This window comes from Brachybacterium subflavum, from assembly GCF_009299795.1.
Taxonomy (GTDB): domain Bacteria; phylum Actinomycetota; class Actinomycetes; order Actinomycetales; family Dermabacteraceae; genus Brachybacterium; species Brachybacterium subflavum.
The window spans coordinates 283059-395387 of sequence record NZ_VIGP01000005.1 but is presented as its reverse complement, the minus strand read 5'-3'; the positions used below and the strand labels follow the sequence as shown (position 1 = coordinate 395387).

Below are 112329 nucleotides of genomic sequence, written 5' to 3'. Positions count from 1 at the left end.
GCACCCCGCCCGACGCGGGAGTCACCAGCTGCTCCCGCCGCCGTGGTGGAGAGTCCCCTCGCGGGCCCGCGCCTCGCCGAGCTGGACGTCGACCACATGGATCTCGCCCTCGAGGGAGTCGGGGATGTCGGAGTCGTTGGCCGTGGTGATGAGCACCTGGGAGGCACCGGTGACGATGCGTCCCAGGCGCTCACGGCGGCTGGTGTCGAGCTCGCTGAAGACGTCGTCGAGCACGAGGATCGGCTCGCCGGCGCCCAGGTCGCCCTCCTCCAGGCGCAGCAGGTCGTAGGAGCCCAGGCGCAGGGAGAGCGCGAGCGACCAGGACTCGCCGTGGCTCGCGTAGCCCTTGGCGGGGAAGCCGTGCAGACGGATCTCGAGGTCGTCGCGATGGGGGCCGACGAGGGTCACTCCGCGGTCGACCTCCTCGTCGCGCTTGGCGACGGCCTCGGCGAGCAGGGCGTCCTCGAGCTCCTTGGTGCTGGGCAGCGCGCCGTCGGGCACGGCGAGGGTGTCGAGCACGCTCGAGCGGTAGGAGATGTCGGCCGGGGAGTCGATGCTGCCGCGCTGGTCGGGCGGCAGATCGAGGGAGGACTCGGCGCCGGCGTCGCTCGCCACGCGCAGGTAGGAGTAGCCGACGTGGGGGCGCAGGCGATTCACGAGATGCACGCGGGCGCGCAGCAGCTCGGCGCCGAAGCGGGCGAGCTGCTGGTCCCATACCTCGAGGGTCGAGATCGCGGCCTCCTCGGGGTCGAGACCGCCCACGGAGCGGCCGGCGCCGCCGCGTCGCATGGTGCGCATCTGCTTGAGGAGACCCGTGCGCTGCTTGACCACGCGGTCGTAGTCGGCCTTCACGCCCGCGAAACGGGGGGCGATGAGGAAGAGCAGCTCGTCGAGGAATCGCCGTCGACCTTCGGGATCGGCCTTGACCAGGCCCAGGTCCTCGGGGGCGAAGAGCACGGCGCGCACCTCGCCGAGCAGGTCCCGCAGCCGGTTCAGGGCGGCGCCCTGCACACGCGCGCGGTTCGACTTGCCCGGGGTGATCTGCAGATCGACCTGCAGATCGCGGCCGGCGCGCACGAAGGCGGCGCGGATGATCGCGGTCGATTCCCCGCGCCGCACCAGGGCGGCGTCGTGCGGGACGCGGTGGCTGGAGAGGGTCGCGAGGTACCAGAGCGATTCGACGATGTTCGTCTTGCCCTGCCCGTTGGGACCGACGAAGACGGTCACGCCGGGCGCGAAGGGCAGCTCGAGGTGCTCGTAGGAGCGGAAGTCGAGAAGATCCAGGGAGGTCAGATGCACGGGGACATCACCCCGCCCCCTCAGATCCGCATCGGCATGATCAGGTACTTGTACTCGCCGGAGGCATCGCCCTCGAGGGACTCCTGGCCGCCCATGACCGAGGGCTTGATGGAGTCCGTGAAGGTGAGCTTCGCGAAGTCCTCGCCGAGGGCGCCCAGGCCGTCGAGCAGGAAGCCGGAGTTGAAGCCGACCACGAGCTCCTCCCCGTCCAGCTTCGCCTCGAGGGACTCGGAGGCCTGGGCGTCGTCGCCCGCGCCGGCCTCGAGGGTCACGTTTCCCTCGGTGAAGGAGAACCGCACGGGGGTGTTCCTCTCGGCGACCAGGGAGACGCGCTTGACCGCGTCGATGAGCGGAGCGGTCGCGACCACGGCCGTGATCGGGGTCGAGCTCGGGAACAGGCGGCGCACCGGCGGGTAGTCCCCGTCCACGAGGGTCGAGGTGGTGCGGCGCCCGCCGGACTCGAAGCCGATGAGGTTCGCGGAGGAGTCGTCGGAGATCGCGATGTCGACGCTGCCGCCGGTCGCGAGGGAGCGCGCCACCTCCTGCAGGGTGCGGGCGCGCACCAGGGCGGTGATCTCGAGGTCGGGCCGCGAGGGGCGCCACGTGATCTCGCTCATCGCCAGGCGGTAGCGGTCGGTCGCCATCAGCGTCATCTTCTCGCCGACGATCTCGACGCGCACGCCGGTCAGCAGCGGAAGGGTGTCGTCCTTGGAGGCGGCGACGGTGACCTGGGAGATGGCCTCGGCGAACACGTCGGCCTGGACGGAGCCCGCGACCGGGGGCATCTCCGGGAGCTGCGGGTACTCGTCGACGGGAAGGGTCGCCAGGGAGAACGCGGCGCTGCCGCAGCGGACCTCCACCTTGGTGCCGACGAGCTCGATCGAGACGTCCCTGTTCGGCAGCGAGCGGACGATGTCCGAGAGCATGCGGCCCTGGACCAGGACCTCGCCCGGGTCCTCGACCTCGGCGGGAAGGGTGATCTGCGCGCTGACCTCGTAGTCGAAGGTCGACAGCAGCAGCTCGCCGGTGCTCTGGGCGACGATGCGCACGCCCTGCAGGATCGGCATCGCGGGCCGGACGGGGAGCGTACGGGTCGCCCAGGTGACGGCGTCGCCGAGGACGCCGCGGTCGAGGTGGAACTTCACCGTTGCCACTCCTTCGCAGGGGGTCGAGGTCGGTGCCGGTCTCCCGGCGGATCAGGTGCGGGGTGCCGAGCTGCCGGGACGCCGGCTCTCGGCGGGAATCGCCCCGGGGACGGATCCCTCGGGGCGCGGTCGTCAGCGTAGCCGCTCGGAGGCACTTCTCGCGACACACCGAATCACACGCTTGACATTCACGGCCTCGAAGCTCCGGGGCTCCGGCCCGACGGATGCAGCCCGCGCACCCCGACTTCTCCACATCATGAGCGGAACAAGAACAGGATTCCTCTTCTTCACGGCTGTTGATGTCGTGGAGAACTCACGTCATCGCAGGTCACGATGCACTCTCCATTCGTGCATGGAGCGTTGACGACACCGCTGCCGATGTGGGCGCTCTGTGCACATCTGTCCGATCCGGCCCTCGGAACCACAAGAATCCATGCACATCGACCCCTGCGGGAACGTCCTGTCCTCCACATTGTCCACAGAGTTGTTCACACTGGGGACGGAGAAGCTCCTGCCGTCCCTGTGACCCGTGGTCTGTCGCAGGGTGTGTCAGGGCCCGGCTGCGACGAGATGCCCGTCGAGCGCTCCCGGACGGCGAAGCGGTCTCAGGCGTTCTGGGAGCTCGAGTTCTTGATGCGCGCCGTCAGCTCGGTCACCTGGTTGAAGATCGCCCGCCGTTCCTTCATGAGCTCGGAGATCTTCTTGTTGGCGTGCATGACGGTGGTGTGGTCGCGGCCGCCGAACTCCTCCCCGATCCGGATGAGCGGCATGTCCGTGAGCTCCCGGCACAGGTACATGGCGATCTGGCGCGCGGTGACGAGCACGCGCGTGCGGGCGCCGCCGGTGATCTGGTCGACCGTGAGCCCGAAGTAGGAGGCGGTCTGCGCGATGATTGTCGCGGCCGTGACCTCGGCTCCGTCGTCATGGGCCAGCAGATCCTTCAGCACGCTCTCGGCGAGGGAGACGTCCATCGGCTGCCGCGACAGGGAATGCAGCGCCTGGACGCGGATCAGGGCGCCCTCGAGCTCGCGGATGTTCGTGGAGATCCTCGAGGCGATGTACTCCAGGACGTCGCGGGGGACCTCCTGGGTGCCCTCCATCTCGACCTTCTTGCGAAGAATCGCGATGCGGGTCTCGAGGTCCGGCGGCTGCACGTCCGTCATCAGCCCCATCTCGAAGCGCGAGCGCATGCGGTCCTCGAAGCCGCCCAGCTGCTTCGGGGGCAGGTCGGAGGTGATGACGATCTGCTTGTCCGCGTTGTGCAGGGTGTTGAACGTATGGAAGAAGGCCTCCATCGTCTCCGGGGCGCGCTGCAGGAACTGGATGTCGTCGATGAGCAGGATGTCGATGTCGCGGTAGCGGCGGTGGAACTCCTGGGCCTTGCCGAACTGGCCGGACTGCACGGAGTTGATGAAGTCGTTGGTGAACTCTTCGGAGTTCACGTAGCGCACCTCGATGCCCGGGTACAGCGACTGCGCGTAGTGGCCCACCGCATGCAGCAGGTGGGTCTTGCCCAGGCCCGAGCCGCCGTAGATGAACAGAGGGTTGTAGGCGCGGGCGGGGGCCTCGGCGACCGCGGACGCGGCGGCCTGTGCGAAGCGGTTCGACGAGCCGATGACGAAGGTGTCGAAGGTGTACTTCGCGTTCAGGCGCGAGTCCGAGCCCAGCGTCGACTCCTCGTCGGCGGGTGCTGCCGCCTCCGCGGGCCGACGGGACTCGTCGACCCGCTGCGTCCTCTCCGAGCGACGGGCCTCGTCCTCGTGGGCGAACCACTCGGCGCCCTCGCGCCGGCTCCGGGCGTCGGACGGCGCTGCTCCCGTCCCCGCCTCCGTCGGCCCCTCCGCGGGGAAGCGATCGGCGCCGAACGGTCCGCGTGCACCAGCGGCTCCGGCCGGAGCGGGGTCCGGGGAGGAGAAGGAGGACGGTGAGGACGTCAGGGGGGACGGGGCGGACCGCGGGACCCCGGCGGCTGCGGACGACGGGGCCGAGGAGGGACCGGAGGCTGTGCTCCGGGCACCCCCGGAGCCGCCCTGGGCGCCGCCCGGGGCGTCCGCTCCGTCCACGTTGTCCACATCGGCGTCCACAGCACCGGTGGATCCGGCGCGGTCGGTGGTGGCCGTGCTCCGCGGGGGTTCGTCGTCGTCCTCGAAGAGGGACTCGTCGACCGTCACGGCGAAGCGGGTCTCCCGGCCTGTGGCCTCGGACAGCGCCTCCTTCAGTGCCCCGGCGATGCGCTGCTCGAAGAGATCCTTCGCCCAGGTGGAAGGCGCTGCGACCAGGGCGGTGTCCGCGACGATGGCCATCAGCCGGGAGAGGGTCAGGAAGGCCATGGCGCGCTCGGTGACGGTCTCGTACCGACGCAGGATCCGAAGGGTCTCGTCCCAGGTCGCGTCGTAGTCGACGGCTGTCTCGTCCATGCTGCTCTCCGTACGGGCTCAGGGTTGTCCACCCAGTTTTCCACAGTCTCGGAACCCCTGGGGACGCTCCGGGCGTGAGCATGCACATCGCCGGGAGCACCCGGTGGCCGCCTCGTCAGCTGACCGTCATGAGAGCCTCGCCGGGACGCCGCAGGATTCCTCGCGGCCGGTGAGAATCGCACCACAATCGGGCTGACCAGGGCCGCGTCCGTTGACCCCCCGTGTGCCCGAGCCTAGGATCGTGCAGTCGTCGCTGTGCCGCCCCCTGGGTCGGCGGAGTCGCACGGAACCGGGCACCACGTCGGCCCCGGACACCGGAAGCGCCCGCCCCCGTGATCGCGCAGCGGCCCCAGAGCCACCGCGAGAGGCACGCCCCTGTGCCGCGATCGAGGAGAACCGATGACCAAGCGTACGTTCCAGCCGAACAACCGCCGCCGCGCCCGCAAGCACGGCTTCCGCGCCCGCATGCGCACCCGCGCCGGCCGCGCCATCATCAACGCGCGCCGTTCGAAGGGCCGCTCCGAGCTCTCGGCCTGAGCCTCGGCTCGACCGGTGATCTCGGAGGCAGGGCCATGAGCTGGTCCCGCCACCGGCTGCACACGGCGCAGCAGTTCCGCACGGCCACCCGTCGGGGAGCCCGCGCCGCACGATCCCACGTGGTCGCCCACCTGGTCCTCCGCACGGAGGAGCCCCAGGAGGCCCGCGTGGGATTCGTCGTCTCCACCAAGGTGGGCAACTCGGTGGTGCGCCATCGGGTGGCCCGCCGTCTGCGGGAGATCGTGCGCAGCCACCTGACCGAGATCCCCGAGCGCTCCGACCTGGTGCTGCGGACCCTCCCCGGGGTGCAGGACGTGCTCTACGCCGACCTCGAGGAGCAGGTGACGGGCGCCATCGCGAGCGCCCGCCGGAAGCTCGAGAAGCGCTCGGCACCCAGAGTCTCGGAGAGCACCGAGTCCGCGGCACCGACCACGGCGGTCGCGCCGTGATGCCCCTGGCGGCGCTCCCGCGCCGGGTGCTCATGCTCCCGGTCCGCGCCTACCAGGTGGGGATCTCCCCCTACACGCCGCCGGCGTGCCGCTTCGACCCCGTGTGCTCGCAGTACGGCATGGACGCCCTGCGCAGGCACGGAGCCGTCAAGGGACTGCTGCTGACCGCCTGGCGGATCGTGCGCTGCAACCCCTTCACCCGGGGCGGGATCGATCCCGTGCCGGCACCCGGGATGTGGACGAACCCACGTCCCGGCCATCGCTCGCGAGGGCGGCGCCCAGCCCGATAGGGCCTACCCTTGTCCGAGACCCCGACCCGCAGCCGTCACACCGCATGAACGACATGCGCCTACGGACGGCAGGAAGATCAGGCCGATGCCCAACATCCTCTATCCCATCGAGTGGGCCGTCGCATGGATCATGGTGCTGTTCCACCGGTTCCTCGACCTCTTCATGGACGGCAGCTCCGGCTGGACCTGGCTGCTGTCCATCGTGGGGCTCACGATCGTCGTCCGCACCCTGATCACGCCGCTGTTCATCCGGCAGATCCGCTCCTCGCGCGCCATGCAGGCGGTCTCGCCGCAGCTCAAGGCCGTGCAGAAGAAGTACAAGGGCAAGACCGACCAGGCGTCCCGGCAGGCCATGAGCGAGGAGACCATGGCCATCTACCGGGAGGCCGGGGCGAACCCGCTCTCCTCGTGCCTGCCTCTGCTGCTGCAGATGCCGATCTTCTTCGCACTGTTCCGGGTGCTGTTCTACAAGCTCAAGGATGCGGCGAACGGGGAGGCCTTCGGCCCCCTGACGCATGATCTGGCCTCCAACGCCTACCACGCGACCCTCTTCGGCCATGTCACCATCGCGGACAGCTTCCTGAACTCCGGCGCCGGCGGCATCGGCACCAAGATCGTCGCGGGCGTCATCATCGCTCTGATGTGTCTGGGCAACTTCATCACCCAGAAGGAGCTGACGATGCGGAACATGCCGCCGTCAGCCCTCGAGGGGCCGATGGCGAGCACCCAGAAGATGATGATCTACATGCTCCCGTTCATCTACGTGATCACGGGACCGGGCCTGCCGATCGGCGTGCTCACCTACATGCTGACCACCACGGTCTGGACCATGGCGCAGCAGGCGATCGTGGTCTACACGTACCCGACGCCCGGCTCGCCCGCCGAGGCCTCGCACCAGAAGCGCATCAACGCCAAGCGCGAGAAGAACGGCCTCGAGCCCCTCGACTTCACGCCCAAGAAGCCCGTGGTCGTCGACGACGACGCCCCGATCCGGGTACAGCCCAAGGCCAACAAGGGCGGGAAGAAGATGACGGACGCCGAGCGCCTCGAGGCGGCCCGCGAGGCGCGCCGCAAGGCCCAGGAGGAGCGGCGGGCCCGCAGCCAGGCCGGTGGCGAGCAGGCCCCCGATCTGTCGGGCAAGAAGCCTTCCAACGCCCTGAACAAGGGCAAGAAGCGCAAGCGCTGAGTCGTTCCCCGCACGATCCCGCAGGGGCGGATCGCCCCGCCCCTGCGGATCCGATGCACGGCCCACGGCCTTATCCATCCCCCGAGGAGAGCACCATGACCGAACCCAGCACCTCCGACGACGCCGTCGAGACGCCCGAGGTCCCCACGAGCACCCCGGTCGTCGAGACCGGCGACGCGCCCGAGGCCCACGCCCCCGAGGCCCAGGAGCCGTCGTCCGACGCGCACACGGCCGACGAGCCCCCGGCCGGCGAGGACGGCGCCGGCGCGGACGCCGCAGACGAGGCCCCCGCGCAGGAGCGCGCCGCGTCCGAGGACTCCGACGAGGAGCCCGTGGCGCCCCGTGATCCGGCAGAGCGCGTCCGCGAGCTCGAGGAGGAGGGCGACATCGCAGCCGACTACCTCGAGGAGCTGCTCGACATCGCCGATCTCGACGGCGACATCGACATCGATGTGGACGGGGACCGCGCGTCGGTCGAGATCCGCGGCGCCGACCGCCTCGCGCAGCTCAACGGATCTCGCGGCGAGCTGCTCGATGCCCTGCAGGAGCTCGCCCGCCTCGCCGTGCAGTCCCGCACCGGCAACCGCTCGCGCCTCATGCTCGACATCGGCGGCTTCCGCGCGCAGCGCAAGGACGACCTCGAGCACCTCGCCGAGGATGCCGTCTCGACCGCCCGCGAGAACGGCAGTCCGGTGCCGCTGCGGCCGATGAACCCCTTCGAGCGCAAGGTCGTCCACGACGTCGCGAAGAAGGCGGGTCTGCGCTCCGAGTCCGACGGGGACGGCAAGGACCGCCACGTCGTCATCTACCCGGCGTCCTGATGGGCGTCGGTCCCGCGGGCTCCGAGGGCACCGTCGGCAGCGATGTCAAGGCTCCGGCGCTGCCAGAGCTTCTGCGGCCCGTCGCCGAGCGGCTGCTCGGTGACCGGCTGGGCCTTGCCGAGCGCTTCGTCGGCATGCTCGCCACCGACGGCCTCGAGCGCGGCCTCATCGGCCCGCGCGAGGTGGACCGGCTCTGGGAGCGCCACCTGGTCAACTGCGCGCTGCTCGCCGACGCGATCGACGAGGGCACGCGCACGCTGGCAGACGTCGGCTCCGGTGCAGGCCTGCCCGGCGTGGTCCTCGCCATCGCCCGGCCCGATCTGCGGATCACGCTCATCGAGACCATGCAGCGCCGGGCGAGCTGGCTCGAGGAGGTCGCCGAGGAGCTGGGGATCGACGTCGAGGTGGTCCGCGCACGCGCAGAGGATCTGCACGGAGAGCGAACCTTCGACGCGGTGACGGCCCGGGCCGTGGCCGCCCTCGAGAAGCTCGCGAAGTGGACCCTCCCGCTCGTCGTCCCCGAGGGGGAGCTGCTGGCGCTCAAGGGGAGCTCCGCTGCCGAGGAGATCGAGCGCGCGCAGAAGGTGCTGCGTCGCCTGGGCGGAGTCGATCCTCATGTGCTGGAGCTCGGAGTGGGAGAGGTCGAGGTTCCCACTACAGTGGTCAGGGTGCGCCGCGCCCCGCAGGACGGGAGCGCGAGCACTGCACGGACGAGGAAGGGAGAGGCACGTGGCTGAGAGCCGCAGCCGTTCCACCGGTCCCACCGGGAGCATGGACGACACCCCTCTCATGCGCCAGCTCGCCCGGGACCATGCTCGTCGACGGGAATTGGAGGGACTCGTGTTCGACGCTCCCGAGAGCACGCGCGTGATCACGGTGGCCAACCAGAAGGGCGGGGTGGGCAAGACGTCCACGACCGTCAACCTCGCGGCCGCCCTGGCCATGGGCGGGCTGAAGGTCCTGGTCATCGACATGGACCCGCAGGGCAACGCGTCGACGGCGCTGGGCGTGGACCATCAGTCCGAGGTCGCGAGCATGTACGACGTCCTGGTGGAGTCGACCCCGCTGGACGACGTCGTGCAGGGGGTCGGCGAGGTCGAGGGCATGCTGTGCGCCCCGGCCACGATCGACCTCTCGGGCGCAGAGATCGAGCTGGTCTCGATGGTCGCGCGCGAGAACCGTCTGCGCGGCTCGATCCGGGACTACCTCGCCGCTCGCGAGTCCTCGGGACGCGAGCGCCTGGACTACGTGCTCATCGACTGCCCGCCGAGCCTGGGGCTGCTGACCGTGAACTCGCTGGTCGCCGCCCGCGAGGTGCTCATCCCCATCCAGGCCGAGTACTACGCGCTCGAGGGCCTCACGCTGCTGCTGAAGAACATCGATCTGCTGCGTCAGCACCTGAACCCGGAGCTCGTGGTCTCCTCGATCCTGCTCACGATGTACGACGCCCGCACCCGGCTCGCGGCGCAGGTCGCGGAGGACGTCCGCACGCACTTCCCGGATCAGACCTTCGGGACGACGATCCCTCGCTCCGTGAGGATCTCGGAGGCGCCGAGCTACGGCCAGACCGTGCTGTCGTACGATCCGACGAGCAGCGGCGCGCTCGCCTATCGGGCGGCCGCGCACGAGCTCACCACACGAAGCGTCCCCTGACCTGCAGCGGGACGCCGGAGAACACCCTGAATCCATGAACGGCTCGAGAGGCGAGGACGCCCCGGAGGCCCGCACGATCACTGAGCAGTGAGGACGGACATGACGCAGAAGCGAGGACTCGGACGCGGTCTGGGTGCGCTGATCCCCGGGGGGTCCACGCCTCCCGCCGAGCAGCCTCTGCGCACGCGCAGCCATCCGCGCACGTCCGCCGAGCCCGGGGAGAGCGGAGCATCCGCTCGCCCCGTCGACATGTTCTTCTCCGGCGATCCGACGGACGGCCAGTCCTCCGAGCGCACCCGCGCGGCACGCGGGGACATCGCCGGCGACATGGCGCGCGATGCGCGTGAGCGCCGCGCCGCTTCGCGCACTCCCCGCTCCTCCCGCGCCCGCGGCGGTGTGGCCGCTCGCAGCGTCGCCTCCCCCTCGGAGGCGCCGGTGCAGGAGGCTTCGGTGCAGGAGGCTCCCGCGGGGACGGACGGTGCCGACGAGTCGACCGAGGCGGTGGCGTCCTCGGCCCCGGCATCGAGCGCGAAGTCGTCGACCCACAAGACGTCGACCACGAAGCCCACGTCCAAGGCGCCCGCGGCCAAGAAGTCCGTGGCCAAGAAGTCCACGGCCAAGAGGGCTTCGGCGTCGAAGGCCGCAGCGTCGACGTCCTCGTCCTCGAAGAGCAGCTCGTCGCAGAGCTCCTCCCCGAAGGATGCCGCGTCCGCCTCCGGATCCACCACCGCAGCTGCGAAGTCAGCATCGGGTGCGTCCGCGACGAGTCCTGCAAAGAGTGCTTCCACGCAGCCGAAGAGCTCCCGGTCCACGCGGTCCACGGCATCGGCGAACCGGTCAGGCGCTTCCGCGACATCCGCCGAGGCCCCCACCTCCACGGATCGGGCCGACGAGGGCAAGCCGCAGCGGAGCGCTGAAGACGGCGCACAGCCGACCTCGAGTGCCAACACCCCCGCGCACGAGGACAGCGCCCCGCTGGACAGCACCGCTGCGGGGGCCGTCGAGCCGCCGCGCGAGGACAGTCCGGTCGTGGACGTCGAGCCCGGCCAGCGATTCCCCGCCCACGAGGGGACCGCGGAGACCTCGCCGCAGCGCGGAGACTCCACGGATGACCTCGCCGGCTCGGCAGCGGGCACCGATGACGACCTCGGGCTCGACAGCGCGGAGGATGAGTCCGTCGAGGACGGTGACACGGACGACCGCAGGGGCCTCATGCCGGTCCCGGGGGCCGAGTTCGCCGAGATCCCGATCCACGAGGTCCGGGAGAACCCGCGGAACCCCCGCACTGACTTCGACGATGACCAGCTCGACGAGCTCGCGTTCTCCCTGCGCGAGGTCGGCGTGCTGCAGCCGGTCGTGGTGCGACCCATCCCCGTCACCGACGATGGCGAGTCCTTCGAGCTCGTCATGGGTGAGCGGCGTTGGCGCGCAGCCCGTCGCGCCGGACTCGCGACGATCCCGGCGATCATCCGTGCCACCAGCGACGATGACCTGCTTCGGGACGCTCTGCTGGAGAACCTCCACCGGTCCCAGCTGAACCCTCTGGAAGAGGCTGCGGCCTACCAGCAGCTTCTCGAGGACTTCGGCTGCACGCAGGACGAGCTCGCCGATCGCATCGGCCGCTCCCGTCCCCAGATCTCCAACACTCTGCGCCTGATGCGCCTTCCGGCCCTCGTGCAGCGGCGCCTGGCCAGCGGCGCGCTCTCGGCGGGCCATGCGCGTGCCCTCCTCGCGGTCGAGGACCCTCGCCTGCAGGAGGAGCTCGCGCAGCGCGTGGTCGCGGACGGGCTCTCCGTGCGGGAGACCGAGCGCCTCGCCTCCCGCGGGACCGAGCCTGCGGCGAACCGCCCTGCTCCCCGTCGCACGAGCTACAACCCGCGCGTGGTCGATCTGACCAGTCGACTGTCGAACCGCCTGGAGGCCCCCGTGAAGATCGACGTGGGCAAGCGCAAGGGTCGCATCACGATGGAGTTCTCGAACCTCGAGGACCTCGAGCGTCTCGCGGCGAGGATCGGCCTGGACCTCGGCGATGCCTTCGGCTCGCAGGAGAGCTGAAAACTCCCGAGCCTTCTCTACGACGAAGCCCTCCCCGTTCCGAGCGGGGAGGGCTTCGTCGTGCCCGCCGTGAAACGCGCAGACACATGCGGTGCACCCGAGCGTGGGGCCGGGGTGGGGCTCTCAGGGCCTCCGGATGGGAGGCGTGGTGCGGACAGGCCACGACGTGAACGCACCTGGCATCACAAGAGTCACGCGAGCCTTGTGCGGTGAGCTGGGGGGCTGCCCCGGGCCTATTGTCTTACCGGCAGTGCTCGCAACAGTATGTATCACTGCCGCGTAATACAAACGGTCTCTTCCTGCAGCGAGAACGCGTCCCCAGTACCGAGAGCACCGCTTTGTGGGCTTGCACATGTGTGGACGTGGCTGTGGAAAGCTGGCCCAGCATTTCGTCTCGTGGGGTTGTGGGGCCGGCGACGTGTTCCACGTGGAACGGGATCAGCACACCGTGGCTGTCCATGGTGCCGGTGCCACTGGTGCTTCGCTACCGCGCTGTCATGGACCTGAAGAAAGCTCCAACGTCGGTTGCCCGCTACGCCTGGGGCGGGGTGAATGAGTGCGTGGGAGCAGCGTTTCCCGTGAAACGCTCCCCTGGATTCGCCGCCGTCTCGGGTCCTCCGTGCACATGAACATCTCCACGTGTTGGGGCAGCCCACCCTCTGCTTCACGTGAAACCATCGGTTGGTTCCACCTGCTGACAGCTGTGTATGCGAGACGCGTCGGCGCGACGTTCCATGTGAAACCTGGCGCAGTGACAGCGTGTTGAAGGAACCCCCCACGAATGGCGGCCTACCCGTCGAGGCGTCACGCCACCCCAGCGTTCTCCGGCGACCGTAAGGGACTACCGAGCGCGCCCTGGATCTGGGAGCGCAGCCGTCTGAGAACGCCACGTTGCACGTGAAACCTACGCACGTGACAGATCTGAGCCAGGTCGTCGATTGGTGAACGCTGAATTTCGCTCGGTACGACCTGATGTGTTGCACGTGAAATCTGCGCAAGAGGAAAAGGCTGAGCCCGGCGGCAGTCTGTTGAGCCCGAGTCTTGCGTGATGCGAGGAGCCGCGTTGTACGTGGAACCTACGGACGCGTGGCCTGGAGCAACGTGTCGTGGACGGGGCAGTGGGGCGGCCGACCCTTCACCGCGGCGCGTGTTTCACGTGCAACAGTCGTGGCGCCCGTGGGGCTGGGTTTGGTTCTGTGCTGACGAGATCGTTCCGTCCTTGAGGCACGCACCCTCCCGACTCGTCAGGGAGGCTCTCGTGGTCACGTGATGCGAGTGACGGCGCGCAGAGAAATGTGGGGCCGAGGCCCCGCTTCTCGCGCGGCTGCTGTACTGCGCGCGGCGCGCATGTTTCCCGTGAAACTCCCTCACCAAACGCCCCATTGGCCGGTGAAAGCGCCGCCGCTCGCACCTCGTGGTCTGACAGTCCGTTGCGAGAGCCCCCGATGTTCCACGTGGAACGGGGATCATCACGGCGGGAGACTGTGTTCGCCTCCTTCTCACCACTCCTCCCAGGAGCATGCACTGACGGGACGTGGGAGTTGTTCCACGTGGAACGAGGTCCAGGAAAAGCGTCGTGACCTGCACGTTTGTTAACAGATACTCGCGTGATGGGTGCGAGAAGGGTGGCGTCTGAGAGTGGACGTGGCCTGGGGCGGCACCAAGAACCTCCACTCCTGTGCGATCTACCGACCGATGTTCGAGGGGCGGAGCGGCGTGGACGAGCACTCACTCTGCTTCACGTGAAACAGGCGGACGTGGCCAAGGATGACGGCCTCGTCGGATGCTGCCAAAGGCCGCACGCCGCCTCGGGCGTGGACGCTGCCTTCAGGGAAACTCCCGGGCGAGACAGCGTGCATTGGTGGGCGCCGCGAGGGGTCAGCGATGAAAAAAAGTCAACGTCGGCAACGCGGACTCAAGCTGTCAGAAGAACGTGGCCAGGCGGAGTCACCCCAGGGTCCATGTTTCGCGTGGAACACGAACTGACGTACCTGTACGAGCAGGCGTAAGGCAGCAAGCCCACGACAGCAGTGGACCGGGACGTGGCGAGAGTGCGGTCGGACAGTTGCGCGTGGAAATGCACACTGTGCACGAGCTTGTGGACAAAGCGTCTCGAGCAGCGCACACCGGTGGACGGTCGGGTGGACGAACGCTCGAGTCTGAATGGGATCTGCGTCACACGAATGGACGCACCGTCATAAAACCAACAGGTCAGAAACCTAAAGCTCCTTCACCGCAGGCCGCAGCGGGAGACGCTGAGGCTGCGCCACATCGACGGCGACTGTGGATAACTGTGTGGAGAAGTGCGCCCATGCCTGTGGACAACGATGTGGAGATGTGTGGATCGGGGCATGGGTCTCGGCATCAGTGCTCGTGAGCCCGGCGTGGCGATGCACGAGTCCCAGAGCTGTTCGGTGCCGTGAATCGGGCGCCACGAGGGGGCACCTGCGTGAAACACGCACTCTCCGACCAGTCGACGGCCAGGAGATCGGCGGAGTTTCACCGGGTCAGTTGCCGTGAGACCGTCTGTGAGGTGATTCGGAAGTGCCCGTCGGGCTCACGTCTGCAGTCAGCTCCGCGTCTTCGCCGCTCGCACCGCTTCGATGACCACCCCTCTGCGCAGCGCCGGCGTCGGATGCGAGAGCGTCCGCAGAGACGGCCGTGCGCTCAGGCACGTCCGGTTCGTCCGCGAGGGCGAGGATCTCGAGCTTCGGTACAGCCCCGACGCGACGCGCGACCTCGTGCCAGCCCCCGCGCAGCACCAGACCCTGGCCCTCCAGACTCTCCCCCGCGAGCCCGCTGCCGGGCACGCCGGCGTCATCTGGAGCCTTCGGCACGACATCGACGTGCGGCGACGGCTCGCCCTTTCGGGTCTCGGGGCGCAGAAGGATCCAGGTGGGCAGCTGCTCCACCGCAAGACGTGCCAGCACGGGGACGCCAGCATCGCCCTCCGACCTCCCGACCACCTCGTCGACCACGGGATCGTCCCCTGTATCGCGGGCGTTCTCGGCGGTGCCGCCTGATCCGTTGACGCCGGTGCTGCTCGTCGGCGCCGCATCGGCGTCGAGGACCAGGGGAAGGACCCGTTCTCCCCACCTTCGCCGCAGCTCCTGAAGGAGGGTGCGCGCGGGACGGCACGGCAGACACCACGAGGCCGTCACCAGAACGATGACGGCCTCGGGGTGGAGCGCGGGGTTCTCAGGCCTCGCGGGCACCGGCGGTCGCGAGCTGCTCGGGCTCGTCATCCTGCAGCGCGAGCCAGCGCTCGGCGTCGAGGGCCGCCTGGCATCCGCTGCCGGCAGCGGTGATGGCCTGGCGGTAGGTGTGGTCCACGACGTCGCCCGCCGCGAACACGCCCTCCACCGAGGTGTGCGTCGAACGACCCTGGACCACGATGTAGCCCTGCTCGTCGAGCTCGACCTTGTCTCGGAAGAGCGCGGAGCGCGGCTCGTGGCCGATCGCCTCGAACACCGCGGAGGTCGGCAGCGTGCGCTCCTCCCCGGTCGCGGTGTCCTTGATGGTCACGGACTCGACCTGCTCCTGGCCGTTGATGCCGACGACCTGAGCGTTCCACGCGAAGTCGAGCTTGGGATCGTTCTCGGCCCGTCGGGCCATGATCTTCGAGGCGCGCAGGGCGTCGCGGCGGTGCACGAGCGTCACCTTCGTCGCGTAGCGGGTGAGGAACGTGGCCTCTTCGACCGCGCTGTCACCGCCGCCGACGACCACGATCTCCTTGTCCTTGAAGAAGAAGCCGTCGCAGGTCGCGCACCAGCTGACGCCCTTGCCGGAGAGACGCTTCTCGTCCTCGATCCCGAGCTCGCGGTACGCCGAGCCCGTCGCGATGATCAGCGAGCGGCCCCGGTAGACGGTGCCGTCCTCGAGGGTGACCGTCTTGATCGGGCCCTCGAGCTGCACGTCGATCGCGTCCTCGAAGAGGATCTCCGCGCCGAAGCGCTCGGCCTGCTCCTGCATGGTCCCCATCAGCTCGGGGCCCATGATGCCGGTCGCGAAGCCCGGGTAGTTCTCGACATCGGTCGTGGTCATGAGGGCACCGCCCGCATCGAGCGCCCCCGCGATGACGACGGGGTGCATCTCGGCGCGCGCCGCGTAGATCGCCGCGGTGTAGCCGGCGGGCCCGGAGCCGACGACGAGGACCTCGTGGACGGTGTCATCGCCCGAGGAGCCGCCGGCCGGAGCGGCGGCCGGCGCCGTGGTGTTCGCGGCGGGCGCGGCGGATCCGGCGCCGCGGAGGATGTTGAGGGCCTGGATGGGCTGGGTCATGGATGGGTCCTTCCGATGTGGAGCAGGCGTCGAGCTCGGGCAGCGACGCGAAGGTCAGACGGGAGCGGGGAGGTCCGCTGGGCGGGGCGGGCGCATGATCGGTGTCGCGGGGAGCGGATGGTGTGCGAGCGGGCGGAGAGCGCGAAGGGCGCCGATGCCAGCAGGGCGGTGGACGGGGAGGTCAGACGCTGCCGATGTTCGTCGAGCCGTTCCACACCAGCGTCCCCGCGGCGTCGGCGTTCTCGGTGCCGCAGGTGGGACGGACCACGGTGATCTGCACGATCCCACCGTTCGCCCGCAGGGAATCGCGCTGGTAGGGGCCGTGCACGATCATCCAGTACTGACCGGAATCCGCTCCCCATTCGATCTCCTCCATCACGATCGGCGCGTCCGTGACGCCCTGCTGCTCGAGGCACCGGTTGAGGTCGAAGGTCGCCGGCGCCTGGAACGTGCCGCCCGAGGCGACCAGTCGCTGCGCCTCGCTCCCCAAGGTGCTCTCTGTGAGAACGGGCAGACCCGAGGAATTCTTCCCGGGTGCGTTGCCCGTCTCAGGGGACGACGCCGCGCTGCCGCGCGCCACCTCGGTGGTCGACTGCTGGAGGGCCTCGGAGAGCATGAGCCCGACGAGGGATGCGAGCACGAGCGCGAGAACCACCACCCAGGTCTTCACGCCCTGGCCGGACGTCGGCCCGGGACCGGCGCCCGGGCGCCGATGGCGGATCCCGGGCGCGGTCATTCCGCCTTGATCTCCTGGATGCGGGCGCGGAAGCCGTCGCCGGTGGTGCTGCTGGGCAGCTCCGCGATCCACAGCTCCACGCCGTCGGCCTGCACAGGCTCATCGAGGGTGAACTCGACGTCCCCGCCGTCGGTGAATTCGCCGTCGCCGAGCTTGTCGCCCCGGCTGCCGTCCTCCTTCAGGGCGTACAGCTCCATCGAGCCGCCCTCGGCATCCGCCGTGCTCACGGTGATCTTCTTCAGCGTCGAGGTCTTCTCGAAGGGCAGCTTGATGCCGATGCCGTCCTTCAGACCCGAGTAGTCCGCACCCTGGTAGGTCTTCGAGGACCAGTACGAGTCCTTCGACCCGTCCGTCAGGCGGCTCGAATCCTCGGAGTGGTCCGCATTGCCGTTGCCGCCCTCGGCGAAGACCTCGGGCTCGCCGAAGGTGGGAGGCGGACCCTCGGTCGCAGACTCTGTGGTCTCCGTGGGCTGGACCTGCGCGTTCGTCTTCGATTCGGTGGGCGCGGGCTGAGTCGTCGCCCTCTCGTTCGGCCCCGTGGCCGCCTCGCGCAGCCCCGAGGTGACACTCGTGATCGCGAAGACCAGGGCGATGATCACGACGAGAGCGGCGCCGATGAGGATCCACTGCGTCTGCCGAGAGCGCTGCTCATCGGGCTCCGCCGTGGTGGTGTACACGTTCGAGCTGTCCTCGGCGCTCATCGCGACACCCACGACGTCGCGCACGAGCGCGCTGCCCCGGTGCGGCGTGGCCGCCCAGGCGTCCTGGTCCTCGTCGCCGTAGGTGACGGGACGCCCGCGCACGATGATCGGCCCGGGTGAGGCGTCCTCCTCCTCCACGGGAGTCTGTGCGACGGAGTCCGTCCACGAGGCCTCGTCCGCATCGCGGGAGGAGCCGGGCAGCACGGCGCCGCGGCCCGCCGCCGCCGGCGGGATCGTGGCCGCGGCCAGCGGGTTCTCCTTCTCCTGGACATCCAGGTGCCCGGGGAAGGCGGCCTTGCTGCGGGTCTCGGAGAGGTGCAGGTCGCGCACGAACTCCGCAGCCTCGGTGCCCGTGGTGTCCTCGGGCGGGGCTTCGGCGGCGGTCGCGTCCTGCGAGGCGGGCGCTGCCGACGGAGAGGCGCCGGGATCCGCCGACGGCGCACCGGTCGTGCTCGGCTCGGAGCTGTTCGTCCCGGTCGCAGCCGTGTCGGCGGGCATGTCGGCGGGCGTCGCACCCTTCGTGCCGGCGCCTGCGCTCGCGCCGCCGTCGGTCGCGCTCGCGTCGCCGTCGGTGGCGCTCGCGTTGCCCTCGGTCGCACCGGCATCGGCGGAGGCCGCACCGGCGCCGCCGGACGTCGGGCCCGTGCCACCGGTGGTCGCCTCGGTTCCACCGGCCGCCGCACCCGCGGCACCTGCCGCAGCACCGGTCGCCGCTCCGGCGGCCGCCGCAGCGGCCGCGCGGCGGGCGGTGCGGCTCGTGTGCACCTTCTCGATGTCGGCGCGCGGCTCCTGGTCGAGGTCGAGGCGTCCTGCGGAGCCCTCGTGCGAGGACCGGGCGCCCGCATCACCGGAGACGTTCGAAGACGGCGTGCTCGAATCCTTCGCCGGATCCTTCCCTGCGGACGTCGGGGAGGACGTGTCCTCGACCCCGGTCGACGGGCTCGGTGCGTCAGCGGAGCCGCTCCGTGCCCCGCCGGACGATCCCTGCGCGCCGCCGGAGGCGTCGCGTGCGTCGGCGGTCGTCGACTGCGCGTCCCGGGAGGTGCGCGAGGGGTCCTGGGGGTCGTAGGCCTCGAGCGTGACGGGGATGGACTGCCAGGGCTCGAGCTCGGCGATGAGGTCGCGCGTGGTCTCCGGCACGGGCTGATCGCCCTCGGTGAGCACGAGCTCGCACAGCATGTCGAGATCCCGCGGGATGCTCCGCGTACTGATCCGCGACGGGCGGGGCAGGGGCCCGTCGGCGGCCGACGGGGAGGCCCCCGTGAGCGCCCGGTACAGCAGCGCGACCAGCGCGGTCACGTCCAGGAACGAGGCGACGCGGCCGTCGTGCTCGGCGTCGTGATGGGCGGCGGCCTCGACGCCCACGCCCAGCACCGCCACCTCCCCGCTCGCGGTGTCCACGAACACCCGGTTGGAATCGAGGTGCTGATGTCGCAGTCCGCGGCGGCGAGCGGCCTCGAGGCCCGACGCGGCCTCGCCGATGATCGACCGCGCGGTCTCCGGGCGCAGCGCGCCCTGGGCGAACAGCGCCGCGAGGGGCGGTGCCGGCGGGGCCGGGTACTCGACGACGGTCAGCGGAGCGCCCTCGTTCGCGGCCCCGAGGCCATGACCGGAGTCCCCCTGGGACGCATCGCCGGAGGCGTCGTCGGCCGATCCCTCGCCGGTCTCGCGCGGATCCCCGAACACGGTCACGTCCAGGACGGGGAGCAGGCGCGGGTTCTCCACGAGGTAGGCGCGGCGCGCGGCGTCGGCGACCTCGAGGGCGAGATCGCCGTGGACCATGAACAGGGTGACGAGCTCACCGGAGCGCACGGAGCGGGCGCGATGCCAGGACGCGCCCTCGGCGACGCCCGACAGCGGGATCTTCGCCTCGACGCTCCAGCGCTCGCGCACCGCGTGCTCGTGGTGTCGTTCGTTCACCTGTGTCCGTCCCTCTCCGACATCCTGATGCCCTGCGGCCTGTCACATGCTACGGGTGCCCGCTGACCGGCGGCCGCCACCGGGCATCCGCGCGCGCACCATCGCCATCAGCGATCGCAGCTCCTCGACGCGCAGCGCCCACGCGACCGCCACGAACACGGCGCTCGCCACCGCCCCGACGACCAGGCCGAGGACGACGGTGAGCACGCGGTTCGTCCACATCGCCCCGCCCATCAGCGCGACCAGACCATCGCCCACCAGGAAGGCCACCACGGCCGCCACGAGCAGCCGGCCCAGCAGCAGCATCGCCTTCGCGCCCCCGTCCAGCGAGGTCCCGAGCTCCCGTGCGCGCCGGCGCAGCATCCACTGCCCGTACGCCCAGCCGACGACGTTGCCGAGCGAGACCACGAGCGCCGCCGTCGCCGCCTGCCAGTGCGGATCCACGAACAGCAGCACCGGTGCCACGCCCAGCAGGGGCAGAGCCGAGGTCGGGATCTGCATCCAGAACGGGGCGCGGGCATCCTCGTACGCGTAGAAAGCGCGCTTGGTCAGGTAGTTCGCGGAGAACGGCACCAGGCCCAGCATGTACGCGGCGAGGACCCACGCGCTCGCCTGCGCTCCGGCGACGCTCGAACCGCCGTCGATGACCCACATGATGGGGCCCGCCAGGGCGATGAACACGGCGGCGCACAGCATCATCGGCACCGCGAGGATCCGGTTGGTCTGCTGATACCGGTGCAGGGCGCGCTCGTGGTCGCCCTCCGAGGCGCTGCGCGAGATCGAGGGGAACGCGGCGGTGACCAGGGTGACCGCGAGGATCCCCTGCGGGATCATGAAGACCGTATAGGCCCAGTCCATCGTGCCCAGGCCCGGATAGAGCCTCGAGGCGTCGGTGCCCTGGCTGGTCTCGGCCGCCTCCACGGCGCCGCCCACGCTCCAGCGTCCGGCGTACAGCGCGAGCTGGCCGACGATCAGCATCCCGAGGCTCCACATGCCGATGCGGCTGAGCTTGCCCAGGCCCAGACCGCGGAAACCCCATTTCGGGCGCAGCTTCAGCCCGAGCCTGTGCACGAAGTAGGCCAGGAAGACGACCTGGATCGCGGAGCCGCCCACGTTCATCGCGGCCAGGGCCACGACCATCGGCACGGTCCAGGCCGTCGGATCGCCCTGCCCTCCCCAGATCGCGAGGAAGATCAGCGCGCCGACGATCGCGACGAGGTTGTTGAGCACGGGGGCCCACTGGTAGGGCCCGAAGGAGTCGTGCGCGTTCAGCAGCTGCCCGAGCATCAGGTAGAGCGCCGAGAACAGGATCTGCGGCATCATCCAGTACACGAGCTGCACGGCCAGGGCGTAGGTGTCCGGCGGCAGCGAGCCGTTGGTGAGCACCATGAGCAGCGGCGCGAGCACCATCGCGAGCAGGGTCACCCCACCCGCGGCGACCGTGACCAGCGTGAACAGGCGCGAGGTGAAGTCGCTGCCACGATCGGGGCGCTTCGCGGCCCGCACGATCGCCGGCACCAGGATCGCGTTCAGCGTGCCGCCGCCGATCATGATCCAGATCGTGTTGGGCACGACGTTCGCGGAGCTGAACGCGCTGCCCACGGAGCTGCTGATGCCGACGAACATGGCGCCGAACAGGAAGTTGCGGACGAACCCGAGCGCGCGCGAGACCGTCGAGCCCAGTGCCATCACGGCGGTCGCGCGCATGAGCCGCGCGCGGGTTCCCGTGAGCTTCGGGGCCGGTGCGTCGGCCGTGTCGTCCGCACCGCCGGTCCCGCCGTCGGTCGTGCTGCCCGCACGCTCGGCGGCGCCATCACCGCTGCCGGTGGCGATCTGCTCGGTGATCGGGTCGAGCGACCCCGTCGTCTCGTCGAGGGTCGCGACCGCTCGTTCGAGGTCGGCCGCGTGCGCAGCGGCCGCATCGTCGGAGACCGGCGCGGTGCGGCGCGCGGGAGCCGGAGTGCGCGAGGAGAAGACCTCCGCCGAGTCGGAGCCCTCGGCGGCGGGCATGGGCCGCTCGGGCGCCGACGGCGCGGGGGCCGAGGGTGCGGGGGCCGAGGGAGCGGTCGACGCGGGGGACGGCGCGGCCTGCGCGGCGGGCCGTGCCCGGGCCGGGCGGGGCCGGGCGCGGGGCGGGCCAGGCCGCAGATGCCGCGGCCGGTGCTGGATGCGTCGTGGTGCGCTCATCGTCTCTCCTCGTCGGCCGCATCCCCTGCGGCCTGCCCCTCGCCGTCGTCCGTCAGCTCGGCCGCGGCGGCCCGGCGGCGCGAGCCCGTGCGCCGGGCCCGCAGCACGCCCACCACCACGAGCACGCCCATGGCGCCCACCAGCACCATGGTCGTCCAGTTCTCCCATGCCGGGTTCACGCTCAGCGGGACCGACACGGGTGCGGCGAGCTCCTCCCCGTCCTCCGAGCGGACGGTGGAGGTGAGGGTCACGGTCCCGTTCGCGATCGCGTCGATCGGGACCGTCACCTCCTTCTTCTGCCGGGCGGGCACCTCGACCGTGGTGGGCTCTCCCACCCGCACGATCGGCCGATCCGTGCCCACCTCGACCTTCACCGTGATCGGGCTGTCCAGGTCGTTGGTCACCGTGATCGGCACGCCGGCCGAGTCGGAGACCAGGTTGTAGCCGGAGGCGGGCACCACGTGGATGGCCTCGCGCATCGTCGCGACGTCCTTCTGCGCGGTCTTCGCGCGCCGGGACGCCTCGTCATGGTCCTTCGCGAGCGTCGTCGAGGTCGTGGTGAGGATCAGTGTGCGGGTCGAGGAGAAGGGGGCGTCGTCCTCGGCGACCGCGGCGACGGTGCTCATCGAGCGCAGCGAGCGCTGCAGGGACTGCAGGGTGCCCGTGTCGACCTCGTCGCGGGAACGGGCGCGCGGCAGATGCGCCCAGGTGCCGTCCTCTCCGGGGCCCGACGGGCGCACGTCGTCCGCGTCGAGCTCGCCGAGCGCGTAGAGGCCGTCGCCCTCGGTGCCCGTGTCGGTCACCATGTCGCCGCCCTCCGCCGCGTCCAGCAGGTCGGAGACGGGCGCCTGCGTCATCCAGGGCGCGTCGTCGAGGGCGTCGAGGGTCGAGGAGACGGCATCCGCGTCCATGTCCTCCCCGAGCTGGGGGGCGATGAGGACCTGGCGCTGCGTGCTCGACTGCTCCGAGGCGATCACGGCGGTCTCCGCGAGGATCCGCTGGCGCACCTGCTGCACGTCCTCGCCCGTGCGCAGCTCGGAGACCTCCTCGGACAGCGTCGGGTCCGGCGCCAGCACGGGCACGGTCCGATCGCCCGCGGTGAAGGTGCCGACGGAGGACGGCGTCACGGTCCCCGCCGGGTCGGCGCGCAGGGAGGAGGAGGGCACCACGAGGAGATCGGCGCCGCTGGTCACGGCCTGCGAGAGGGTCTTGCCGCTCGCCTCCTCGCCCGGGATCGCGACGGCCTCGCCGAGCGGGTCGATGTGCGCGTCCTCCCACACCTTCTCGCTGCGCGCCGCGAGCGCGTCGGAGAGATCGGTGGTGCCGGACTGCTCGAGCGCGATCGTGTCCGACTGCGCGTACGGGAGCCCGATCACGTCGCGGTCCTCCGCCCCCGAGGTGAGGGCGTCGGCCAGGTGCTTCGTGGCGTCCGGCGTCGTGAAGCGCGCGGGCGGGGTCTGCGCGGAGTCGCCGTCGTCCCCGTCGTCCGTGTCCGCCGAGGCGTCGGACCCCGACGATCCCGACCCCGAGGAGTCGCCGGCGGCGGCGTCCGAGAGCGACGGCGGATCCAGCAGTGCGGGATCCAGCATCCAGTCCACGTCCTTCCGCGCCGCGAGGCCCTCGAGATCCTTGAGCCGGCCGCTCTCGGCCGACGCCTCGTAGGCGTCGGGATCGCTGACGGCTGCGCCGGGGTCGCTCGCGGACAGCGGCAGCAGCACGCTCCCGGCGATCTTCGCGTCGGCGTCGTCGGGCCGCCACACGGTGAAGGAGCGCAGGGAGGCCAGGGGCCCGTCGGCATCGGCGGCCGTGACCGACAGCCGCCGCGCGCCCCACAGGTAGGAGGCGGTGGAGAGGCCCAGGTCATCGGCGTCGACCGAGAGGGTGAGGTCGGCGGAGTCTCCCGCGTCGAGGGTCGCCGGGCCCTTCTCGGTGGCGGCGGGGACGCCGTAGGTGTCCGGGCCGTCCTGCTGCTGCCACTGCGCGAGCGTGCTCCGGTCCGTGACGCGATCGGTGCGCACCCGCAGCTCCAGGTCGGGATCCTCGATCGCCGTCGTGCCGCGGTTGGTCAGCCGCACCTTGAGCGTGAGCTTCCCCCCGGGCTTGAGGGTGACGTCCCCGCCGTCGAGCAGGTCGAGGCTCACCCCGCCGGTCGCCTCGGGCTCCGCCGGCTGAGGGGCCGACGGCCGGGCGCTCGCGGACGAGGCGGAGGCCGACGAGGCCGTGGCAAGGGTGCTCGAGGTCCGTCCGGTCGACGCGGACTGCGTGCCGGCCGATACGGACTGTGAGCCTGTGACCTGGGCGATCGCGGGCCCGGCGGGCATCAGGAGCGCCGGGGCGAGGGCGAGCAGCGCCACCAGCAGGAGCCGCGGGGCGGCCGTCGCGAGGGCCCTGGGTCCGGGGAGCGGCGCGCGCGGGCGCACGGACGGGCTCGGCTCGGACATGGGGACACTGTATGCGGCCGATACGGTAGAGCCCGGCAGGTGACCGGGCCTGCCGCGAGATCTCCACAGGGCATCCCCCACGGCCCTCGGCCCTCGGAGCCCCCGCCCCGGGATCTCGGCTCCCTGCGCCCCTGACATGACAGGACTTCTGTGACCGACCCGCAGCACCCCGACGAGCGCGCCGCACGTCTCACGGCCGCGCGCACCCGCGCGGCCTCGATGTTCCAGGCTCTGCCTGCACCCATCCACGAGCTCGGACGCCTCTTCGAGGAGGCAGGGCAGGAGCTCGCGCTCGTCGGAGGGCCCGTGCGGGACGCGGTGCTGGGCCGCTCGAGCGCCGACCTGGACTTCACGACCTCCGCCCGGCCCGACGACACGGAGGCCGTGCTGCGGCGCTGGACGCACGGCGGTGCGATCTGGGACATGGGTCGTGAGTTCGGGACGCTCGGCGCGACCCGCGACGGCGTCAAGGTCGAGATCACGACGTATCGCACCGAGTCCTACGACCCCACCAGCCGCAAGCCCGAGGTGGCCTTCGGCGACACCCTCGCGGGCGATCTCTCGCGCCGCGACTTCACGGTCAATGCGATGGCCGTGCGCCTGCCCTCCCTCGAGTTCGTGGACCCCTTCGACGGCCTCCACGACCTCGCCGGCGAGCTGCTGCGCACGCCCGCCCCGCCCACCCAGTCCTTCGACGACGACCCGCTGCGGATGATGCGCGCAGTGCGCTTCGTCTCCCAGCTCGGCTTCACCATCGAGGACCGGACCGCCGCGGCGATCCGGGAGCTCGCCGGGCGCATCGACATCGTCTCCGCCGAGAGGACCCGCGACGAGCTCGTGAAGCTCCTGGTGGGAGCGCACCCGCGCCGCGGCCTCGAGCTGATGGTCGACCTCGGCCTCGCCGAGCACGTGCTGCCCGAGCTGCCCGCCCTGCGCCTCGAGCGGGACGAGCACCACCATCACAAGGACGTCTACGAGCACACGCTCACCGTGCTCGACCAGGCCATCGACCTCGAGAGCCCCGAGGGCTCGGGCGGTCCCTGCGAGAGCCCTGACCTGGTGCTGCGGCTCTCGGCGATCATGCACGACGTGGGCAAGCCCGCGACCCGTCGCTTCGAGCCCGGCGGGCTGGTGACCTTCCGCTTCCACGAGACCGTGGGCGCCCGCATGACCGCCAAGCGCATGAAGAAGCTCGCCTTCGACAAGGACACCACGAAGGCCGTCGCCCGACTGGTCGAGCTCCACCTGCGCTTCCACGGCTATGCGGACTCCGGCTGGACCGATTCGGCCGTGCGCCGCTACGTCACCGACGCCGGTCCGCTGCTGCAGCACCTGCACCGTCTCACTCGCGCCGACGTCACCACCCGCAACCGCCGCAAGGCCCGCGCGCTCTCCCGCGCCTACGACGACCTCGAGGAGCGCATCGACGACCTCGCCGCCCGCGAGGAGATCGAGAAGATCCGCCCCGACCTCGACGGCAACCGGATCATGCAGGTCCTGGGGATCGCGCCGGGGCGGGAGGTCGGCGAGGCCTACGGCTTCCTCCTCGAGGAGCGCATGGAGCACGGCCCCCTCGGTGAGGACGAGGCCGAGCGCCGGCTGCGCGCCTGGTGGGAGGATCGCGGGTGAACGCTCAGATGAAGCCCTGAGAGTGGCCGCTCCGACGGTGGCGCGGCGCCGCCCCGGGACGTCGCTCCGAGCGGCTGTGGCATGGACCACCCGCACCTCTCCTCACCTGGACGGGCGGGGTGAAGGCCGTGTGATGGTCACCGCCGGGGCGTTCCCATCCGTGCGCGCTCGTGCGGATACTGGAGGACTGCGACGCCGTGCCCTTCGGCGCCTCGCCCCCGGACGCCTGCCCCAGGCGCGCCGGGATGCCCTGGAGTCGAGCCGTCAGGAGCAGCTGTGAGCGATTCTCGTGGACCCTCGCGTCCGTCGTCCGGATCCGGACGCGACGGCGGTTCCGGCACCGGCCGGTCCCGCGGCGCCGGCGACGGCGCCTCCTCGGCGCGCAAGCAGTTCCCGGGCGCCCAGGGCCGCAGCCGCACGAAGGGTGCGGGCGCGAGCAAGGGCGCGGGGAAGGCATCGGGCAGGAGCGCCGGTGCGGGCTCGGCCGCCGGCCGATCCGCGAACGAGGGCTCGCCCAAGGGCACCAGCCGCACCGCGCGCCGCGCCGGCGCCGCCGGGGCTGGCGCCGCGGGCGCGAGCGGCGCAGCGAAGAGCGGGACCGCGAAGAACGGCGCCGCGAAGAGCGGGACCGCGAAGCGCGGCACCTCGGCGGCGGCCGGCTCGGGCCGCGGGGGTCGCGGAGGACGCGGGGGTCGTGGTCCGGCCAAGCGCACCGGTCTGGCCGCCGCGCTGAACTACCCGCGCGCCGGCACGAAGGGTCCGCTGCGCTGGTTCCCCTCGCTGCGCATGTTCGGCGGCGCCATCGCGCTGATCGTGCTGCTGGGCCTGGGCGGGGCCGTGTGGCTCTACAACTCGACCGACGTCCCCCAGGCCGACGACGTCGCCGTCGCGCAGACCACCCGCGTCTACTTCTCCGACGGCGAGACCGAGATGGGGCAGTTCTCCGAGGTCAACCGCACGATCCTGAGCAACGACGAGATACCGCAGACCGTGAAGGACGCGGTCGTCGCGAGCGAGGACTCCACCTTCTACGAGAATCGCGGCGTGTCCCCGAAGGGCATCGTGCGCGCGCTCTGGAACAACCTGAAGGGCGGCTCCCGGCAGGGCGGATCGACCATCACCCAGCAGTACGTGGAGCGGTACTACACGGGCACCACCACCTCCTACACCGGCAAGGTGAAGGAGATGATCATGGCGCTCAAGGCCGATCAGGAGCTCAGCAAGGACGAGATCCTCTCCCGCTACCTCAACACGATCTACTTCGGGCGCGGCGCCTACGGCATCCAGGCCGCCTCCCAGGCCTACTTCGGCAAGGATGCGAAGGACCTCGACGAGTCCGAGGCCGCCCTGCTGGTCGCCGTGATCCCTGCCCCGTCGGCCTACGATCCCGCGAACGACAAGGAGGCGTCGGCCAAGAAGTGGGACCGCGTGATCACGCGCGAGGTGAACCAGACCGGCACGCTCACCGAGGAGCAGGCCGACAAGCTCGAGTTCCCCGAGACCTCGGAGAACAAGCAGCAGAACTACCTCGAGGGCACCAACGGCTACCTGCTGATGATGGTGCGCAGCGAGCTCGAGCGCGAGGGCTTCACCGAGGAGGAGATCAACACCGGCGGGTACAAGATCGTCTCCACGGTCTCCAAGAAGGACCAGGACATCACCGTCGACACCATCGACGGTCTGAAGGACGAGGGCCGGCCCGACGCCAACCGCGTGGGCACGATGTCGATCGACCCCGATTCCGGTGCGATCACCGCGATGTACGGCGGCCCCGATTTCGTGAAGCAGTCGATCAACGACGCCACCCAGTCGCGCATGCAGGCCGGCTCGATCTTCAAGAGCTTCGCCCTGATCGCGGGCCTGGAGAACGGCTACGGCCTGAACTCGACCTGGGACGGCAACTCGCCGCGCACCTTCGGCGGCTGGACGGTGAACAACTTCGGCCACACCTCCTACGGCCCGATCACCCTCAAGCAGGCGACCACGAACTCGGTGAACACCGCCTACGCCGGGCTGAACGTCGCCATGGGGCCCGAGAAGACCCGCAAGGCCGCCGTGCAGCTCGGCATCCCCGAGAAGACCCCGGGTCTGAACGACGACGCCTCCAACGTGCTGGGCAGCGCCTCGCCGACGGTCCGCGAGATGGCCGAGGCGTACGCGACGATCGCCGCCAAGGGCGTCCATCACGAGTCCTACATCGTGGACTCGGTGTCCAACCCCGACGGCTCCGACGAGTACGAGCACAAGGACAGCTCGAAGCGCGTGCTCGACGAGAAGGTCGCGATCAACGCGACCGTGGCCCTGCAGGGCCCGCCGTCCACCGGCTCGGCCCGCAGCGTGGCCGGCGTGATGGGCGGTCGTCCCGTCGCCGGCAAGACCGGCACCTCCGAGAAGTTCAAGTCGGCCTGGTTCGTCGGCTTCACCCCGCAGATGGTGACCGCGGTGGGCATGTTCCAGCCTTCCGAGGACGGCAAGAGCGAGGAGCAGCTCACGCCGTTCGGCGGCGTCTCCAGCATGACCGGCGGCTCATGGCCCGCGACGATCTGGGGCCGCATCATGTCCCAGACCCTCGAGGGCGAGCCCATCGAGCAGTTCGACGGCGAGGTCGTCCTGGACAACCAGAAGTCCTCCGCGGGCAACGCCACCAAGGCGCCCACCACGCAGGCCCCGCAGACGAAGGCCCCGACCACCACGCAGGCACCCACCACGGAGGAGCCCAGCAAGGAGCCGTCCGAGGAGCCCAGCGACGAGGAGTCCTCGAAGACCGAGAAGCCGACCGAGGAGGAGTCCTCGAAGTCCGAGAAGCCCACCGAGGAGGAGTCCTCGAAGACCGAGAAGCCCACGGACAAGGAGTCCGACAAGGATGACTCGGACAAGGGCAAGGACGACTCGAAGGACTCCGACGAGGACAAGGGCGGGGACTCCGACAAGGACACGGGCGACTCGAAGGACTCCGGCGACAAGAGCGGGGACTCCGGGGACGACAAGAGTTCGGGCGACAAGAGCACGGGCGACTCGGGCAAGAGCTCGGGCGACAAGAAGACGGGCTCCGGCTCGAAGGACACGAAGAAGGCCACCGAGGACGACGGCGAGTGAGCCGAGGGGCGTGAGGGCCCGGAGCCCGTCGGCCCGTCCCTGTGATCCCCCGCGCACGCCGTGCGCCGGCCTGGCGGGCCCGCGCACGCCCGGGTAGTCTTGGCTGGTCTGTGCCGCGATCCGAGCGGTCCGGACGGCATGGAACCCTCCTGCCACGGAAGTCCCGTGGCCGCTGAGACCACAGGAGGTGGGTACTCGAACATGCGCAAGTACGAGATGGTCGTCATCCTCGACCCTTCGATCGACGAGCGGACCGTCGGCACCACTTTTGAGAAGCTCGTGCAGGTCATCCCTGCCGAAGGCGGAACCATCGACGAGGTGGACGTCTGGGGCAAGCGGAAGTTCGCCTACGAAATTCAGAAGAAGTCCGAGGGCCTGTACGTCGTCCTGTCCTTCACCGCGAAGTCGGAGACCGCCAAGGAGCTCGACCGCCAGCTCGGACTCAACGAGTCCGTCCTGCGCACGAAGCTCATGCGTCTCGACGCGAAGTGATCCGCGAGAGCTGACCGGCCCGTCGGCCGCGGAATCCTCGGACCCCGCAGAGGGGCCCCGGGCCCGCAGCCGCATGACGGAGCCGACGTCGGCTCGCCGCACCCACCCCCGCACGAGAGCACCCGGAGATCAGGAGCAGAGCATGGCCAATGACACGATCATCACGGTGGTCGGGAACCTGACGGCCGATCCCGAGCTGCGCTTCACGCAGTCCGGCGTCGCCGTGGCCTCCTTCACCATCGCCTCCACCCCCCGCACGTTCAACCGCCAGTCGAACCAGTGGGAGGACGGCGAGGCCCTGTTCCTGCGCTGCTCGCTGTGGCGCGACGCCGCCGAGAACGCGGCGGAGTCCCTCGAGAAGGGCACCCGCGTGGTCGCGCAGGGCCGCCTCAAGCAGCGCTCCTTCACCGACCGTGAGGGCAACAACCGCACCTCGATCGAGCTGGACGTCGACGAGATCGGCCCGTCCCTGCGCTACGCCACCGCGAAGGCCAACAAGGTCCAGCGCGGCGGCGGCGGAGGCTTCAACGGCGGCGGTCAGCGCGGCGGCCAGGGCGGCCAGGGCAACCAGGGCGGCGGCTTCGGCGGCCCCCAGGGCGGCCAGGGCGGCGGCTTCTCCGGAGGCGGCCAGGGCGGCTACGGCGGGAACCAGGGCGGCGGCGCCGACCAGGATCCGTGGGCCGGCGGCAACCAGGGCGGGTACGACGACCCGCCGTTCTGATCCCGAGGGATCCGCGCTGATCACCTGCGGGTGAGAGGCGAACCGGACCGAGGGGCCGGACGGACGGAGCGCGTCCCCGACCACGGCAGGGCGAATCCCCTGCTCACACACCATTCACCCATCCCGGGGAGACCCGGGCTCCGCACCAAGGAACAAGGAGCACCACGATGGCCAAGCCTGTTCTTCGCAAGCCGAAGAAGAAGCAGAACCCGCTGAAGGCCGCGGGCGTCGAGTCGATCGACTACAAGGACGCAGCCCTGCTGCGCAAGTTCATCTCCGACCGCGGCAAGATCCGCGCGCGTCGGGTCACCGGCGTGTCCGTGCAGGAGCAGCGCAAGATCGCGAAGGCCGTGAAGAACGCCCGCGAGATCGCCCTGCTGCCCTACTCGACCTCCGGTCGCTGAGCGAGGAAGGCACACACATGACCACCAAGCTCATCCTCACCAACGAGGTCACCGGCCTCGGCACCGCGGGCGACGTCGTCGACGTCAAGGACGGCTACGCGCGCAACTTCCTGCTGCCGCGCAAGCTCGCCACCCCGTGGACCGACGGCGGCCAGCGCCAGCTCGACCAGATCCGCTCCGCGCGCAGCAAGCGCGCCGTGGCGAGCCTGGAGGAGGCGCAGTCGCTCAAGGCCGTGCTCGAGTCGAAGCCCGTCGTCGTCTCCGAGCGCGCCGGCACCAACGGCCGTCTCTTCGGCGCCGTGACCTCCAAGGAGGTCGCCGACGCCGTGAAGACCGCGTTCGACCGCGACATCGACCGCCGCTCCGTCGAGTTCACGACTCCCATCAAGTCGCTCGGCGAGTACAAGGCGACCGTGCGTCTGCACGAGGACGTCTTCGCGAACCTGGTCGTCCAGGCCGTCGCCGCCAAGGGCGCCGCGAAGTGATCCCCTCCGCCGCGGGCTGAGCCCCGGCGAGCGAAGCGCCCCGTCCCCGAGCATTCGGGGGCGGGGCGCTTCCGTGTTGTGGTGGGTGGTGGGCATGGGCACGGGCATGCCGTGGTTGGGCGGTGCGGGGGTGCCGTTGGGCGGGCAGATCGGGCCGGCTGTGTCACCGAAGGGCCCATAGGGGACACTCGCGCAACATGCGGCATGGATGTCGCACCAGGGCCCTTCCATGACGACTCCCGCTCCGCGCGCCGCTGTGACCTTGAGGCCCCGAGTCCGTGGCGGGCCCGATGGGCGAAGAAGACCCACTACTCTCGTGCGGATGAACTCCTACTCTTCCTCGTCGCCGTCCTCCCGGGCGTCGGACCGCGCGGACTCCGGGGCCGCATCCTCCCCGTCGGCCCCCGCTGAGTCGGCCGGGCAGACGCCTCCGGCCCCGTCGGCCGAGCAGACGTCCCCCGCCCCCCGCGCCCCCGGCGGCGCCCCGGCCCCCCAGCTCGCCCGCTCGCTGGGCCACGGCCAGATCGCCATGATCGCCATGGGATCGGCGCTGGGCACCGGCCTGTTCCTCGGCTCGGGCGAGGCCATCGGCTACGCCGGCCCGGCCGTCATCATCGCCTTCGCCGTGGGCTCGCTGATCGCCGCGACTATCGCGCTGGCGATGGGCGAGATGGCCTCCCGCCACCCGGTGCGCGGCGGCTTCGGCACGCTCGCCGCCCACTACCTCACCCCGTACTGGGGGTACCTCAGCCGCTGGCTCTACTGGATCGTGACGGTCGCCGTGACCGCGACCGAGCTCGTGGCCTGCGCGCTCTACCTCGCCTACTGGTTCCCGGCGATCCCCGTGCCCGTCGGCATCGTGCTGTTCGCCGCGGTCATCCTGGCCATCAACCTCACCACCGTCGGCTCCTTCGGTGCGGTCGAGTTCGTGCTCTCGAGCATCAAGGTGATCGCGGTCGTGGTGTTCATGCTGGTCGGCCTGTTCCTGGTGTTCCTGGGCACGGGTGCGCATCCCGCGCCGGGGCTGACCGGGCTGACGGCCGACGGCGGCTTCGCCCCCAACGGCTGGGCGGCGGTCTGGATCGCGCTCAGCGTGGTGATGTTCAGCTTCGGCGGCATCGAGCTGCTGTCGATCACCGCGGCAGAGGCCAAGGAGCCCGCACGCTCGATCCGCACTGCGGCTCGCACCACGATCGTGCGCCTGGCCCTGTTCTACGTGGTGAGCATCGGGATCGTCGTGGCGCTGGTGCCGTGGAGGCAGGCCTCGGCGACGGGCGAGGCCGTGGAGACGTCCCCGTTCGTCACCGTCTTCGACTCGATCGGTGTGCCCGCCGCCGCGAGCATCACGAACCTGCTGGTGCTGATCGCGGCCCTCAGCGCCGCCAACGCGAACCTGTATGCGGGAAGCCGCATCATGCACTCCCTCGCGGAGGACCGTCTGGCCCCGCAGGTGTTCGCGCGCGTCACGCGGAGGCGGGTGCCCGCGCCCGCGATCGCCGTGAGCTGCGTGGGGATCCTCGCGGCCGCCGTGCTGCAGATGAGCGGCGTCGCCGCCTTCGGCTACCTCATGAGCGTCGTGGTGTTCGCGGTGCTGCTGGTGTGGATGCTGATCCTGGTGACCTACCTGCGCTTCCGCGCCCGTCGCATCGAGGGCGCGACCTTCCGGATGCCCGGCGGACGCGTCTCCGCGACCATCGGGATCGTCGGCCTGCTCGCGGTGTTCGCGACCGTGGTGGTGCGCGCGGAGATGACCCTCGCGGCGGTCGTGGGCATCATCGCCGTCGCGATCGCGACGGTGCTGTACGTGACGGTGGTGCGTCGGCGCATCGACCCCGCCCACATCGACGACGCCTTCACCGAGGCGGAGCTCGTGCGCGAGCGCCAGGCCGGATCCTCCCGCTGACGTGCGCGCCGGCGTCCCGGTGCCGGAGTGGTGTTGCGCACCCCACGGTCGGCGGGGTTTGGGCGAGCGCCTGCGTACGAGTAGTCTGAGGACACTTCGGTCTCGGTGAGCTGCGACTCCTGGTGCCGAAGACACGCGCGAGTGGCGGAATTGGTAGACGCGCACGGTTCAGGTCCGTGTGCTCGAGAGGGCGTGGGGGTTCGAGTCCCCCCTCGCGCACGTGAGGCGAAGGCCCCCGGGAGAGATCCCGGGGGCCTTCTCCGTTGCCGGGAGCGGGCGCACCGCGCGGGGTCCGGCGGAGTCGCCCTCGGCGGCGACGCCGCCTGATCCGCGGCACAGGGGCTGGCGCCGTGACCGGAGCGTGATGTTAGCGTGGTCACACATCTGCATTCCCCGGCAGTGGAGCCTCCTCACCGTCCCCGGCGCACAGCCCGTCGGACAGTCGGCTCCCGTGACCCACGGAGGTACCCGTGAACTCACTGTCCAATGTCGACTGGGCGGGACTGGGACTGAAGGTCCTGGCCGCCATCGTCGTCCTCATCATCACCGCGATCCTCGCCGCCGTCCTCAAGAGCGCGGCCTCGAAGCTCGCGCAGAAGGTGCCGGCGCTGCGGCGCATCGGTCAGGACGGAGCGTCCCTCGGCAACGCCGTGGGCACGATCCTCTCGATGGTGATCTGGCTTCTGGGCCTCGTGATCGTGCTGGGGATCTTCCAGCTGAACCAGGTCCTCACGCCCGTCACCTCGATGCTCGAGCAGGGCCTCGGGTTCCTGCCCAACATCATCGGTGCCGTCTTCGTGTTCGTGATCGGCCTGGTCATCGCCAAGATCGTGCGAGCACTCATCACCACCGCCCTGCACGCCGTCGATTTCGGCAAGCTCCTGGGCACCGCCCAGTCCGGCATCCAGAAGGCCACCGGCGGAGCGATGGGGGATCAGCGAGGGACGCAGGGCGCCGCCTCCGCGCAGGGCGCTGCCTCGGCGCAGGGTCAGGCCCAGCAGGCCCAGCAGGCACAGCCGCAGCAGGGCCAGCCCGGCCAGGGCGGCGCGAAGCCCGGCTCGAACATCCCCGAGATCATCGCCTCGGTCGTGTTCGCGCTGATCATGATCGTGGTGTCGATCGCCTCGCTGCAGATCCTCGGGATCGCCTCGATCTCCGACCCCGCCGCCGCGATGCTCACCACCGTGTTCACGGCGATCCCGAACATCATCGCCGCGGTCGCCCTGGTGGGCATCGGCGTGCTCATCGCCCGCTTCGTCACCGGGCTGTTCCGTCCGATCCTCGAATCCACCGGGATCGACGACTGGCTGCAGAAGAACGACGTGATCTCGGAGGGCTCCTCGGCGACGCCCACCGTGCTGCGGATCATCGAGATCGCCGTGGTCCTGTTCTTCGCCGTGATGGCGGCGCAGGTGCTGGGCTTCCCGCAGATCACCGAGATCCTCAGCCAGATCCTGGACCTCGGCGGCAGCGTCCTGTTCGGCGCGGTCATCATCGCCGCCGGCTTCTTCATCGCCTCCGTGGTCTCCAAGCTCGTCTCGGGCACGGCGTCCACGGTCATCAAGTGGGCGATCATCATCCTGTTCGCGGCCATGGGACTGCAGTCCATGGGCGTGGCCGACCGGATCATCGAGATCGCCTTCGGCTCGCTGGTGATCGGCCTCGCGGCCGCCGCCGTGCTCGCCTTCGGACTGGGCGGCCGGGATGCGGCCGCCCGCCAGCTCGAGAAGATCGAGGAGAACACGGGGAAGGCGGGGACGTCCCCGAAGGCGTCCGCGACCTCCGGCTCGACCGGTTCCTCCGGTCCCGGGTCCACCGGTCCCGCCTCGGCTCCCTCCACGGAGGGACCGCAGGCCTGACCCCGGCTCCACCACAGCTCCCACCGAGCTCGGATCGACGGGGCGCTCCGCTGCGGCGGGGCGCCCCGTCGCCGTGCGGGGCGAGCAGCGCCGAGCCGCCCGAGCTGCCGGGGCCGCTCGAGCTGCCGGGGCCGCTCGAGCTGCCCATTCCCCCGGGCGGCTTGTCACACTGGGGGCATGCCGTCCCTCCCTCTGCAGCCCACACCGCCGTCCCGCTCCGGGGCAGACGACTCCGCCGTCGGCCCCGCGGATCCACCCGGCCCCACGGGTCCGGCCGTCCCCGCGGATCTCCCCGGACCTGCCGAGAACCTCTGGCGCGCGGCGGTGCGCCGCGATCCGGAGCACGCCCGCCGCTACGCCGAGCGGTGGAGGCGGATCGCCTCCGAGGGCGCGGACATCCTGGGCGAGGCGCGACTGATCGACGCGATGGCGCCGCGCCGCGCACGCATCCTCGACGCCGGCTGCGGCACGGGTCGGCTTGCCGCCCACCTGCTGCCCGCGGGCCACACGGTCGTGGGCGTCGACCTCGATCCCGAGCTGGTCGCCGTGGCCCGCGAGGATCATCCGCAGGCGCGCTGGGAGGTCCAGAACCTCGCCGAGCTCGACCTGCGCGATCCGGGCGAGGAGAGCACGGCGAGCACGGAGCGCTCCGGAGACGGGGAGCGACTCCTCTTCGACCTCGAGGTGAGCGCGGGCAACGTGCTCGCCTTCCTCTCGGCCTCCGAGCGTCGGCCCGCTCTCGAGCACCTCGGCGCGCACCTCGCCCCCGAGGGCCGGCTGGTGGTCGGCTTCGGCGCGGGACGCGGGTACGGCTTCGAGGACTTCGCGGCGGACGCAGGGGCCGTCGACCTCGTTCTCCAGCAGCGCTTCTCGAGCTGGGACCTGCGCCCCGCCGACGACGACTTCCTGGTCGCGATCCTCGCGCGGGCCTGAGCGGCGACCGACGACCCGCGGCCGGGCCTCGGATCCGGCGGGCGCGTTCAGCCGAGCCCGAACACGCCTGCCACGAGGTTCACGGCCGCGCCGAGGATGACCAGGCCGAACACGAACGAGACCAGCCCGTGGCGCAGCACGATCTTGCGCATGCCGCGGTCCACGGCACCGGTGTCGGTGACGCCGTAGGTCATGCCCACCGCGTACGCGACGTAGAGGAAGTCGGAGTAGGCGGGCGGCTGGTCGTCGCCGAAATCGAGGCCGCCGCGCGTCGCGTAGTAGCGGTGGGCGTAGTGCACGGCGTAGGTCTGGTGCACGCAGGCCCAGGCGCCGAACACGCCCACCAGCGTGATGACGGCGCCCAGCGTCGAGGCGCCGCCGGGGCCCGCCGCGCCCAGGTGCAGGGCGACCACCGTGATGACCGCGAGGGCGGAGGCGCCAGCGGTCAGGGCCTCGTCGGCCGAGGGACGCAGGTCCTCCCGGCCCACGCTGCGCCGGGTCTGCTCCGCGTCCATCGGCCACAGCGAGAGCCACGAGCTGACCAGGAAGACCGTTTCTCCCGCGGTGATCGCGATCATCGTCGCGTGGACGCGGTCGACCGCGAGCCAGAGCAGGATCCCCAGGACCGCCCCCACCACCACGGCCAGCAGCAGACGCAGGCGCGTCGAGTCCTTCAGCCGTGTCATCAGAAGTCCATCGCGTGGGGCACGCTGCGGCCGCTCACGCGCTGCAGGTGGAAGCGGCGCGCCAGGCGGATCACCGGTCGGATCGTCATCTGGACCGAGCCGATGAGGAACAGCACCGTCCCCGCCGTCATCATCGAGGCGAAGAAGAAGAAAATGGACCCGACGATGAACCAGATGCCGATGAGCACGTCGTTCGCGATGCTCGCGGCCTCGTAGCGCTGGCTGAGGATGAGCTCATGGTGGCCGATGCGCACGTCCAGATCGGAGTCCTCGCGGTGCGCGCGGGCATGCTCGAGGTGCTGGGCCTGCCCGGACTGCGGGGCATGCTGAGAGCGATCTGGCCGATCGGGCCGATCGGGCCGATCCGGCCGATCTGGCCGATCGGGCTGCTCGGCGTGCGTGCCGTGGGCGGTGTCGTTCTGCATGGCGGGACCCGGCCCTCCTCGGATCGATGGCCGACGGCGCGACGTCGCCGACGGTGCGGCGTGCTGCGACGCTAGCAGAGGGGCTGCGAGGTGCCGGTCGACGCGTCCTGCGGCTCCTCACCGGCCGGGGCGAAGCGCCGGGAGGGGGCCGCGCGGAGGATCGTGCCTCCTGCGGGCGATGCGAAGTGGGTGCCCAGGACGAGGGTTCCCCGCTCCGCGCACGCCTCGAGGAGATCGCGTCGGGTGCTCCGGGCCGCGGCAGGATCGATGTCGACGCACGAGCCGATGTCCGGATGGGCGATCTGGACGGGATGGTGGATGCAGTCGCCCGTGATCAGGACCGACGGCAGGTCGCGGTCTCCGAGCGCGACCGATACGTGGCCCGGCGTGTGGCCCGGCGAGGGCACGAGGCGGAGCCCGGGGAGGATCTCCGCCCCACCCGCCGGGACGTCGACGAGATCGAGCAGGCCGGCGTGCTCCACGGGCAGGACGGAGTCGCGGAACATCTGCTCGCGCGCCTCGTCCATGGCGTATCCCTCCCAGAACTCCCTCTCGAGACGGGAGGTCAGGTAGCGGGCGCGGGGGAATGTCGGCGTCCATCGTCCGTCGGCCCACCGGGTGTTCCAGCCGACGTGGTCGGCGTGCAGGTGCGTGAGGATGACGAGGTCCACGGACTCGGGCTCGAAGCCCGCCTCCGCGAGGCGCTGCGGATAGGGAGTGCTCAGGTCGTTCCATGCGGGATTCGCGCGCTGCTTGCCGTTGCCGATGCCGGTGTCCACCAGGACGCGCTTCCCGCCGATCCGGAGGGCGAACGTGCGGCTGGCGATGCGCAGCGCACCGTCCGGGTCCGCGTAGTCGGGGCGCAGCCACGGCGTCGCCGCGACGAGGTCCTCGGTCGCATCCGGCAGCAGCCAGGCTCCCGTGCTCGAGGGCAGGGTGGTCTCGTGGATGCTGTGGACGGTGATGTCACCGGCGTGCCAGGCCATGGGCCTCCTCGGATCCGGGTGCACGGGGCGTGCTGTGGGAACCGTAGTCCTCGCAGCGCATGCGTGCACGCCCCCGGCCGCGGAGGGTGGCCGCGGCGTCGGCGCGGCGCTACGCTCACTGGCGCCACGCGCCCCACTCCGGGCGCACCGTCGAAGAAGGCGCCATGGTCGACCGCACGGTCCGCTGGTTCCAGGACATCTCACGAGAGGACGTCGCGGAGGTGGGCGGCAAGGCCGCGAACCTCGGCGAGCTGACGCGGGCGGGCATCCCCGTGCCGCCGGGCTTCGTGCTCACCACCGACGCCTACCGACGGTTCGTCGAGACCGCGGGCATCCGGGGACGGCTGCTCGAGGCCGTCCGCGGCCTCGACCCCGAGGACACCGAGGCCGCCGATCGGGCGAGCGCGGACGTCGGCGCGCTGTTCGCGGGCGTCGAGATCCCCGACGACCTGCGCCGGGACCTGCTGTCGGCGCGCGCCGAGCTCGGCAGGACGCCCGTCGCGGTGCGCTCGTCGGCCACCGCGGAGGACCTCGAGGACGCGAGCTTCGCCGGACAGCAGGAGACGTATCTGCACGTGGACGGGGACGATGCGCTGCTGCGGGCCGTCCGCGACTGCTGGGCCTCCCTGTGGTCCGCCCGGGCGCTCGCCTACCGCGCGCACCGCGGCATCGACCCGGCCGAGATGGCGCTCGCCGTGGTCGTCCAGGAGATGGTCCCGGCCGACTCCGCGGGCGTCATGTTCACGGCGAACCCGCAGAACGGCCGACGCTCCGAGACGCTCATCAGCGCCGCCTGGGGCCTCGGCGAGGCCGTCGTCTCCGGGCAGGTCGACACCGACGACCTCGTCATCGACACCCTGCGCCGCCGCGTCGCCTCCCGCTCCACGGCCGACAAGAAGGTGATGGTGGTCCCGGCGGCCGGCACCGGCAGGCCCAGCGGGGCCGACGGCACCGGCTCCGACCGCACCGGCTCCGGCGGCACCGGCTCCGACGAAGGCACCCGCACGGTTCCCGTCGGCCCCGCCGAGCGGCGCGCCCCCGTGCTCGACGACGCCGCCGCGCTCGACCTCGCCGCCTGGGGTGCACGGATCACCGACCACTACGGCGCCCCGCAGGACGTGGAGTGGGCGCGCGCGGGCACCGGTTTCGTCATCACCCAGGCGCGGCCCATCATCGGCCTCCCGGCACCGGCCGGACCCGCCCCGACGTCGTGGCCCGTGCCCCGTCGCCGCGCCGGCTACTTCCGCGCGAGCATCGTCGAGCAGATGCCCGATCCGCTGACGCCGCTCTTCGCCGACCTCACGGCCTCCCACGTCATCGAGCAGATGATCGCGACCGTGAGGGACGCGAGCGGCAGCAGCGTCTTCCGCGAGAAGGGCGTCGAGTTCACGACCATCAACGGCTACGCGTACTACGGCTACACGAACGCCGCCATGGTCGGGATGACGGCCCGCTCGGGGCTGCTCGTGCCCCGCCTGCTGCGAGGCGGCGTGGGCGGGCCGCGCTACTGGCGCACGACGGCGCTGCCCCGGTACCGGCGGATCGTCGAGGAGGAGTCGCGGACGGGTGTCGGAGCGGCCGACGCCGCTGCGCTGCTGGCCAGTGCGGAGCACCTGGTCGCGGCCGGATTCGCCTACTACACCGCAGTGCAGACGGTGATCCCGCCCGTGGTGATCGCCGAGTCCGCGTTCACCGCGTTCTGCCGGCGCGTCGCCCGGCCCGGCGACCCCCGCCCGGAGACCCTCGTGTTCGGCTTCGAGAGCGAGCCGATCCGCGCCGAGCAGTCCCTGTTCGACCTGGCCGCGTGGGCGCGCGGGCACGAGGGCCTCGCGCCCGCGCTCGAGGCCTCCGACGTGGTCCCCGAGCAGTGCCCGGAGGGTGTCGACGAGGAGGCGTGGACGCAGTGGCGCGAGCGTTTCGCCGCCCACCTGGACGCGCACGGCCACGCCACCTACACCCTGGACCTCGCTCAGCCCGTCGCCGCCGACTCCCCCGAGCTGCTGTGGGACGTGCTGCGGATGTACCTGCGCGGGGAGGGGACGGATCCACGCGAGCGCCGCGAGAAGGCGGCGCGGGCCAGAGAAGAGGGCGCCGCACGGATCTCCGCCCACCTCTCCTCACCGCTGCGCAGGGTGTTCGCGCGCCTGCTGCGCCGCGCCCAGGAGCTCGCGCCCGCCCGCGAGGACGCGCTCGCCGGCATCGGCCTGGGCTGGCCCGCGGCACGGCGCGCTCTGCGGGAGATCGGCCGCCGCCTCGTCGCAGCGGGCGTGATCGCGCAGGCGGACGACGTGTTCTGGCTGCGCCGGGACGAGCTGCTCGACCTCGCTCATGCGCTCGACGGCGGAGCGCAGTCCCTGCCCACACGGGCGGGGATCATCGAGGACCGCCGGGTGACCTGGCGCGGCCAGAAGCTCGCGACGCCCCCGCAGCTGCTGCCCGAGCGCTCCATCTGGCACGGCTTCGACCGCTGGATGCCGTCGGTCGGCCAGGGCGGGGGCGGGGGTGACGGCGTTGGCGACGGCGGTGCGGAAGGTCTCGTGCTCACCGGGATCGGCGGCAGCGGCGGCACGGTCACCGCATCCGTCCATGTCCTCTACGGGCCCGACGAGTTCCGCGACTTCCGTCCCGGCGAGATCCTGGTCGCCGCGATCACCACCCCGGCGTGGACGCCGCTGTTCGCCATGGCCGCGGGCGTGATCACCGACGTCGGCGGACCCCTCAGCCACAGCTCCATCGTCGCCCGCGAGTACGGCATCCCCGCCGTGCTCGGCACCGGCACGGCCACCCGCCGCCTGCGCACGGGCCAGCGGGTCACGATCGACGGGAATGCGGGGACGGTGCGGGCGACGGGGGACGCGTAGGAGGAAGCCCCGTCGCCGAGGACGTCTCCGTCGAGCATCCGTGATAGCCGGTCGTGATGCTCCGTGCGGGCCGTGTGAGGGCCCGTGCATGCGATGAGTGCTGCGCAATCGTCGTTCTGATCGCTCAGAACGACGATTGCGCAGCACTCACGGTCTGTCGGCCGACCCGGATGCGCAGCACTCACGGTGTGTCGGCCGACCCGGAGAGGTCCGAGGTGGTGGCCGACGGGTCGGACCGAGCGCCGGGCCGACGGGCGGCCCCCGCCGACGGGCGGCCTCCACCGACGGGCGGGGTTCAGGCCTCCGAGCGGGCGGCGCGGGCGCGGGCGCGGCGGGCGACGGCGGAGAGTCCGCCGGCGAGGACCGCGACCAGGGCCGCGAGCGCGACCACCGCGAGCACGAGGCCCACGAAGAAGTCGTTCGTGGTGCCGGCCGACCAGTCGGCCCCGCGCTTCTGGGTGTCGGTGAGGAACGGCGCGAGCATCATCCACAGGCCGCTCAGGGTGAGCAGGCCCAGGATGCCCATGCCGACCTTGTCGAGCACGCTGATGGGCTCGGCCTTCACGGCGGAGACGGACTCGGCGCTGTCGGCCGAGGTGGTCGAGCCGGTCGAGCCGGTCGAGCCGGCGGAACCAGCCGCGTCGGCGGTCCGGGGTGCGGCCTGCGATGCGGTGGGCTGGGCGTGCGAGCCCGTGCCGGCGGGGGCGGTGTGCGAGATCTGGGTCATCAGGATTCTCCTTGGGGCGAGAATGCGCTGGCTGCGTGCGCGGGATGCGCGCGCCGGAGCGCTGGATACGGGGGAGCGCTCAGCGCTCGGCGGGGACGGCGGCCTGGGCACCGGTGTCGGTGCCGACGGCGGCGCGGCCGTACTCGCGGTGGTGCGGCGTCTCCGCGGCGGTGGAGGCGGTGTGCTCCTCGCGCTCGATGTCGCGGGCGAGGGCCGCGATCAGCGGCTCGAGCATCGCATCCATCTCGCGGGAGCGCTCCGAGGCGGGGGCCGCCTGGGCGCCCTGCTGCGGGTACGCCTGCTGTGCGTACGCCTGCTGTGCGTAGGGCTGCTGGCCGTACTGCTGCTGGCCGTACTGCTGGGCGGGATCCTGCTGCCCGTACTGCGCCTGCTGGGGCGCGGGGCGCGGGGTGACGAACCCGGCCTGGACCATGTGCTTGCTGAGTGCGGCCGCGAAAACGATCACGCCGATCAGGCCGACGAGGGCCAGCGGGAGGCCGGTCCAGACGTCGGTGAGGGTCGCGTCGGTCCAGTCGGCGTCCTTCTTCTGGAAGCCCAGGGCGAAGGGGGAGAGCACGAGCCAGAGCCCGGCCATCATGGCGAGGAGCGAGGCGATCGCTCCGATCAGTCGACGAGTCATCAGATCTGTCCTTTCGGGGGCCGTCCCGGACGGGACGGCGAGGTGTGTCGGGGGCCGCTCAGGACTGGGCGGCGAGGTGCGGGGACATGAGGGGCGCGCTGCCGTCGGCCCGGTGGGGGTCGTGGCTCTCGTGCCCGTGCCCGTGCTCGCGCTCGGGGTCGGCCGCATCGGTGCCTTCGAGATCGGCGGCGTGCGGCGCGCGGTGGCGACCCCGGGAGGGGTCGGCGGCGTCGACGTCGGCCCCGGCCCCGCGCAGCAGGGCGATGGCCGCCGGCGTGACCAGCGAGCGCACGGCGAAGTCGGCGCGCTCGGCGGTGCTGCCGGGTCGGTCCCCGGCGAGGTGGGCGAGGGCCCGCGTGAGCTCGGAGTCCTCGTCGGCGCGATGGGCGCGCTGGATGACGAGGGAGAGCACGAGGCCCAGCCGCAGATCGTCCTCGCGCTCGGTGCGGGACGCGAGCGCGGCGCCGCCGGCCGGGAGGCCGTTCGTCGGCGCACCGGTCGCGAGGAACCCGGTGCCGGGTGCGCTCGCCGCACCGGCCTCGCCCTCGGTCATCCCGGAGGCGCCCACGGTCGTGGCCAGCGGGACCTCCTTGATGAAGAAGACGATCACGAAGGCGACGCCGAGCAGCGGCACCAGCCACAGGAAGATCGGCGTGAGGGCGTCGGTGTAGGCGCCCACCACGATGTCCTGGATCTGCTGGGGCAGCTTGTCCACGACGGCCGGCGTCAGGGAGTTGGTGTCCCCGCTGCCGCCCATCTGCTGGGCCGCCTGCGCGGGCATGCGCTCGCTGAGCAGGTCCGTCAGCCGGCTCGTGAACACCGAGCCCACGACGGCCGAGCCCAGGGAGGCGCCGATCTGCCGGAAGAAGTTGTTCGAGGCGGTCGCGGTGCCGACCTCGGCCGCGGGGAAGGTGTTCTGCACGATCAGCACGAGGTTCTGCATGCCGATGCCCAGGCCCGCGCCGAGCACGAACATGTGGGACATGATCACCCAGGTCGCGGTGTCGGTCGTCATGGTGGACAGCAGGAACACGCCGAGTGCGGCGACCAGCATCGAGAGGATCGGCGCCCACTTGTAGCGGCCGGTCCGCGAGACGATCTGGCCCGAGGCGATCGAGGTGATCAGCAGCCCGCCGACCATCGGCAGCAGCATCAGACCGGACTCCGTGGCGGAGACGCCGGTGGACATCTGCAGGTAGGTGGGCATGTAGCCGATCGCGCCGAACATCGCGATCGCGATCACCAGGGCGGCGATGGTGGTGAGCACGAAGTTGCGCTTGCGGAACAGGTGCAGCGGGATGATCGGCTCGGCGGCGTAGCGCTCGGCGAGCACGAACAGGGCGCCGAACACGGCTGTGGAGACGAAGAGCAGGATGATCTGCCAGGAGACCCACTCGTAGGTGTTGCCGCCCCACGAGGTCGCGAGGATCAGCGAGGTCACGGCGATCGCCATGGTGAGGATGCCGAACACGTCCAGGCGGGCGCGCTGCGACTTCTTGGGCAGCTTCAGGAAGAACACGGCGGCCAGGATCGCGATCGCGCCCAGCGGGATGTTCAGCCAGAAGCCCCAGCGCCAGCTGAGCGACTCGGTGAACCAGCCGCCCAGCAGCGGGCCCACCACGGAGGACAGCCCGAACACGGCGCCCATGACGCCCATGTACTTGCCGCGCTCACGGGCGGGGACGACGTCGGCGATGATCGCCTGGGCGAGCAGCATGAGGCCGCCGCCGCCGATGCCCTGGATGGCGCGGCCGGTGATCAGCACGCCCATGTTCCCGGCGACGGCGCCCACGAGGGAGCCGGCGACGAACACGGACAGCGCGAAGATCAGCAGGGGCTTGCGGCCGATGAGGTCACCGAGCTTGCCGTAGATCGGCATCATGATCGTCGAGGCCAGCAGGTACGCCGTGGTCACCCACAGCATCTGGTCGACGCCGTCGAGGTCGCCCACGATCGTGGGCAGGGCGGTGGAGAAGATGGTCTGGTCGAGTGCCGCGATGAACATCGCGATGAGAAGGCCCGCGAACAGCGGCACGAGTTTGGTGGACGGAGCCGTGCCGGAGGGCGCGCTCGGGGCGGCCGGCTGGCCGTGCGCTCCGTGCGCCGCGGGGGCGGCGGTCTGGGTGGCAGTCATAGCTCTGCTTCCTGGATGAGGGTCAGTGTGTCGAGGAGGGACTCGATGAGCTCGCGGTCATCGATGTCGGGGTTCCCGACGGAGGTCTGGATGGCGTAGCGGGCGATGCCCCACCACATGGCGACGATGAAGCCGGTCTGACGGGCGATGAGCGCGTCGACCGCGGGGCCGCCCGGGGCGCCGTCTCCTCCGGGCGGGGTGCCGGAGGCGCCGTAGCGCAGGCGGATCCTGCGGGCGACGAGCTCTTCGAGGTCGTGGTTCTTCGCGGCGACCTTGTCGGCGAGGGCCTTGGCGAGCGTGGCGTCGCTGCGGATCAGCTCGAGCCGGGATCGCCACATCGCGGGGTCCACGTCGCGCGGCTTCGTGGTCATCATCGCCAGGAGCATCCGGGCAAGATCCACGAGGATGCTTCCGGTGCCCTCGACGAAGCGGTCCTGGAGCCGGTCGGGGATCGGGCCCGGATCGCCGCCGATGACGACGACCTCCTTCGAGCCGAAGTAGTTGAAGAAGGTGCGGCGCGAGACCTCCGCGGACTCGCAGATCATCTCGACGGTCACATCGGCGAAGCCGTGCTCCAGCATGAGGTCGAAGGCCGCCCGCTGGATGCGGCCGCGCAGCTCCCGGCGCTTGCGCTCGCGCAGGCCCGGCCTCTTCGGGCCCGACGATGCGGCGCCCGACGCCGCGGCGCTCGACGGTGCAGCATCCGACGTCGCGGCGCTCGACGATGCAGCATCCGACGGCTCGGTGCTCGTCGAGGACGCGGTCTCGCGGCTGCCGGGGTTCAGGGTGTCTGCCGGGGACATCGCACCTCTCCTGGATCGTTTCGATGACGGCCGACGGGGCGCCGCGACTGTGCGCGGGCTGTCTGCCGACGACGAGATCCAGAGTATGCACCGAGTGCACGTTTGCATAGAGTGCACGATGTCTGGTGGGTCACGGGTGCCCTGTCAGCGGAGGCGACGCTCGGGGGGAGCGAGCCGCGTCGCGTGCTCCGGGCGCACGCCCACGCCGATGAACCGGCCGGTCACGTGCCGTAGGAGCGGCAGCGCGCCGACGAGCCGCAGCACGAGCGGCTCACCCGTGGCGACCTCGTCGAGGGTGCGCGGGAAGGCTCCGCTCGCGGCGCCCGCCTGGATCCGCTGCGTGAGCAGAGCAGGCCAGAGCCGGCGACGCCGCACGGCATCGAGCTCGCGGGAGGTGGGAGCGCGGCTTCCTGCCGGCCGGTGGGGCCCCGCCGCTCTCGGCGCCAGGATCGGGCCGAGCATCCGGGCCGCGGCGACCGCGTCCTGGATCGCGAGGTTGATGCCGACGCCGCCGACGGGGGACATGGCGTGCGCCGCGTCCCCGATGCACAGCAGCCCGGGCACGTGCCAGCGCGTCAGATGGTCCACGCGCACCGCCAGCGGATGCACATCGTTCCAGGTCAGCGAGGCCACGCGGTCCTCGAGCTCCGGTCGGGCGAGGGCCAGGCGGCGATGCAGGAAGCCGATGCCGCGCACGCGGATCCGCGCGATCGTCCCGTGCGGGACCGCGAAGGCCGCCTGCCAGTACTCGCCGCGATCGATGAGCACGAGCACGCCCGCTCCGCCCGTGAACAGCGGCAGGTCCTCGTCCGGTCGGCGGGGAATCCGCATCCACAGCACGTCGATCGGGGCGCCGGTGGTGCGCAGCGGCAGCCCGGTCGCTGCGCGCATCAGCGAGGAGCGGCCGTCGGCCCCGAGGACCAGGCGTGCGCGGATCTCGAGGGCGTCGCCGTCCCGCGCGGAGCGGGCGTGCACACCTGTGACCCGCCGGCCGGCGCTCCGCCTGCCCGCGCGCGCCCTGCCGCTGATGCGCGCGGACCCGGGATCCCCCTCGATCGGTGCCGTGATCAGGCCGGTCACCTCGGTCTCGCGGACCAGGCGGAAGGTGGGCAGGGTCTCGGCGGTGCGGGCGAGGAAGTCCAGGAAGTCCCACTGCTGGACGAAGACCATGAAGCGGCAGCGGGTGGGCAGGCGCGAGAGGTCGGCGACCGTGCGGCGGGCGGAGCCGAAGGAGACCTCGGCGCGACGCATCTCGTCATGGGGGAGGTCGAGGAAGTCCTCGAGCAGGCCCAGCTCGCCGAGCAGCTCGAGGGTCGAAGGGTGGATCGTGTCGCCGCGGAAGTCCCGGTGGAAGTCCGGGTGCTTCTCGAGCACCGTCACCTCGACGCCCTGCCGGGCGAGCAGGTATCCGGCCATGAGCCCCGCCGGTCCGCCGCCGACCACGCAGACGTCGGTGGTGAGGGTCCGCGGCGGCGCCGGAGCGGGTGGGGTGCGCATGGCCCCAGGCTGATCCCCGGAGGCGCATGATGCCACCATGGTGAATTCGAGGAGGGGGCGGCCGACGGGCCCGTCGACCACGCGCGAGCGGATCATCCTCGCAGCCAGGACCTCATTCTTCGAGCATGGCTACGAGGCCGCGACGGTGCGCGCGATCGCGCGCGACGCCGGCGTGGACCACGCGATGGTGAATTACTGGTTCGGCTCCAAGGAGAGGCTGCTGCGCGCGGTGCTCGAGATGGCCGTCGCGCCCGGGGAGGTGGTCGAGCACGTGATCGCCCAGCATCCGAGGGACCTCGCGACCGCCCTTCTCGCCACAGCCCTCGAGCTCTGGGACCGGCCCGACGTGGCAACGACGTTCCGGCGCATGGTCCGCACGGCGCTCGCCGATGCCGACGCGGAGCGCGTCGTGCGCGAGTACCTGGGATCCCGCCTCGCCGGTCGTCTCGAGGAGGCGATCGGCGGACGGGATGCGCGGGGCCGCACCGCTGCCGCCGCCGCGATCATGAGCGGGATGTTCATGACGCGCTGCGTGCTGGGCATCGAGCCGATCGCGAGCATGAGCAGGCCGGAGGTCGTGCGGGCCGTGGCCCCTGCGCTCCGGCTCGCGCTCGAGCACCCGGTCCCGGGGCGCCACCGCCCCGGGACCGGTTCCCGCCCTCAGGAGGGGTAGCCGCCGGCGCGCAGGTCCTCGAGCAGGCTCGGGCGGCTCGGCTCCCAGCCCAGAGCGGTGCGGGTGCGCTCGCTGCGCGAGGGCTGGTCGACCGCGAAGACGCTGCCCAGGAAGCCGAAGGACTCCGGGTCGACGCCGCGCACCGGCACGTCCAGGACCTCGCCGATCGCGGTCGCGATCTCGAGCATCGAATCGCCCTCGTCGGCCACGGCGTGGGCCTGGAAGCCCGGCTCGGCCCGCTCGAGCGCGAGGCGGAACAGCCGTGCCGCATCCAGCACGTGCACCGCCGGCCAGCGCTGGGATCCGTCGCCCACGTACCCCGAGACGCCGCTGCGGCGGGCGGCATCGATGAGCATGGAGGCGAAGCCGTAGCGGACGTGCGCCTGGTGCACCGAGCGCGGGAGCCGCACGGCGACGGGGCGGACGCCGCGCTCGGCGAGGCCCATCGCGTACTGGGCGGTGCCCGCGCGTCCGCCCGTGTGGCCCTCGTCGGGGAAGGGGTCCTCCTCGGTCGAGGCGCGCCCGGGGACGGCGGGCGTCCCGGAGGCGAAGACGAGGGCGGGGCCGGCCCCGCCGGACGGACCTGTCTTCTCGGCGAGGGCCTCGCCGATGGCGCGCACGGCCTCGGCCTCCTGCTGGGCACCGGCCTCGAAGGCCGTGAAGTCGTTGCTGAAGGCGAGGTGGATGACGGCGTCGGCCTCGGAGGCGCCGCGGCGCAGCGCGTCGGGATCGGAGAGATCGCCGGGCAGGGCGCCCGCCCCCATGCCGCGCAGACGGTCGGCGGAGGCGTCGGAGCGCGCGAGGCCCACGACCTCGTGACCGGCGGAGATGAGCTCGGGGACGACGGCGGAACCGATGAATCCGGTGGCTCCGGTGACGAAGACCTTCATGGTGGGACCTCCCGACGATGCCGCCCGATGCGACATGTGTCCCGTCACCGTACACCCGATGCGATAGATATCGCATGGGGTCTGCGACCGATAGAGTCCCTTCCTATGCCCCGCTGGAAGCCCGATGCCCGCGAGCGCCTGGTCGCCGCCGCGCTGCGCCTGTTCTCCGAGCAGGGGTACGACGCGACCACCGTGGCCCAGATCGCCGAGGCCGCCGAGCTCACACGCAGCACCTTCTTCCGGCACTTCGGCGACAAGCGCGACGTGCTCGCCGCCGGGCAGGGTGCCCTCTCGCAGCTGCTGCGCGAGGGCGTCGCCGAGGCGCCGGACGGCTCGGGCGCTCTCGCCGCCGTGGAGTCGGGCCTCCTGCGCGCGAGCGAGGTGATGACGCCGGAGCGGCGCGAGATCGGACCGCAGCTGCGCGCGGTGATCGCAGCGAGCGCCGAGCTGCGCGAGCGCGACCAGCTCAAGCACGTGGGGCTCGCCGCCGAGACCGCACAGGCGCTCGAGGCGCGCGGCATCGCTCCGCGCACGGCGTCGATCGCCGCCGAGATCGGCCTGCTCGCCTTCAAGAACGCCTACGCCGCCTGGACCGACGGCGACGGCGCCGACTCCTTCGCCGACGCGCTGCGCGACGAGCTCGGCGCCCTGCGCGCCGCCCTTCCCGACGTCGGGTGACACGAGGAGCAGCCATGACCAGACCCAACCCCTTCGGCTTCCCGCCCGTCGAGGGCATCGGCCAGGACCGAGCCCGGATCGACGAGGGCGCCGTGCGCTGCTTCCCGCACTCGCCGGGCCCTCAGGACCGCGTGGTGCTGCTGCTGCACGGACTGGGCAGCAACGAGGAGGACCTGATCTCGCTCGCACCGATGCTCCCGGGAGGCGTCGTCCTCGCCTCCCTGCGCGGGGTGCTGGCCTGCGGACCGGGCTTCGGGTGGCTGGCGCCTCCGCCGCTGGTGGCGGAGGACCTCGGCCTGCTCGAGGAGTCCGCCGCCGCGGTCGAGGAGTGGGTGCGCAGCTCCGTCCCGGGACGGGTCATCGGTGCGATCGGCTTCTCGCAGGGCGGCGTGCTCGCCCTGCAGCTGCTGCGCCGGCATGCCGAGGCCCTCGACTGGGTGGTCGTGCTCTCCAGCGCCCCGTTCCCCGCTGATCTCCCGGGCGACGCGGCGCTCGCCGCGCGCGAGGTGCCCGCGCTCTGGGGACACGGAGGGCAGGACCCCCTCTTCGACGACGCGATGAACGCGCAGGTCAGGGAATGGCTGCGCGAGCACACGCGGCTGACCGAGGAGTTCTCGCCCGCCCTCGGCCACGGCATCGACGAGCAGGTGCTCGGCGCAGTGGCCGCCTTCGTCCGCTCGCGCCTCGCGGAGGAGGCGCGCGACTGAGGACGCGCGGCCGAGGGCGCTCAGTCCCTCCCGGCCCGCAGGGCCTCAGCTGCTCACCTTCAGGCCGATCACGCCGCCGATGATCATCGCCAGGAACAGCACCTTCATGGCTGACGCGGCCTCGGCCCCCGTGGCGAACGCATAGATCACCGTCGCGGTCGCGCCGATGCCCACCCACACGGCGTAGGCGGTGCCCGTGGGCAGATCGCGCATCGCGTAGGCCAGGCCGGACATGCTCAGCAGCAGCCCGACGAAGAACACGATGCTCGGGGTGAGCCGGCTGAACCCTTCGGTGCGGCCCAGGGCGGTGGCCCAGACGGCCTCCATCAGACCCGAGAGCACGAGGACGATCCACGACATGATGGCCTCCTTCGGCCGTCTTGTCGCTGTCCGGGTACGGCACCCTCGTCCGGGGATCCTGTCGTCGGATCCGCTATCAGATTCGCACGCGGGAGGTGCGGCGGCAAGGGCAGATGCGTCACCAGGGGCGCGTCCGACGGGTCGGCGCGGGTGCGTCCGACGGGCCGGTCGTCAGCCCGCCGGATCCCACGCGAGCACCGCGTCGCGCAGGTCCGGGACGCTGTGGGCGGCGTCCAGGCGCAGGATCGGCTGTGTGCGGGCGGCGAGCCAGGCCTCGTGCTGGTGCCGGCTGCGTCCGTCGAACGCCGGATCGTCGTAGGAGCGGGCCCAGTCGCGGAAGTCGTGCCATGCGGCGTCGTCCATGGGCCCGCCCTCGCGGCGCAGCGCCTCGCGCGCGTGCAGGCGGGACATGCGGACGTCTGCATCGAGCGTCAGGAACACGATCGCGTCGCAGCGCTCCACGATGCGCTCTCCCCATCCGGTCATCGCTCCCGAGAGCACCCACGCCTCACGCGGCGCGAACATCTGCTCCATGAGGGCGAGGCGATCGGCCGGCGGGCGCTTCGTGGTGAACGGAGGGTCGGTGGGCACCCAGAAGTAGTCGTCGGCGTCGGCGTGGGGGACGGCCCAGGCGTCGGCCAGGGCGCGGCCCAGCGTCGTGGTCCCCGAGCCGCTCGCGCCGAGGACATGGAGGCGGCAGCGGTGCATGGGGCCAGTCTGGCGCACGGCGGGGGCGGCGTCTGCGAGGATCGTCGGACGACGACGTGAGGCGGTGGAGCCGGTGGGCGGGAACCGGGCCAGTGATCCTCGACCTCGACGACACCCTGTTCGACCATCGCACCTCGGCACGGCGGGGGCTCGGTCTGCTGGTCAGGGAGCTCGGGGCGGTTCCCAGCGAGCACATCGCCGACGCCTGGGAGCAGACGGCCGAGGAGCTCACGGCGCGTCGGCGTGCCGGTGAGCTCGACCGGGCCGAGTACCGCCGCGAGCGAGTCCGGCACCTGCTGGCGGATCTGGGCACGGAGGATGCCCGTCGGCCCGGCAGCCCCCGCCGGATCGACCCGCCCGGTCGGCCCGACAGGCAACGCCGGATCGACAGCCTTCGTCTGACCGACAGTCCCCGCCGGCCGGGCGCGGAGGAGTGCGACGCCCTCTACGACCGCTTCCTCGCCCTCTACGAGGAGGAGTGGACGGCCTTCGACGACGCTCTCCCCACGCTGCGGGCGCTCTGCGGACGGGGCGTCCCGATCGCCGTGCTCACCAACGGGCCCGAGCGGCGACAGCAGAAGAAGATGCGGGACCTGGGGCTCCGCGACCTCGTCGTCGGCGTCTGGACCAGCGAGAGGTTCGGGGCCGCGAAGCCCGATCCCGCCAGCTATCTCACGGTCTGCCGGGCGCTCGACCTCGATCCGGCCGAGGTGCTCCACGTCGGCGACAACCCGGTGCACGACCTCGGCGGTGCACGTGATGCGGGGCTGCAGGCCCTGCACCTGGATCGTCGCGGCGACGCCGCCGGCGATGGGGACCGGATCTCGGGGCTGGGCGATCTGGTCGGTCGGGTCCGATGAGGGTGGCGTGAGCGCTCGCCGGAGCGTCCGGGGCCCCGCGTGCGATCCTCGAGCACGGACGATCCAGCCCCTCGCCCCGTGGGCGGACGACGAACGACAGGAGTTCTCCCGTGACAGACACCCCCGACCACGACCACGACCACTTGCGACCGCAGGTCATCGACAGGATCGACGAGGCGCTGCACGAGGCGCCCGAGCGCTTCGCCTTCGTGGTCGTGGTCGGCGACGAGGACATGCACGTGCTCTCGGCGCCCGATGCGAGCGCGGACGAGCTCGGCACCGCGAAGGCGGCGCTCACGCACCTGCTCGAGCACTGGGACCAGGTGATCCAGCCGGCCGAGTGAGCGGCGGGCGACCGCCGGACATGGCGGCGGCCGGTCGCCGGTCACGGCGGCGGTGGGACGCTGAGCCCGTCGGCCCCCCGTCGGGGCCTCACCAGCCCTGGGGCACCCGGTACCTGGTGAACTGCGGGACGAGCACTCCGCAGGCGACGACGCCGACCACCACGAGCGCGCCGCCGAGGACCACCGTGAGCGGTGCGCCGAGCACGTCGGCCGCGGCCCCGTGGGCGACGTCGGCGAAGCGCGGGCCGCCCGCGACGACCACCAGGAACACGCCCTGGAGGCGCCCGCGCACGGCGTCGGAGGCGGCGCCCTGCAGCATGGTCTGGCGGAAGACCATCGAGATCATGTCGGCGATGCCGCCGGCGGCCATGAAGGCCACGGCGACGGCGATCCAGGGCATGGCCCGACCGTCCGCGACCCAGGTCGCGCCGCCGAAGCCCATGACCACCAGGCCCCAGGCGCCCACGGCGATCAGCACGGCGAGGCCGACCCGGTGCACGCGGCCCAGCCAGCCGGAGAAGATCCCGCCCAGCAGGGCGCCGAGCGCCATCGCGACCGAGAGCGCCGCGAACTCCATGCCGCCCTGCGCGGGCCCGCCGAAGCTCTGGTCCGCGAGCTGCGGGTAGAGCGCGCGGGGCATGCCGAACACCATGGCGATGAGGTCGACGGCGAAGCTGACCAGCAGGATCTTGTGCTTCCAGGTGTAGACGAAGCCGTCGAGGATGCTGCGCAGACCCGGTCGGGAGATCGCTCCCTCGGGTCGCAGCGCCGGCAGGCGCAGCACCGCCCACAGGGTCGCCAGCAGGCACACGGTGTCGATCAGGTAGAGCAGCGAGAAGCCCAGGAAGGGCAGCAGGGCACCGCCGACGAGCGGTCCGGCGATCGCGCCGAACTGGCCGACGGTCATGTTCAGGGCGTTGGCGGCGGGCAGCTGCTCGCGAGGCACGAGCGAGGGGATCAGTGCCGTGCGGGCCGGCTGGTTGACCGCGAAGAAGGCCTGCTGCGCCGCGAAGATCCCGAGGATCACCCAGACGTTCTTCACCTGCAGCATGGCCTGCGCGGCGAAGAGAGCGCTGGTGAGAATGAGGCCGAGCGTCGTGACCAGCAGGATCTTGCGACGGTCGAAGGCGTCGGCGATCGCCCCGCCCCACAGGCCCAGGACCACGAGCGGCACCAGGCCGAACAGGCCCGTCAGCCCCACGTACAGCGAGCTGCCGGTGAGGGACCACAGCTGCGCGGGCACGGTGATGATCGTGATCTGCGCGCCGATGACGGTGACGATGTTCGCCTGCCACAGCCGTGTGAAGTGCAGGTTCTGCAGAGGGCGGGTGTCGGCGAAGAGTCCGCGGGCGCGCGAACGGAGGCTGCGCGGCGCGGACGGGGAGGCGCCGGGCTCCGGGGCGTCCGCGCCGGGGGTCGCGCCGAGCGCGGGCGTCTCGGAGCTGGGGTCCGGTGGGTCGTGGGGATCGACGGTGGGCGTGGCGAGTCCTTCGGGATGCGCAGGGGCAGGGGAGACCGGGAGACCGGGGGCCGGGAGGACACGCGAGAACCCCCGCGATCCGGGGATCACGGGGGCCGGTGCAGCGGTCCTCGCCCGATGCTAGTCGCGCGACGGCGACCGCGGATGATGCAGGGTCAGCCCTGCGCCTCCTGCGGGGCGCTGATGTTGACCTGCCACACGATCCCGAAGCGGTCGGTGAAGGAGCCGTAGACGTCGCCCCACATCTGCTTCTCGAGCGGCATCGCCACGGTCCCGCCCACGGAGAGCTTCTCAAAGGCGCTGCGCAGCACCTGCTCGTCATCGCCCATGAGCGAGAGGGTCACGTTGTTGCCCGGCTGGAAGGGCGGGCCCATGCCCTCGATCGTGTCGGAGACGTAGAGGCGGATCAGCTCGGTGACCTCGAGGGACCCGTGCATGATCTTGTCGGCATTCGGGTCGCCCTCGGGCACGGCGTGGAACTCGCCGAAGGTCGCGAACTGCGGGGTCGCGCCGAGCGCCTCGCCGTAGAACTCGAAGGCCTCGCGGGCGTTCCCCGCGAAGTTCAGGTAGGGATGGAGTGCTGCGGGCATGGCGTCCTCCTCGACGTCGTCGCCGGCTCGTTGCCGACGATGCGGGCAAGCCTAGCCGTAGCCTCGCTCGACCGGCCCCGCCTGCGCTGCCCTTGCGGCCACCGCACGGAGCTCGCCCCGGTGATCTGTCGTCGACCGGATGTCGATCTGACGTTCGGGTGGGAATTCGTGCCCCATTCCCACCCGAACGTCAGATCGATCGGCCCAGCGGCGAGTGATCTGGCCGGGGATGGGGGCCGGCTCGGCGGCGGGACGTGGGGAGTGCGAGTGAGGGGACGTCAGTTCTCGCGCAGTGCGGCAGCCCGCGCCCTCTCGAGGGCTTCGCGCTCGGAGATCCCCAGCGTGCGGGCGGCGGCCTGGACGTCGCGGAACTCGGGCTCGCGCCGCACGACGCGGCCGTCGGCGTCCCGGGCCACCTTCACCCGCACGCGCCGGTCGTCGAGGTCGACGTCCTCGAAGGAGCGGACGCGGATCGAGCGGTCGACGCCGTACCTGCGCACGCCGAGGCTGCCGGTGAGGTCCATGATCATGGCCGACGCGGACTGCTCGTCGCCCTCGCGCACGAGCGCGTGGACCGTGATCCCGGGCCGCCCCTGCTTCATGATGATCGGCGTCAGCCAGGCGTCGAGAGCGCCCGCTTCCAGCAGGTTCGTGATCACTCCGGGCCACAGCCGCGGGTCGAGGTCATCCACATTCGCCTCGAGCTGGACTGCAGTTCGAGGGGTCGCGTGGGCGTCGGCGGCGCCCGGGCCCGAGACCGCATGGGCGTCGGCGTCCGCGGCGGCGCGGCCCACCATCACCCGCACCACGTTCGGGCGGCCCGAGGTGTCCTTGGTGCCGGCGCCGATGCCCACGGCGTCCACGATCAGCGCCGGCTGCGGACCGGCCGTCTGGGCGAGCGCCCGCACGAGCGCGACCCCGGTGGGCGTCGCGAGCTCGCCGATGCCGGGAGCGACACCCGCGGGCGCCGGGCGCGACGGGTGGGCGTGCGGCCCGCCGACGACGTGCGGGGGGAGCTGCTCGTCCCCGGGTGTCCCGTGCTGATGGTCAGCATCGGGCGTCCCGTGCTCGTGGTCGGTGAGGGGGTCCTCGGCGTCCGAGGAACCTGGAGCCCGATCGCCTGGATCCTGGGCGTGCGGATCCGGGTGGCCTGCGACGACGGCCTCCTGGATCGAGTGGGAGTGGCCGATGCCGTCCCCGCTCACCACGTGCGGCAGGTGGCGCAGGCCGTAGGGGTTCTCGTGACCGTCCGTGCCACCGTGGTCGTGGTCGTGGTCGTGGTCGTGGTCGTGGTCGTGGTCGTGGGAGTGCGCGGCCTGACCGGCGGGACCGTGGGAGTGACCGGGGCCCGGAACGTGCTCGTGTTCGTGGCCGTGACTATGGCCGTGCGCGTGCGCGTGCGCGTGCCCGTTCCCGTCATCGTGGCTGTGGCTGTGCCCCCGCTCGGGGAGCAGCTCGCCGGCGACCGTCGGCCACCCCTGCGCGAGACGCACCACCGCGGGCACCGGCACCGGGATGTCCCCGTGCGCTGCGCGGATGCGTCCCGAGCCGACGGCGATCACGCTGCCGACGGCGCCGACGATGCCGAGCTGGCGCCATGCCTCGCACGCGCCGATCACGTCGGCCAGGGAGTCCAGGGCTCCCACTTCGTGGAAGTGGATCTGCTCGGGCGGGAGACCGTGGGCGAGGCCCTCGGCATCGGCGAGGCGCGAGAACGCGTCCAGCGCGAGCTCCAGCGTGCGGGCCGGGGCCGTTCCCTCCGCGTGCGCCGTCTCGAGCATCGTGCGGATCGATGACCAGGTGCGATGCGGCGGATCCTCGACCAGCAGCTCGACGTCGACCTTCGTGGCCTGCTGTCCGCAGCGATCGACCGTGCGCCTGCTGAAGCGCACGGAATCGGGGATCAGCGCGTCGAGCACGGACTGGACCGCGCCGAGGTCGGCACCCGCGTCCACCAGGGCGCCCAGCAGCATGTCCCCGGCGATGCCGGCGGTCGCATCGATGAAGGCGACCCGGCCGTCGTCGGCGGGGCTCTCGGGGGGAAGATCCGGCTGCGCGCTCATGGGGTCCGATGCTAGTTGGTGCCGCAGATGACGGGCACAGCCCCGATGCGGCGGGGGTTGGTCGAGTCCCGCGGCCCTCACTGCCAGGACGCGGTGTCGGGATCGATGCCCCGGGACCGCGCGGAGGCGTCGATGGATCGGCGCAGCCACCGGGCGAGGCCGACGTGCACTGCCCCGTAGTGCGCCGCGAATCCGGGATCGGCCTCGTACATCCGGCCGAGGCACACCTGCATCTCGCGCGAGAGGGAGAAGTACTGGGAGAACGCCATGCGGTGGCGCTCCACGAGGGCGTCGGCCGCAGGACTTCCGGGCTCGACGCCGGCGTCCATCGCGTCGGCCATGGCCTGGTCGACCGCGCGGGTCGCGTCGGCGATCTCGTGCCAGTCGGCTGCGGTGCGTGTGGCGGAGCGCTCGGCGAACTCGCGCCACTGATGGGACTCCCCGTACCTCTGGCGCGCCTCCGCCGGCCACTGCGGATCCCACGAGGGGCCGAATGCGGAGGTCTGCTCCTCCTCGCTCAGCAGCAGACCGTGCTCGTGCGCACGGATCATGTGCTCGAGGTCGGCGTGGAGCGTGCGCAGGCGCGCGATCCGCTGCGCGAGCCGGGTCTGCTGCTCGCGCAGCGCCACGACGACGTCGGTGGACCGATCCTCGAGGACGCGCCGAATGGCCTCGAGGTCCAGCCCGAGCTCGCGGTACACGACGATCCGGCGCAGCCGCTCGAGATCCGCATCGTCGTAGAGCCGATAGCCCGCAGCCGACCGCGAGGAGGGTCCTGCGAGGCCGACCTCGTCCCAGTGGTGCAGGGTCCTGACCGTCACGCCGAGTCTCGCCGCAGCACGGCCGACGGTCAGGTCCTCGGCGTCATCATCATCGAGCACGAGCCCCATTCTGCTCGCCGTCGGACGCAGGGGCGGGGGACTCCGGGGCGGGGATGCCCATGTCCTCGAGGTTCCGCGCCACCTGGCTGTCCGGGTCGTAGGGCTTCGCCGCGGTGAGGACGATCCGCACGTTCTCCGGCGTGATCACCTCGATGTCCCGAGTGCCCCAGGGGGTGTCGCGCGGATCGCTGACCGATCCCCCGTCCGCCGCCCGGCAGGAGTCCACGAGCCCATCGATCTGGTCGAGGACGCACGAGAAGCCGATGGTCAGGGCCGGGGGCCGCGCGGCGGGCGGCGATTCCCCCGGTACGAGGAGTACGTCCTGGAAGGCCCACCGGCGCAGATGCACGATCTGCCCCGGGACGCTGAACAGCTCGAAGAAGTCCAGTCCTCGGGTCCAGAAGTCGACAGAGGCTGCGAGATCGGGCGACGGGATCGTCACGTACGTCGGCATTCCGTAGATCCCTCGGAACAGCTCGGGCGGGACCGCGTCGGGACCGGGCTCGGGGACGGGGCTGACGTCGAAGGCGTTGTAGTACTCGTTCATGGCCACCACCGTCGGCCCTCACGCAGCGTGAGGGTCAAGCCAAGACGCGGAGGGCCACCCGTTCTGCCTGCTCGTCGGCTGAGAACCGCTGGCGTCCGGGCGATGAGCCGACGTCCGCGACGGGCCCCCGTCGCCCGGGCCGGGGCCCGTCGCCCTGCTCAGAGCCAGCCGCGCGAGATGCGGACCTGGCCGTTCTTCACCGTTGCGGAGTAGTTCGCCTGGTCCAGGCAGTCCCCGTACTCCTTGGGGGAGTCGGCCCGGCCCTGGAGGCTCCCCGTGCGCGGGCGGCCGACGGTGGCGTCGATACGCTGGACGCCTTCGCAGGTGCGCGAATGGTTCCAGTAGTTCTCGACGAAGCCCATCTGCTTGTTCACGAGCTTCCCGCTGCCCTTGGGCACGGTGTAGGTGCCGATGTGGAACCGCTTGCCCTTCACAGTGTCGATCGCGGTGCCGGTCCACGTGTTCTTGCCGGTCTTCTTCACCTCGACGTCGTACGTGCGACCGGCGACGGCGGTGAAGTCCGTGGCACAGCTGACGCCGGCTCCGCCGTCGGCCCCGTCCGTGCAGTTCGGATCCGTGGAGGTGGTCCCGGGGACGAAGCTCGAGAACACGCCGTGCAGACGGGTCTTGCCCTTCTTCGAGTCGGGGCGCGGCTGCAGGCCCATGTACCCGACCTGGTCCTGCCCGGTGAAGGCGTACTGCGCCGCGACGTAGGAGCCGTCGATGTGGTCGGAGTCCTGATGGATCGTCATGGGCATGGTCAGGCTGGTCATCCCGGACGCCGGGGCGTCGGGGATCTCCCAGGCGTAGCCGACGTTGCCCCCGAAGGGCTGCGTCTCCTCCTGCGCGGCGGGGGCGGCGCTCGCTGGCGCCGCGAGGAGGGCGGGGGCGAGCAGCGCGGCACCGAGGGCCGAGGTCATCGTGCGGAGGAGTCGGCGGGTGGTCGTGGGGGCCATGGTCTCTCCTGGTGGGGGCCGGGATCGGGTCACGCGGAGCGGGGCGCGAGACCGCTGGGCCGCCGACCTCCGGCCCCGTGGGTAGGGGATCTCGGCTGCGGCTGCGACAGTGCTCCGCACGCGTCGGGCGCCATCGGATCGGCGCCAGGCCACCGAGTGTAAAACGAATCACATGCCACTGCGGCGTCGATCACGAAATCGGTGCGCCCGATCCGCGATGCCGCGGGTCAGGACCACTTGGCGCGCGGCGGCGTCCACGTCGAGAGCTGCGCCAGCAGGTCGCCCGGGGTGTCGGCGACGACGAGCGAGGCGAGGAACTGCGGGGAGAGGAATCCGTGCGCGCTCATGCCCTCGAGCGCCGTCAGCAGCGGACGCCAGTAGCCGTCCACGTCGAGGAGTGCGACGGGCTTGGCGTGGATGCCGAGCTGCTGCCAGGTCCACACCTCGAACAGCTCCTCCAGGGTGCCCGCACCGCCGGGGAGGGCGACGAAGGCATCGGCGAGCTCGCCCATCCGCTGCTTGCGCTCGTGCATGTCCGCGACGACGTCGAGGTCCGTGAGGCCCGCGTGCGCGATCTCGCCGTCCACGAGCGCGCGCGGCATCACCCCGTGGACCGTGCCGCCCGCGGCGAGCGCGGCGTCGGCCAGCACGCCCATCAGACCCACCTTGCCGCCCCCGTAGACGACGCCGATGCCGCGCTCCGCGAGGGCGCGGGCGAGCTGCGTCGTGCGCTCGGCGAAGACGGGCGAGTCGCCCGAGGCCGATCCGGTGAAGACCGTGATCCGGCGGATGTCCCGGGCGGGTGATGCGGAGGACGAGGGGTGCGAGGGGTCCTGGTCGTGCGCTGCGGTCATGCCTGGGAGCCTAGGGGCGGGCCCGCATCCGCGCAGCCCTCGGGGCGCGCGCGGACGGCGCGCTCGCGGGCCACGCCGACGACATCTGCCTGACCACGCCCGATCAGGCGAGCGAGGAGGGTCAGCTCACCGACGTCTGCCGGCCGCTCGTCTGATCGCTCCGGCTCAGGCCGTGCCCGCCTCCGCGCGGATCAGGGCGTGCGCCTCGTCCAGGCGCGCGAAGACGTCGGGCCTCTGGGGATCCACGACGATCGAGAGCGGCCCGCCGTAGCCGGCGTCGGCCATGATGCGCAGGCAGGAGCGGTAGTCCTCGGCGTCGATCGCACCGTCCTCGGTGAAGCCGGCCTTGGCCTGGCAGGCCTCGGCGAGCGGTGCCACGCGGGCGAGGTCCTCGTACTTGCCCGGGCCGCTCCAGTTGCCGAAGTCCGCGAGGAATCCGATCGCTCCCTCGCAGCGGTCGAGCAGCTCGAGCGTCGAGTCCGCGTCCAGGAGCAGGCCCTGCCAGTTCTCCACGAGCACGCGGATCCCGTCGTGGCCTGCCGCGAGCGCGCGGAGGGATTCCGCGCTGCGCTCGATCGTGTCGGGGGCGGGCGGCTGGTCCCCGGCGCTCACGCGCACCTTCGGGGCCCCGAGCTGCTCGGCCACGCGGATCCAGTCGTCGATCCAGCCGCGCCAGCGCCCGCCCTCCGCCGGATCGGCGAGGTCGCCGTGGTCCACCAGGAAGCACTCGAGGGCGACGCCCGCGTCGGCGAACGCCCCGCGCAGGTCCGCGAGATAGCCGGAGTCCGTCGAAGGCAGGGAGAAGTGGCAGATCTGTGCGCTGCGGAAGCCGTGGGAGGCGAGCAGAGCCGGCAGATCGAGGAGCGCGACGGGATCGGCCGCGCCGTCGGTGCGCCCCTCGAGCGCAGGCATGGTCCCCGGCGCCGCGAAGCTCCCGAGGGTCCGGAACAGCGACCACGTGTGGATGGCCTTGGTGGAATCGATGGTCATGTCCGCTCCTGGGTCGGCTGCGCGTCCTCGTGCGCGGCCCAACCTACGCGGTCGCCGCCCCCGCCGGGCATCGTCCTGCTTCCGCCCGGCCCGGGCCGACGATGCCCGTCGGCCGGTGGCAACAGCCGGACCCGCGCTTGTCCCGGCCGAGGCCACGGCGCATAGTGGAGCGATGAGCCAGACCAGCACGTCCGCGCAGGACGGGGCAGCGCTGCCCACCATCCATCCGATCCCCGAGGGGCTGGCCGAACGGGCCGCGCAGATCGGCGGCCCCGGCGAGATCCTCACCCAGGAGCAGATCGACGGCTTCGTCGCCGACCAGCTCGCCGCGAGCGACCTCGACGGCAAGAGCGTGTGCCTGATCATCCCCGACGGCACCCGCTCCGTGCCCCTCCCGAAGGTGCTGCCCGCGATCCATCGCGCCCTCGCCGGCCGCGCCCGCTCCGTCACGGTGCTCATCGCGCTGGGCACCCACGCAGCGATGAGCGACGAGGCCATCGGCCGGCTGCTCGGCTCCGAGCCCGGCCACCCCGAGCGCACCTACCCGGGCTGGGAGGTCGTCAACCACGCCTGGCACGACGAGACGCAGATCGCCGACCTCGGCGAGATCCCCGCCGAGCGCATCTCCGAGCTCACCGGCGGCCTCCTCGAGGACACCCCGATGCGGGTCCAGATCAACCGCCTGGTCGTCGAGAGCGACGTCGACCTGATCGTCGGCCCCGTCTTCCCGCACGAGGTCGTCGGCTTCTCCGGCGGCAACAAGTACTTCTTCCCCGGCTGCTCGGTGCACGACGTCATCGACATCTCCCACTGGGTGGGGGCGCTGATCACCGCGAGCCGCATCATCGGCACCCTCGGCATCACCCCGGTGCGCCAGCTCATCGACGCCGCGAGCGACCTCATCGAGACCGAGAAGCTCTGCTTCGCGATGGACGTCGCCGAGGGCGGCGCGGACCTGGGCGCCATGTCCTTCGGCGACCCGCAGGCCGCCTGGGCCGCGATGGCGAAGATCTCCGCGCGCACCCACATCACCTACGTCGAGAAGCCCTACCAGCGCATCGTCGCGATCGTCCCCGAGATGTACGAGGACATCTGGACCGGCGCGAAGGGCTTCTACAAGTCCGAGCCCGTGTGCGCCGACGGCGGCGAGGTCATCATCTTCGCCCCGCACATCACCGAGGTCGCCGGCATGCACCCCGGCCTGCGCGAGATCGGGTACCACAACATCGAGTACTTCACGAAGCAATGGGACCGCTTCAAGGACCACCCCTGGGGCGAGCTCGCGCACTCCACGCACGTCACCGGTCTGGGCACCTACGACCCGGAGACCGGCGAGGAGCGCAACCGCGTGCGCCGCGCCTTCGCGACGTCGATCCCCCCGGAGGTCTGCGCCGAGTACGCCGTCGAGTACGTCGACCCGGCCTCGCTCGACTTCGAGGCCCTGCGCGCGGATCCGGGCACCCTGGTCATCGACCATGCCGGCGAGGTCCTGTTCCGCCTGGCGAGCGAGAAGGACGGACTGTGAGCGCGCTGCCCAACGCCCGTCCGTCGGCGCCGGTCGCCGCGTCGGCGTCGACCGTCGCGCCCGCCGCCCGTCCGTCGGCCGGTCCTGCCGCCCGCCCGTCGGTCGACGGGGGCGATGCCTGGGCCGGATCCATGACCCCGGAGGCCCTCGGCGGGGAGACGCTGCGCCTGGCCGACGCGGTCGCCGGAGACCTCGCGGGCGTCGAGCGCCTGGGCGTCGCCTACTCGGGCGGCGTCGACTCCGCGACGCTGCTCGCGCTCGCCGTCCGCGCCCTCGGGCCGGAGCGGGTGGTGGCGCTGCTGGGCGTCTCCCCGTCCCTCGCCGCGCGCGAGCGCACGATCGCCCATCGCGTCGCGGACCTCATCGGCGCCCAGGTCGTCGAGATCCGGACCCACGAGGGCGAGCGCGAGGAGTACCGCCGCAACGACGTCGACCGCTGCTTCTACTGCAAGGACGAGCTGTTCACCCGGATCGACGACGAGGTCGCGCGCGAGCTGGGCCTGGACGCCGTCGCCTACGGAGAGAACGCCGACGACGCCCTGCGCCCCGACCGGCCCGGCGCCGAGGCCGCGACCCAGCACCGCGTGCTGCGCCCGCTGGCCCGCATCGGCATGACGAAGGCCCAGGTCAGGGACGTGGCGCGCGTGCTCTCGCTGCCCGTGGCGGACAAGCCCGCCGCCCCCTGCCTCGCCTCCCGCATCCCGCACGGGCAGGAGGTCACGCCCGAGAAGCTCGCCCAGATCGAGCAGCTCGAGTCCGCCCTCATCGACGCCGGGTTCAGCGACTGCCGCGTGCGCCACCACGGCGAGATCGCGCGCCTCGAGCTCCCGGCCGACGAGCTCCCGCGCGCCGTCGCCCCCGGCATCCGCGAGCAGCTCCAGCGCGCCGGCAAGGAGGCGGGCTTCCGCCACGTCGCCCTGGACCTCGGCGGCATGCAGTCCGGCGCCTTCACCCTGCAGATCCTCAACGCCCGGGGGAGCCTGTGAGCAGCACCGGTCCCGAGGGCGGTGCCGAGTCCGGTGCGACCGACGGGGTCATCGACGGCCTGGTGACCTTGGATCTCGACCGCGCCCGCCGCCGCGGGGCCCCCGAGGCGGTGCTGTGCGACGGGAAGACGGTCGAGCAGGTGGCGGCCATCGCCCGCGAGTACGCGCGGCTCATAGCTGAGCGTGGCGAGATTCAAGCTTCCGATGACGGTGCCGCGCCGATGGGCCCGATCCTCTTCACGCGGGCCGACGGGGACCGCGCTCGCGCCGTCCTCGCTGCCCTGCCCGCTGCCCATCACGATCCCGAGGCGCGGATGCTCGCATGGCCCGCGCAGCCTCCGGCCCCGAGCGGCGGCCTGGTCATCGTCGCCTGCGCCGGGACGAGCGACCTCCCCGTCGCCCGCGAGGCGCTGTTGACGGTCCAGCACCTGGGCCGGCCCGCACGGCTCATCGCCGATATCGGCATCGCCGGCCTCCACCGTCTGCAGGCGCGACTGCCCGAGCTCCGCGAGGCAGCCTGCGTGATCGTCGCCGCCGGCATGGACGGGGCGCTGCCCACCGTCGTCGCAGGCCAGATCGCCGCACCGGTGGTCGCGCTGCCCACGTCCGTGGGCTACGGGGTGGCCGCCGGCGGGGTCACCGCCGCCCTCACCATGCTCTCGGGCTGCGCGCCCGGGATCGGCGTGGTCAACATCGACAACGGCTACGGTGCCGGACACCTCGCAGCGCAGATCGCACGCTGGGCGCCCGGGCCGGATCCCGCCGCGGACTGAGTCGGCCGGTGCCTGAGTCGGCGGCGGTCTGATCCTGTCTGGCCCGGGCGGGCCCGGGCCGGGCCGGCCCGGCCCACCCTCACCTGTCACGCAGGGGCGCGGGCGAGCAGGCCGTGCAATATGTGGCACGAGTGTCGCGTATACGCCGGACGGTGACATCGCTGGGCCCCGCGAGCCGTCCCGGCCGGCGCCGCACCCGTCGTTCCGGTATGTCCGGCGTCCCCGCCGCTCCCACCGCGCCGCATCCGATCCGCCCGCCCCACCGCATCCGATCCGCCCGCCCCACCGCCCGCCCCATGTGAGCCGAGTCTCGGCGCTCGCCCGGGCGTCGGCCACCCCGCCGCCCCTCTGACCAGCTCCGCGGCCCGTCAACATGGCAACTCGCGGCACGGTGTGGGTCACGGGGGTGCACTGGAGCACACACTCGGCTGCGGTCCTGCGCCGCCGGGAGAGTCCCCGGAAGGCGAGCCATCGACGTGCTCCCACGGTCTGCAGGATCCTGCGGCGTCCGACGCCGCCACCCCGCGCACCGCAGCACGAGCGGACCCGCATCGAAGGAGATGACATGACCCAGCCACAGCCCGCCGGCCCCGCCGACCCCTCGGCCCAGGCGCTGCGCGCCGCCCGGCCCGATCCGCGCGCCGCCATGGAGCGCCTGCCGTTCCGCAAGGTCTTCGCCTACGGCGCGGGCGACGCCGGCTGCAACACGGCCTTCGCCTTCGCCGGCAACTTCCTGCCCCTGTACTTCATCACCGTGCTGGGCCTGCCCGCGAGCGTGGTCGCGACGATCTCCCTGGTCGTGCTGATCTGGGACGCCTTCGCCGACGTCATCGCCGGGCGCATCGTCGATTCCACGATGACCCGCTGGGGCAAGTTCCGCCCGTTCATCCTGTTCGGCAGCCTGCCGCTGATGATCATGACGGTGCTGCTGTTCACCATCCCTCACATGGGCAGCCAGGGTCTGACCGCCGTGGTCGCCGCCGTCATCTACGCGGTGTGGGGCTTCGTCTACTCGATGGTGAACATCCCCTACGGCTCGCTCGCCCCCGCGATCACCCAGGTCGCCGAGGATCGCGGCAAGCTCGGCGCCGCCCGCACCTACGGCGGCCAGATCATCACCCTGCTGCTCGTGCTCGTGATCTCCCCCCAGATCAACCAGCACCAGGGCGACGCCGACGCCCTCCAGCACTCCATCACCGTCAGCGCCCTGGGCTTCCTGGTCCTCGGTATGGCGCTGTTCATGATCACCTTCTTCGGGGTGCGCGAGCGCGTGTTCCGCGAGACCCCCAAGCTGACCGTGCGCCAGTCCCTGCGGGTCATCCGGACCAACCGTCCGCTGGCGTTCCTGTGCGCCTCGAGCGTGATCTTCCTGGGCGGCATGTACGGCATGCAGGCCGTGGCCGCGTTCTTCACCTCCTTCGTGCTGGGCGACGCGACCCTGTTCATCTGGCTGACCCTGGCCGGCGTCGTCGCGAACCTCGTGGCCGCGCCGTTCGCTCCGAAGATCATCGCGAGCATCGGCAAGCGCCGCGGCTACCTCGTGGGCTGCGCCGCCTTCGTTGTCGGCGGCATCATCATGCTGGTGCTGGGGCACGTGCTCGCCTTCGCGCTGATCGGCTACTTCCTCATCAACCTGGGCGTGGGCCTGAACAACACGCTGATGTGGGCCCTCGAGGGCGACACCGTCGAGTACGGCGAGTGGAAGAACGACGACCGCGCCGAGGGCGCCACCTACTCGCTGTTCTCCTTCGCCCGCAAGATGAGCCAGGCCGTGGGCCGCTACCTCGCCCTGAGCTTCATCGCCCTGTTCGGCTTCATGGAGGGTTCGGACGCGGTCGCCACCGCCACGAACACCTCGGACCACGTGCGCCTGGGCCTGTCCCTGGTCATGGGCGGTCTGCCGATCCTCATGGGCATCCTCGCCGCGATCGTCATGAAGTTCTACCCGATCGACGAGAAGACCTTCGCCACCATGGTCGAGGAGCTCCACGAGCGCCGCGAGGCCGAGGGCGCGAGCGCCGGGGCCGGCGGTTCCGCGGCCTGATCCGGGCCTCGGTCCGGGCCTGGTCCCTGCGCGGCCGCGCCCTGGGGCCGTGCCCCTGCGCGGCCGCGCATACGGACGCGAAGCGGGGCGACCAGACCTGTGCCGGACGGATCACCGGGCGGATCACCGGACGGCTCGGCGGTCAGGTGAGCGCCATATGTCACCGATGTCCTGAGGCAGAACTGTCACCGATGTCCTGCGACATAACGGTCACCGAGGGGCCTATACGGAACATCCGTGCAAGATGAGACATGGATGTCGCGTATGGGCCCCTCGGAGACATGGGCCCCTCGGCGACAGGAACCTCTGCCGCGTCGGCACCGTCGCCCGCACCCGTTCCCTCACCCCGCGAGCTCGCCGAGTCGCATTTCCGCTGCTGGGCCGGCCGCGATCTCACGGGCCTCGCCGCGTTCCTCGCGGACGACGCCACGTTCGACGACCCGCTCGCCTCGATCCTGTGGCGCGGCGCATGCCTCGAAGGTCTCTCCGGGCTCGCCCGTGCCACGACGCGTGTCGAGGGCGAGCACGACTGGCCGACGAGCACGACGTCATGACCTGGTTCTCCCTGACGGTCGGCGACGCGGAGCCGACGCCGGTGGTCAACGGGTGCCACGCGGGAACGGTCTCATCCGTGCCATCCGCGTCGCCTTCGATCCCCGGGGGATGCTCGCCGCGGGGTGAGGCGGGCGCGGTCCGGCTTCCGTCGTGCTCCACGAGCCGGGTGTCCGGGCGAGTGCGGCGCTCCTCCCGGGCTACCCTGGGACCCTGCCGCTGCTCGGCCGACGGAGTCCCAGGGAGGCGCACGATGACCCAGAAGGAGCACGTCACCATCTATGACGTGGCCCGTGAGGTGGGCTGTGCCCCGAGCACCGTCTCGCGCGCCTTCTCCCGCCCCGGTCGCGTCAGCGCCGCCACCCACGCGAAGGTCATGGATGCCGCACGCCGTCTCGGGTACCGCACGGGTGCCCCCGACCAGCAGGAGCGCCAGGGCACGCAGGGGCGTCTGGGCGTCGCCGCCCCGGACCTGTCCAACCCCTACTTCGCCGAGGTCCTCTCGGGCATGCAGGAGGCCGCCCACGTCGCCGAGTACCTGCCGATCCTCCTGGATTCGGGGGAGGACGAGGAGCGCGAGCGCATCTCCCTCGAGCGCTCCCTCGAGGTCGTCGACGGCATCGTCCTCACCGGCACCCGGCTCTCGGACGCGACGCTGCTGCAGCTGGCCAAGCGCGTGCCGATCGTGGTGCTGAACCGCCGGGTCGCGGGCCTGGACTCGATCACCCCGGACTACGAGCACGGCATGAGCCAGGCGGTCGCCCATCTGGACTCTCAGCAGGTGCGCACCATGACGTACGTGGCCGGCCCCTCGAACTCGTGGTCCGACGGGGAGCGCTGGCGCTCGGCCCGCACCATCGGCACCTCCCACGGCATGCGCGTGCACCGCATCGGCCCGTTCCCGCCGACCTCGCGCGGCGGCGAGGACGCCTTCGCCGAGCTCATCGAGTCCACGCGCGGCGTCGGCGATCCGCTGCCCGACGCGGTGATCTGCTACAACGACCTGCAGGCACTCGGCCTGCTGGTCGCGGCGCTGCGCAGCGGCATCCGGGTCCCTCAGGAGCTGCAGGTCATCGGGCACGACGACATCCCGCTCTCGCGCCTGGTCGGCGCCGGCCTCACCACCGTCGCCGCGCCCAAGCGGGAGCAGGGGCGGGTGGCGGTCGATCGCATCGTGCGCCGCATCCGCCAGCCCTCCAGCGTGAAGGGGCCCGTCGAGGGCGCCCTGCCGGTGCGCCTCGTGGTGCGCGGCAGCACGGGCGGCCGCGAGAAGCGCTGAGGGGGCCGCGGGGCGGCCTGCGCGACCTGACCGACCGGTACCGGCGCTGCGCCCGAACACCCCCACGAGCTGCGCCCGAACAACCTCCACGAGCTGCGCCCGAATAACCCCACGAGTGGTGCGAAACCCCCGCCAAGACCGATCTTGGCGGCGGTTTCGCACCTCTCGTCGCCGCACCTCTCGTCGCGGCACCTCTCCGTCGCCTCGCCCGCTCGGATCGGGTCGGGTCGGGTATGCGTCGCGCGGCGCTCAGGGCAGCACGTGCCCCTCGATCCGCTGCAGATAGGCGCGGCCGACGGCCGTGAGCGAGAAGTCCTGGCGCTTCGCCCCCGTGCGCGGGACCTCGACCTGCGCGACGTCGAGCACCCCCGCCTGCGCGAGGCGCCGCAGCGACCGGTACAGGCCGCGCTCGCTCAGCGACCAGCCCGTAGCCTCCGCGAACAGCGGTGCGAGGACGTGGGCGGAGATCGGTCCGCTCTCGCGCACCAACCGCAGCAGCGCGAGCGTGGTGGCCGCCTTCTTGTAGACCTCCACCCAGGAGGCTGCGAGCTCGTCGGCCCACTCGGAGTCCTCCGGTGCGAGGGGCGGAGCGTCGTCGCCCGTCGCGGGCTGCGCACGCGAGCCGGTCATGCGCGCGCCTGCTCGAATCCGCGAGACAGCACGGCGCCCAGGCCGTGGATCAGGAGGCCGAGCCCCCAGAAGCCGGCCATGCCGAAGGTGGCCCCGAACCAGGTCGTGTCGATCGCGAGGCCTCCGTCGCCGGCGATCGTGGGAGAGCGCAGCGCGATCAGCAGGTACGCATGCAGCAGGTACCCCACGTTGATCGCCGCATAGCTGATCGCGTGGGCGGCGAAGAGGCCGTAGCGCACGCGCGAGAGCCGCCTGCCGATCGTGAGCAGGTACGTCGCGTATCCGAGCGCGATCACGGACAGCAGGATCATGGACAGCAGGCTGATCCGGTTGCCGGTCACGGCGATGACGGTCTGCAGGATCGCGCTCGCCGCGATCAGCGTGAGCGCGTAGGGGAGCAGGGTGCGGTGCGCGGCCGCGGCGGGGCTGCGCGGGGCGGCCGAAGGGGCATTGCCGGACGGGGCATTGTCCGACGGGGCCCTGCCGGTCGGGGCACTGCCGGGCGTGCTCCCCGCGTCCGACGGGGTCATGGAGCTGGACGAGGTGGTCATGGCGTCCTCCTGCGGAGCGGCCCGAGGGGCCCGCGGCTTCTCGTCGTCGGCATTGCACCTGAGGTTCACTGCCCTGTCCCTATGGGACTGTACCTGAGGTTCAGTGCTGACGGAAGGGCCCGGCTCGACGGATCCGGCCGTGTCGGCAGAGCGGGCCCGCCCGGCATGGCCGGCGCTCAGCCGACCAGGCGCTGAGCCGCCGAGGCGCTGGGCCGACCAGGCGCTGAGCCGACGTCGCGGGCGCGCGCCGCACGGAACTCAGGGCAGCAGCGTGTGCACCCAGGGCGTCTCCGCCGGTACGAGTCCGTGCGGGACGGGGACCGGCGCAGGTCCGCCCGGCACCGGGATCGCGGTGATCGTCATCCAGCCGGTGCCGTCGGAGGGGACCAGGCCCGGGACTTCGCGCATCATCGCCCACTCCTCGCGCATCGTGAGGTGGGAGTCGATCAGCAGCTGGTCGCCGTCGGCGCTCGCCTCGATGAGCGCGGCCAGGCACGCCTCCTTGTCGGCGCGCGACGTCGGGCCGGCGTACGGGCGCGAGAGCAGGGAGATCTCCGGTGCCCCGCTGGCACTCGCGGCCCCGCTCGCGTCCCCGCCCTCGCCCTCGCTTCCGTCCTGGTTCCCGGCGTCCGCGTCGGACGCGTCGTCGGCGGGCCACACCAGAACCGCGGCGGCGATCCGGCCGTCCCGTTGCAGCACGCGGCTGCGACCGCGGTCCCAGGTGCCCGGGGTCTGGGGATCGTGGTCCTCGCCGAGCTCGGCGAGCATCACCTCGCGGGGCGCGGTCGGCGACCAGGAAACGTGCTGGTCGATGTAGTGGTCGACCTCGAGCGCGAGCAGGTCCGCGGAGTCCGCGGGGCGCGGGGGACTGATCGAGACGGTTCGGTCCGGGGCGTGCTGCGTCGCCCAGGCCCGCATCTCGGGGCCGACGACGTACCGCCACGGCGGCGTGACCTGCACGGCGATCCCGCCGAAGCGTGCGGCGAGCTGCTGGTCGGAGACCTGGTGCTCATAGATCTTCATGCGCGGGGGCACGCTCGAGGCCTCGACCTGCGCGTGCAGCAGGGCATCGTCCACGCCCTGCCCCTGCACATCCGGGGCGACCTCGAGCAGCATGACGCGGGAGTTCGGATGCACCGTGTTGTCCACGGCGCGGCAGTGCCCGACGATGCGCTCGCCCGCGCTGTCGGGCACCACGGCCACGAAGGAGCGACGGTTCCCGCCCGGCCGCCAGCGGTCCTCGATCAGGTCGGGGAAGGAGGACGTGCCGCCGTCGGCCCCTGCGGCCCCGTCGGCTCCTGGATCCCCGCCGACTCCTGCGTCCCGGCCGACTCCTGCGGTGCCGCCGGCTCGGGCGACGTCTGCCGCCGTCGTCGGCCGCACCCGGACGGCCGTCGTGCCGCCGCTCATGCGTGCGCCCGGTGCGCGGCGAAGACGCCGCCGTCGCCGAAGACGCGGTCCACGAATCTCTCGGCGATGCGGGCGTGCGCCTCGGGGCTCGGGTGGAGGGCATCGGGCAGCGGCAGCTCCGCCTCGTCGCGCGCGCCGTAGAGCTCGAGCCCGTCGAGAGGGTGGAGATGCGGATCCTCACGGGCGGCGCAGACCTCTGCGAGCGCCTCGCGGACGGCGGGCAGGTCGAGTTGGCCGCCGGCGATGCCGGCCGGATCGCCGGTGGACATGAAGCGGATCTCTCCGTGTGCGAGGGCCTGCGGGTCCACGGCGCTGGGCCCGGGGACGCCCTCGAAGAGCCCGCAGTGCAGCGGTGAGATGAGCACGAGCGGGGTGTCCGGATGACCCTGCCGGATCGTGTCGAGGAAGCCGTGCAGGGCGGGCACGAGCGCCCGACGGCGCATGATGTCCCCGCCGACCACGTTGATGCCCAGCTTGAGGCTGATGATGTCGGCCGGAGCATCCCGGATGACCTGCGCGACGGGGGCATCGATCAGCGCGTTCCCGCTGAAGCCGAGGTTGCGCAGGTCCGCGCCGACAGCGCGGGCCGCCCGCACCGTCCAGGTGCCCAGCGGGGTCGCCGCGTTCGAGCCGTGGCTGATGGAGCTGCCGTGGTGCACCCAGCGCGCTCCCGAAGAGGCGACGGGCCGCACCAGCGGCCGTCCGGCGCCGTCGGGCTCCGCGCGCAGGGACTGCAGCAGGATGTCCTCGCTGTACGGCAGCCACAGCTCCACGCGGTGCGTGCCCGGCTCGAGCTCGATCCGGGTGGTGTGGGCCGGGCCCGGGCTCGACGTCGTCGCGCCCGCGGCCGGGTCGATGACGATCAGAGCGCCGCCGGTGAGGACATCGTGGGTGTTCACCTCGCCGTCGACGACGATGTCGAGCACGCCCCGCGGGCGCTGCGCGGCGGGGAAGGCCGAGCGCGTGGCGTGCATCGTCAGCTCGAGGGCGCGGGCGTCGGTGTCCAGCACGAGCCGCACCCCGGCGGGCTGGCGCTGGGCGCCCATGAGCCCCGGCTCGGGCCAGAGCCTCCGCAGCCAGGCCGGAAGTCGATGGACGCGCACCCCCTCGGCCGTCTGCTCGAGGTCCGCATGGCCGTGGAAGAACGGCTCGGTGATGTCGATCGTGTGCACCCGGTCAGCCTGTCACGGCCCCGCCGCCCGCGGAGGAGGGTCGCGGTGGCCGGTCAGAACCGGCGCTGCATGTCGGGGGCCTCGTCGTCGGCCCCGAATCCGGCCGCGAGGTAGGTGGCGACCGCGCCGTCGCGGGAGCTCGGCGTGCACACGATCGCGCTCGAGGCGCCCATGGCGCGCAGCGCGTGCACGGCGGAGAGCGTGATGCCGCGTCCGAAGCCGCGCCCGCGGTGATCGGGATGCACGGCGACGGGCTCGAGCAGCCCGGGGCGGCCGACCCCGGCCGACCAGACCGTCGCGATCGCGACCGCGGCGTCGTCGTCATCGCGGCCGAGCAGCGTGAGCGAGGAGGCCGCGAGCGGGGTCGCGGCCATCCTCGCCCAGCGCCGGGCGTGCCGGTGCAGCTCGGCGGGCGCGGGCTCGCGCTCGCGGAATGCGGCGAAGTGGACGCGCGCCCACTCCTCGACGGGGGAGAGGCGGGCCGACGGCTCCTGGACCGGCTCGTCCTGCGAGAAGTCGGGTGCGGACTGCGGGTCGACGACGTCCGCCGAGGCCAGGGCGTCGCTCATGTCCGGCATCGGGCCCAGGTCCAGGCGCAGGGGCGTCCAGTGCTCGCCCTCCTCCCAGCCGTCGGCCCCGAGGGTCCGGGTGAGCGCGGTGCTCCCGCGCGCCTCGACGGAGCCGGGGCCCTCGTCGAAGATGCAGTGGGTGGGGTCGGCGAGGTCGCCCGAGATCCGACGCGCGAGGACCTCGTCGGTCTCGGCGCCGGGGGCGAAGGCCAGGCGCAGCAGGTCCGGGCCGTCGAGCAGCCCGATCGCGGCCGGCACGTCGTCCAGCTCCCAGACGCGGGTCGCCGCAGCGGTCGACGCCAGCCCGTTCATCGCGTGCCAGCCCAGGTCACCGGGGTGCAGCTGCACCGGAGCGTCGTCGCGCTGCCAGCTGGCGAGGGCGTCGGCGGCGAGGAGCAGCTCGGGGACGCTGGGGGCGCGCAGTGTCGGGTCCATGGCACAAGCACACCGCGTCCGGGCCCGTCTGGCAATCGCGGGTCCCGGAGGTTCCCTCGGTGGACCGCCCGTCACGCGACGTCGGCGAGGATCTCGAAGCGGGTGAGGCGCTCGCGGTAGTAGTCGGCGTGGGCGGCGACCGGCTCGATGGTGCTGCGCACAGGGATCGGGGCGCGCTCGGCGTCGGGCACGGTCTGCTCGAGGGCGAGGAGGGCGGCGCCGCGCATGGTCGAGCGGGAGATCGCGACGTGATCGATGGGGGTCTGCAGGGCGTCGGCCAGCAGGTGCAGCCAGGCCGGGGCGTTCTCTGTCATGCCGCCGGAGAGCACGATGCGCTGCGGGGCGCCGCCCACCTCGCGCAGCTGGTCGGCGATGCGCAGGTAGGACAGCGCGAGGCCCTCGAAGCTGCCGCGCAGCAGGTCCTCGGCGGTGGTGGAGGCGGAGACGTTCGCGAAGATCGCGCGGGCGCTGTCGCGCCACTTGGTGCCGCGCTCGCCGGAGAGGAACGGGACGACCAGCGGCGTTCCCGCCTGGGGTGGGGCACCGAGCAGGCTCTTCGTGTCGATCTGGGAGACGTCCTCGGGGATCGCCAGGCGCGTGCGGGCGAAGTCGAGCAGACGCCCGGCGTCGCTCATGGCCGAGCCGACGAGGGTGCGGCGCGCGTCGACGCGGTAGGCCCAGAGCCCCCCGGGCAGGGTGCCGGTCTCGGTGTCGAGCAACTGACGGATCGCGCCCGAGGTCGCGGTGGAGATGCCCCAGGTCCCGGGGCCCACGGCCCCGATCCCGAGGTTCGCGGTCAGACCGTCGCCGACGACGGGGATCCAGGTGGCGTCGGCGAGCGCGGGGATCCGCTTCGCGAGCGGGGTGCCCGCGACGGGCTGCCCCTGCGAGGGGTCGCGCGGGCCGCCGAGACGGTCCGCGGAGACCCCGGTGGCCTCGAGCAGCTCGGGCACGTACTGGCCGGTGCGGCGGTCGATCATGCCGCCCCAGGCGGCCGAGGCGGTGCCCAGCACGCCTTCGCCCAGCAGCTTCAGGGCGACGTACTCGCCGAGCGCCATGAACCCGCTCGCGCGGGAGAAGACGTCAGGGTGCTCCTCGCGCAGCCAGCGCAGGCGCGGCGCGTTGTACGAGGAGTGCAGGCGGGAGCCGGTGCGGTCGTGGAGGGCGGTGGTGTCGAGCTCCTCGCGCAGCGCGCTCACCTGGTCGCGGCAGCGGGTGTCCGCGTACGTGATGCACGGGGTGAGAGCAGTGCCGGAGGCGTCGACGGCGATCAGGGAGGAGGCGAAGGTGTCGACGCCGATGCCGACGACGGGCCCGGGCAGGGACCCCTCGAGCACGGCCTCCATGGCCACGCACAGCTCCTCGACGACCTGGTCGGCGTCGATCGTGGAGGTGCCGTCGGCCGCCGTGGTGAAGGAGTGCTCGACCTTGTGGTGGCGCGTGCCGACCTCGCGTCCGGACGCGTCGTAGACGGCGGCGCGGCTGCCGCCGGAGCCGACGTCGAGTCCGACGACGAAGGGGCCGACGGCGTCGTCGGTCGGGATCGAGAAGCGCGGGGTCACAGGTCCTCCAGCTGGTGGGCGTCGCGATGCCCGGCTGGTCCGGGCGCGCGGCCGCGCGGGATCACTGCACGGCGATGCGCTCCAGGATAGGGAACGCCCCGTCCGACGCGAGCGAGCGGCCACCTGTTGCCGTCGGGCGGCTCAGGACAGGCGCGCTGGCGGAGCGTGGCCCCGAGGGCGTTTCGGAGGTGCCGCGAAGGACTCACGGGTCGCGCGCACCGGACTGCACGTTGATAAAGTTATCGGCCGATACGACGACTGATAATGTTATCAAGATGCGTACGCCTGTGGACTCACCATTCAGCCCCGGCTCGGATACCGTCCCCCAGGTCTGGGCGGGCAGGACCGGCCAACTCAGCGACTGGCGTGACGTGGTCCGCCCTCGTCGACTGGCAGGGCTGCCTGAGCGCGGTCGGACAATCCTCGGTGAGGCAGGGCTCGGGGAGTCTTCGCTCGTGCGTCGGATCGCCGCCGACGCAGCAGAGCGTGGGGACTGGGTGACACCCCAGCTGCGAATCCCTTCCGGGTCCGACCCCCTCAAGCGGGTCGCGAAGGCGCTTCTGGACGTGGCTTGTCAGGCAGGCCTCGCGACGGCACGCGAAAAGCGGATCGTCGAACTTCTCAATCGTGTCGAGACTGTCGCGGCAGCGGGCGTCTCCCTGACGCTCCGGGAGAGCCAGGGCCCCGAGCCTTACTCGACACTGACCGAGCTGCTGATCGAGCTCGGACGTGCCGCGATCCATCGGGGCGAGGTCATGGTCCTCATTCACATCGACGAGGTACAGAACATCACCTCCGAGGACGCACTGTCGCAGCTCCTCGTGGCCCTCGGGGATGCGATCGTCCACGAAGAGGAAGTCACGGCACCCGGCGGTCGCCTCATCAAGCGAGCTCTGCCACTCGCGATCTATCTGACCGGCCTACCGGAGTTCAAGGACATGGCGGGGGCTCGCAAGGGCGCGACCTTCGCGCGACGCTTTCACACGACCACGTTAGGGCCACTCGACGACGACGACCTCGTCAGTGCCCTACGTCCGTTCATCGTGGGCGGCTGGGAGATCCCTGGCGAGCAGGGCGGATCCACCAGGATCTTCATGGAGGAAGAAGCGCAGTCGGCGATCGTCGACCTCTCGCGCGGAGAGCCCTTCCTGTTCCAGCTCGCCGGGGAGAAGGCCTGGTATGCGGGAACCGACGACGTGATCACAAGGGAACACGTCACCAAGGGGTGGCAGATGGCCCGCGACGAGGCCAGGGACCATGTCGAACGGATCCTTGCCCGCCTACCTACCCGGGAGCGCGAGTTCCTGGGAGAAATGGCGGAACTCGAGCCCTCCGAACGCACTCTGACGACAATCGCCCGCAAGATGGGACTGACCCAAGGATCGGACGCCGGCCCGACCGCCCGACGGTTGGATTCTGTCCGGGGCATTGTCACGCGAGGAAAGCCCTACACGTTCCGTCACCGTGCGGTCGAGGCGTACCTGACGACGAGCTGGCCCGAGATCCCCACCAGCACACCCGACGACACTGCTCCCTGACGGCTCTACGCGCGACACCGGATCAGGCATACACCGTTTGGGTGACGGCGAGACGGGAGGGGAGAACCCTCGCTCGCTGCGAGGTGCTGGTCAGCCCTTCGGTGAGCTGGTCGACCCCGAGCTTGGCGGTCATTACGCCAAATTCCTCGAGCTCCGAAGCGGCGGCGCGCCGGTCGAGAAGGGGGTGTCGATCCCGCCGAGGAACGTGTAGATCTGGGTGGGGAGAGCGATGAAGGTGTCGGTGAAGGGGAGCTTCGCTCTGACGAAGCCGCCGGCGTAGTCGTCCTCGACTCGCTCGGGAAGTTCTTCTCGGACTTCGTCGATGGCCCAGCGGATCGGGAGCAGCTGTGCGAGGTTGAGCAACTGGGTGAACTCGTTGTCGCTGATCTGGAGAGGGTCCTCGACCACTCCGCCTGGAGGGTCAGCGAAGTGGCTCGCCCAGACCCGAGGCGCGGCCCCCATTCCTCGGCGAGCGGGGAAGTATGCGACGGATGCCGCTCTGATCCCCTCGGTGCCGATGAGGCGGACGAGCTCATGCCTCGGCGAATTGAGCTGTTCGAGTGCGTCATTCAGAGGCTTCGAAAGTGTTCCGTCCATCGTCCCTTTGGCCTCCAGGAGCACCCTGGGGAAGGTCTTGGGGCTGTTGGGGGTGAAGCTGTATCCGAGGAGGTCGGGGCGCTTCTCGCCCGCGACCTTCCCGGCGATCTTCCCGTAGAGCAGCTTGAGGACCAGGTCGGAGTGGACGGTGGTCTGGACTTTGAGCGCCTCCCTGGCGACGAGGGCGGCCTGCGCCATGCCGAGGTGATAGCTCACCTGTGCGCGCTCGGTCCCATCGAGGGTCTCGTGGTCTGTGGAGAGCACGAATCCTTCGGAGGACTCTTCGAGGAAGGCCTCGATCGTTGCGGCTCGCCAGATCTTCTGGAGCGCCGAGCGCTTGGGCTGGTTGGTGAAGATGCCGGAGTCGCCCACTGCCACGGCTTCGGTGACGACATCCAGCAAGCTGCTGGTCATGACGCCATCCCAGCCCACGCCGGCTGTCGGCTTCTGCTGTTCGGGGAGGGTGGCGGTCGGCGGGTTGGCGTTGAAGCCGCGTGCTGAGTAGTGGATGTCCGGCATCGGTAGCTCCTTGGGAAGCGAGGGGTGCCGGGCGTCGGGGACCGGGTGCCCGGCCGGTCGGGCGTACTGGCGGCTCAGGACATGCAGGTCCCGGTGTACCTCTCGAACAGGGCCTCCTGAGCCTCGTCCACCTCGGGCGTGCCGGCGTCGATCACCGCGGTCGCGTCGTCGATGTTGTCCTGCGCCGTCTGCAGATAGGTGCGCCAGGTCGAGAGGTGGTCCTCGAGGTCGCTCGGCGGGCTCTCGATCTGGTCGACGAGGTCGATGCGCTGCTGGATCGTCGCCTCGTCGACCATCCCGGGGATCACCGGGGTGAAGACCGTTGCGGCGGTCTCCGTGTTGTTCGTGAGCACGTCGCAGAAGTCGCCCTGCCCTGCGCCGCAGCCGGCCAGGCCGAGGGTGAGGACGGAGGAGAGGAGGAGGGGGAGTGCGGTACGGGATCGCATGCAGTCGATCCTAGGGGGCGCCCCTCACCCCTCCGGCGCGGCCCCGTCCGGGTGCCCGAACTCCTCGGCGTAGCGCGCCCGGAGCTCCTCCCAGCCGTGGTCCATGGCGTCCATGCCCACGAGCCGCTCCTGGTCCAGGCCGCTGAGCTGGGCGTCGAGCACCGCGAGGCACACCTGCCAGCCGGCCGCGAAGTACTGGGCCTGCTGGACGTCGGGCAGGCCCACCTGGATGTCGAGCCGCCCCTCCTCGATCATCCAGCCCATCGTGGCGTCGGCCCAGCGGTGGGTGAGCGCGTGCTGCCCCGCGGTAGCGAGGACGTCGGCCGCGACCGGGTCGTCCCCTGGGTTCTCGCGGCTGAGCGCCGGGCCCACCTCGGTGAGCGGACGGTCGGGGACGACGGGGGACCAGCGGGCGAGCTGCTCGGGATCGGTGATCGCCCGCCACAGCTGCTCCTCGGTGCCGGCGATGTCGACCTCGAGGACCAGGGTGTCGTCGGCGATCTCCGCGCGCACGGGCAGGTCACGGATGCGGGTGTCGATGTCCACGGGGTGCGTTCCCTCGGCGCCGGTGCTGTCGCTGCTCATGGGGCCTCCTCACGGCGGATCCGCGCCGGCGTCGGCGCGGGCTCCCGTGATCATCTCACCCGGCGGTCGCGCCGGACGGGGCGCGGGACGGGGCGGCCGCGTACTGCGGCGGCTCGCCCAGCAGGGTGATCCCGGGGATGCGCTCCGCATGCTCGGCCGCGATCGCCCACAGGCGCTGCACCATGAACTGCACGGCGGGGTTCTTCGCGGAGGACCGCCGCACCCACACCTGCAGGCTGCGCCGCGGCGCCGGGGCGCGGAGCGGGAGGACGACGACGCCGGGCGGCGGGTTCTGCTCCAGGAGCGAGGGCTGCACGCTCACGAAGCCCCCGGAGGCGATGAAGCCCAGCACGGCGGAGTAGTCGGGCGGATTGACCTCGACCCGGGGTGTGAACCCGGCGGCGTGGCAGGCCGAGAGGATCCGAGCGAACCAGGTGGAGTCCAGGGGGTCGTCCGTCGCCCACGGGATCTCGGCGAGATCCGCGAGCGCCACGCTCTCGCGCGAGGCGAGCGGGTGGCTCGCGGGCACGAGGGCCACGTACGACTCCTCGAGGAGGTCGCAGAGCTGCCAGTCGGTGCCGGGCTCCGCGTCGATGTCGTCCGCGATCAGCACGTCCCCGCGCAGATCGAGCTCGCTCACCGAGCAGTCCCGGTGCAGGAGGGTGAGGGAGAGGTCGGGGAACGCCTCGCGCACGTCCTGCGCGAGGCGCGGGACCCAGGTGGCGGCGACCGAGGTCATGTAGGCGAAGGTGAGGGTCCCGGAGCGTCCCTCCCGCAGGTTCGCGGCCAGGCGCTGCACGTCGTCGAGGGCGTCCAGGGCGGTGCCCGCGGCCCGTGCGATCTCCGCGCCCGCAGGGGTGATCTCGATGCCGCGGCCGGAGCGCTCCACCAGGTCGACGCCGGTCTCCCGGCGCAGCGCGGAGAGCTGCTGGCTCACGGCCGACGGCGTGTATCCGAGCGCCTCGGCGCTCGCGCGGATGCTGCCGGTCGCGGCGACGGAGCGCAGCACGCGCAGTTTCACGGGATCGAGCATGCGGCCACCCTACGACCGATCAGCAGTACTGAACAATGGGGTAGGAATGTTCGCTTGTCCTTCCGGATTGGCGGTCGCAGGATCGACGCATGACCACCTTCGTCATGGGCATCGCCCTCATCCTTCTCATCGCCGCCGTCTCCGTCGCCCTGGGGGCCGCGATCCGCGTGGTCCTCGGACTCCTCCTCCCCGCCCCTCCGCCCGACGACGACCCCCGCTGGGTGCGACGCGCCGATCCGACGCCGCGCACCCCGGCCGAGGCCTTCGAGCACGGGAACGCCGCGATCACCCGCACCCTCGCCCCCGACGCGACCGTCCCGGTCGCCCGCCTCGCCCGGGACGACGAGCCGCCGTCCCCTCCCGAGCCCGACGCCGCGCGCGACCAGGACCCCGTCGGCCGCGCGATCGACCGCATCGCCGTGCGCTTCTGACGGCCGCGGCGTCGGCCGGGCTCACTTCCTGCCGGAACGCCCGCCCTCGATCTCGCCCGTGCGCTGCTCGCGTCCGATGCGCAGCAGCACGGCGGCCCAGGATCGCAAGGGCCGCCATGCGGAGCTCACCGCGGCGACGTCGGCATCCTCGCCGTAGCGCTCGGTGATCTCCTGCGCGAGGCGCCGCTCGTTGCGGGGGAGGGCGTCGGGGGCGTTCGCGCCGCGGATCACCACGAGCTCGGCGGCGAAGGGGCCCAGGCCCAGGATGCCCTGCACCTCGGTGAAGGCGTCGTCCGGGTCGAGCCGTCGAAGGTGCTCGCCATCGAGGGTTCCCTCGAGCGCGGCGCGGGCGACGGCCCGCAGGTACTCGGCCTTGCGCCCGGGCAGGTCGAGATCCGCCTCGAGCAGCGCGCCCGGGGCGGGGAAGGCGCCGCCCTCTCCCAGGTCCGCGGTGAGGCGCTCGCGCAGGGAGGCCGCCTGGGTGATGCGGATGCGCTGGGAGAGCACGGCCCACGCGGCCGCCTCGTAGGGGGAGTGGAAGCCGCACGGTCGCAGACCCGGCAGCTCGCGCTGCAGCCCTCCGATCACCGGATCGTGCTCGCCGACCGTCGGCCACGAGGCGGCGTCGACGTCGAGGGAGAGGAAGCGCGCGACCTGCGCGACCGCCGCCTCGGGGTCCTTCGGAGCGCTGCCGTCCGTGCGGCCGACGGTGATCCGGGCGGTCGACCCGTCCTGCGTGACCTGCGCCCGCAGCGGCTCCCACGTGCGCTCGGCGCGGAACACGGTGGTCAGCGGGCCCTCCTGGGAGGGGAGCCGCTGCGGGGCGAACCCCTCCCAGAAGCGGCGGCTCGTGCTCAGCGACCAGGGTCCCCTGACCTCGAGGTCCTGCGTGATTGCGCCGCCGGCTGCCATCAGGCGGGGACCTGCCCGGTGTGGGCCGTGAGCGCGTAGCCCTCGGGGCCGACGAAGCTCATGGTGCGGCCGAAGGGCGAGTCGGTGACGGGGCCGAACATCTCGACGCCCGCGCCGACGAGGTGATCGTGCAGGGCATCGGCGTCCTCGACGGCGAGCCACAGGGCGACCCCAGTGCCGGGCCGCGGGCTCGCCGCGCCGAGGTCGACGCCGGGCAGCGGCTCGCGCACGGCGAAGGGAATCGGGGAGGTGGCGAAGACGACGGCGCCCGGAGGGGACGCGGGCGCGCGGCGCAGACCGAGGTGCTCCTCGAAGAAGGCCGCGGCGGCGTCGAGGTCGCGCACCTGCAGGGCGATGAAGTCGGGACCGGTGGCGGTCATGGTGGATCCTTCCGAGCAATATCAGGACGCTGATATACAACCGTCGGGACGACGCTATGTCAAGATGCTGATATGGATGGATCGGGATCGGGATCGGTATCGGAGTCAGTTTCGGACGCGGGCGCGGGTGCGGAGATCGGCGCGGGGTCGGGCCGGGCCGCCGCACCGGTCGCCGCCGAGGATGCCGGCGCCGTGGTCTCGGCTCCCGGCGACCTCGGACGACGGATCGGCTACGTGCTCAAGCGCGCGCAGGCGTCGCTCCACTCCCGGATGGACGCGAGGCTGCGGCCGCTCGGGCTCACGGTGCCGCAGTACGTGTGCCTCCAGAACCTCCGGCTGCGCCCCGGGCAGACCAGCGCGGAGCTCGCCCGTGCCGGCTTCGTGACCGCCCAGTCCATGCACAGCGTCGTCACGGGCCTGCAGACTCGCGGGCTGGTCACGCGGCCCGCCGCCGCCCCGAGCGGCAGGCGCCTGCCCATCGAGCTCACCGACGAGGGGGAGTGTCTGCTCGGCGAGGCCGACGAGCGGGTGCGCGAGATCGAGCGATCGATGCTCAACGCCCTCGGTGCGCCCGGGGCCGAGCAGCTGCTCGACGGCCTGGGCGCGCTCGTGCGGGTCCTCGACGACGAGGGGTGAGGAACCGGGTCGCGGTGACCGGCCCGGAACAGGTCACTCCGGGGTCCAGCGCCGTGTCAGCAGTTCCGTGGCGAGGCGTCGTGCATCTCGCAGGCGGTGGGCGTCCCCGTCGATCCCCCGATGCGCGATGGCGCCCTCGAGCAGCAGGAAGAGATGCTCGGCGACGTCCTCGGCCGCAGGTGACTCCACGGATTCCTCGACGAGCTCTCCGAGACGCATCCGCACATGCGCCTTGTGGGCGCGCACCACGACCTGCCCCGGGTGGTCCGGGGGCAGCTCGCCCGCGGCGTTGAGGAAGGCGCAGCCGCGATCCGTCTGCTCGGCGTCTTCGTAGGCCTCGAACACGGCGAGCGCCCGCGGCGGCGACGCGGCGGCGACGTGCATCTCGAGCGTCTTCCGCCAGGCCTCGTCGCGAAGCTGAAGGTAGGTGGCGACCAGTGCGTCCTTCGAGTCGAAGCGATCGTAGAGCGTGCGCTTGGTGACCCCTGAGACCTCGGCGATCGTGTCCACCCCGACCGCACGGATCCCGTTCTCGTAGAACAGGGGGCCCGCTGCCTCCAGGATGCGCTGCGCGCCCGGGGTCAGATGTGCCGTTCGGTCGGGATCGGCGGGCGGTGCCGTCCCGCGCGCCTCTCGTGCGTCATCCATGTCGTCCCCTCCGTCTCGTCTGCTCCCGGATTGACTTCACCGACCAGTGAAGTCTAGCGTGCGAGGGAACTTCACAGACCTGTGAACCGAAGGGGGCTTCGTGGACGCGAGCAGCCACACCGAGACGCGCGGCGACACGGGTGCGCGCACCGCACGGCGGCTGCACGGCGCCGCTGGGCGGGAGCTCGGCACGGATGCCCTGCTCGCCGTCGTGGCGCTCTCCCTGATCGGCGTCTGCTACGGACTCGCCCGGTTCGCCTTCGGCCTCTTCCTGCCGACGTTCCGCGAGACCTTCGACCTCACCTCCCGGACCGCGGGCCTCATCGCGTCCTCGAGCTACCTCGCCTACTGCGCGGGCATCATCGGCGCTGTCGCGCTCTCCCCCCGGTCGGGATCGCGCACGGTCGCGCTCGCCGCCGGAGTCCTGGCGACCTCGGGGATCACGCTCGTCGCCACGGCCATCAGCCCTGCGATGCTGCTCGGCGGAGTGGCGATCGCCGGCGCCAGCACCGGCGTCGCGTCGCCGCCGCTCGCCCAGGCGATCGCCCGCTGCGTCGCTCCGGCCAGGCGCGACCGCGTGCAGTCGATCGCGAACGCAGGCACGGGAGCCGGCGTCATGCTGTCCGGTCCCGTCGCCCTGCTCGGCCAGGATCATTGGCGCCTGTCCTGGGGTCTCTTCGCGCTCGCGGCATTCGCGGTGTGCGTCGCGGTCGCCGTCGTGGTTCCTCAGGTGCGGATCGTGCCGACGGACGCGAGGCGCGGAGGACCGCGGGCGGGGCGTGGTCGCGATGGTGCCGAGCGCGGTGAGCGCGGGTCGAGGGCCCGAGCCGCGGGCAGCCCTGGGAGGGCCGATGCCTCCACGGCGAGCACGCTCGCCCTCGCGCGACTCATGGGGGCGGCGGCCGTGATGGGGGCGGCGAGCGCGATGGCGTGGACGTTCGGGCAGGACCGGATCGCGGGCTCCGACGGGGCGGGGCCGCAGGTGGGAGTGACCGCCTGGATCGTGCTCGGCGCCTGCGGCCTCGGGGGAGCGACCGCCGGCGACCTCGTGCGTCGCCTGGGGACGCGCGCCGCCTGGGCGCTCCTCATGGGGCTCCTGGCCCTATCGACGGTCGTGCTCGGCATCGCCCCGGACAGTCCGCCGGCCGCGATCGCCGCGTGCGCAGCCTTCGGCGCCGCGTACGTCGCTCTCACAGGGCTCGTCCTGGTGGGGGCGACCCGCATCCGTCCGGAGCGGACAGCGGTCGTGGTGGGCGTGGGCTTCCTCGCGATCGCCCTGGGCCAGACGCTTGCCACACCGTTCTGGGGAGCCGTCGCTGACCGGGCGGGAGCCGAGGCGGCGTTCCTCGGTGCAGGCGTGCTGGCGCTGGCGGGTACCGTGCTCGCGCCTGCGGGGCGGCCGGGCCCGGGCCGGGATGATCCGGCGCACAAGCACCGCGCGAGCGAACGCTGCCCCGAGAAGGATCCGTGAGCTGCGGCGTGCGGCGGGGTCCGGGACCAGTGGATCGCGGACCGGACGCCGACCCCGCCGGTCCCGGCCGCCTCAGCCCTCGCCGCCCCCGAACCGCGCCGGCGGCAGCGGCGGGGCCGAGGCCGCGGGCGTCTGCTCGAGCGTGGCGAGGGCCTCCTGGATCCCGCAGCTGAGCTGCGGGTCCTTCCCTGCGAGCCACTCGTTGGGCGGGAACGGGACCTCGATGTCGGGGTCGACGCCGTAGTTCTCGATGGTCCAGTCCACGCCCGCGAACCAGCTCGCGTACTTCGGCTCGGTGACGCCCGTGCCGTCGACCAGGTCGAAGCGGCCGTCGATGCCGATCACGCCGCCCCAGGTGCGGGTGCCGATCAGCGGGCCGATGTTCATGGCCTTGGCGACCGCGCCCACGATGTCGCCGTCGGAGCCGGCCTCCTGGTTGGTCACGAACACGACCGGCCCCCGCGGGGCCAACGCCGGATAGGTGGAGGGCTGCTCGCCGCGCGGGTAGTCCCAGGAGACGACCCTGCGCGCCAGGCGGTCGGTGACCAGCTGCGAGGTGTGGCCGCCGTTGTTGTAGCGCACGTCCACGACCATGCCCTCCTTGGCGGAGGCGTCCCGCAGGTCGCGGTGCATCTGCGCCCAGCCGCTCGAGACCATGTCGGGGATGTGCAGGTAGCCCAGGCGGCCGTCCGAGTGCTCGGCGACGAAGGCCCGGCGGGAGGCCACCCAGTCCTGGTAGCGCAGCTGCGACTCGTCGGCGAGCGGCGTGACGACCACGCGGCGGCGCTCGCCGTCGCGCTCGAGGACGATCTCGGTGGGCTTGTCCGCGCAGCCCGCGAGCAGGGGGCCGACGCCCGCGCCGGCATCGACCGCGCGGCCACCGATCTGCACGATCGCATCGCCCTCCTGCGCCGCGACGCCGGGGGCGAGCAGCGGGGAGCGCGCATCGGGATCCGAGGAGTCCCCGCGCAGGATCCGCGCGAGGACGAGCCTGTCGCCCTCGACCCGGAAGTCCGCGCCGAGAAGACCGGGCGCACCCTCGGTCTCGAGGTCTCCGGGCACCGGCATGATGTAGGCGTGGCTGGTGCCGAGCTCGGCGACGACCTCCCACATCATGTCCGCGAAGTCGTCGGCGGTGACCAGGCGGTCCACGACCTCGTCGTACCACGAGACCATCGCGTGCCAGTCCTGCCCGTCCATGTCCGCCCGCCAGTACTGCTGCGCCATGAGCCGGTAGTTGTCCCAGAGCATGCCGCGGCGCTCGAGCACCGGATCCACGCGCAGGGTGAGGCGCCCCAGGTCGATCGTGATCCGGGCCGGATCGTCGTCCTCGACCTTGCGGTCGGCGGGGACCTGCACGAACGCCTCGCCCTGGCGGATGACCAGCTGCTTCCCGTCGCCCGAGACCCACACCTGGTCCACGCCCTCGGCGAGCACGGTGACCTTGTGATCGGCGAACGCCCAGAGCTCCAGGGTCGGCTTCGGGCCCTCGTCCTCGACGCCCGCGCGGGTCGCCCCCAGGACGCCCTCGGCGGGATGGCGCAGCCAGACCACGCCGCCCGCGACGGCCTGCAGATCGGTGAAGTGGCCGGAGGGGACGGGGAACGGAACGATCCGGTCCTCGGCCGCCTCGAGGTCGATGCTGGTCCGCGGCGGACGCTCGGCGTCCTGCGCCCCCGCGGCGCTCGACGCGGTCGCCGGCGCCGAGAGGTCCGCGGCAGCGGGCGCGCCGCGGTGGGTGTTGGTGCGCGCGGCCCCGGAGGCGGGATCGGCCGACGGGCCGGACGAGCCCCCGTCGGACCCTGCGCCGGCAGCTCCCGGCGCGCCGGCGCCGTCCCCGGGCTTGTCGCCCGGCTTCTCCTCGCCGCCGAGGACCCAGCCGTCGGCATCGGGCCCGAAGGGGTCGCGCGTGGTCCGCTCGAGCGGCAGCAGGTACGGGCGCTGGGAGTCGACGAAGCCGAGGTCGAAGACGATGTCGTCGTACTGGGTCTCGAAGGTGCGGGCGGAGACGAACGCGAGGTGCTTGCCGTCGGCCGTGAAGGCGGGCGAGGACTCGAGGAAGCGTCCGCTGGTGAGCGCGCGGCCCGTCGGCTCCGGGTCGTCGACCTCGGAGACCATGAGCTGGGAGACGAACTCGCTGCGCGGCTGCGCCCAGGCGAGGAACCGCGAGTCCGGCGACCAGGCGAGGTCGCTGATCTCGCCGTGGTGCGAGGTCCCCACCTCGCGCACAGAGTCCAGGCGCGGGACGGCGGGGTCGTCCTCGGCGGCGCGTGCGTCCTTCCCGCTGGCGCCGGCCGGGTCGAGGACGCCGCGCAGGGTCACCACGCGCACCACGTAGTCGTGGGTGGCGATCGCGATGCGGGTGCCGTCGGGCGAGGGCACGGCGTGGAGGATGCGGCCGACGGGTCCCAGGTCGAGCGTGATCTGCTCGCCCTCGGCGTCGAGGCGGCGCAGCGCGAGCGCGTCCGAGCCCGTGCGGCCCTCGAAGGCATCGGGGTCGGTGCGGTCGCCCTGGGCGAGCTCGTCGGTGACGACGACCGCGAAGGGCGAGCGGCCCAGCGGCGCCGCCTCCCGGAAGCGGAGTCCGCACGAGCCCGCGAGCAGGCGCGACGGCCCGCCGCGATGGGTGAGGACGTGCGCGGAGCCGCGCCATTCGACCACGCTCGCGCGGGCGTCGAAGGTGGGGCGCATCGCGAGCAGGTTCTTGTGCGGGTCGGCCGCGCGCATGCGGCGGGCGGAGCCCACGCCGGCGACGATCACGGGGATCTCGCGCGGCGCATCGTCGGGCCCGTCCATCGAGAACAGGCGGCCGCGGGAGGAGAAGACGATCGAGGAGCCGTCCGACGCCGGATCGCGCAGATACCCGTCCTCGCAGGTCAGGTGCGTGTGCGCACGCAGATCCGAGCCGTCCAGGGCGACGGACCACAGGTTGCCGGTGGCCCGGTCCGTGATCGCGGCGCCCTCGCCCGGGGTGTCCGAGGCGAACAGCAGGCGGTCGCCGGCGAAGGCCAGGCGCGTCTTGTTCGCCAGCAGGTCATCGCGCAGCGGCTCCCACGAGCGGGCGGCGTGGGCCTCGTGCGGGGCGTCGATCGGCAGGGACTCGCGGCTGATCCAGAGCCGTGCGGCGGTGCCGCCCTGGTAGTGCTTCCAGGTCGAGGGTTCCTTGCGCCACATGGTCGCGACGACGGTGGTCCCCGTGGCCTCGTGCACGGCGACCTCGCTCGCGCGGCCGAAGGGCAGCAGCTCGGCGTGGCCCTCGGTGTCCAGCGCCCAGAGCTGCGCATCGCGCGAGGACAGCGTGGCGCCATGGCCGGTGGTGACGATGATGCGGCCGTCGGGCAGCCAGCCCGCGACGCGGGTGTGCCGGTTCGCCCACCAGGTGAGGCGGCGCGCGGCGCCCGTGCCGTCGATCGGGACCACGTGCACCTCGGGGCTCCCGGTCGCGCGCGAGGTGAAGGCGACCTGCGTGCCGTCCGGAGAGATGCGCGGGTAGACGACGGGAGCCGAGTCCTCGCTCAGCCGCCAGGCGTGGCCGCCGGCGAGCGGGGCGGCCCAGACCGCGTCGGCCGCGGTGAAGACGACGAGGTCACCGCGCACATCGGGGTAGCGGAGGTACGCGGTGCCGGGTGCGGCGGAGGTGCGCGCGGCATCGGAGCTGCCGGGTGCGGGGGAGGTCGTCGAGGCGGTCGTCGAGGGTGAATCGGTGGGCACGTCAGCAGGCGTCGATGGCATGCGGTCCACAGTAGGCCCGCGCGCGGCGGGGCGGGAGGGGGTTTTCGGGGGCGGGGCGGCGGTGGAGTCGGATCCGCCGATGGGGAGTCGAGTCGCCTATTCGAGCAGAGTCACGTACTGCTTGCGGGCGGGCATCGCGTGGATGACCTCTTCCGTGCCGTCGTCCCCCATGAGCACCACCAGTTCCAGTAGGCGCGCCTGCAGGTCGGATCCGAGGCGGAGTTCGCGCTGTGGATTCTCGTCGTCGAGGTCGGAGGCGAAGAGCCAGTTCTCTGCTGCATGCACAGAGTCCTCGGTGGAGACTCCATGCTTGCGCGCCGAGGCGCGAACCCTCATGTCGTTGCCCAGTCGTGCACTGCGCGTCGGATCGCTTCGGATCGATTGAGATGCTCGCGGTCCGCGCGCTGCATGAGTGCGGCGAGTTCTTCGTCGGTGAACCGCACGGGAACCACCTTCGCAGCGGTGCGTCCGCGCGTGCGCCGTCCCCGTGTGCGGAGCTCTTCGATGTCGTACCCGGCTTCGGCTTCGGCCACCCAAGCATCGACCTGCTCCTCGGTGACCTCCTGGCCGTTGATCTCTCTCATGCCGGGAGCGTATTACGAAAACCATCTCGGAGCGAGAGGGGACCGGTGCTCAGCGGCCGTCGGCCAGGGGCCAGTCCTCCTCATGGGTGAACGGCACGGCGACGACCTGTACTGGATCTTCGTAGACGATGCGACCAGGGGTCCTCGTACGCAGCTCCGCCCAGGGCGGTTGGGCACGGCACTCTGGAAGCGGATGAACATGCCATGAGGGTACGAAGGCGACGCCAGGTCACGCGTGCGGTGTCGGCACGCAGCGTTTCGGGCCGATCCGCGTTCAGTCTCGTGGATAGCGGCACATCTCTGCGTCCCGGCTCCCGGGAACGACGTACTCGCTACCGTGGACGGCATGGGTGCAGATCTTCGACGAGCGTCCGGAGCCATCACCGCGGTGATCGTCATCGTGACGGTGATGCTCGCCTTCACCGTGCACTGGCCGGCGAACGCGAAGGTGGCGATCGCTGTCGTCGGCCTGCTGATAGCCCTGGTGGTGCGCGACCGCCTGGTGGTCCGGGAGTACCGCGTGGACCACGGGCTCGACGTGCGCACGGGGGAGCCGGAGGTGCTCGGCTACGACAACGAGAATCCGGCCGAGGACGGGGAGCGGACCGACGACGAGGTTCGGGCCGACGACTGGGAGCGGGCCGACGACAGGCGCGGCCCGGTCTGAGCCGCGCCGCGCCCGTCACGCCGCTTCCGGGCTCTCAGCCCTCCCGCTCGGCCGTGGCGAGGTTCGCGCGCAGCTGCTCGGCGTTCTGGCGCACCACGTACGCCGGACGGTCGCGCTCGACCCTCCAGGACTCGCTGAGCGGGCTCACGTCGACCGCGTCGAAGCCCAGCTCGTCGTACAGCCTCGTCGCGAACTCGACCGCCTCGGGGTGATCGCTCGAGACCGCGAGCGCCCGACGGTCCGGCGTGCCCGCCGGGGCGACGTCGGTCGTGATGTCGCCGAAGGGGATGTGGTTGAAGGCCTTGACGACCTTCGAGGTGGGCAGGTGCTCCTGGAGCATCTGCGAGGTGGTGGTCCGGTTCGCGTCCAGCGCCGGGATCTGCCCGTCGCGCCCGGGGTAGTAGTTGTTCGTGTCCAGGACGATCTTCCCGGCCAGGGGGTCGACGGGGATCTGGTCGATGGCCTTCAGCGGCACGGTCACCACGACCACGTCGCCCGCCTCGCCCGCCTCCGTCGCGGTCGCGGCGCGCGCGCCGTCACCGAGCTCGGAGACGAGGTCCGCGAGCGTCTCGGGTCCCCGCGAGTTCGCGATGACCACGTCGTATCCCGCCGTCAGGGCCGCACGTGCGACCTGGCTGCCGATGTTGCCTGCGCCGATGATGCCGATGGTTGTCATGCATCGTGCAACGCCCGGCGGCCGGAGATGTTCCCCGGGGGAGGGGTGTGACGGCGTGTGTCAGGTGTGCGGGGCGGGCACGGGGTCCGGCCCGGGCGGCCTCGACGGGGCGAGTCGGCGATCGTGTCCGCTCCGCCAGTCCCGCGCTGCACCGCGAGGGGGCGTGGCGTCGTGCGGCGGTGATGGATTCGCGGACCGTGCATCCATGGCCCCTCAGCGTGCAGGCAGGTCCGTATGCGGGGTTCGTTGCACGAGTGGGGACCATGGATGCGCTCCCACATCGCGAACGCCTCGCTCGAGGCCTGTTCACGGCCTCGCTGCCGACCCCTCAGATCCCGTACTCCACGACCACCGGCGCATGGTCCGACAGCCGCGTCCCCGCCACCTCCCGGTCCACGGCATCCCACCGGGCGCGGCGGGCGAGCCGCGGGGTGGCCAGGTGGTAGTCGATGCGCCAGCCGGCATCCTTCGCGAAGGACTGGCCGAGCCATGACCACCAGGAGTACGGCCCGTCCTCGTCGGGATGCAGCGAGCGCACCACATCCACCAGCGTGCGCGGGCCGAGCTGCCGTCCGAACCACGCCCGCTCCTCGGGCAGGAAGCCGTCGTTCTGCTGGTTCCGCCGCCAGTTCGCGAGGTCCTGGGGCGCATGGGCGATGTTCATGTCGCCCATCAGCAGGTATTCGCGTCCGGCCGCTGCGGCCGCCCGACGCGTGCGCGTGAGGTAGGTCGAGAAGGCGGCCATGAACGCCATCTTGCGCTCGTAGCGAGCCCCACCGTCGGGTGCCTCGCGCATCCGCTCGGGTCGCTGCAGCTCCGCGGGCAGTCCGCCCTTGGGAAGGTAGAGGCTCGCGATCGTCACGGGCGCTTCCGCGAGGTCCACCTCGATGTAACGGCCCTGATGGGCGAAGGGGCGCAGACCGCGGGGGAGCGTGACGCGGTCCTGCGCGGGGACCTCGATGAGCGGAGTGTTCGAGGGTAAGTCCGGCGCTGACGCTGATGCCGATGCCGATGCTGATGCCGATGCTGATGCCGACGCCGATACCGACGGCTCGGCGAGCAGTGCCTCGCCGCTCCACGTGCGTACGCCCACGGGCCGCTGCCGCGTCAGCACGGCGACCCCGTTGCGCCCGGGGATGCTCCCGGTGTCGAGGGCCGCGTGGTACTCCCCGAAGGCGCCGTCGGGCAGCTTGTCGGCCTGGGCGCGCACCTCCTGCAGGGCGACCACGTCGCATCCGCGCTCGCGCAGCCATGCATCGAACCCGCGGCGAAGGGTCGCACGGATGCCGTTGATGTTCACGGTCGCGATGCGCAGGGCCGACGCCGCATCTCCCGCCGCTCGCCTGGTCGTCTGCACCTCCGCTGCGGTCGCGGCATCCTCGTGCCCGCTCATCGCAGCACCTCCCGCGCGGCCCGGATCCGCCGCGCGCACCCGGGGGCGAGCCCGCTCGGCAGGGAGTCGACGGGGAACCAGCGCACGTCGCGGCTCTCCTCGCTCACGACGATCCGTTCGCGCGGATCGGCGACGGCGGTGAAGCCGATGTCCCAGTGGGCGCGGCACGTGAACGCGCCGGCGAGCTCGTGACGGTCGAGGTCGGTGATCGCGTCGGTCGCGAGGGCGAGGTGCTCGAGTCCGGACTCCTCGCGGGCCTCGCGCAGGGCGGCGTCGGCGAGGCTCGCGTCCTCCCGCTCGAGGTGCCCGCCGACCTGCACCCAGAATCCGCCCTTGCGGTGAAAGCACAGCAGCACCTGCGCCCCGTCGGGCGAGAGCACGAAGGTCGAGGCGGTCACGTGCTCGGGCGCGAGCCCCTTCCACAGCGCGGACCCGCCGTGCTCGTGGACGAAGGTGAGGTAGTTGTCGCGGGCCGCGAGCGCGGGTGAGGCGTCGTGGGCGGGCACGGCCTCGAGGGCGCGCAGGACGTCGGCGAGCATCGGATCATCGGGGAGCACCCCACGATTGTCCCTGCTCGGCCCTCTGCCCCGAACCGACGTCCCGCGCAGTCGCGCTCAGAGCTCCGTCTTGCCGGAGATCCCGGGACCCTCGTCCCCGCGGAGCTTGGCGACGAGCATCTTCGCGGCGGCCGCCGCGCGCGGTCCCGGGACGCCCCAGTACTGCGCGGACTCGCCGTGGACCTTGACGAGCCCGAGGTCCGGATCGTCCGTGCCCTGCGGGAAGTACGCGTCCAGCTGGTCGTCCCACAGCTCGCGGGCCTTCGCGGCGTCCTCGACGAACTCGGCGGTGCCGGCGACGGACAGCCAGCTGCCGGTCTCCGCGAAGGCGAGGTTCACCTGGGTGTTCCCCTGCAGGGCGGAACCCTGCTCGCCGCTGCGGCCCACGAAGAACCACACGCTCGCGTCGTCCTCGACGCGCATGGGGGTCATGGGGTGGGAGACGATCTTGCCGTCCAGCACCGTCGAGAGCATCACGAAGCGCTGCTCCCGCATGATCTCGACGGCCTTCTCCTGGGTGAGCTCCTCGGGATGGGGCATGTCTTCTCCTTCGATCGCTCGCTGCGCTCGATGAGCGCCGACGGGCGGCGCTCCCGCCGGGTCCGCGAGACTACGCGCCCGATCCGGGCGAGGACAGTGCGGCCGACGGGCCGAGGGCGCATGCTTGCCCCGTGGACCTCTCCTTCGACACCACGACGATCTCCTGGCGCGGCCCCGCGCCGTTCGTCTTCGCGCGCGTGCCCGAGGACGAGTCCGATGCGATCGCCGACGTCGCGCCGTACGTCACCTACGGCTGGGGCGCGATCCCCGTGACCGCCCGCATCCAGGACGTCGAGTTCACGACCTCGCTGTTCCCCCGCGAGGGCGTCTACCTGGTGCCCGTGAAGGTCGCCGTGCAGCGGGCGACGGGCGTGGGCGTCGGGGACGACGTGCATGTCGAGCTGCATCTGGAGATGCGGGACTGAGCTGCGCGCCGCCTCAGACCTCGTCGCCCTCCACGGGTCCCTCGGTGTTCGGCTTCCAGCCCAGCGCCGGCGCGACGTGCTCGGCGAAGGACTCGAGGATGTGGAGGTTCAGGTCGACGCCGGCCTGCGAGGGGATCGTGAGCATGAGGGTGTCGGCGCTCTGCACGGCGGCGTCGGCCTTCAGCTGCTCGATGAGGTGGTCCGGCTCGCCGGTGAACGTGCGGCCGAAGGTCGAGCGCATGCCGTCGATGATGCCGATCTGGTCCGCGCCCTCGCCCGGGCGCATGCCGAACAGCCGACGGTCCTGCTCGTCGACGATCGGGAACACGCTGCGCGAGACGGAGACGCGCGGGCGTCCGGTGTGGCCGGCGGCCCTGTACGCGGCGCGGAAGCGGTCGATCTGGTCGGCCTGGAGGTCGCCGAAGGACTCGCCCGTGGCCTCCGTGAGCAGGGTCGAGCTCATGAGGTTCAGGCCCATGCGGCCCACGTTCTCGGCGCTGTCGCGGCTGCCCGCGCCCCACCAGACGTGGTCGATGAGGTCGGGCGAGTGGGGCTCGATGCGCAGTCCCGCCCCGGGCGCGGAGCTGGACATGTACCCGTTCTCGGCGGCGCGGGCCATTGGCTCGCCGCGCACGGCACGCAGGAACAGGTCGAACTTCTCGCGCGCCACGTCGGCCCCGCGCGGGTCGGTCGAGCCGTGGTAGCCGAAGGACTCCCAGCCGCGATCGGCCGGCTCCGGGCTCCCGCGGGAGACGCCGAGCGCGAGGCGGCCGTCGGCCAGGAGGTCGAGCGCGGCGGCCTCCTCGGCCAGGTAGAGAGGGTTCTCGTAGCGCATGTCGATGACGCCGGTGCCGACCTCGATGCGCCGCGTGCGCGCCGCGGCGGCGGCCAGCAGCGGCATCGGCGAGGCCGACTGCCGGGCGAAGTGGTGGACGCGGAAGTAGGCGCCGTTCACGCCCAGCTCGTCCGCGCCGACGCTGATGTCGACGGCGTCGTGCAGCATCTGGCGCGCATCGAGGCCGGGAGCGCCGACGGCGCTGCCGTAGTGACCGAAGCTCAGGAATCCGAAGGCTCGCATGATGGGGTCAACCGTACTCGATCATTGAATATTCCACGAGATGCGGGAGGTGCGGCCGTCGACGTCCGGGGCGGGGACGCCGGGCGAGGACGCAAGGTCAGCACGCAGGCGGGGTCGGGTGAGGAGCCCGCATGCGGGCGAGGTTTCAGGACAGCAGCATCCACATCAGGGCGGCGAAGTTCACGAGGGCCGTCGCGGCGGGTCCCGCCGTCTTCCATCGGTCGTGGAGTCGGCCCCCGATCACGGCGTCGGCCGTCTGCACGAGGATCATCGCGACCGCAACCGCTGCGACGATGCCCTCCGACCCCGTGGCCACCGCGATGAGGGCGACAACGAGCAGGGCGAGGCTGCGTGAGAGAGCGTACTGCGACGGGATCCGCGAGAGGTCGTCGGCCTCGCGGAGCCCCACGACGGCGTAGACGAACGAGACCAGGGCGCTGATCGCCGTGACGATACTGCAGATCAGGAGGGCGAGGGACATGGGAGCACCGTATGCGCACGCCATTCCCGAGCGCCCGGAGAACCGTGCAGCGGACGGGCGCCCCCATCGGTCGTCGACCTGCGCGCCGTCCCTGCGCGGCCGCTCGCTATCCCCCGGAGCCCCGCGCCGCGTTCCGCAGGTGCCGCCTCGCCGTCCGCTCGTTCCCGCGCCGGTAGTTGCCGGTCAGGCGCGCCATCAGCTCCTGCGCGTCACCGGACTCGGCGTCCTCGAGGAAGTCGGCCGCGCGATGCCCGCGCAGCGTGGTCGCCGCGCGACCGTGGTGCAGGATCACCACCTCCTCGCTGCGCTCGACGTACTCGAAGCCCTCCGGTCTGCTCATGGCGGCACCGTACGTCGGCCCCGCGCGCACGGCCATCGGGTTTCCGCAGCCCGCCCGCCGCGGGGAATGTGACCGCGGTTACTCTGGGTGAAGGTCGTCAGGGATCGATCAGGGATCGGCACGGAGCGCCCGATCGTGCCGACGCACGAGCAGGCGGCATCTCGGGCGCGCGGTGTCGGACGTCGCCAGCGTGGCGCGGACATGCCGGTCCCGGCGTCGGACGACCATGCCGCGCCCGGGCCCGGGCCCGGGGACGAGGGGGTGAGGGGCCATGGTCGGCAGGCGGCGACCCGCGTCCGGCCGCACCCCCGTGCGCCTCGCCGCAGCCGCCTCGATCGCGTTCCTGCTGGCTCTCGCCGGATGCTCGGTCCCCGAACCCGCCGACTGGACGTACCACCACTCGAACCTGCTGCGCCCGGCCGATGACCTGCGCACGATCGGCGACGCGTGGCGCGAGAGCCTCGCCGAGGGGAAGGCCAGAGCGAACGTCCCCTCCGATGCCGGCTGCTATCTCCACCTCGAGGGCGGTGCGGTCCAGGACGACGTGGTCTGCGGCCCCACGCGCCTCGCCGGCCACAGCGCTACCCTCTGGCAGCAGGCACCGATCACGTCGTTCTACCAGCAGGGCGGCAAGGTCGCGCTGACCCTCGGAGGGGACGGCAGCTTCCGCGACGTCGACCCGCGCAGCGTCGGCGAGCTGCGTGCGGCCGACGGCTCGCAGCCCGACCTCACGATCACCATCGGCCCGCCGAAGGGCACCGAGCTCGCTCCCGGGGAAGCCGTCGAGGTGCCCGCCCGCCCGCAGACGGCCGACGACGGCTCGACCTACGGCGGCTGCATGCTCACCGGCAGCGCCCTGTGCACCATCGACACCGCGGGCGACGGCGGCCGCCGCATCCTCCAGCTCGCCGGCCGCGAGATCTTCGTCGTCTTCCAGGACGCGGGCGACGCCGGCTACGCGGCCGAGCCCTACGATCCCGCGCCCGGAACTCGCCTCATGGCGATCACGATCATCAACACCCGGGTGAAGGACCCGCAGGGCAGGGACGGTGACGACGAGGCGACGAGCGGCGGCTCGGGTGCGCCCGCCGGCGGCGGGGCAGCCGGGGGCGGGTCCGACGGATCCCGCCGGACCTCGACGGATCTCGCCAGCCTCCTGCCGGTGGGCACCGACGGCGCACTGGGCGGCGCAGAGGAGGGCACGCTCACCGCCTCCCTCGCCGTGGGCGACGAGAAGGCCCGGGGCCTCGGCGACCTTCCGGAGGCCACGGCGAGCGCCGAGCAGGTGTTCGACCGTCTCAGCAGCGACGCCCCGCCCGCACCCGACGACGACCATCCCGCAGGCACGACCGTCCGCCTGGTGGCCGTGCCCGAGGGCGAGCCTGCCGTGGTCACGGTCTCCGACGGGACGTACGCGGCGGCCTTCCGCAGCGACGAGCCCCGGTCCTCGACCACCGTTCCCGCGACCCAGCAGGACTTCTTCCCGATCATCGACCCGTACGCCGACACGCTTCCCAGCGGACTGACCCTCGGGGTCGACGGCACTCTCGACCTCGGCGGACGCACCACGCACGACACCGTGCCCGTCGAGTTCCGGGCCACCGCCTCCTTCCTCGCGAGCGACGAGGACGACGAGGTGCTGGGCACCGACGACCACGGCAGTCCCCAGCCCGTCGCCTTCCGGCCCGAGGGTGCGGCGCGCGCCGACTACGTGCCCCGCATCGAGATCCGCGATGCGGAGCTCATGATGGGGAAGAGGGCCCTCCCGCTCGAGGCCTCGGCGGATGACGAGACCGGGAGCGAGGCGAGCGCGACGGGCACGGCCGATGTCGGCGGCCTCGACGCCCCCGATCCCGCCGCCCCCGTCGACCCTGTTGACCCGGACGACGAGGACTCCGAGCACTCGGAGGTCAGGCTGCGGGCCCACGTCGTGCTGCACCTCGATCTCGCCGACGACCAGGACGGCGCACTGCCGTCCGACCAGCCGAAGCACCTGCAGTGGACGCAGGACCTCGACGAGTCGACCGGAGTCTTCGGCGCCCCCGGGTACGCGAGCGTCGTCGGCTGGTGAGGACCGGTGACGGCCGGGGACGGCCGGGGACGGCGCGTGACGGCAGGGGACGTCTCGTGACGGCCGGTGGCGGTGGGCATGGCGGGCACGGGTGCCGGCTCCCGGTCGCCGCGCGGGGAACATCCGGCGAACACTTCGCCACGTGGGCCCGCTCGGCATCGTCGTGCGCGGCGAACCCGCACAGGATGAGGGCATGGATTCCGTCATGGAGCGCACATCCTTCGCCCGCCCCAGCGCAGCTGCCCGCCCCAGCGCGGCCCCCGGCCCCAGCACTGCTTCCACGCCCGGCCCATCTCCCCGCCCCGCCGTCATCGGCCATCGCGGCGCCCCCGCCGGTGCGCCCGAGAACACTTTGGCCTCCTTCGCCCGCGCCGTCCGCGACGGGGCCGACGCCCTCGAGTGCGACGTCCACCTGAGCGCCGACGGCCACCTGGTCGTCATGCACGACGACAGCATCGACCGCACCGCCTCCCCGCACGGACCCCTGTGCGGCGGCGACATCGCCGACCTCACCCGCGCCCAGCTGGACACCGTCGACCTGGGAGGCGGCGAGCGCATCCCCTCGCTCGACGACTACCTCGACGTGTGCGAGGGCGGCGCCGGACGGCCCGTCGGTGCGATCGTCGAGGTCAAGGCCCCGGCCGCGGCGCGCGCGACCGCCCTCGCCCTGCGCGAGCGCTTCGGACCGCAGCCGATGCCCCTGCCCGACGGGGCCCCGCCTGCCGTGGTCATTTCCTTCCACCCCGACGCGCTGCGCACCGTGCGCGAAACGGCCCCGGAGGTCCCGATCGGCCTGCTCGCCGCGGGTGTGGACGACGAGGTGATGGCCGTCCTCGCCGAGCTGCGGGCCGAGCGCGTGAGCGTCTGGATCCAGACCCTCGAGGACGGCGACGCCGACCGCGCGTGGTCCGCGAGCGGCGCGAGCCTGCACGTGTGGACCGTGAACACGCCCGAGCACCTCGACGCGGCGCTCGCCGTCCGCGTCGCCTCGATCGCGACCGACGACCCCGGCTGGGTCGTCCGCGAGCGCGACCGCCGGGCACGGACCCCCGGCGCGCTGCCGGTCGCCTGACCCGGCGCACAGCGCCCCGTCGGCCGACCTCGCGCCCGGCGCACAGAGCCCCGTCGGCCGACCCGTCCCGCCCCCGCAGCCCCGCCCCGTGCCGCGGTGCGCGGTGGTGGACCACGTGTGTGTGCGGGTCTGCGGACCATTCACGCGCGCGAAAGGTCCGCAGACCCGCACAGAGCGGGAGGTCGCCCGCCCCTCGCGCTCCGCGCGCTCAGCTCCCGCTGGGCACCTTGTCGGAGACGGCGAACTCGCGCACCTGCACCCACTTCCCGCCGGGGTTCTTCCCGGTCACGCGCACGCGCACGTGGGAGGCGCGCACGGCCGACCCGAGCTCCTTCGTGAACACCGGATCGCCGGTCAGGGCGCCGATCTTCGACCAGTCCTCGCCGTCGGCCGAGCTCTCGACGACGCCCTCGTAGACCTGGTCGCCGGCCGTCTCGTCGGACGTCGCCATCTTCAGCTGCACGAATCGCAGATCGGCCGGGGTCGTCAGCTCGAGGGTGATCGTGTCGTCCTTCTTCGGCGCCCGCGAGGACCAGAACATCGTGGACTCGTCGCCGTCGACCATGAGCGCGGGGGCGTAGTCCTTGTACTGGTCCAGGGTCGTGCTCGCCGTGGTGGGCAGGCCGGCGAAGGGCAGCGAAGGATCGTCGGGCAGCACGTCGCGCAGCTGTGCCCAGGCCCAGGCGATGAACACTTCGAACACGCCGTCGCCGACGCTCGGGGTGATCTGGTCCTCCTTGTACACGCCGTCCTCGCGCTGGTCGGGGACGGTCGCGGCGGTCGCCGCCCGGAAGCTGGCCTTCGCGCTCGCCGCGGCTTTCGAGGCCTTCTTCAGCGCGCCGTCCTCGAGGGCCGTGAGCATGCGGTCGTGCTCCTTCAGGCCCTGCGCCCACTGCGAGGCCGCGACCATCCAGGGCTTGGTGTCGTCCACGAAGCCCTGGGAGGCCATCGCCTCGAGGGTCCGCGGCAGCGTCGTGATCTGGTTCAGACGGGTGCGCAGGTCCGCGCGGCCGTCCTGCGCGCCGTCCTCGTAGGCCGCCTGGTACGGCTCGACGTCGGCCGAGAGCGCGGGAGCCTTCGGGGAGCCGTCGCGGTAGGGCCAGTTCACGTTGAGGTCGACGAAGACGTCGAGCGCCCGCCGCACCTGGCGATCGGAGCCCGCGAGCTCGTCGAGCGCGGAGGCGAAGGAGTCCTCGGCGTCGTAGGCGGGCGGGTTCCAGCAGTAGTCCGCGTAGTTCGCGAGAGCGGGCAGCGAGGCGTACGGCTCGATCATCGGGTTCGAGGTGAAGCCGTCGAAGTGCTCGTGCAGGGTCTCGTCCCGGCCCTCGAGGGGGTTCAGGAAGATGCGGTCGCGGCGTCCGTCGTTGACCGGGAAGTTGTCCCACATGTACAGGTGCTCGGAGTGGTAGGACTCCTCGGCCTTGGCCGCGGAATCCGCCGTGACCTGCGGGGAGAACACGCCCTCGCCGGTCCACTGCACGCGGATGTCGGGGTCGATGCCGGTTCCGAAGGCGGTCTTGTAGTCCGAGGGGTCCGAGCCCCAGTACTCCGTGGGGACCGTCTGCAGGGGCTCGAGGTCGTTGGCCTTCACGTACTCGTCCTGCAGACGGTTCAGGTAGTGCGCCTGCGCGGCGGCGAGCGAGTCGAACTGGGCGGCGTCTTCGTCGTTCAGGTCTGTGGGGATGTCGTCGAGGGCGATGTAGAAGCTGGTCACGCCCAGATCTCGCACCTGGTCGAACTTCTTCACGGTCGCCGCGAAGTCCTCGTCGCTGCCGTAGGTGATGTCGTTGCCGGGGGAGAGGGCGTAGGTGAAGTGCACGTGGTTCTTCGTGGCGGTCTCCACGAGCTCCGCCATGTCCGTGAGCGCCTTCCCCTCGTACAGATCCCGCCACTTGGAGCGCAGCAGCAGGTCGTCCTTGGGCGTGTAGATGTAGGTGTTCAGCTTGTGGCGGCCGTAGAAGGGGAAGTGGTCCAACCGTGCCCGGTGCGACCACGGGATGCCGTAGAAGCCCTCGATGGATCCGCGGATCGGCATCAGCGGCCAGTCGCGCACCTCGACCTGGCGCAGGCGGCTCGTGCCCGCGAGCAGCTGGCGCAGCGTCTGCACGGCGTAGAAGGCGCCGGCGGCGTCGCGGCCCGCGAGCACCACGAGCACGCCCTTCGAGCGTCCGGCCGCCAGCACGTACCCCTCGGCCTCGAGGTCGTCGGCCCCCTTCGCGCCGAGCGCCTTGAGGTTCGGGGCGATCGTCGGGTTGTCCGCGGAGGTGCCCAGGTGGATGCGGGTGCCCTGCGCCGTGGTCTTCTCGCTGGTGGCGGTGATGAGCGAGATCGTCGCGCCCGCGTCCTCGAGCACCTCGCGCAGGGCGGAGAGCGCGGCGGCGTCGGTGCCCTTGCCGACGATCACGCTGACCTTCCCCGCGAGCTGCACGCTCCCGTCGAGCACGGTGACCTTCTGGGGGACGGGGTGGACGGGAGGGAGATCCTCCGCGGGAGACGCGGGGGCTGGGGCGCCGTCGGCGGCGCCGCCGGTGGCGGTCCCTGCGGCGAGGGCTGGTGCGGCGGCCGACGCGGCGACGACCCCGCCGCCGACCGCCGCCGCGAGCCCGAGCGCCCGACGACGGGTGACGTCGGCACGGGCCGCCGCGCCGCGCGGGGTGCTGGCGGGGCGGGACGAGCCGGTGGAGTCGGTGGTGCCGGGGTCGCTGGTGAGACGGGCGGGACGCCCATCGGGAGTCAAAGGATTCACAGCACGGCCTTCCGGGGTGGGGTGGCATGGGGGCGGGGCGGCGTCGGCCCGGCGGGCTGCCGGGCGGACAGGAGTGGGCGGGAACGAGAGGGGACGTCTGGTCAGGATCTGTGCCGGATCACGGCCGATCGGGCACGGAACCCGACCGAAGCGGCCCTCTCGTGGGTCCGGGGGAGGGGGAGAGGGTCTCGTCGACCCGCTCGGATCCTCGATGCACGCGGTCGCACCCGGGGCCGCGGTGACCCACGGCACATCCGCCTTGGCACCCTAACAAGATCTCGCGCCGCCTTCGAGGGTGTCCCGGCGCGCTCGTGCGGGAAGTCAGCTCCGCCGAAGCCGCTGGGTGAGGTCTCCACCCCATGTGCGCGTCGAGGCCTCACCCAGCGACGTCGACGAACATCTCCGCTCCCCGGACGCGCATCCCCTGGACCTGTCTGCCCGTCGCCTGACCCGTCGGCACACCTGCCGTGCCGCCCGCCCCTCGGAATACGCACCCCCGCCGCGCGCGTTCGCAATGGACATGAAGGCCATCACTTACAGCGCGTACGGAGACCCCGATGTCCTCGAGGTGAGCGAGGTCGACACCCCCAAGGTCGGGCCCGGCGAGGTGCGCCTCGCCGTCCGCGCGGCGGGCGTGAACCCGGTGGACTGGAAGATCGTCGCCGGCGGCCTCGATCCGCTCATGAACATCCAGTTCCCCGCGATCCCGGGCTGGGACGTCGCGGGCGTCGTAGAGGCCGTGGGGCTCGATGTCACCGAGGTCGTCGAGGGCGATGAGGTCATGGCCTACGGCCGCAAGGACTGGGTCGAGCAGGGCTCCTTCGCCGAGCAGATGACGGTGCCCGTGCGCACCCTCGCCCGCAAGCCCGCGGCGCTCGACTGGGAGCAGGCGGCCGCACTGCCCCTCGCCGGCCTCACCGCCTACCAGTCCCTCACCCGCATGGGCGTCGCCGAGGGCACGACCGTGCTGGTCCACGGCGCGAACGGCGGCGTCGGCAGCTTCGCCGTCCAGATCGCCGTGGCCCTCGGCGCGCGCGTCATCGGCACTGCCTCCGAGCGCAACCACGAGCGCCTGCGCTCTCTGGGCGCCGAGCCCGTGACCTATGGCGACGGCCTCGCGGACCGCGTGCGCGAGCTCGCGCCCGACGGCGTGGACGTCGTGGTCGACTACGTGGGCGGGGTCCTGGAGGACACCCTCGCCGTGCTCGCAGACGGCGGGCGCCACGCCTCGATCGCCGACCCCGAGGTCGCCGCGTCCGGCGGCACCTACATGTGGGTGCGACCCGACGCCGAGGACCTCGCCGTCCTCGCGGACATGGTCGACACCGGCAAGCTGCGCGTCGACGTCGCCGACTCCTTCCCGCTCGAGCGGGCGGCCGACGCCTTCCGCGCCAACATGGAGGGCCACACCGGCGGCAAGATCGTGGTCCGCGTCGGCGAGTGAGCGTGCGCGACACGAACACGAGGCAGGGCGCGGGAAGGGGAGTGCGCTGATGAGCGAGCCGACGGTCCCGATCACCCTGCACCGCGGCGACATCACGACGGACGGCGAGGTCGACGCGATCGTCAACGCCGCGAACTCGACGCTGCTGGGCGGCGGCGGGGTCGACGGCGCGATCCACCACGCCGCCGGCCCCGGGCTGCTCGCCGAGTGCCGCACGCTCGGTGGCTGCGGGACCGGCGACGCGAAGATCACCGGCGGCTACGACCTGCCCGCCGCGCACGTGATCCACACCGTCGGCCCCGTCTGGTCGGCGCGGGCCGACGAGGCCGGCCGACAGGAGAAGGACGACCAGCTCGCCTCGTGCTATCGGCGCAGCCTCGAGGTCGCCCGGGAGAACGGCCTGGCCAGAATCGCTTTCCCTTCGATCTCGACTGGCGTCTACCGCTTCCCCGTGGAGCGCGCCGCCCGGATCGCGATCCGCACGGTGCGCGAGACGGCGGCCGCACTCGGCGGCGTCGAGGAGATCCGCGTCTGGCTCTTCGACGATGCGACGTTCACGGCGTATCGAGACGCGCTCGAGAAGTCATGGCGAGCCTGATCGAGGTCGGCTGAGACGCTCCCGCGGCCGCGCGGGAGTCGGGGAGCGTCACTCCGTCTGCTGCTCGCCCGTCTTCGGCTCACCCTTCTTCTTCTCGCCGGTGGACCAGAAGTACAGCAGCTCGGAGTCGTTGAGGAGCCGGTCGCCGATGGCCCGCTCCTGGTAGATCGCGGGATTGTGCGAGGACAGGGTGCGGGCGTTGCGCCAGTGGCGGTCCAACGCGCGGCCGCGCGAGGTCGCGGAGGCCCCGCCCACCTCGAACAGCTGGGTGGTCACCGCGAGCACGTTCTCGACGGCGGTGAGCTGGGCCTGCACGGTGCGCAGCTCGGCGGCGTCGATGAGTGCGAGCGAGCGCTCGCAGCCGGTCGTCCCGTCGCGGTGATCGCGGATCACCGCGTCCTGCGCGGCACCGAGGGCGCGGGCGGCCGCGAGCACGGAGTCCTCCGCGGCGGCGAGCTTCGCCGAGAGTCGGCCGACGACGGCCTGGACGAGCGGGTCCTCGGCCGCCGTGGCGCCGCTGCCCTGGGAGTAGACGCGGGTGCGCGAGCGCACGAAGTCGACGCCGTCGCGCAGCGCCGCGCGTCCCACGCCCACGAGCGAGGACAACAGCACGAGCTGCAGGAACGCGGTCTGCGGGGTCGGGCGGCCGTCCGCGCTCGCGCCCCGGATCCGCACCCGGGAGGCGGGCACCCGGACCTCGTCCAGGAGGGTGCTGCCGCTGCCGGTGAGCTGCTGGCCGAAGCCGTCCCAGTCGTCGCGCACCTGGACGCCGGGGTCCTCGCGCCGCACGGTCACGCGGGCGCGGAGGCCGTCCGGCGTCTGCGCGGTGACGTTGATCCAGTCCGCGAAGATCGAGCCGGTCGAATAGGCCTTCTCGCCGCTGATCAGGAAGTCCTCGCCGTCGGGGGTGACGGTCGTGGCGAGGTCCCCGACCCGGGCGGTGGAGCGCTCATGGCTGGCGTTGCCGAAGACGGCGCCGCCGGCGAGCAGGCGCTGCCAGACGCTCGGGTCCTCCTCCTCGTCGCCCAGCAGCAGGCCGTTGGCGAAGGCGAAGTGGGCCCGCAGCAGCTGCGGGAGGTTCGAGTCGGCCTCCCCGAGGTCGATGAGCAGGCGGAACAGGGTCTCGACGTCGGCACCGGCACCGCCGTGCTCGCTCGGCACGGTGATCGCGGTGAAGCCCGCGTCCGCGAGCGCGCGGACCTCGTCGAAGGGCAGGCGGCGCTCGCGCTCGCGCTCGACCGCGCCGGCCGCGATCTCGGCGAGGACGGGCGCGAAGCGGGCGCGCAGGTCCTCCGCGGTCGGACGGCTGCCGATCGGATGGGCATCGCTGGCAGAGGCGCCGCTCGGAGTGGCGTCCGTCGGACGGGCGTCGGCCGGGCCGGCGTCGCTCGGGCGGGCGCCGGCCAGGCCGGAGGAGGTGATCGTGGTGCTCATGCGGTCTCCTGGAGGGTCGGGTGCGGGAGCGCGGCGACGAGCTCCCGGGTGTAGTCGTGCTGGGGGTGGAAGAAGACGTCGTCGGCGGTGCCCTGCTCCACCACGCGGCCGGCCTGCATGACGAGCACGCGATCGGACACGTGGTGGACGACGCCCAGGTCGTGGGAGATGAACAGGTGGGCCGTGCCGAGGGCCTCCTGCAGGTCGCCGAGGAGGTCGAGGACCTGCGCCTGGATGGACACGTCGAGCGCGGAGACCGGCTCGTCGAGCACCAGGACCTCCGGCGAGGTGGCCAGCGCACGCGCGATCGCGACGCGCTGGCGCTGCCCGCCGGAGAGGGACAGGGGGTGGCGGCGGGCGTGCGCCGCGGTGAGGCCGACGGCCTCGAGCAGCTCCCGGACGCGCCGGGCGCGGGCCTCGCTGCGGGCGGGTCCGCCGGTCTCCGCGGGGATCGCGTCGGCGATGGTGCGGCCGACGTCCCAGCGCGGGTCGAAGGAGCCCAGCGGATCCTGGGGCACCACGGAGATGCGGCGCCGACGGTCACGGCGGCGTTTTCGCTCGCGAAGCCCCGACCAGGCCTTCCCGTCGAGCAGCACGCGCCCCGCGCTCGGCTCGGCGAGGGCCAGGGCGATGCGCGCCGTCGTCGACTTGCCGGACCCGGACTCGCCCACGATCCCCAGGGTCTCGCCCGCCGCGAGCGCGAACGAGACGTCGTCCACGACGGTCCGCTCGCGGCCGTCGGGCCCGCGGAAGCGCTTGGAGATGCCCTCGACCTGCAGCACCGGCCCGTCGGCCGACGAGCCGGCCGCGCCCGACGAGCCGGCCGCGCCCGCCGCGCCCGCTGCGCCCGCCGTGCCCGCTGCGTCGGCCGCGTCCGACGAACCGGCGCCCCTGTGCCGCGCGCCGAGCGTCTCGCGGTCCCGCGCCGAGAGCTCGAGCGGCGGCGCATCCGAGAGCCGCGATCCGCGGGAGCGGGCGGAGGGGACCGCCGCGAGCAGGCGGCGCGTGTACGGATCGGCGGGGCGGGAGAGGACCTGGGACGTGGGCCCCTGCTCGACGACGCGGCCGTCCTTCATCACCAGCACCTCGTCGGCCAGGCGCTCGACGACGGCGAGGTCGTGGCTGATCAGGATGATCGCGCGGCCCGCGGCCAGGTTCGCCTCGAGCAGCGAGAGGATCTGCGCCTGCACCGTGACGTCGAGAGCGGTGGTCGGCTCGTCGGCGATCAGCACCTCGGGGTCCAGGGCGAGCGCTGCGGCGATCAGGGCGCGCTGGCGCAGCCCGCCGGAGAGCTCGCTGGGCAGCTGGCGCGCGCGCAGCTCGGGCTCGGGGACGCCGGCGGCCGCGAGCAGCTCGTGCACGCGGCGCTCCCGCTCGCGCCGCGGCACGCCGTGGACGCGCAGGGGCTCGGCGATCTCCGCGCCCACGCGGCGCAGCGGATCCAGGGACACCAGGGCGTCCTGCAGCACGTAGCCGAGGCGCCGGCCGCGCAGGGCGCGCAGCTGGGCGTCCGTGGCCCGCAGCAGATCGGTGCCCGCGACCTCGAGCCGCTCGGCGCGCACCTCCGCGCGCTCGCCGTTCAGCCCCAGCAGGCTGCGGGCGGTCACCGACTTCCCGGAGCCGGACTCGCCCACGATCCCCAGGCAGCTGCCCGGACGCAGCGTGAGCGAGACGTCGTGCACGACCTCGTTCGCGTCGAAGGCGACCGAGAGGTTCTGGGCGTTGATCAGGGCGTTCATCGGGAGGCTCCGGAGTCGGCGGCGCGCTGCAGGTGACGGCCCAGCACGGTGAGGGACAGGGTGAAGGCGACGATCGTGATGCCGGGGAAGAAGTCCATCCACCAGGCCTGCTGGATGTACGTGCGGCCCGCGTTGAGCATCGCGCCCCACTCGGCGGTGGGCGGCTGCACGCCCATGCCCAGGAAGCCCAGCGCCGCGGCCCACACGATCGCCTGCCCCACCCCGAGGGTCACGAGCACGGTGAGCGGGCGGAAGGCGTTGGGCAGGATCGTGCGCCAGAGGATCCGGGCCGAGGAGTGGCCGAGCGCGCGAGCGGACTCGACGTAGAGCGAGCCCTTCACGGCCAGGACCTGGCCGCGCACCATGCGGGCGTAGCCGGGCATCGTCGCGACGCCCACGGCGACCATCTGCGTGGCCGCGCTGCTGCCGTAGACGGCGATGAGGATGAGCGCGAGCAGGATCCCGGGGAAGGCGTAGAGCACCTCGATCACGCGGGTCACCGAGGCATCGGCCCAGCGCCCGCCGAGTCCGCCCAGCAGCCCCAGGGTGATCGCCCCGAGCAGGCCGATCGCGGTCGCGCCGAGGCCGATCGCGAGCGACTGCCCGGCGCCGTGGACCACGCGGGAGAACACGTCGCGACCGGACTGGTCGGTGCCGAAGACGTGCGCGGCGCTGGGCGCGTCGAAGCTCTCGCCGAGGCTGATCTCCAGCGGATCCTGCGGGGCGAGCAGCCCCGGAGCGATCGCCGCGAGCAGCACCAGGGCGACGACCACGGCCGCGAGCCAGAAGCTCACGCTGCGCAGGGCGGTCGCGGGGCGGGTCCGTCGGGCGCGGGGCCGGGATGCGGCCGACGGCGCGGCGGTCTCGGGCGCGGTGGCGAGCGCGGTCATGAGGCGCCTCCGATCGAGGTGCGCAGCCGCGGGTCCACGGCCACGGCGGCGAGGTCGGTGAGGATGTTCGCGAGCACGTAGACCAGGGCGACCACGAAGGTCACCCCGATCACGAGCGGGAGGTCCTGCGAGGTCACGGCCGTCACCAGCACCTGGCCGATGCCCTGGCGGGAGAAGATCACCTCGACCACGACCGCCCCGGAGATCAGCGATCCGAGCCCCCAGCCCGAGAGCGCGATCCCCGGCAGGGCGGCGTGGCGCAGGATGTGCCGCCACCGGACGTCGCGCAGCCGGGTGCCGCGCGCGAGGGCGGAGAGCACGAAGGGCTGGCGGGAGGCGGCGTCGAACTCGTCGCGCGTGACCTGGGCGAGGAAGCCGCCGAGCGGCACGCCCAGGGTGAGCGCGGGCAGCACCAGACCCGCGGGGCCGTCATCGATCACGGGCAGCCAGTGCAGGGTCACCGCGAACACGACCAGCAGCACCACGCCGAGCCAGAAGTGGGGGAGGGCGGCGAGGACGACCTCGAGGCCCGAGCCGATGCGCGCGGCGAGACCCGGACGGGCGGCCGTGAGCAGGGTGCTGCCGATCGCGATCGCCCAGGCGATCGCGAGGGAGGCGCCGGTCAGCTGCAGGGTCGGCACGATCTGCTCGGCGATGATGCGGGCCACCGGCTCCTTCATCGTGTACGAGCTGCCGAGGTCCCCGCGCACGAGCCCGCCCAGGAAGTCGGCGTACTGGACGAGCAGGGGCTGGTCGAAGCCGTACTGCGCGCGCACCGCGGCGACGGTCTCCGGCGGCGGGTTCGCCGAGGCCCCGCCCAGGATCGCCAGCGCAGGATCGCCCGGCACCAGGTGCTGCAGGAAGAACACGATGGTCGCGACGGCCCACAGCAGGACGAGGGCGGAGAGGATCCGCAGCGCGATCCGCCCGGGCAGGGAGGCGCGCAGGCGGGCGAGGAGCGCGGGTCGCGGCGCGGCGGGCCCGGGGCCGCCCGGCGCGGACGGCTCGTCGGAGCCGACGGGGGCTGCCTGCGGCGCGCGGGCGGCGGACGTGGTCTCGGCGGTCATCTCAGGCTCCGTCCCGGATCAGGTAGGCGTCGTGCAGCACGGGCTCGCCCTCGCTGGGCTCGATCCAGATGTCCGCCACCTGGTCGGACCTCGTCGCCAGGCGCGTCTGGACGGGATAGAGCGGCAGGTGCCAGGCCTGGGACGTGAGGATGTCCTGGGCCGTGGAGTAGAGCTGCTGCTGCTTCTCCGGGTCGGTGGTGCCGGCGGCCCGGACGAGGGTCCGATCGAGCTCGTCGTCGTAGTCGCGCGCCACGTTCTGCCCGTTGTCGATGTCGAGGGTCTCCTGGGAGAACTTGATGTACATGACGCCGGGCGTGGGGCTGTTCCAGTAGCGGCCCTGCAGGTCGTAGGCGGCGGGGTCGGTCTTGATCGCGGTCATCGACGCCGCGTCCTTCGGCTGCAGGACCACCTTGACCCCGACCCGCTTCTCCATCGCCTGGAAGTTCTGGAAGATCGTGAGGTCCGCCGGGGGCGTCTCCCCAGGATCCGAGTTATAGGGCAGGCGCAGGGTGAGGGTCTTCCCGTCCTTCGTCCGGTAGCCGTCTGCGTCGCGGCCCGTCCAGCCCGCCTCGTCCAGGAGCTTCGCGGCCTTGTCGGGGTCGTAGGGGAAGGGCTCGTGGTAACTCTCGTCGTAGTCGGGGGTGCCGCTGGACAGGGCGTTGCCCTCGTAGGGGAAGACGCCCGCGTAGGCGCTCTCGACGATCCCGGGGGCGTCGGCCGCATGCACGATCGCCCGGCGCACGCGCACATCGGACAGCTGCGGGCTGTCGGTGTTGAAGTCCAGCGCGAAGGGGACGCCGGAGTGCACGAAGTCGTCGGTGTCGATGCGCGAGTCCGCGCTCGCCGCGGGCACGGACTCGGGCGGCAGGTTGAAGATGGCCTGCGCCTTCCCGGACTGCAGGGCGCCGAAGCGGGCGGTGTTGTCCTTGAGGAAGCGCCAGGTGACCTTCTCGAGGTAGGCGGGGCCCTGGTGCTTCGCGTCGGCCGGAGCGGAGTCGTAGTCGTCGTTGCGCACCAGCACGACCTCCTGGTTCCGCTTCCACTCGGCGACCTCGAAGGGGCCGGTGCCGACGGGCGCCGCGCAGTTCGCCTCCAGGCCGCGGGCCATCGCCTTGGGGGACTCGATGCCGAAGAACGCCTGCGAGAGCACGGTCAGCAGCGGCGAATAGGGGCGCTTGAGGGTCACGCGCACGGTGTGCTCGGAGACCGCGGTGGCCTTCTCGAAGTACGGCGAGAGGTACAGCAGGTCGGTCGAGGACTGCGTGTCCGGGTCCATGATCTGCTCGAAGTTCGCGACCACCGCGTCCGCGTCCAGCGGCTCCCCGTCCGTGAACTCCACGCCCTTCTTCAGGTGGAAGTCGTAGGTCAGACCGTCCTCGGACACGTCCCAGGACTGCGCGAGCCAGGGCACGACGGTGCCGTCGGCCTTCATCGAGACCAGCGAGTCGAGGTACTGGCGGGCGATGTAGGTCTGCGGCATGTCTCCGCTGTTGTGCGGGTCCAGGCAGGTGGGCTCGCGGTCGGTGGCGTAGACGAGGTCGCCGCCCTCCTTCGTGCCCGTGGGCAGGGAGGCGGAGGGGTCGGCGGTCCCGCAGCCGGCGAGCACCGCGAGGACGGCGGCCGCGGCGACGGCGGCGAGGGCGGGGCGGGGTCGCATGGGCGGCTCCTGGTGTGCGGGGCGGGATGTGCTGGGGCGAGGCGGAGGCGGGGCACGGGATCGGCGTCGGATCCGGTCGGACCCGCCCGACCCTAAGCAGGAGTGATGGACCACCAAAGGTTTATGACGGCCTGCGGCCCCGGACGTCGCCCGCGTGCCCGGCGCGGCGCCGACGGATGCATCCGCCGTCACGCGCCGTCACACGGGATGCGCCCGCGCGACCCGGCGGCGGAGAGTGCAGGGCGTCGAGCCCCACCCGCACCCGCTGATCACCCAGGACGGTCCATGTCGCCCAAACCGCTCATCCTCAACCTGTTCGAGATGAACTGCGTCGGCCACATCACGCACGGCCTGTGGCGCCTGCCCGGGAACAACCGGCACCGCTACACCGAGCTGGACTACTGGACGGAGCTCGCGCGGATCGCCGAGGACGGCGGGTTCACCGCGATCTTCCTGGCCGACGTCCAGGGCGCCTATGACGTCTACGGCGGCTCCGCCGAGACCGCGCTGCGCGAGGGCCTGCAGATCCCCAGCAACGACCCGATGCTCGTGGTCCCGGCGATGGCCGCGGTCACCGAGCGCCTGGGCTTCGGCATCACGTTCTCCACGAGCTACGAGCCGCCCTTCGCCTTCGCGCGGCGCATGTCCACGCTCGACCACCTCACCGGCGGCCGCGTGGGCTGGAACATCGTCACCTCCTACCTGCCCAACGCCGCCCGCAACTTCGGCCTCTCCGAGGAGATCGAGCACGACCACCGCTACGAGATCGCCGACGAGTACCTCGAGGTCCTCTACAAGCTGTGGGAGGGCTCCTGGGACGACGGGGCCGTGGTGCGTGACGCCGAGGGCGCGGTGTACACCGACCCCGCGAAGGTGCACCGGATCGACCACGAGGGCGCGAACTTCCGCGTCGCCGGCCCGCACCTGGCAGAGCCGTCCCCGCAGCGCACGCCCACGCTGATCCTCGCGACCGCGTCTCCCGCAGGGGCGAAGCGCGCGGGCGAGCACGCCGAGATCGTCTTCACCCACGGTCCGCTGCTCGAGCGCACCGTGCCCGCCGTGCGCGAGGCCGCCGTGGCGGCCGGGCGCGAGGCCACGGACCCGAAGTTCGTGGTCCAGGCGGCTGTGATCACCGCGCCCACGCAGGAGGAGGTCGACGAGAAGCTCGCCCGGTACAAGGCTCACCGCTCGACCGAGGGCATGCTCGTCCACCAGTCCGTGCCCATCCGCGCCCTCGACCACCCGCGCGAGCGCACCATCGCCGAGGCCCTCGAGATCGAGGGCCTCCCCGCCGACACCCCTGTCGGCCGCAAGGGGGCGCACGAGACCGTCGGCGACCTGCTCGACGCCGTCGACGAGGCCTGGCAGGACCGCTTCTTCGTGGCCGGGACCCCCGAGGTCGTGGCCGACACGATCGAGCACTGGCTCGACGTCGAGGGCATCGACGGCATCAACCTGCGCCAGTACCACTCCTTCGATACCGTGCGGGACTTCGCCGAGCTGGTCTCGCCGATCCTGCGCGAGCGCGGGCGTCTGCCGCAGCGCGAGGGAACGCTGCGCGGGCGGCTGTCGGGCACCGACCGGCTGCCGGACTCGCATCCCGCGGCCCGGTTCCGCGGCGCCTTCGAGGGCGTCGGGGTCTGAGGCCTCGGGGCGAGGGGTCCAGGCGCCGGGCGGCGGCGTGGTCGACGAACGGCGGCGCGGTCGGCGGGCCTAGACTCGACCAGGTGACGCAGACCCCGGCCCCGCTCACCCAGGACCCTCTCGCCTCCCTCGTCGCCGTGCTCGGCGCGAGCGATGCGGACGGCGAGGCGCCGCCGGCGGTCGCCTGGGGGCCCTTCGCCCAGAAGTTCCTGCGGGCCGACGAGACGGTGCTGCTCGTGCACGGCGGGCGGGGCTGACAGCGCGATGAGCCCGTCTTCGATCGAGCAGGGCTACCCCGCATCCGGTCGGTCCGGGGCTCGTGGCCCCCGTGCACGCCGATACGACCCGGACCGCCGCGACCGCATCATCGACGCGTGCCTGGACGTGATCGCCGAGCACGGGCTGGCGGGCACCTCGCACCGTCGCGTCGCCGCTGCGGCCGACGTCCCCCTCGGCTCGATGACCTACCACTTCAGCGGTATGGACGAACTTCTCCGCGAGGCCTTCACGCGCTTCGCCGACTCCGTCGCCCGGAAGGCCGAGCGGCGCATGGCCGCGGCCGAGGACCTCGACGACGCGCTCGCCGAGTTCAGCCGGAACATCGACGAGGACGTCCTGGCCACGCAGCGCGACCTGATCCTCACCCTCGAGCTCTACACGCTCGCCGCGCGCAGGCCCGAGTTCCGCGACATCACCACCACCTGGATGACGCGCACCCGCGCGACCCTCGAGCCCTTCGTCGACCCGCGCACCGGGCAGATCCTCGACGCCATGAACGAGGGGCTCACGATCCACCGCGCCCTGCACGCGGACCCCACGAGCGAAGGCCTCGCGGCCGACGCCCTCGCCCGGATCGCGCGCGGGACCGACGAGGACTGAGAGCCGGTGGGGTGGACCTCCCTGAGCGTCGGTGGAACAGGCGGTCGAGGCGATGAACGACGTACCGCACGAGCGGTTCCAGCGGGAACGGGGAGGAGCTGACAGCGCAATGGGCAGTGTGGACGAGTCAGAACCTCGGTATCGGATGAACCTCGTGAGAGACGAGTTCGGGCGGAGACGGGAAGCTGGTCTGGACGAAGGGGAAGCGCTGCAGGCGACAGCCGTGGACCTCGGCTTCAGCCTCGGTGACTGCGCGTCCGCGGTCGGGCTCGAAGACCTCGTGGAGGCGATGGGGGACACGTGGGAGATCGCGGATGAGGAGGGCGGTCCCACCCGGCTTCGGCGACCAGGGCGCCTTCCACGAGACAGCTGACGAGCGTCGTCCCAGTCAGACTCGTCGGCCTTGCAGCGCCCCGGCCGCGACGATGACGGCGAGCCCCGCGACCGGCACCACAAGCAGGCCAGCCCGCAGCGACGCCGCATCGGCGATGAGCCCCACCACCGGCGGCGAGGCGAGGAAGCCGAGGCGCATCAGCCAGGAGACCACGGTCAGCCCGGTGCCGTGGCGCAGTCCGGGCAGCTCGTCGGCGTGCCCCATGGCAGCCGGGACCAGCGTCGCGCAGCCCAGGCCCGCCGCGGCGAAGCCGAGGATGACGGCGGGGACCGTGGCGATCGCGAGGGCGGCGCCCATGCCAATGGCGATGAGGAGCCCACCCGTGCGGGCGACGGTCCGCTGGCCGAAGCGGTCGACCAGGCGGTCGCCGACGAGGCGGCCGACGAACTGCGCCCCGACCAGCGCGATGTACCCGTAGGCGGCGACCGCCGCGCTCGCGCCCAGGTCCCGGCCCAGGAACAGCGCGGCCCACGAGTTGCCCGAGTCCTCGACGACGGTGCCGCCGATCGCGAGCACCACCAGCGCCGCGAGCAGCAGCAGGGTGCGGGTGGAGACGTGGGCGGCGGCCGACGGGCCCGCGCCGGACGAGGCTGTGCCGGGCGCCGCGTGCTCGGGCTCCGCGTGCTCGGTCCCCGCCTCCGGGACGGAGGCCGGCGCAGAGTCCGGCGCCTGCGCGCCCTCGTCCTTCCCCGGCAGGCAGAAGCGCAGCGCGACCAGCGAGATCGCGGCGAAGAGCACGGCCGAGACCGTCAGGTGGATCCCGAGAGGCACGCGGAGAGCGATCGCGGCGGCCGCCATCGAGCCGCCCAGCACCGCTCCGATCGACCACACCGCATGGAACGAGTTGAGGATCGAGCGGCGGTAGGCGCGCTGCACGCGCAGCCCGTGGGCGTTCTGGGCGACGTCCGTGATCGCGTCGCACGCGCCCGCGAGGCCCAGCGCGAGCGCGAACATTGCGGCCGACGGCGCGGCCGAGACCATCAGCAGCGCGAGCGCCGTCAGCACCGTGCCGATGGTCGCCGCACGGGCCGATCCGAGGCGCCGGATCGCGGGCGCCGCCGCGAGCCCGGCAAGGATCGCGCCGGTGGGGAATGCGGCGATGGCCAGCCCGTACGTGGAGTTCACGAGCCCCAAACCCTGCTTGATCTCGGGGTAGCGGGGGAGCACGTTGGCGAGCAGGGCGCCGTTGGTGAGGAACAGCGCCGCCACCGCCCAGCGAGCGCGGCGGAGTCGGGCCGGGGGCGCCGCGGCCCGGGCCGGTCGAAGAGCGGTCATGCGTACGACTGTACGCTCCGCGGGAACGCGCGCGCGAGGGTCCCGCGAGGGGTCGCGAGAACGCGCGCGAGGAGAAGGCGTGGAGAGGGGGACACCGCGACCGCCGGCCGGCCATGCGGCCCCGTCGGCCCCTCGTCCCGTCCCGCAGGACGATCGTCCCGTGACGTGAGACGTCATGGCTCGTAGTGTGTCCCCAGCGCCCCACCTGTTGATGGCCCGGGCACCCCTGTGTGCCCTCACCTGCCCCGAGCGAAAGGACCGCGATGCTCGATTCGACCCTGC

Annotated in this window: 102 protein-coding genes, 1 tRNA gene and 1 riboswitch (2 of these 104 running past the window's edge); of the genes, 44 read left to right on the top strand and 59 right to left on the bottom strand. The window is 72.2% G+C overall.

Annotation, left to right across the window (positions count from 1 at the left end; translation table 11 throughout):
• From FHG10_RS14125 to dnaA, 4 genes are all read right to left on the bottom strand, one after another.
• Window positions 1–25, bottom strand: the beginning of a protein-coding gene (locus FHG10_RS14125; protein WP_227488266.1) for a DUF721 domain-containing protein. It extends 776 nt beyond the left edge of the window; 25 of the gene's 801 nt are visible here — the first part of the coding sequence; its start codon is at window positions 23–25; its stop codon lies off the left edge, out of view.
• Window positions 22–1299 (bottom strand): DNA replication/repair protein RecF, encoded by a 1278-nt coding sequence (gene recF, locus FHG10_RS14120; protein ID WP_152353966.1) that lies wholly within the window; start codon window positions 1297–1299, stop codon window positions 22–24. The genes FHG10_RS14125 and recF overlap by 4 nt, the downstream gene beginning before the upstream one ends.
• Before the next feature lie 20 nt (window positions 1300–1319).
• Window positions 1320–2444, bottom strand: coding sequence for a DNA polymerase III subunit beta (gene dnaN / locus FHG10_RS14115; protein ID WP_152353965.1), 1125 nt, complete (start codon window positions 2442–2444; stop codon window positions 1320–1322).
• Window positions 2445–3049: 605 nt separating this feature from the next.
• Window positions 3050–4861 carry a chromosomal replication initiator protein DnaA gene (dnaA, locus tag FHG10_RS14110; RefSeq protein ID WP_152353964.1) on the bottom strand — a complete coding sequence of 604 codons (1812 nt, stop codon included), beginning with the start codon at window positions 4859–4861 and terminating at the stop codon, window positions 3050–3052.
• A gap of 399 nt (window positions 4862–5260) precedes the next feature.
• Between dnaA and rpmH the strand changes: the two genes are divergently transcribed.
• The 8 genes from rpmH to FHG10_RS14070 all read left to right on the top strand — a co-directional run bounded on the left by rpmH (window position 5261) and on the right by FHG10_RS14070 (window position 11852).
• Window positions 5261–5398, top strand: a complete 138-nt coding sequence (rpmH, locus tag FHG10_RS14105; protein ID WP_152353963.1) for a 50S ribosomal protein L34 — start codon at window positions 5261–5263, stop codon at window positions 5396–5398.
• A gap of 35 nt (window positions 5399–5433) precedes the next feature.
• The gene (rnpA, locus tag FHG10_RS14100) at window positions 5434–5847 is read left to right on the top strand and encodes a ribonuclease P protein component (protein WP_152353962.1); all 414 of its coding nucleotides are present in this window, start codon (window positions 5434–5436) and stop codon (window positions 5845–5847) included.
• The gene (yidD, locus tag FHG10_RS14095; protein WP_152354020.1) at window positions 5847–6137 is read left to right on the top strand and encodes a membrane protein insertion efficiency factor YidD; all 291 of its coding nucleotides are present in this window, start codon (window positions 5847–5849) and stop codon (window positions 6135–6137) included. Before rnpA ends, yidD begins: the two co-directional genes overlap by 1 nt.
• A gap of 85 nt (window positions 6138–6222) precedes the next feature.
• Window positions 6223–7323, top strand: a complete 1101-nt coding sequence (yidC, locus tag FHG10_RS14090) for a membrane protein insertase YidC (protein WP_152353961.1) — start codon at window positions 6223–6225, stop codon at window positions 7321–7323.
• Window positions 7324–7418: 95 nt separating this feature from the next.
• Complete coding sequence (locus FHG10_RS14085) at window positions 7419–8144, top strand: Jag family protein (RefSeq protein WP_152353960.1); 726 nt, start codon at window positions 7419–7421, stop codon at window positions 8142–8144.
• Entirely contained in the window at window positions 8144–8881 is a 738-nt protein-coding gene (rsmG, locus tag FHG10_RS14080) for a 16S rRNA (guanine(527)-N(7))-methyltransferase RsmG (RefSeq protein ID WP_152353959.1), read from the top strand. The genes FHG10_RS14085 and rsmG overlap by 1 nt, the downstream gene beginning before the upstream one ends.
• A 34-nt stretch (window positions 8882–8915) precedes the next feature.
• A complete protein-coding gene (locus FHG10_RS14075; RefSeq protein ID WP_152354019.1) occupies window positions 8916–9797 on the top strand; it encodes a ParA family protein in 882 nt (293 codons plus the stop codon).
• Between the two features lie 99 nt (window positions 9798–9896).
• On the top strand, window positions 9897–11852 hold the full coding sequence (locus tag FHG10_RS14070; RefSeq protein ID WP_152353958.1) for a ParB/RepB/Spo0J family partition protein: 1956 nt from the start codon (window positions 9897–9899) through the stop codon (window positions 11850–11852).
• 2507 nt (window positions 11853–14359) lie between these two features.
• On the opposite strand, the gene FHG10_RS14065 is transcribed toward FHG10_RS14070, so the two are convergent.
• The 6 genes from FHG10_RS14065 to FHG10_RS14040 form a co-directional block, all read right to left on the bottom strand.
• Window positions 14360–15013 carry a hypothetical protein gene (locus FHG10_RS14065; protein ID WP_152353957.1) on the bottom strand — a complete coding sequence of 218 codons (654 nt, stop codon included), beginning with the start codon at window positions 15011–15013 and terminating at the stop codon, window positions 14360–14362.
• A gap of 37 nt (window positions 15014–15050) precedes the next feature.
• Complete coding sequence (gene trxB, locus FHG10_RS14060) at window positions 15051–16133, bottom strand: thioredoxin-disulfide reductase (RefSeq protein WP_152353956.1); 1083 nt, start codon at window positions 16131–16133, stop codon at window positions 15051–15053.
• A 181-nt stretch (window positions 16134–16314) separates the two neighbouring features.
• Window positions 16315–16869, bottom strand: coding sequence for a hypothetical protein (locus FHG10_RS14055; protein WP_152353955.1), 555 nt, complete (start codon window positions 16867–16869; stop codon window positions 16315–16317).
• Window positions 16866–19490, bottom strand: coding sequence for a protein kinase family protein (locus tag FHG10_RS14050; protein WP_152353954.1), 2625 nt, complete (start codon window positions 19488–19490; stop codon window positions 16866–16868). Before FHG10_RS14050 ends, FHG10_RS14055 begins: the two co-directional genes overlap by 4 nt.
• A gap of 42 nt (window positions 19491–19532) precedes the next feature.
• Window positions 19533–21677: a murein biosynthesis integral membrane protein MurJ gene (gene murJ / locus FHG10_RS14045; RefSeq protein WP_227488265.1), complete on the bottom strand. Its 2145-nt coding sequence runs from the start codon at window positions 21675–21677 to the stop codon at window positions 19533–19535.
• On the bottom strand, window positions 21674–24118 hold the full coding sequence (locus tag FHG10_RS14040; RefSeq protein ID WP_152353953.1) for a DUF6049 family protein: 2445 nt from the start codon (window positions 24116–24118) through the stop codon (window positions 21674–21676). The genes murJ and FHG10_RS14040 overlap by 4 nt, the downstream gene beginning before the upstream one ends.
• 219 nt (window positions 24119–24337) lie before the next feature.
• Here FHG10_RS14040 and FHG10_RS14035 point away from each other — a divergent pair, with 219 nt between their 5' ends.
• The 10 genes from FHG10_RS14035 (at window position 24338) to FHG10_RS13990 (ending at window position 35640) form a co-directional block, all read left to right on the top strand.
• The gene (locus FHG10_RS14035; RefSeq protein ID WP_152354017.1) at window positions 24338–25747 is read left to right on the top strand and encodes a CCA tRNA nucleotidyltransferase; all 1410 of its coding nucleotides are present in this window, start codon (window positions 24338–24340) and stop codon (window positions 25745–25747) included.
• 276 nt (window positions 25748–26023) lie between these two features.
• Window positions 26024–28843, top strand: coding sequence for a transglycosylase domain-containing protein (locus FHG10_RS14030; protein ID WP_152353952.1), 2820 nt, complete (start codon window positions 26024–26026; stop codon window positions 28841–28843).
• 201 nt (window positions 28844–29044) lie between these two features.
• Entirely contained in the window at window positions 29045–29335 is a 291-nt protein-coding gene (gene rpsF / locus FHG10_RS14025) for a 30S ribosomal protein S6 (RefSeq protein ID WP_152354016.1), read from the top strand.
• Window positions 29336–29477: 142 nt separating this feature from the next.
• Window positions 29478–30056 carry a single-stranded DNA-binding protein gene (locus FHG10_RS14020; protein ID WP_152353951.1) on the top strand — a complete coding sequence of 193 codons (579 nt, stop codon included), beginning with the start codon at window positions 29478–29480 and terminating at the stop codon, window positions 30054–30056.
• Window positions 30057–30223: 167 nt separating this feature from the next.
• Window positions 30224–30460: a 30S ribosomal protein S18 gene (rpsR, locus tag FHG10_RS14015; protein WP_152353950.1), complete on the top strand. Its 237-nt coding sequence runs from the start codon at window positions 30224–30226 to the stop codon at window positions 30458–30460.
• A gap of 17 nt (window positions 30461–30477) precedes the next feature.
• A complete protein-coding gene (rplI, locus tag FHG10_RS14010; RefSeq protein WP_152353949.1) occupies window positions 30478–30945 on the top strand; it encodes a 50S ribosomal protein L9 in 468 nt (155 codons plus the stop codon).
• Window positions 30946–31267: 322 nt separating this feature from the next.
• A complete protein-coding gene (locus FHG10_RS14005) occupies window positions 31268–32848 on the top strand; it encodes an amino acid permease (protein ID WP_227488263.1) in 1581 nt (526 codons plus the stop codon).
• 135 nt (window positions 32849–32983) lie between these two features.
• Window positions 32984–33067 (top strand) — tRNA-Leu (locus FHG10_RS14000).
• Window positions 33068–33318: 251 nt separating this feature from the next.
• Window positions 33319–34707, top strand: coding sequence for a mechanosensitive ion channel (locus tag FHG10_RS13995; protein WP_152353948.1), 1389 nt, complete (start codon window positions 33319–33321; stop codon window positions 34705–34707).
• Window positions 34708–34884: 177 nt separating this feature from the next.
• Complete coding sequence (locus FHG10_RS13990) at window positions 34885–35640, top strand: methyltransferase (protein ID WP_152353947.1); 756 nt, start codon at window positions 34885–34887, stop codon at window positions 35638–35640.
• Window positions 35641–35687: 47 nt separating this feature from the next.
• Here FHG10_RS13990 and FHG10_RS13985 read toward each other — a convergent pair whose 3' ends face one another.
• The 3 genes from FHG10_RS13985 to FHG10_RS13975 form a co-directional block, all read right to left on the bottom strand.
• Window positions 35688–36326, bottom strand: a complete 639-nt coding sequence (locus FHG10_RS13985) for a DUF1345 domain-containing protein (protein ID WP_152353946.1) — start codon at window positions 36324–36326, stop codon at window positions 35688–35690.
• Window positions 36326–36751, bottom strand: a complete 426-nt coding sequence (locus FHG10_RS18470) for a YrhK family protein (RefSeq protein ID WP_152353945.1) — start codon at window positions 36749–36751, stop codon at window positions 36326–36328. Before FHG10_RS18470 ends, FHG10_RS13985 begins: the two co-directional genes overlap by 1 nt.
• A gap of 71 nt (window positions 36752–36822) precedes the next feature.
• Window positions 36823–37737: an MBL fold metallo-hydrolase gene (locus FHG10_RS13975; protein ID WP_152353944.1), complete on the bottom strand. Its 915-nt coding sequence runs from the start codon at window positions 37735–37737 to the stop codon at window positions 36823–36825.
• Between the two features lie 164 nt (window positions 37738–37901).
• Here FHG10_RS13975 and FHG10_RS13970 point away from each other — a divergent pair, with 164 nt between their 5' ends.
• Window positions 37902–40598, top strand: coding sequence for a PEP/pyruvate-binding domain-containing protein (locus FHG10_RS13970; protein WP_152353943.1), 2697 nt, complete (start codon window positions 37902–37904; stop codon window positions 40596–40598).
• 295 nt (window positions 40599–40893) lie between these two features.
• Here FHG10_RS13970 and FHG10_RS13965 read toward each other — a convergent pair whose 3' ends face one another.
• From FHG10_RS13965 to FHG10_RS13945, 5 genes are all read right to left on the bottom strand, one after another.
• Window positions 40894–41325: a hypothetical protein gene (locus FHG10_RS13965; RefSeq protein ID WP_152353942.1), complete on the bottom strand. Its 432-nt coding sequence runs from the start codon at window positions 41323–41325 to the stop codon at window positions 40894–40896.
• Between the two features lie 79 nt (window positions 41326–41404).
• Window positions 41405–41965 carry a hypothetical protein gene (locus FHG10_RS13960; protein WP_152353941.1) on the bottom strand — a complete coding sequence of 187 codons (561 nt, stop codon included), beginning with the start codon at window positions 41963–41965 and terminating at the stop codon, window positions 41405–41407.
• 58 nt (window positions 41966–42023) lie between these two features.
• Complete coding sequence (locus FHG10_RS13955; RefSeq protein WP_152353940.1) at window positions 42024–44099, bottom strand: MDR family MFS transporter; 2076 nt, start codon at window positions 44097–44099, stop codon at window positions 42024–42026.
• Entirely contained in the window at window positions 44096–44902 is an 807-nt protein-coding gene (locus FHG10_RS13950) for a TetR/AcrR family transcriptional regulator (RefSeq protein WP_193636327.1), read from the bottom strand. The genes FHG10_RS13955 and FHG10_RS13950 overlap by 4 nt, the downstream gene beginning before the upstream one ends.
• Window positions 44903–45046: 144 nt before the next feature.
• Entirely contained in the window at window positions 45047–46399 is a 1353-nt protein-coding gene (locus tag FHG10_RS13945) for an FAD-dependent oxidoreductase (RefSeq protein WP_152353938.1), read from the bottom strand.
• A gap of 37 nt (window positions 46400–46436) precedes the next feature.
• Between FHG10_RS13945 and FHG10_RS13940 the strand changes: the two genes are divergently transcribed.
• Window positions 46437–47072 carry a TetR/AcrR family transcriptional regulator gene (locus tag FHG10_RS13940; protein WP_152353937.1) on the top strand — a complete coding sequence of 212 codons (636 nt, stop codon included), beginning with the start codon at window positions 46437–46439 and terminating at the stop codon, window positions 47070–47072.
• Here the strand turns inward: FHG10_RS13940 and FHG10_RS13935 are convergent.
• Window positions 47060–47962 (bottom strand): SDR family oxidoreductase, encoded by a 903-nt coding sequence (locus tag FHG10_RS13935; protein ID WP_152353936.1) that lies wholly within the window; start codon window positions 47960–47962, stop codon window positions 47060–47062. The genes FHG10_RS13940 and FHG10_RS13935 overlap by 13 nt on opposite strands.
• Before the next feature lie 105 nt (window positions 47963–48067).
• Here FHG10_RS13935 and FHG10_RS13930 point away from each other — a divergent pair, with 105 nt between their 5' ends.
• Entirely contained in the window at window positions 48068–48640 is a 573-nt protein-coding gene (locus FHG10_RS13930; RefSeq protein ID WP_152353935.1) for a TetR/AcrR family transcriptional regulator, read from the top strand.
• Between the two features lie 14 nt (window positions 48641–48654).
• Complete coding sequence (locus FHG10_RS13925; protein WP_152353934.1) at window positions 48655–49347, top strand: alpha/beta hydrolase; 693 nt, start codon at window positions 48655–48657, stop codon at window positions 49345–49347.
• 45 nt (window positions 49348–49392) lie between these two features.
• Here the strand turns inward: FHG10_RS13925 and FHG10_RS13920 are convergent, their stop codons facing one another.
• Window positions 49393–49707: a DMT family transporter gene (locus FHG10_RS13920; protein ID WP_152353933.1), complete on the bottom strand. Its 315-nt coding sequence runs from the start codon at window positions 49705–49707 to the stop codon at window positions 49393–49395.
• Window positions 49708–49717: 10 nt separating this feature from the next.
• Window positions 49718–49782, bottom strand: a riboswitch (guanidine-III (ykkC-III) riboswitch).
• A gap of 96 nt (window positions 49783–49878) precedes the next feature.
• Window positions 49879–50415: a P-loop NTPase family protein gene (locus tag FHG10_RS13915; RefSeq protein ID WP_152353932.1), complete on the bottom strand. Its 537-nt coding sequence runs from the start codon at window positions 50413–50415 to the stop codon at window positions 49879–49881.
• Between the two features lie 56 nt (window positions 50416–50471).
• Here FHG10_RS13915 and FHG10_RS13910 point away from each other — a divergent pair, with 56 nt between their 5' ends.
• The gene (locus tag FHG10_RS13910; RefSeq protein ID WP_193636326.1) at window positions 50472–51275 is read left to right on the top strand and encodes an HAD family hydrolase; all 804 of its coding nucleotides are present in this window, start codon (window positions 50472–50474) and stop codon (window positions 51273–51275) included.
• A 110-nt stretch (window positions 51276–51385) separates the two neighbouring features.
• Window positions 51386–51619 (top strand): hypothetical protein, encoded by a 234-nt coding sequence (locus FHG10_RS13905; RefSeq protein WP_152353930.1) that lies wholly within the window; start codon window positions 51386–51388, stop codon window positions 51617–51619.
• A gap of 88 nt (window positions 51620–51707) precedes the next feature.
• On the opposite strand, the gene FHG10_RS13900 is transcribed toward FHG10_RS13905, so the two are convergent.
• The 8 genes from FHG10_RS13900 to FHG10_RS13865 all read right to left on the bottom strand — a co-directional run bounded on the left by FHG10_RS13900 (window position 51708) and on the right by FHG10_RS13865 (window position 59980).
• On the bottom strand, window positions 51708–53189 hold the full coding sequence (locus FHG10_RS13900; RefSeq protein WP_227488262.1) for an MFS transporter: 1482 nt from the start codon (window positions 53187–53189) through the stop codon (window positions 51708–51710).
• 65 nt (window positions 53190–53254) lie between these two features.
• Window positions 53255–53689 carry a VOC family protein gene (locus FHG10_RS13895; protein WP_152353929.1) on the bottom strand — a complete coding sequence of 145 codons (435 nt, stop codon included), beginning with the start codon at window positions 53687–53689 and terminating at the stop codon, window positions 53255–53257.
• Window positions 53690–53967: 278 nt separating this feature from the next.
• On the bottom strand, window positions 53968–55752 hold the full coding sequence (locus tag FHG10_RS13890; protein ID WP_152353928.1) for a LarC family nickel insertion protein: 1785 nt from the start codon (window positions 55750–55752) through the stop codon (window positions 53968–53970).
• Window positions 55753–55829: 77 nt separating this feature from the next.
• Window positions 55830–56642: a MerR family transcriptional regulator gene (locus tag FHG10_RS13885; RefSeq protein WP_152353927.1), complete on the bottom strand. Its 813-nt coding sequence runs from the start codon at window positions 56640–56642 to the stop codon at window positions 55830–55832.
• Complete coding sequence (locus FHG10_RS13880) at window positions 56623–57180, bottom strand: VOC family protein (RefSeq protein WP_152353926.1); 558 nt, start codon at window positions 57178–57180, stop codon at window positions 56623–56625. The genes FHG10_RS13885 and FHG10_RS13880 overlap by 20 nt, the downstream gene beginning before the upstream one ends.
• A gap of 158 nt (window positions 57181–57338) precedes the next feature.
• Complete coding sequence (locus tag FHG10_RS13875) at window positions 57339–58136, bottom strand: DUF3472 domain-containing protein (RefSeq protein WP_152353925.1); 798 nt, start codon at window positions 58134–58136, stop codon at window positions 57339–57341.
• Between the two features lie 227 nt (window positions 58137–58363).
• Window positions 58364–58990: an LOG family protein gene (locus FHG10_RS13870; RefSeq protein ID WP_152353924.1), complete on the bottom strand. Its 627-nt coding sequence runs from the start codon at window positions 58988–58990 to the stop codon at window positions 58364–58366.
• Window positions 58991–59155: 165 nt separating this feature from the next.
• Window positions 59156–59980 carry a sugar phosphate isomerase/epimerase family protein gene (locus FHG10_RS13865; protein ID WP_152353923.1) on the bottom strand — a complete coding sequence of 275 codons (825 nt, stop codon included), beginning with the start codon at window positions 59978–59980 and terminating at the stop codon, window positions 59156–59158.
• 172 nt (window positions 59981–60152) lie between these two features.
• On the opposite strand from FHG10_RS13865, the gene FHG10_RS13860 reads away from it, so the two are divergent.
• The 6 genes from FHG10_RS13860 (at window position 60153) to FHG10_RS13835 (ending at window position 67139) form a co-directional block, all read left to right on the top strand.
• On the top strand, window positions 60153–61505 hold the full coding sequence (locus tag FHG10_RS13860) for a lactate racemase domain-containing protein (RefSeq protein WP_152353922.1): 1353 nt from the start codon (window positions 60153–60155) through the stop codon (window positions 61503–61505).
• Window positions 61502–62491, top strand: a complete 990-nt coding sequence (gene larE, locus FHG10_RS13855) for an ATP-dependent sacrificial sulfur transferase LarE (RefSeq protein WP_406565167.1) — start codon at window positions 61502–61504, stop codon at window positions 62489–62491. The genes FHG10_RS13860 and larE overlap by 4 nt, the downstream gene beginning before the upstream one ends.
• On the top strand, window positions 62488–63264 hold the full coding sequence (gene larB / locus FHG10_RS13850; RefSeq protein WP_152353921.1) for a nickel pincer cofactor biosynthesis protein LarB: 777 nt from the start codon (window positions 62488–62490) through the stop codon (window positions 63262–63264). Before larE ends, larB begins: the two co-directional genes overlap by 4 nt.
• A 565-nt stretch (window positions 63265–63829) precedes the next feature.
• On the top strand, window positions 63830–65308 hold the full coding sequence (locus tag FHG10_RS13845) for a glycoside-pentoside-hexuronide (GPH):cation symporter (protein WP_193636325.1): 1479 nt from the start codon (window positions 63830–63832) through the stop codon (window positions 65306–65308).
• Between the two features lie 251 nt (window positions 65309–65559).
• On the top strand, window positions 65560–65862 hold the full coding sequence (locus FHG10_RS13840; RefSeq protein WP_152353919.1) for a nuclear transport factor 2-like protein: 303 nt from the start codon (window positions 65560–65562) through the stop codon (window positions 65860–65862).
• A gap of 251 nt (window positions 65863–66113) precedes the next feature.
• On the top strand, window positions 66114–67139 hold the full coding sequence (locus FHG10_RS13835; protein WP_152353918.1) for a LacI family DNA-binding transcriptional regulator: 1026 nt from the start codon (window positions 66114–66116) through the stop codon (window positions 67137–67139).
• Between the two features lie 249 nt (window positions 67140–67388).
• Here FHG10_RS13835 and FHG10_RS13830 read toward each other — a convergent pair whose 3' ends face one another.
• The 6 genes from FHG10_RS13830 to FHG10_RS13805 form a co-directional block, all read right to left on the bottom strand.
• Complete coding sequence (locus tag FHG10_RS13830; protein ID WP_152353917.1) at window positions 67389–67769, bottom strand: PadR family transcriptional regulator; 381 nt, start codon at window positions 67767–67769, stop codon at window positions 67389–67391.
• On the bottom strand, window positions 67766–68320 hold the full coding sequence (locus tag FHG10_RS13825) for a 2TM domain-containing protein (protein ID WP_152353916.1): 555 nt from the start codon (window positions 68318–68320) through the stop codon (window positions 67766–67768). The genes FHG10_RS13830 and FHG10_RS13825 overlap by 4 nt, the downstream gene beginning before the upstream one ends.
• Window positions 68321–68578: 258 nt before the next feature.
• On the bottom strand, window positions 68579–69730 hold the full coding sequence (locus FHG10_RS13820) for a hypothetical protein (protein WP_152353915.1): 1152 nt from the start codon (window positions 69728–69730) through the stop codon (window positions 68579–68581).
• Window positions 69727–70902 (bottom strand): GDSL-type esterase/lipase family protein, encoded by a 1176-nt coding sequence (locus FHG10_RS13815; RefSeq protein WP_227488260.1) that lies wholly within the window; start codon window positions 70900–70902, stop codon window positions 69727–69729. Before FHG10_RS13815 ends, FHG10_RS13820 begins: the two co-directional genes overlap by 4 nt.
• 53 nt (window positions 70903–70955) lie before the next feature.
• The gene (locus FHG10_RS13810) at window positions 70956–71906 is read right to left on the bottom strand and encodes a GNAT family N-acetyltransferase (protein WP_152353914.1); all 951 of its coding nucleotides are present in this window, start codon (window positions 71904–71906) and stop codon (window positions 70956–70958) included.
• A 71-nt stretch (window positions 71907–71977) separates the two neighbouring features.
• Entirely contained in the window at window positions 71978–73468 is a 1491-nt protein-coding gene (locus FHG10_RS13805; protein ID WP_152353913.1) for a gluconokinase, read from the bottom strand.
• Between the two features lie 455 nt (window positions 73469–73923).
• Between FHG10_RS13805 and FHG10_RS13800 the strand changes: the two genes are divergently transcribed.
• Entirely contained in the window at window positions 73924–75006 is a 1083-nt protein-coding gene (locus FHG10_RS13800) for an ATP-binding protein (protein WP_227488259.1), read from the top strand.
• A 132-nt stretch (window positions 75007–75138) separates the two neighbouring features.
• On the opposite strand, the gene FHG10_RS13795 is transcribed toward FHG10_RS13800, so the two are convergent.
• From FHG10_RS13795 to FHG10_RS13780, 4 genes are all read right to left on the bottom strand, one after another.
• Complete coding sequence (locus FHG10_RS13795) at window positions 75139–76122, bottom strand: hypothetical protein (RefSeq protein ID WP_152353911.1); 984 nt, start codon at window positions 76120–76122, stop codon at window positions 75139–75141.
• A 74-nt stretch (window positions 76123–76196) separates the two neighbouring features.
• Complete coding sequence (locus FHG10_RS13790) at window positions 76197–76568, bottom strand: hypothetical protein (protein WP_152353910.1); 372 nt, start codon at window positions 76566–76568, stop codon at window positions 76197–76199.
• 24 nt (window positions 76569–76592) lie between these two features.
• Window positions 76593–77153, bottom strand: a complete 561-nt coding sequence (locus FHG10_RS13785; protein WP_152353909.1) for an SRPBCC family protein — start codon at window positions 77151–77153, stop codon at window positions 76593–76595.
• Window positions 77154–77208: 55 nt separating this feature from the next.
• Entirely contained in the window at window positions 77209–78186 is a 978-nt protein-coding gene (locus tag FHG10_RS13780) for a LysR family transcriptional regulator (protein ID WP_152353908.1), read from the bottom strand.
• An 89-nt stretch (window positions 78187–78275) separates the two neighbouring features.
• Between FHG10_RS13780 and FHG10_RS13775 the strand changes: the two genes are divergently transcribed.
• Entirely contained in the window at window positions 78276–78617 is a 342-nt protein-coding gene (locus FHG10_RS13775; protein WP_152353907.1) for a hypothetical protein, read from the top strand.
• A 21-nt stretch (window positions 78618–78638) separates the two neighbouring features.
• On the opposite strand, the gene FHG10_RS13770 is transcribed toward FHG10_RS13775, so the two are convergent.
• Window positions 78639–79529 (bottom strand): DNA-3-methyladenine glycosylase family protein, encoded by an 891-nt coding sequence (locus FHG10_RS13770; protein ID WP_152353906.1) that lies wholly within the window; start codon window positions 79527–79529, stop codon window positions 78639–78641.
• Window positions 79529–79909 (bottom strand): VOC family protein, encoded by a 381-nt coding sequence (locus FHG10_RS13765; RefSeq protein WP_152353905.1) that lies wholly within the window; start codon window positions 79907–79909, stop codon window positions 79529–79531. The genes FHG10_RS13770 and FHG10_RS13765 overlap by 1 nt, the downstream gene beginning before the upstream one ends.
• 192 nt (window positions 79910–80101) lie before the next feature.
• Between FHG10_RS13765 and FHG10_RS13760 the strand changes: the two genes are divergently transcribed.
• Window positions 80102–80545 carry a MarR family winged helix-turn-helix transcriptional regulator gene (locus FHG10_RS13760; RefSeq protein ID WP_227488258.1) on the top strand — a complete coding sequence of 148 codons (444 nt, stop codon included), beginning with the start codon at window positions 80102–80104 and terminating at the stop codon, window positions 80543–80545.
• A gap of 33 nt (window positions 80546–80578) precedes the next feature.
• On the opposite strand, the gene FHG10_RS13755 is transcribed toward FHG10_RS13760, so the two are convergent.
• Entirely contained in the window at window positions 80579–81193 is a 615-nt protein-coding gene (locus FHG10_RS13755) for a TetR/AcrR family transcriptional regulator (RefSeq protein ID WP_152353903.1), read from the bottom strand.
• Between the two features lie 100 nt (window positions 81194–81293).
• Here FHG10_RS13755 and FHG10_RS13750 point away from each other — a divergent pair, with 100 nt between their 5' ends.
• Complete coding sequence (locus tag FHG10_RS13750) at window positions 81294–82664, top strand: MFS transporter (RefSeq protein ID WP_152353902.1); 1371 nt, start codon at window positions 81294–81296, stop codon at window positions 82662–82664.
• A 72-nt stretch (window positions 82665–82736) separates the two neighbouring features.
• Here FHG10_RS13750 and FHG10_RS13745 read toward each other — a convergent pair whose 3' ends face one another.
• From FHG10_RS13745 to FHG10_RS13735, 3 genes are all read right to left on the bottom strand, one after another.
• On the bottom strand, window positions 82737–86396 hold the full coding sequence (locus FHG10_RS13745; RefSeq protein ID WP_152353901.1) for a S41 family peptidase: 3660 nt from the start codon (window positions 86394–86396) through the stop codon (window positions 82737–82739).
• A 96-nt stretch (window positions 86397–86492) separates the two neighbouring features.
• Window positions 86493–86681 carry a toxin-antitoxin system toxin subunit gene (locus tag FHG10_RS13740; protein WP_319803213.1) on the bottom strand — a complete coding sequence of 63 codons (189 nt, stop codon included), beginning with the start codon at window positions 86679–86681 and terminating at the stop codon, window positions 86493–86495.
• 47 nt (window positions 86682–86728) lie between these two features.
• Entirely contained in the window at window positions 86729–86980 is a 252-nt protein-coding gene (locus FHG10_RS13735) for a ribbon-helix-helix protein, CopG family (protein ID WP_152353899.1), read from the bottom strand.
• Between the two features lie 346 nt (window positions 86981–87326).
• Between FHG10_RS13735 and FHG10_RS13730 the strand changes: the two genes are divergently transcribed.
• On the top strand, window positions 87327–87647 hold the full coding sequence (locus FHG10_RS13730; RefSeq protein ID WP_152353898.1) for a hypothetical protein: 321 nt from the start codon (window positions 87327–87329) through the stop codon (window positions 87645–87647).
• Between the two features lie 34 nt (window positions 87648–87681).
• Here FHG10_RS13730 and FHG10_RS13725 read toward each other — a convergent pair whose 3' ends face one another.
• The 4 genes from FHG10_RS13725 to FHG10_RS13710 form a co-directional block, all read right to left on the bottom strand.
• Complete coding sequence (locus FHG10_RS13725; protein WP_152353897.1) at window positions 87682–88323, bottom strand: NADPH-dependent F420 reductase; 642 nt, start codon at window positions 88321–88323, stop codon at window positions 87682–87684.
• Between the two features lie 328 nt (window positions 88324–88651).
• Window positions 88652–89638 carry an exodeoxyribonuclease III gene (locus tag FHG10_RS13720; RefSeq protein WP_152354011.1) on the bottom strand — a complete coding sequence of 329 codons (987 nt, stop codon included), beginning with the start codon at window positions 89636–89638 and terminating at the stop codon, window positions 88652–88654.
• Between the two features lie 74 nt (window positions 89639–89712).
• Entirely contained in the window at window positions 89713–90273 is a 561-nt protein-coding gene (locus tag FHG10_RS13715; RefSeq protein ID WP_227488257.1) for an NUDIX hydrolase, read from the bottom strand.
• 57 nt (window positions 90274–90330) lie between these two features.
• The gene (locus FHG10_RS13710) at window positions 90331–90813 is read right to left on the bottom strand and encodes a pyridoxamine 5'-phosphate oxidase family protein (protein WP_152353896.1); all 483 of its coding nucleotides are present in this window, start codon (window positions 90811–90813) and stop codon (window positions 90331–90333) included.
• Between the two features lie 131 nt (window positions 90814–90944).
• Here FHG10_RS13710 and FHG10_RS13705 point away from each other — a divergent pair, with 131 nt between their 5' ends.
• The gene (locus FHG10_RS13705) at window positions 90945–91238 is read left to right on the top strand and encodes a DUF1905 domain-containing protein (RefSeq protein WP_152353895.1); all 294 of its coding nucleotides are present in this window, start codon (window positions 90945–90947) and stop codon (window positions 91236–91238) included.
• Between the two features lie 13 nt (window positions 91239–91251).
• Here FHG10_RS13705 and FHG10_RS13700 read toward each other — a convergent pair whose 3' ends face one another.
• From FHG10_RS13700 to FHG10_RS13690, 3 genes are all read right to left on the bottom strand, one after another.
• A complete protein-coding gene (locus FHG10_RS13700) occupies window positions 91252–92316 on the bottom strand; it encodes an LLM class flavin-dependent oxidoreductase (RefSeq protein ID WP_152353894.1) in 1065 nt (354 codons plus the stop codon).
• A gap of 145 nt (window positions 92317–92461) precedes the next feature.
• Window positions 92462–92797 (bottom strand): hypothetical protein, encoded by a 336-nt coding sequence (locus tag FHG10_RS13695; protein WP_227488256.1) that lies wholly within the window; start codon window positions 92795–92797, stop codon window positions 92462–92464.
• Between the two features lie 106 nt (window positions 92798–92903).
• Window positions 92904–93137, bottom strand: a complete 234-nt coding sequence (locus tag FHG10_RS13690; RefSeq protein WP_152353893.1) for a hypothetical protein — start codon at window positions 93135–93137, stop codon at window positions 92904–92906.
• 271 nt (window positions 93138–93408) lie between these two features.
• Here FHG10_RS13690 and FHG10_RS13685 point away from each other — a divergent pair, with 271 nt between their 5' ends.
• On the top strand, window positions 93409–95208 hold the full coding sequence (locus FHG10_RS13685; protein ID WP_152353892.1) for a hypothetical protein: 1800 nt from the start codon (window positions 93409–93411) through the stop codon (window positions 95206–95208).
• Window positions 95209–95401: 193 nt separating this feature from the next.
• Window positions 95402–96280 (top strand): glycerophosphodiester phosphodiesterase, encoded by an 879-nt coding sequence (locus tag FHG10_RS13680; protein WP_227488255.1) that lies wholly within the window; start codon window positions 95402–95404, stop codon window positions 96278–96280.
• A 208-nt stretch (window positions 96281–96488) separates the two neighbouring features.
• Here the strand turns inward: FHG10_RS13680 and FHG10_RS13675 are convergent, their stop codons facing one another.
• Window positions 96489–99026: a beta-N-acetylglucosaminidase domain-containing protein gene (locus tag FHG10_RS13675; protein WP_152353891.1), complete on the bottom strand. Its 2538-nt coding sequence runs from the start codon at window positions 99024–99026 to the stop codon at window positions 96489–96491.
• Between the two features lie 520 nt (window positions 99027–99546).
• Here FHG10_RS13675 and FHG10_RS13670 point away from each other — a divergent pair.
• Both FHG10_RS13670 and FHG10_RS13665 read left to right on the top strand, forming a co-directional pair.
• Window positions 99547–100470 carry an NADP-dependent oxidoreductase gene (locus FHG10_RS13670; protein ID WP_152353890.1) on the top strand — a complete coding sequence of 308 codons (924 nt, stop codon included), beginning with the start codon at window positions 99547–99549 and terminating at the stop codon, window positions 100468–100470.
• Between the two features lie 49 nt (window positions 100471–100519).
• Window positions 100520–101068 (top strand): O-acetyl-ADP-ribose deacetylase, encoded by a 549-nt coding sequence (locus tag FHG10_RS13665; RefSeq protein ID WP_152353889.1) that lies wholly within the window; start codon window positions 100520–100522, stop codon window positions 101066–101068.
• A 48-nt stretch (window positions 101069–101116) separates the two neighbouring features.
• Here the strand turns inward: FHG10_RS13665 and FHG10_RS13660 are convergent, their stop codons facing one another.
• Genes FHG10_RS13660 through FHG10_RS13640 form a run of 5 tightly spaced genes read right to left on the bottom strand, consistent with a single transcriptional unit; the run spans window position 101117 to window position 107855 of the window.
• Window positions 101117–102502 (bottom strand): acyl-CoA dehydrogenase family protein, encoded by a 1386-nt coding sequence (locus FHG10_RS13660; protein ID WP_152353888.1) that lies wholly within the window; start codon window positions 102500–102502, stop codon window positions 101117–101119.
• The gene (locus FHG10_RS13655; RefSeq protein ID WP_152353887.1) at window positions 102499–104241 is read right to left on the bottom strand and encodes a dipeptide ABC transporter ATP-binding protein; all 1743 of its coding nucleotides are present in this window, start codon (window positions 104239–104241) and stop codon (window positions 102499–102501) included. Before FHG10_RS13655 ends, FHG10_RS13660 begins: the two co-directional genes overlap by 4 nt.
• A complete protein-coding gene (locus tag FHG10_RS13650) occupies window positions 104238–105131 on the bottom strand; it encodes an ABC transporter permease (protein ID WP_152353886.1) in 894 nt (297 codons plus the stop codon). The genes FHG10_RS13655 and FHG10_RS13650 overlap by 4 nt, the downstream gene beginning before the upstream one ends.
• Complete coding sequence (locus FHG10_RS13645; RefSeq protein WP_152353885.1) at window positions 105128–106198, bottom strand: ABC transporter permease; 1071 nt, start codon at window positions 106196–106198, stop codon at window positions 105128–105130. Before FHG10_RS13645 ends, FHG10_RS13650 begins: the two co-directional genes overlap by 4 nt.
• 1 nt (window position 106199) lies before the next feature.
• Window positions 106200–107855, bottom strand: coding sequence for an ABC transporter substrate-binding protein (locus FHG10_RS13640; RefSeq protein WP_152353884.1), 1656 nt, complete (start codon window positions 107853–107855; stop codon window positions 106200–106202).
• A gap of 285 nt (window positions 107856–108140) precedes the next feature.
• Between FHG10_RS13640 and FHG10_RS13635 the strand changes: the two genes are divergently transcribed.
• From FHG10_RS13635 to FHG10_RS13630, 3 genes are all read left to right on the top strand, one after another.
• Window positions 108141–109499 (top strand): NtaA/DmoA family FMN-dependent monooxygenase, encoded by a 1359-nt coding sequence (locus tag FHG10_RS13635; protein WP_152353883.1) that lies wholly within the window; start codon window positions 108141–108143, stop codon window positions 109497–109499.
• 83 nt (window positions 109500–109582) lie between these two features.
• Window positions 109583–109756 (top strand): hypothetical protein, encoded by a 174-nt coding sequence (locus FHG10_RS18040; RefSeq protein WP_193636323.1) that lies wholly within the window; start codon window positions 109583–109585, stop codon window positions 109754–109756.
• Between the two features lie 7 nt (window positions 109757–109763).
• Entirely contained in the window at window positions 109764–110378 is a 615-nt protein-coding gene (locus FHG10_RS13630; RefSeq protein ID WP_152353882.1) for a TetR/AcrR family transcriptional regulator, read from the top strand.
• 388 nt (window positions 110379–110766) lie between these two features.
• On the opposite strand, the gene FHG10_RS13625 is transcribed toward FHG10_RS13630, so the two are convergent.
• Window positions 110767–112047, bottom strand: a complete 1281-nt coding sequence (locus FHG10_RS13625; RefSeq protein WP_152353881.1) for an MFS transporter — start codon at window positions 112045–112047, stop codon at window positions 110767–110769.
• Between the two features lie 263 nt (window positions 112048–112310).
• Here FHG10_RS13625 and gdhA point away from each other — a divergent pair, with 263 nt between their 5' ends.
• A protein-coding gene (gdhA, locus tag FHG10_RS13620; protein WP_152353880.1) for an NADP-specific glutamate dehydrogenase crosses the window boundary here: on the top strand, window positions 112311–112329 show its 5' portion. The gene runs 1325 nt beyond the window's last position; 19 of the gene's 1344 nt are visible here — the first part of the coding sequence; its start codon is at window positions 112311–112313; its stop codon lies beyond the right edge, outside the window.

What these genes read in the sequence shown, in the direction of transcription:
- FHG10_RS13685 (WP_152353892.1), top strand. Translation starts at nt 93,409, where the DNA reads ATGGTCGGCAGGCGGCGACCCGCGTCCGGCCGCACCCCCGTGCGCCTC.
- FHG10_RS13665 (WP_152353889.1), top strand. Translation starts at nt 100,520, where the DNA reads ATGAGCGAGCCGACGGTCCCGATCACCCTGCACCGCGGCGACATCACG.
- FHG10_RS13940 (WP_152353937.1), top strand. Translation starts at nt 46,437, where the DNA reads ATGGTGAATTCGAGGAGGGGGCGGCCGACGGGCCCGTCGACCACGCGC.
- FHG10_RS13865 (WP_152353923.1), bottom strand. Translation starts at nt 59,980, where the DNA reads ATGACCATCGATTCCACCAAGGCCATCCACACGTGGTCGCTGTTCCGG.
- FHG10_RS14055 (WP_152353955.1), bottom strand. Translation starts at nt 16,869, where the DNA reads ATGACCGCGCCCGGGATCCGCCATCGGCGCCCGGGCGCCGGTCCCGGG.
- yidC (WP_152353961.1), top strand. Translation starts at nt 6,223, where the DNA reads ATGCCCAACATCCTCTATCCCATCGAGTGGGCCGTCGCATGGATCATG.
- FHG10_RS13765 (WP_152353905.1), bottom strand. Translation starts at nt 79,909, where the DNA reads ATGACCGCCACCGGTCCCGACTTCATCGCCCTGCAGGTGCGCGACCTC.
- FHG10_RS14040 (WP_152353953.1), bottom strand. Translation starts at nt 24,118, where the DNA reads ATGTCCGAGCCGAGCCCGTCCGTGCGCCCGCGCGCGCCGCTCCCCGGA.
- FHG10_RS13725 (WP_152353897.1), bottom strand. Translation starts at nt 88,323, where the DNA reads ATGACAACCATCGGCATCATCGGCGCAGGCAACATCGGCAGCCAGGTC.
- FHG10_RS18470 (WP_152353945.1), bottom strand. Translation starts at nt 36,751, where the DNA reads ATGCAGAACGACACCGCCCACGGCACGCACGCCGAGCAGCCCGATCGG.
- FHG10_RS14075 (WP_152354019.1), top strand. Translation starts at nt 8,916, where the DNA reads ATGGACGACACCCCTCTCATGCGCCAGCTCGCCCGGGACCATGCTCGT.
- FHG10_RS13690 (WP_152353893.1), bottom strand. Translation starts at nt 93,137, where the DNA reads ATGAGCAGACCGGAGGGCTTCGAGTACGTCGAGCGCAGCGAGGAGGTG.
- FHG10_RS13880 (WP_152353926.1), bottom strand. Translation starts at nt 57,180, where the DNA reads ATGAACGAGTACTACAACGCCTTCGACGTCAGCCCCGTCCCCGAGCCC.
- FHG10_RS13990 (WP_152353947.1), top strand. Translation starts at nt 34,885, where the DNA reads ATGCCGTCCCTCCCTCTGCAGCCCACACCGCCGTCCCGCTCCGGGGCA.
- FHG10_RS13730 (WP_152353898.1), top strand. Translation starts at nt 87,327, where the DNA reads ATGGGTGCAGATCTTCGACGAGCGTCCGGAGCCATCACCGCGGTGATC.
- rsmG (WP_152353959.1), top strand. Translation starts at nt 8,144, where the DNA reads ATGGGCGTCGGTCCCGCGGGCTCCGAGGGCACCGTCGGCAGCGATGTC.
- FHG10_RS13710 (WP_152353896.1), bottom strand. Translation starts at nt 90,813, where the DNA reads ATGCCCCATCCCGAGGAGCTCACCCAGGAGAAGGCCGTCGAGATCATG.
- FHG10_RS13810 (WP_152353914.1), bottom strand. Translation starts at nt 71,906, where the DNA reads ATGGACCCGACACTGCGCGCCCCCAGCGTCCCCGAGCTGCTCCTCGCC.
- FHG10_RS13965 (WP_152353942.1), bottom strand. Translation starts at nt 41,325, where the DNA reads ATGACCCAGATCTCGCACACCGCCCCCGCCGGCACGGGCTCGCACGCC.
- FHG10_RS13755 (WP_152353903.1), bottom strand. Translation starts at nt 81,193, where the DNA reads ATGGATGACGCACGAGAGGCGCGCGGGACGGCACCGCCCGCCGATCCC.
- FHG10_RS13680 (WP_227488255.1), top strand. Translation starts at nt 95,402, where the DNA reads ATGGATTCCGTCATGGAGCGCACATCCTTCGCCCGCCCCAGCGCAGCT.
- FHG10_RS13945 (WP_152353938.1), bottom strand. Translation starts at nt 46,399, where the DNA reads ATGCGCACCCCACCCGCTCCGGCGCCGCCGCGGACCCTCACCACCGAC.
- FHG10_RS14020 (WP_152353951.1), top strand. Translation starts at nt 29,478, where the DNA reads ATGGCCAATGACACGATCATCACGGTGGTCGGGAACCTGACGGCCGAT.
- dnaA (WP_152353964.1), bottom strand. Translation starts at nt 4,861, where the DNA reads ATGGACGAGACAGCCGTCGACTACGACGCGACCTGGGACGAGACCCTT.
- FHG10_RS13695 (WP_227488256.1), bottom strand. Translation starts at nt 92,797, where the DNA reads ATGTCCCTCGCCCTCCTGATCTGCAGTATCGTCACGGCGATCAGCGCC.
- FHG10_RS13950 (WP_193636327.1), bottom strand. Translation starts at nt 44,902, where the DNA reads ATGTCCCCGGCAGACACCCTGAACCCCGGCAGCCGCGAGACCGCGTCC.
- FHG10_RS13745 (WP_152353901.1), bottom strand. Translation starts at nt 86,396, where the DNA reads ATGCCATCGACGCCTGCTGACGTGCCCACCGATTCACCCTCGACGACC.
- FHG10_RS13895 (WP_152353929.1), bottom strand. Translation starts at nt 53,689, where the DNA reads ATGCCCGCAGCACTCCATCCCTACCTGAACTTCGCGGGGAACGCCCGC.
- rplI (WP_152353949.1), top strand. Translation starts at nt 30,478, where the DNA reads ATGACCACCAAGCTCATCCTCACCAACGAGGTCACCGGCCTCGGCACC.
- rpsF (WP_152354016.1), top strand. Translation starts at nt 29,045, where the DNA reads ATGCGCAAGTACGAGATGGTCGTCATCCTCGACCCTTCGATCGACGAG.
- murJ (WP_227488265.1), bottom strand. Translation starts at nt 21,677, where the DNA reads ATGAGCGCACCACGACGCATCCAGCACCGGCCGCGGCATCTGCGGCCT.
- FHG10_RS13845 (WP_193636325.1), top strand. Translation starts at nt 63,830, where the DNA reads ATGACCCAGCCACAGCCCGCCGGCCCCGCCGACCCCTCGGCCCAGGCG.
- FHG10_RS13640 (WP_152353884.1), bottom strand. Translation starts at nt 107,855, where the DNA reads ATGCGACCCCGCCCCGCCCTCGCCGCCGTCGCCGCGGCCGCCGTCCTC.
- FHG10_RS13645 (WP_152353885.1), bottom strand. Translation starts at nt 106,198, where the DNA reads ATGACCGCCGAGACCACGTCCGCCGCCCGCGCGCCGCAGGCAGCCCCC.
- FHG10_RS13775 (WP_152353907.1), top strand. Translation starts at nt 78,276, where the DNA reads ATGACCACCTTCGTCATGGGCATCGCCCTCATCCTTCTCATCGCCGCC.
- FHG10_RS13795 (WP_152353911.1), bottom strand. Translation starts at nt 76,122, where the DNA reads ATGCCGGACATCCACTACTCAGCACGCGGCTTCAACGCCAACCCGCCG.
- FHG10_RS13890 (WP_152353928.1), bottom strand. Translation starts at nt 55,752, where the DNA reads ATGAGCGCGCAGCCGGATCTTCCCCCCGAGAGCCCCGCCGACGACGGC.
- FHG10_RS13925 (WP_152353934.1), top strand. Translation starts at nt 48,655, where the DNA reads ATGACCAGACCCAACCCCTTCGGCTTCCCGCCCGTCGAGGGCATCGGC.
- FHG10_RS13650 (WP_152353886.1), bottom strand. Translation starts at nt 105,131, where the DNA reads ATGACCGCGCTCGCCACCGCGCCCGAGACCGCCGCGCCGTCGGCCGCA.
- FHG10_RS14070 (WP_152353958.1), top strand. Translation starts at nt 9,897, where the DNA reads ATGACGCAGAAGCGAGGACTCGGACGCGGTCTGGGTGCGCTGATCCCC.
- FHG10_RS13625 (WP_152353881.1), bottom strand. Translation starts at nt 112,047, where the DNA reads ATGACCGCTCTTCGACCGGCCCGGGCCGCGGCGCCCCCGGCCCGACTC.
- FHG10_RS13875 (WP_152353925.1), bottom strand. Translation starts at nt 58,136, where the DNA reads ATGGCCCCCACGACCACCCGCCGACTCCTCCGCACGATGACCTCGGCC.
- FHG10_RS13785 (WP_152353909.1), bottom strand. Translation starts at nt 77,153, where the DNA reads ATGAGCAGCGACAGCACCGGCGCCGAGGGAACGCACCCCGTGGACATC.
- FHG10_RS13630 (WP_152353882.1), top strand. Translation starts at nt 109,764, where the DNA reads ATGAGCCCGTCTTCGATCGAGCAGGGCTACCCCGCATCCGGTCGGTCC.
- FHG10_RS13770 (WP_152353906.1), bottom strand. Translation starts at nt 79,529, where the DNA reads ATGGCAGCCGGCGGCGCAATCACGCAGGACCTCGAGGTCAGGGGACCC.
- FHG10_RS13700 (WP_152353894.1), bottom strand. Translation starts at nt 92,316, where the DNA reads ATGCGAGCCTTCGGATTCCTGAGCTTCGGTCACTACGGCAGCGCCGTC.
- FHG10_RS13655 (WP_152353887.1), bottom strand. Translation starts at nt 104,241, where the DNA reads ATGAACGCCCTGATCAACGCCCAGAACCTCTCGGTCGCCTTCGACGCG.
- FHG10_RS13935 (WP_152353936.1), bottom strand. Translation starts at nt 47,962, where the DNA reads ATGAAGGTCTTCGTCACCGGAGCCACCGGATTCATCGGTTCCGCCGTC.
- FHG10_RS14085 (WP_152353960.1), top strand. Translation starts at nt 7,419, where the DNA reads ATGACCGAACCCAGCACCTCCGACGACGCCGTCGAGACGCCCGAGGTC.
- FHG10_RS13840 (WP_152353919.1), top strand. Translation starts at nt 65,560, where the DNA reads ATGGATGTCGCGTATGGGCCCCTCGGAGACATGGGCCCCTCGGCGACA.
- FHG10_RS13660 (WP_152353888.1), bottom strand. Translation starts at nt 102,502, where the DNA reads ATGAGCACCACGATCACCTCCTCCGGCCTGGCCGGCGCCCGCCCGAGC.
- FHG10_RS13830 (WP_152353917.1), bottom strand. Translation starts at nt 67,769, where the DNA reads ATGACCGGCTCGCGTGCGCAGCCCGCGACGGGCGACGACGCTCCGCCC.
- rnpA (WP_152353962.1), top strand. Translation starts at nt 5,434, where the DNA reads ATGAGCTGGTCCCGCCACCGGCTGCACACGGCGCAGCAGTTCCGCACG.
- FHG10_RS13970 (WP_152353943.1), top strand. Translation starts at nt 37,902, where the DNA reads ATGGTCGACCGCACGGTCCGCTGGTTCCAGGACATCTCACGAGAGGAC.
- FHG10_RS13915 (WP_152353932.1), bottom strand. Translation starts at nt 50,415, where the DNA reads ATGCACCGCTGCCGCCTCCATGTCCTCGGCGCGAGCGGCTCGGGGACC.
- yidD (WP_152354020.1), top strand. Translation starts at nt 5,847, where the DNA reads ATGCCCCTGGCGGCGCTCCCGCGCCGGGTGCTCATGCTCCCGGTCCGC.
- FHG10_RS13870 (WP_152353924.1), bottom strand. Translation starts at nt 58,990, where the DNA reads ATGACCGCAGCGCACGACCAGGACCCCTCGCACCCCTCGTCCTCCGCA.
- FHG10_RS13835 (WP_152353918.1), top strand. Translation starts at nt 66,114, where the DNA reads ATGACCCAGAAGGAGCACGTCACCATCTATGACGTGGCCCGTGAGGTG.
- FHG10_RS13820 (WP_152353915.1), bottom strand. Translation starts at nt 69,730, where the DNA reads ATGAGCGGCGGCACGACGGCCGTCCGGGTGCGGCCGACGACGGCGGCA.
- FHG10_RS13930 (WP_152353935.1), top strand. Translation starts at nt 48,068, where the DNA reads ATGCCCCGCTGGAAGCCCGATGCCCGCGAGCGCCTGGTCGCCGCCGCG.
- rpsR (WP_152353950.1), top strand. Translation starts at nt 30,224, where the DNA reads ATGGCCAAGCCTGTTCTTCGCAAGCCGAAGAAGAAGCAGAACCCGCTG.
- FHG10_RS13985 (WP_152353946.1), bottom strand. Translation starts at nt 36,326, where the DNA reads ATGACACGGCTGAAGGACTCGACGCGCCTGCGTCTGCTGCTGGCCGTG.
- FHG10_RS13790 (WP_152353910.1), bottom strand. Translation starts at nt 76,568, where the DNA reads ATGCGATCCCGTACCGCACTCCCCCTCCTCCTCTCCTCCGTCCTCACC.
- FHG10_RS13975 (WP_152353944.1), bottom strand. Translation starts at nt 37,737, where the DNA reads ATGGCCTGGCACGCCGGTGACATCACCGTCCACAGCATCCACGAGACC.
- FHG10_RS13960 (WP_152353941.1), bottom strand. Translation starts at nt 41,965, where the DNA reads ATGACTCGTCGACTGATCGGAGCGATCGCCTCGCTCCTCGCCATGATG.
- FHG10_RS14005 (WP_227488263.1), top strand. Translation starts at nt 31,268, where the DNA reads ATGAACTCCTACTCTTCCTCGTCGCCGTCCTCCCGGGCGTCGGACCGC.
- FHG10_RS13920 (WP_152353933.1), bottom strand. Translation starts at nt 49,707, where the DNA reads ATGTCGTGGATCGTCCTCGTGCTCTCGGGTCTGATGGAGGCCGTCTGG.
- FHG10_RS13735 (WP_152353899.1), bottom strand. Translation starts at nt 86,980, where the DNA reads ATGAGAGAGATCAACGGCCAGGAGGTCACCGAGGAGCAGGTCGATGCT.
- rpmH (WP_152353963.1), top strand. Translation starts at nt 5,261, where the DNA reads ATGACCAAGCGTACGTTCCAGCCGAACAACCGCCGCCGCGCCCGCAAG.
- trxB (WP_152353956.1), bottom strand. Translation starts at nt 16,133, where the DNA reads ATGACCCAGCCCATCCAGGCCCTCAACATCCTCCGCGGCGCCGGATCC.
- FHG10_RS13670 (WP_152353890.1), top strand. Translation starts at nt 99,547, where the DNA reads ATGAAGGCCATCACTTACAGCGCGTACGGAGACCCCGATGTCCTCGAG.
- FHG10_RS13955 (WP_152353940.1), bottom strand. Translation starts at nt 44,099, where the DNA reads ATGACTGCCACCCAGACCGCCGCCCCCGCGGCGCACGGAGCGCACGGC.
- FHG10_RS13860 (WP_152353922.1), top strand. Translation starts at nt 60,153, where the DNA reads ATGAGCCAGACCAGCACGTCCGCGCAGGACGGGGCAGCGCTGCCCACC.
- FHG10_RS13825 (WP_152353916.1), bottom strand. Translation starts at nt 68,320, where the DNA reads ATGACCACCTCGTCCAGCTCCATGACCCCGTCGGACGCGGGGAGCACG.
- FHG10_RS13635 (WP_152353883.1), top strand. Translation starts at nt 108,141, where the DNA reads ATGTCGCCCAAACCGCTCATCCTCAACCTGTTCGAGATGAACTGCGTC.
- FHG10_RS14035 (WP_152354017.1), top strand. Translation starts at nt 24,338, where the DNA reads ATGTTCCAGGCTCTGCCTGCACCCATCCACGAGCTCGGACGCCTCTTC.
- FHG10_RS13885 (WP_152353927.1), bottom strand. Translation starts at nt 56,642, where the DNA reads ATGGGGCTCGTGCTCGATGATGATGACGCCGAGGACCTGACCGTCGGC.
- FHG10_RS13780 (WP_152353908.1), bottom strand. Translation starts at nt 78,186, where the DNA reads ATGCTCGATCCCGTGAAACTGCGCGTGCTGCGCTCCGTCGCCGCGACC.